This window comes from Myxococcus hansupus (genome assembly GCF_000280925.3).
GTDB lineage: Bacteria > Myxococcota > Myxococcia > Myxococcales > Myxococcaceae > Myxococcus > Myxococcus hansupus.
Genome location: NZ_CP012109.1, coordinates 3,268,605 through 3,383,947 on the forward strand (window position 1 = coordinate 3,268,605; position 115,343 = coordinate 3,383,947).

General features: G+C 69.2%; 76 protein-coding genes and 2 pseudogenes (2 of these 78 cut by a window edge). 45 read left to right on the forward strand and 33 right to left on the reverse strand.

Features of this window, described 5'->3' with window-relative positions:
* Both thiC and A176_RS12840 read left to right on the forward strand, forming a co-directional pair.
* Nucleotides 1-597, forward strand: the 3' end of a protein-coding gene (gene thiC, locus A176_RS12835; RefSeq protein WP_002638531.1) for a phosphomethylpyrimidine synthase ThiC. The gene continues 1,287 nt to the left of window position 1, outside the view; only the last 597 of its 1,884 coding nucleotides appear in the window; its start codon lies beyond the left edge, outside the window; the stop codon is at nucleotides 595-597.
* A 107-nt stretch (nucleotides 598-704) separates the two neighbouring features.
* Nucleotides 705-1,094, forward strand: a complete 390-nt coding sequence (locus A176_RS12840; RefSeq protein WP_044889109.1) for a DUF4870 domain-containing protein — start codon at nucleotides 705-707, stop codon at nucleotides 1,092-1,094.
* A gap of 80 nt (nucleotides 1,095-1,174) precedes the next feature.
* Here A176_RS12840 and moaA read toward each other — a convergent pair whose 3' ends face one another.
* The 3 genes from moaA to thiO form a co-directional block, all read right to left on the reverse strand.
* On the reverse strand, nucleotides 1,175-2,185 hold the full coding sequence (gene moaA, locus A176_RS12845) for a GTP 3',8-cyclase MoaA (RefSeq protein WP_002638529.1): 1,011 nt from the start codon (nucleotides 2,183-2,185) through the stop codon (nucleotides 1,175-1,177).
* A 67-nt stretch (nucleotides 2,186-2,252) separates the two neighbouring features.
* Entirely contained in the window at nucleotides 2,253-3,485 is a 1,233-nt protein-coding gene (locus A176_RS12850) for an HD-GYP domain-containing protein (RefSeq protein WP_002638528.1), read from the reverse strand.
* Nucleotides 3,486-3,762: 277 nt separating this feature from the next.
* Nucleotides 3,763-4,881 (reverse strand): glycine oxidase ThiO, encoded by a 1,119-nt coding sequence (thiO, locus tag A176_RS12855; protein WP_002638527.1) that lies wholly within the window; start codon nucleotides 4,879-4,881, stop codon nucleotides 3,763-3,765.
* 298 nt (nucleotides 4,882-5,179) lie between these two features.
* Between thiO and hisG the strand changes: the two genes are divergently transcribed.
* From hisG to A176_RS12905, 10 genes and pseudogenes are all read left to right on the forward strand, one after another.
* Nucleotides 5,180-6,040: an ATP phosphoribosyltransferase gene (gene hisG / locus A176_RS12860; RefSeq protein WP_002638526.1), complete on the forward strand. Its 861-nt coding sequence runs from the start codon at nucleotides 5,180-5,182 to the stop codon at nucleotides 6,038-6,040.
* Nucleotides 6,040-7,350, forward strand: a complete 1,311-nt coding sequence (gene hisD, locus A176_RS12865; RefSeq protein ID WP_044889110.1) for a histidinol dehydrogenase — start codon at nucleotides 6,040-6,042, stop codon at nucleotides 7,348-7,350. Before hisG ends, hisD begins: the two co-directional genes overlap by 1 nt.
* Nucleotides 7,347-8,384, forward strand: a complete 1,038-nt coding sequence (locus A176_RS12870) for a pyridoxal phosphate-dependent aminotransferase (RefSeq protein WP_002638524.1) — start codon at nucleotides 7,347-7,349, stop codon at nucleotides 8,382-8,384. The genes hisD and A176_RS12870 overlap by 4 nt, the downstream gene beginning before the upstream one ends.
* Nucleotides 8,381-8,974: an imidazole glycerol phosphate synthase subunit HisH gene (gene hisH / locus A176_RS12875; RefSeq protein ID WP_002638523.1), complete on the forward strand. Its 594-nt coding sequence runs from the start codon at nucleotides 8,381-8,383 to the stop codon at nucleotides 8,972-8,974. Before A176_RS12870 ends, hisH begins: the two co-directional genes overlap by 4 nt.
* A pseudogene (locus A176_RS12880) lies at nucleotides 8,971-9,686 on the forward strand (1-(5-phosphoribosyl)-5-[(5-phosphoribosylamino)methylideneamino]imidazole-4-carboxamide isomerase). Before hisH ends, A176_RS12880 begins: the two are co-directional and overlap by 4 nt.
* The gene (locus tag A176_RS12885) at nucleotides 9,683-10,219 is read left to right on the forward strand and encodes an imidazoleglycerol-phosphate dehydratase (protein WP_002638521.1); all 537 of its coding nucleotides are present in this window, start codon (nucleotides 9,683-9,685) and stop codon (nucleotides 10,217-10,219) included. Before A176_RS12880 ends, A176_RS12885 begins: the two are co-directional and overlap by 4 nt.
* The gene (gene hisF / locus A176_RS12890; RefSeq protein WP_002638520.1) at nucleotides 10,219-10,980 is read left to right on the forward strand and encodes an imidazole glycerol phosphate synthase subunit HisF; all 762 of its coding nucleotides are present in this window, start codon (nucleotides 10,219-10,221) and stop codon (nucleotides 10,978-10,980) included. Before A176_RS12885 ends, hisF begins: the two co-directional genes overlap by 1 nt.
* Entirely contained in the window at nucleotides 10,977-11,759 is a 783-nt protein-coding gene (hisN, locus tag A176_RS12895; protein WP_002638519.1) for a histidinol-phosphatase, read from the forward strand. Before hisF ends, hisN begins: the two co-directional genes overlap by 4 nt.
* A complete protein-coding gene (gene hisIE / locus A176_RS12900) occupies nucleotides 11,756-12,361 on the forward strand; it encodes a bifunctional phosphoribosyl-AMP cyclohydrolase/phosphoribosyl-ATP diphosphatase HisIE (protein ID WP_002638518.1) in 606 nt (201 codons plus the stop codon). The genes hisN and hisIE overlap by 4 nt, the downstream gene beginning before the upstream one ends.
* A 319-nt stretch (nucleotides 12,362-12,680) precedes the next feature.
* Nucleotides 12,681-13,052: a DofB protein gene (locus A176_RS12905; RefSeq protein WP_201960807.1), complete on the forward strand. Its 372-nt coding sequence runs from the start codon at nucleotides 12,681-12,683 to the stop codon at nucleotides 13,050-13,052.
* A gap of 19 nt (nucleotides 13,053-13,071) precedes the next feature.
* Here A176_RS12905 and A176_RS12910 read toward each other — a convergent pair whose 3' ends face one another.
* Complete coding sequence (locus tag A176_RS12910) at nucleotides 13,072-14,208, reverse strand: hypothetical protein (RefSeq protein WP_226994296.1); 1,137 nt, start codon at nucleotides 14,206-14,208, stop codon at nucleotides 13,072-13,074.
* 80 nt (nucleotides 14,209-14,288) lie between these two features.
* On the opposite strand from A176_RS12910, the gene lpdA reads away from it, so the two are divergent.
* From lpdA to lipB, 5 genes are all read left to right on the forward strand, one after another.
* Nucleotides 14,289-15,686: a dihydrolipoyl dehydrogenase gene (gene lpdA / locus A176_RS12915; RefSeq protein ID WP_002638515.1), complete on the forward strand. Its 1,398-nt coding sequence runs from the start codon at nucleotides 14,289-14,291 to the stop codon at nucleotides 15,684-15,686.
* A 258-nt stretch (nucleotides 15,687-15,944) separates the two neighbouring features.
* Nucleotides 15,945-16,874, forward strand: a complete 930-nt coding sequence (gene lipA, locus A176_RS12920) for a lipoyl synthase (RefSeq protein WP_044889111.1) — start codon at nucleotides 15,945-15,947, stop codon at nucleotides 16,872-16,874.
* A 60-nt stretch (nucleotides 16,875-16,934) separates the two neighbouring features.
* Nucleotides 16,935-18,200 carry a dihydrolipoamide acetyltransferase family protein gene (locus A176_RS12925; RefSeq protein ID WP_002638512.1) on the forward strand — a complete coding sequence of 422 codons (1,266 nt, stop codon included), beginning with the start codon at nucleotides 16,935-16,937 and terminating at the stop codon, nucleotides 18,198-18,200.
* A 129-nt stretch (nucleotides 18,201-18,329) separates the two neighbouring features.
* Nucleotides 18,330-19,985 carry a ClpX C4-type zinc finger protein gene (locus tag A176_RS12930; RefSeq protein ID WP_002638511.1) on the forward strand — a complete coding sequence of 552 codons (1,656 nt, stop codon included), beginning with the start codon at nucleotides 18,330-18,332 and terminating at the stop codon, nucleotides 19,983-19,985.
* Nucleotides 19,982-21,073, forward strand: coding sequence for a lipoyl(octanoyl) transferase LipB (gene lipB, locus A176_RS12935; RefSeq protein ID WP_002638510.1), 1,092 nt, complete (start codon nucleotides 19,982-19,984; stop codon nucleotides 21,071-21,073). The genes A176_RS12930 and lipB overlap by 4 nt, the downstream gene beginning before the upstream one ends.
* Here the strand turns inward: lipB and A176_RS12940 are convergent.
* From A176_RS12940 to A176_RS12950, 3 genes are all read right to left on the reverse strand, one after another.
* Nucleotides 21,063-21,896: an MBL fold metallo-hydrolase gene (locus tag A176_RS12940; protein WP_044889224.1), complete on the reverse strand. Its 834-nt coding sequence runs from the start codon at nucleotides 21,894-21,896 to the stop codon at nucleotides 21,063-21,065. The two genes, lipB and A176_RS12940, sit on opposite strands and share 11 nt — an antisense overlap.
* Before the next feature lie 49 nt (nucleotides 21,897-21,945).
* Entirely contained in the window at nucleotides 21,946-22,620 is a 675-nt protein-coding gene (ribA, locus tag A176_RS12945) for a GTP cyclohydrolase II (RefSeq protein ID WP_044889112.1), read from the reverse strand.
* A 118-nt stretch (nucleotides 22,621-22,738) separates the two neighbouring features.
* On the reverse strand, nucleotides 22,739-23,971 hold the full coding sequence (locus A176_RS12950) for a molybdopterin molybdotransferase MoeA (protein ID WP_021780922.1): 1,233 nt from the start codon (nucleotides 23,969-23,971) through the stop codon (nucleotides 22,739-22,741).
* A 196-nt stretch (nucleotides 23,972-24,167) separates the two neighbouring features.
* Between A176_RS12950 and A176_RS12955 the strand changes: the two genes are divergently transcribed.
* The 3 genes from A176_RS12955 (at nucleotide 24,168) to A176_RS12965 (ending at nucleotide 30,135) form a co-directional block, all read left to right on the forward strand.
* On the forward strand, nucleotides 24,168-25,556 hold the full coding sequence (locus tag A176_RS12955) for a protease inhibitor I42 family protein (RefSeq protein WP_002638506.1): 1,389 nt from the start codon (nucleotides 24,168-24,170) through the stop codon (nucleotides 25,554-25,556).
* Between the two features lie 107 nt (nucleotides 25,557-25,663).
* Nucleotides 25,664-29,866, forward strand: a complete 4,203-nt coding sequence (gene rnr, locus A176_RS12960; protein WP_002638505.1) for a ribonuclease R — start codon at nucleotides 25,664-25,666, stop codon at nucleotides 29,864-29,866.
* A gap of 47 nt (nucleotides 29,867-29,913) precedes the next feature.
* Nucleotides 29,914-30,135: a DUF3185 family protein gene (locus A176_RS12965; protein WP_002638504.1), complete on the forward strand. Its 222-nt coding sequence runs from the start codon at nucleotides 29,914-29,916 to the stop codon at nucleotides 30,133-30,135.
* Nucleotides 30,136-30,147: 12 nt separating this feature from the next.
* Here A176_RS12965 and A176_RS12970 read toward each other — a convergent pair whose 3' ends face one another.
* From A176_RS12970 to A176_RS12980, 3 genes are all read right to left on the reverse strand, one after another.
* Nucleotides 30,148-30,891 carry a head GIN domain-containing protein gene (locus A176_RS12970; RefSeq protein WP_002638503.1) on the reverse strand — a complete coding sequence of 248 codons (744 nt, stop codon included), beginning with the start codon at nucleotides 30,889-30,891 and terminating at the stop codon, nucleotides 30,148-30,150.
* 173 nt (nucleotides 30,892-31,064) lie between these two features.
* On the reverse strand, nucleotides 31,065-31,850 hold the full coding sequence (locus A176_RS12975) for a tetratricopeptide repeat protein (RefSeq protein ID WP_002638502.1): 786 nt from the start codon (nucleotides 31,848-31,850) through the stop codon (nucleotides 31,065-31,067).
* A gap of 146 nt (nucleotides 31,851-31,996) precedes the next feature.
* Nucleotides 31,997-33,181, reverse strand: coding sequence for a metallophosphoesterase (locus tag A176_RS12980; RefSeq protein WP_002638501.1), 1,185 nt, complete (start codon nucleotides 33,179-33,181; stop codon nucleotides 31,997-31,999).
* A gap of 199 nt (nucleotides 33,182-33,380) precedes the next feature.
* Between A176_RS12980 and A176_RS12985 the strand changes: the two genes are divergently transcribed.
* Complete coding sequence (locus A176_RS12985) at nucleotides 33,381-34,136, forward strand: SDR family oxidoreductase (protein WP_002638500.1); 756 nt, start codon at nucleotides 33,381-33,383, stop codon at nucleotides 34,134-34,136.
* Between the two features lie 9 nt (nucleotides 34,137-34,145).
* Here A176_RS12985 and A176_RS12990 read toward each other — a convergent pair whose 3' ends face one another.
* From A176_RS12990 to A176_RS13015, 6 genes are all read right to left on the reverse strand, one after another.
* Complete coding sequence (locus A176_RS12990) at nucleotides 34,146-34,832, reverse strand: hypothetical protein (protein WP_002638499.1); 687 nt, start codon at nucleotides 34,830-34,832, stop codon at nucleotides 34,146-34,148.
* Nucleotides 34,833-35,093: 261 nt separating this feature from the next.
* Entirely contained in the window at nucleotides 35,094-35,651 is a 558-nt protein-coding gene (locus A176_RS12995) for a type 1 glutamine amidotransferase domain-containing protein (RefSeq protein WP_002638498.1), read from the reverse strand.
* A gap of 165 nt (nucleotides 35,652-35,816) precedes the next feature.
* Nucleotides 35,817-37,028: an ABC transporter permease gene (locus A176_RS13000; RefSeq protein ID WP_002638497.1), complete on the reverse strand. Its 1,212-nt coding sequence runs from the start codon at nucleotides 37,026-37,028 to the stop codon at nucleotides 35,817-35,819.
* Nucleotides 37,029-37,058: 30 nt separating this feature from the next.
* Nucleotides 37,059-38,504, reverse strand: a complete 1,446-nt coding sequence (locus tag A176_RS13005; RefSeq protein WP_002638496.1) for an efflux RND transporter periplasmic adaptor subunit — start codon at nucleotides 38,502-38,504, stop codon at nucleotides 37,059-37,061.
* A gap of 45 nt (nucleotides 38,505-38,549) precedes the next feature.
* Complete coding sequence (locus A176_RS13010; RefSeq protein ID WP_002638495.1) at nucleotides 38,550-39,296, reverse strand: ABC transporter ATP-binding protein; 747 nt, start codon at nucleotides 39,294-39,296, stop codon at nucleotides 38,550-38,552.
* Nucleotides 39,293-40,588: a TolC family protein gene (locus tag A176_RS13015; protein ID WP_002638494.1), complete on the reverse strand. Its 1,296-nt coding sequence runs from the start codon at nucleotides 40,586-40,588 to the stop codon at nucleotides 39,293-39,295. Before A176_RS13015 ends, A176_RS13010 begins: the two co-directional genes overlap by 4 nt.
* 492 nt (nucleotides 40,589-41,080) lie before the next feature.
* Between A176_RS13015 and A176_RS13020 the strand changes: the two genes are divergently transcribed.
* Nucleotides 41,081-42,370 carry a sensor histidine kinase gene (locus A176_RS13020; protein WP_193409843.1) on the forward strand — a complete coding sequence of 430 codons (1,290 nt, stop codon included), beginning with the start codon at nucleotides 41,081-41,083 and terminating at the stop codon, nucleotides 42,368-42,370.
* 3 nt (nucleotides 42,371-42,373) lie between these two features.
* Nucleotides 42,374-43,726 carry a sigma-54-dependent transcriptional regulator gene (locus A176_RS13025; protein WP_002638491.1) on the forward strand — a complete coding sequence of 451 codons (1,353 nt, stop codon included), beginning with the start codon at nucleotides 42,374-42,376 and terminating at the stop codon, nucleotides 43,724-43,726.
* Between the two features lie 59 nt (nucleotides 43,727-43,785).
* Here the strand turns inward: A176_RS13025 and A176_RS13030 are convergent, their stop codons facing one another.
* Nucleotides 43,786-44,379: a hypothetical protein gene (locus A176_RS13030; protein ID WP_021780923.1), complete on the reverse strand. Its 594-nt coding sequence runs from the start codon at nucleotides 44,377-44,379 to the stop codon at nucleotides 43,786-43,788.
* Between the two features lie 100 nt (nucleotides 44,380-44,479).
* On the opposite strand from A176_RS13030, the gene A176_RS13035 reads away from it, so the two are divergent.
* The 3 genes from A176_RS13035 (at nucleotide 44,480) to A176_RS13045 (ending at nucleotide 46,619) form a co-directional block, all read left to right on the forward strand.
* Nucleotides 44,480-44,947 carry a tetratricopeptide repeat protein gene (locus tag A176_RS13035; RefSeq protein ID WP_002638489.1) on the forward strand — a complete coding sequence of 156 codons (468 nt, stop codon included), beginning with the start codon at nucleotides 44,480-44,482 and terminating at the stop codon, nucleotides 44,945-44,947.
* A gap of 177 nt (nucleotides 44,948-45,124) precedes the next feature.
* A complete protein-coding gene (locus A176_RS13040; protein ID WP_044889114.1) occupies nucleotides 45,125-45,928 on the forward strand; it encodes a 4'-phosphopantetheinyl transferase family protein in 804 nt (267 codons plus the stop codon).
* 136 nt (nucleotides 45,929-46,064) lie between these two features.
* On the forward strand, nucleotides 46,065-46,619 hold the full coding sequence (locus A176_RS13045; RefSeq protein ID WP_044889115.1) for a hypothetical protein: 555 nt from the start codon (nucleotides 46,065-46,067) through the stop codon (nucleotides 46,617-46,619).
* Nucleotides 46,620-46,870: 251 nt separating this feature from the next.
* On the opposite strand, the gene A176_RS13050 is transcribed toward A176_RS13045, so the two are convergent.
* The 5 genes and pseudogenes from A176_RS13050 to A176_RS13070 all read right to left on the reverse strand — a co-directional run bounded on the left by A176_RS13050 (nucleotide 46,871) and on the right by A176_RS13070 (nucleotide 76,879).
* Nucleotides 46,871-49,279, reverse strand: a complete 2,409-nt coding sequence (locus A176_RS13050; RefSeq protein ID WP_002638487.1) for a PfaD family polyunsaturated fatty acid/polyketide biosynthesis protein — start codon at nucleotides 49,277-49,279, stop codon at nucleotides 46,871-46,873.
* A 29-nt stretch (nucleotides 49,280-49,308) separates the two neighbouring features.
* Nucleotides 49,309-54,219, reverse strand: coding sequence for a beta-ketoacyl synthase N-terminal-like domain-containing protein (locus tag A176_RS13055; protein ID WP_420811435.1), 4,911 nt, complete (start codon nucleotides 54,217-54,219; stop codon nucleotides 49,309-49,311).
* Nucleotides 54,123-61,148 (reverse strand): annotated as a pseudogene (locus A176_RS13060) (SDR family NAD(P)-dependent oxidoreductase); the annotation flags it as partial. The gene A176_RS13055 and the pseudogene A176_RS13060, both read right to left, overlap by 97 nt.
* Nucleotides 61,149-61,159: 11 nt before the next feature.
* Nucleotides 61,160-66,847, reverse strand: a complete 5,688-nt coding sequence (locus tag A176_RS13065; protein WP_002638485.1) for a beta-ketoacyl synthase N-terminal-like domain-containing protein — start codon at nucleotides 66,845-66,847, stop codon at nucleotides 61,160-61,162.
* A gap of 12 nt (nucleotides 66,848-66,859) precedes the next feature.
* A complete protein-coding gene (locus A176_RS13070) occupies nucleotides 66,860-76,879 on the reverse strand; it encodes an SDR family NAD(P)-dependent oxidoreductase (RefSeq protein ID WP_002638484.1) in 10,020 nt (3,339 codons plus the stop codon).
* Between the two features lie 388 nt (nucleotides 76,880-77,267).
* Between A176_RS13070 and A176_RS13075 the strand changes: the two genes are divergently transcribed.
* Nucleotides 77,268-78,032, forward strand: a complete 765-nt coding sequence (locus tag A176_RS13075) for a thioesterase II family protein (protein WP_044889117.1) — start codon at nucleotides 77,268-77,270, stop codon at nucleotides 78,030-78,032.
* Between the two features lie 14 nt (nucleotides 78,033-78,046).
* Here the strand turns inward: A176_RS13075 and A176_RS13080 are convergent, their stop codons facing one another.
* Complete coding sequence (locus tag A176_RS13080) at nucleotides 78,047-79,342, reverse strand: flavin-containing monooxygenase (RefSeq protein WP_021780924.1); 1,296 nt, start codon at nucleotides 79,340-79,342, stop codon at nucleotides 78,047-78,049.
* 230 nt (nucleotides 79,343-79,572) lie between these two features.
* Between A176_RS13080 and A176_RS13085 the strand changes: the two genes are divergently transcribed.
* Entirely contained in the window at nucleotides 79,573-81,003 is a 1,431-nt protein-coding gene (locus A176_RS13085; RefSeq protein WP_226994394.1) for a methyltransferase domain-containing protein, read from the forward strand.
* Between the two features lie 18 nt (nucleotides 81,004-81,021).
* Nucleotides 81,022-82,575: a glycosyltransferase family 87 protein gene (locus tag A176_RS13090; RefSeq protein WP_002638480.1), complete on the forward strand. Its 1,554-nt coding sequence runs from the start codon at nucleotides 81,022-81,024 to the stop codon at nucleotides 82,573-82,575.
* A 96-nt stretch (nucleotides 82,576-82,671) separates the two neighbouring features.
* On the opposite strand, the gene A176_RS13095 is transcribed toward A176_RS13090, so the two are convergent.
* The gene (locus tag A176_RS13095; RefSeq protein ID WP_044889118.1) at nucleotides 82,672-85,077 is read right to left on the reverse strand and encodes an endonuclease MutS2; all 2,406 of its coding nucleotides are present in this window, start codon (nucleotides 85,075-85,077) and stop codon (nucleotides 82,672-82,674) included.
* Between the two features lie 75 nt (nucleotides 85,078-85,152).
* Here A176_RS13095 and A176_RS13100 point away from each other — a divergent pair, with 75 nt between their 5' ends.
* The 5 genes from A176_RS13100 (at nucleotide 85,153) to nadD (ending at nucleotide 89,705) form a co-directional block, all read left to right on the forward strand.
* Nucleotides 85,153-85,881, forward strand: coding sequence for a tetratricopeptide repeat protein (locus A176_RS13100; protein ID WP_002638478.1), 729 nt, complete (start codon nucleotides 85,153-85,155; stop codon nucleotides 85,879-85,881).
* Between the two features lie 68 nt (nucleotides 85,882-85,949).
* Entirely contained in the window at nucleotides 85,950-87,236 is a 1,287-nt protein-coding gene (locus tag A176_RS13105) for an adenylate/guanylate cyclase domain-containing protein (RefSeq protein WP_002638477.1), read from the forward strand.
* A 38-nt stretch (nucleotides 87,237-87,274) separates the two neighbouring features.
* On the forward strand, nucleotides 87,275-88,456 hold the full coding sequence (locus tag A176_RS13110) for an exo-beta-N-acetylmuramidase NamZ family protein (protein ID WP_002638476.1): 1,182 nt from the start codon (nucleotides 87,275-87,277) through the stop codon (nucleotides 88,454-88,456).
* A gap of 3 nt (nucleotides 88,457-88,459) precedes the next feature.
* Nucleotides 88,460-89,131, forward strand: coding sequence for a hypothetical protein (locus A176_RS13115; RefSeq protein WP_002638475.1), 672 nt, complete (start codon nucleotides 88,460-88,462; stop codon nucleotides 89,129-89,131).
* Between the two features lies 1 nt (nucleotide 89,132).
* On the forward strand, nucleotides 89,133-89,705 hold the full coding sequence (gene nadD, locus A176_RS13120; RefSeq protein WP_044889119.1) for a nicotinate (nicotinamide) nucleotide adenylyltransferase: 573 nt from the start codon (nucleotides 89,133-89,135) through the stop codon (nucleotides 89,703-89,705).
* Nucleotides 89,706-89,717: 12 nt separating this feature from the next.
* Here nadD and A176_RS13125 read toward each other — a convergent pair whose 3' ends face one another.
* A complete protein-coding gene (locus A176_RS13125; RefSeq protein ID WP_021780926.1) occupies nucleotides 89,718-93,122 on the reverse strand; it encodes a hypothetical protein in 3,405 nt (1,134 codons plus the stop codon).
* Between the two features lie 99 nt (nucleotides 93,123-93,221).
* On the opposite strand from A176_RS13125, the gene A176_RS13130 reads away from it, so the two are divergent.
* Complete coding sequence (locus A176_RS13130; RefSeq protein WP_002638472.1) at nucleotides 93,222-94,547, forward strand: hypothetical protein; 1,326 nt, start codon at nucleotides 93,222-93,224, stop codon at nucleotides 94,545-94,547.
* On the opposite strand, the gene A176_RS13135 is transcribed toward A176_RS13130, so the two are convergent.
* A complete protein-coding gene (locus tag A176_RS13135) occupies nucleotides 94,531-95,400 on the reverse strand; it encodes a Rossmann-like and DUF2520 domain-containing protein (protein WP_226994298.1) in 870 nt (289 codons plus the stop codon). The two genes, A176_RS13130 and A176_RS13135, sit on opposite strands and share 17 nt — an antisense overlap.
* Nucleotides 95,397-97,928, reverse strand: a complete 2,532-nt coding sequence (locus A176_RS13140; protein ID WP_002638470.1) for an AAA family ATPase — start codon at nucleotides 97,926-97,928, stop codon at nucleotides 95,397-95,399. The genes A176_RS13135 and A176_RS13140 overlap by 4 nt, the downstream gene beginning before the upstream one ends.
* A 217-nt stretch (nucleotides 97,929-98,145) precedes the next feature.
* Between A176_RS13140 and A176_RS13145 the strand changes: the two genes are divergently transcribed.
* From A176_RS13145 to A176_RS13180, 8 genes are all read left to right on the forward strand, one after another.
* Entirely contained in the window at nucleotides 98,146-98,850 is a 705-nt protein-coding gene (locus A176_RS13145) for a YIP1 family protein (RefSeq protein ID WP_226994299.1), read from the forward strand.
* The gene (locus tag A176_RS13150; protein ID WP_002638468.1) at nucleotides 98,847-100,259 is read left to right on the forward strand and encodes a TolC family protein; all 1,413 of its coding nucleotides are present in this window, start codon (nucleotides 98,847-98,849) and stop codon (nucleotides 100,257-100,259) included. Before A176_RS13145 ends, A176_RS13150 begins: the two co-directional genes overlap by 4 nt.
* Nucleotides 100,256-101,515: an efflux RND transporter periplasmic adaptor subunit gene (locus tag A176_RS13155; protein WP_002638467.1), complete on the forward strand. Its 1,260-nt coding sequence runs from the start codon at nucleotides 100,256-100,258 to the stop codon at nucleotides 101,513-101,515. The genes A176_RS13150 and A176_RS13155 overlap by 4 nt, the downstream gene beginning before the upstream one ends.
* Nucleotides 101,512-102,267 (forward strand): ABC transporter ATP-binding protein, encoded by a 756-nt coding sequence (locus A176_RS13160; protein WP_044889122.1) that lies wholly within the window; start codon nucleotides 101,512-101,514, stop codon nucleotides 102,265-102,267. The genes A176_RS13155 and A176_RS13160 overlap by 4 nt, the downstream gene beginning before the upstream one ends.
* Nucleotides 102,264-103,502: an ABC transporter permease gene (locus A176_RS13165; RefSeq protein ID WP_002638465.1), complete on the forward strand. Its 1,239-nt coding sequence runs from the start codon at nucleotides 102,264-102,266 to the stop codon at nucleotides 103,500-103,502. Before A176_RS13160 ends, A176_RS13165 begins: the two co-directional genes overlap by 4 nt.
* A 4-nt stretch (nucleotides 103,503-103,506) precedes the next feature.
* Nucleotides 103,507-104,739, forward strand: coding sequence for an ABC transporter permease (locus A176_RS13170; RefSeq protein ID WP_002638464.1), 1,233 nt, complete (start codon nucleotides 103,507-103,509; stop codon nucleotides 104,737-104,739).
* A gap of 47 nt (nucleotides 104,740-104,786) precedes the next feature.
* Entirely contained in the window at nucleotides 104,787-105,779 is a 993-nt protein-coding gene (locus tag A176_RS13175; protein ID WP_002638463.1) for a cysteine synthase A, read from the forward strand.
* Nucleotides 105,780-105,970: 191 nt separating this feature from the next.
* Complete coding sequence (locus A176_RS13180) at nucleotides 105,971-107,755, forward strand: hypothetical protein (RefSeq protein WP_002638462.1); 1,785 nt, start codon at nucleotides 105,971-105,973, stop codon at nucleotides 107,753-107,755.
* 61 nt (nucleotides 107,756-107,816) lie between these two features.
* On the opposite strand, the gene A176_RS13185 is transcribed toward A176_RS13180, so the two are convergent.
* Complete coding sequence (locus A176_RS13185) at nucleotides 107,817-108,386, reverse strand: DUF4123 domain-containing protein (RefSeq protein WP_044889123.1); 570 nt, start codon at nucleotides 108,384-108,386, stop codon at nucleotides 107,817-107,819.
* Nucleotides 108,383-108,901: a hypothetical protein gene (locus tag A176_RS13190; protein ID WP_002638460.1), complete on the reverse strand. Its 519-nt coding sequence runs from the start codon at nucleotides 108,899-108,901 to the stop codon at nucleotides 108,383-108,385. Before A176_RS13190 ends, A176_RS13185 begins: the two co-directional genes overlap by 4 nt.
* A 149-nt stretch (nucleotides 108,902-109,050) precedes the next feature.
* Here A176_RS13190 and A176_RS13195 point away from each other — a divergent pair, with 149 nt between their 5' ends.
* Both A176_RS13195 and A176_RS13200 read left to right on the forward strand, forming a co-directional pair.
* Nucleotides 109,051-110,376 carry a hypothetical protein gene (locus A176_RS13195; RefSeq protein WP_002638459.1) on the forward strand — a complete coding sequence of 442 codons (1,326 nt, stop codon included), beginning with the start codon at nucleotides 109,051-109,053 and terminating at the stop codon, nucleotides 110,374-110,376.
* Nucleotides 110,377-110,383: 7 nt separating this feature from the next.
* Nucleotides 110,384-111,562: a hypothetical protein gene (locus tag A176_RS13200; RefSeq protein ID WP_002638458.1), complete on the forward strand. Its 1,179-nt coding sequence runs from the start codon at nucleotides 110,384-110,386 to the stop codon at nucleotides 111,560-111,562.
* Here the strand turns inward: A176_RS13200 and A176_RS13205 are convergent.
* The 4 genes from A176_RS13205 to A176_RS13220 all read right to left on the reverse strand — a co-directional run.
* On the reverse strand, nucleotides 111,550-113,193 hold the full coding sequence (locus tag A176_RS13205) for a sensor histidine kinase (protein ID WP_002638457.1): 1,644 nt from the start codon (nucleotides 113,191-113,193) through the stop codon (nucleotides 111,550-111,552). The genes A176_RS13200 and A176_RS13205 overlap by 13 nt on opposite strands.
* Nucleotides 113,162-113,860, reverse strand: a complete 699-nt coding sequence (locus A176_RS13210; protein ID WP_002638456.1) for a response regulator transcription factor — start codon at nucleotides 113,858-113,860, stop codon at nucleotides 113,162-113,164. Before A176_RS13210 ends, A176_RS13205 begins: the two co-directional genes overlap by 32 nt.
* A gap of 304 nt (nucleotides 113,861-114,164) precedes the next feature.
* Nucleotides 114,165-114,998 (reverse strand): hypothetical protein, encoded by an 834-nt coding sequence (locus A176_RS13215; RefSeq protein ID WP_002638455.1) that lies wholly within the window; start codon nucleotides 114,996-114,998, stop codon nucleotides 114,165-114,167.
* A gap of 140 nt (nucleotides 114,999-115,138) precedes the next feature.
* Nucleotides 115,139-115,343, reverse strand: partial view of a GNAT family N-acetyltransferase gene (locus A176_RS13220; protein ID WP_002638454.1) — the end only. 614 nt of this gene lie beyond the right edge of the window; the window shows 205 of its 819 coding nt (coding positions 615-819); the start codon falls outside the window, past its right edge; it ends in the stop codon at nucleotides 115,139-115,141.

Sequence of the window (115,343 nt, forward strand, 5' to 3'; positions counted from 1 at the left end):
GTGCCCATGCACCTCATCCAGGAGAACATGACCAAGCAGTTGGCCGTGTGCGGCGAGGCGCCTTTCTACACGCTGGGGCCCCTCACCACGGACATCGCGCCGGGGTATGACCACTTCACCAGTGGCATTGGCGCGGCGATGATCGGCTGGTTCGGGACGGCGATGCTCTGCTACGTGACGCCCAAGGAGCACCTGGGGCTGCCGGACCGGGACGACGTGAAGGAAGGCGTCATCACGTACAAGATCGCCGCCCACGCCGCGGACCTGGCGAAGGGGCACCCGGGCGCTCAGGCCCGGGACAACGCGCTGTCCAAGGCCCGGTTCGAGTTCCGCTGGGAGGACCAGTTCAACCTCTCCCTGGACCCCGAGCGCGCCCGTGCCTTCCACGACGAGACGCTGCCCGCCGAGGGCGCCAAGGTGGCCCACTTCTGCTCGATGTGCGGTCCTCAGTTCTGCTCGATGAAGATCACGCAGGAGGTGCGTGACTTCGCGGAGAAGCAGGGCGTGAGCGAGGGCGCCGCGCTCCAGGCCGGCTTCGAGGAGAAGAGCGAGGAATTCAAGAAGGCGGGGAGTCAGTTGTACCGCTCGGGCGGGTGACCCAGCGGATCACCTGTCCGGGACGTGACAATCCATGACGGTGCGTGTCATGGTGGACCCGCTGGGCGCGCTCTTCGCGCCCGAGACATCTTTGGAGGGGATTTTCAATGGAGACTCCGCCGCAGGATCAGATGGGTTCGTTCATCAGTGGCTCGCCGATGCCGACCCAGGATGAGAAGACGATGGGGCTGCTCGCTCACATGGGCACCATCCTGGCCAACTTCGTGGGCCTGGGCTTCGCCGTGCCGCTGGTGCTCATGCTGACGAAGGGCAAGGAGTCCTCCTTCGTCCGCGCTCACGCCGTGGAGTCGCTGAACTTCCAGATCACGGTGTTCATCGCGGCCTTCGTCAGCGCGCTCACCCTGTGCATCGGCATTGGCGCCGTGCTGGTGCCCATCGTCGGCATCGTGGCCATCGTCTTCGCCATCATCGCGGGCCTGAAGGCGAACGAGGGTCAGCTCTACAAGTACCCGGTCAACATCCGACTGGTGAAGTAGCACGCCGTTCCGGACCCACGACTCGGGCCGGAACACTCGGGCGGGCCATGCGCGAAGGCGCGGGCCCGCCCGTCGTGTTTTCAGCCGCCAATGCCCATCATGGACAGCAGCGTGGCGCCGTTGCCGGGCTCGGTGAAGCGGTGGCCCTCGGGCTTGTCACCCAAGGCGCGGCGGATGGCCACGGCCAGCTCCACGTCGGTGGCGCCGCCCCGGATGAGCTGGTGCAGCGGCGCCTGTGCGCGTCCGCCCAGGCAACTGCGCAAATCGCCGTTGGAGGCCACGCGCACGCGGTTGCAGCCGCCGCAGAAGTTCTGCGTCAGCGGGGAGATGAAGCCCACGCGGCCCGAGGGGGCGCGCCAGTAGCGAGCGGGGCCCGCGGTGGCCGCGTCCTGCGCGTCGTCGGGCTCGAGTTCCAGCGGCAGGCCCGAGGCCTTCAGGTGTTCCACCAGCTCCGCGGTGGGCACCGGCGTTCCCTGGCCAAAGGGCATCAGCTCGATGAAACGGAGGACGAAGCCGCGCGCGTGCGCGAAGTCCACCAGCGCGGGCGCCTCTGAGTCGTTCACCCCGCGCATGACGACGACGTTGAGCTTCAAGGACGCGTAGCCCGCCGCGGCCGCCGCGTCGATGCCGCGCAGGACGGCGGCGAAGTCTCCCTGCTTGGAGATGCGCCGGAACGTCTCCGCGCAGAGGGTGTCCAGGCTCAGGTTGAGCTGGGTGACGCCGGCCTCGCGCAGGGGCACGGCGAGCCGCTCCAGGTGGCTGGCGTTGCTGGTGATGGCCAGGTGCTGGATGCCGGGCACCGAGGCGATGCGCCGCGCGATGTCGAGGATGTCCGGGCGGATCATCGGCTCGCCGCCCGTGAGTCGCACGCGGCGGATGCCCATGCGCGCGAAGACGCTGGTGATGCGCTCCAGCTCCTCGGGGCCCAGCAGGTCGCGCTTGCCACCCCACGAAGCGGGCGAGCAGTAGCCGCACCGGAAATTGCACCGGTCGGTGATGCTCAGCCGCAGGTACGTCATCCGCCGCCCCTGCGCGTCCTGCAAGGGCGGGGCGAGCGCGGAGGTCGCGGGCTGGGGAGCGAGGGTCGTCACGGCGGGCCTGACCTCATAACAGCGGGCCCTGGGACGGTCATCTCTTCCAGCCCGGGCCTCGCTTCGCTCACCCCTTGTTGCCCGCCGCCGAACGAACGACGGCCGGCTTGGGCTCGTCATCGTCGCTGGCGGAACGTCCGGACACCGCGTCCACGTCGTCGTCCAGGTCGGTGAGCCGGGCCAGCTCGGCCTCGGCGTCGTTCGCGTCCTGTTCGGCCTGCGGAAGCTGGAGCTTCTTCGTCGCCATCTCCTGCTTGATGCGGATCAACCCTTCCTCGCCAATGTCGAGGAACGCCCGGACGACCTCCGGATCGAACTGCGTGTTGGCGCAGCGCTTGATCTCCTGGATGGCGTTGGTGAACGTCGTGCCCTTGCGGTAGGGCCGGTCGCTCGTCATCGCGTCCAGCGTATCCGCCACCGCGAAGATGCGGGCGCCGATGTGGATCTCCTGCCGCTGCAGGTTGCGCGGGTAGCCAGCGCCGTCCCAGCGCTCCTGGTGCGAGAGGACGATGGAGGCGGGCGTGTCCAGGAAGGGAATGGCCTGGATCATCTGGAAGCCGATGTCCGGGTGCTTGCGCATCTCCAGCCACTCGTCGGGCGTGAGCTTGCCCGGCTTGAGCAGCACCGCGTCCGGCACGCCAATCTTGCCGATGTCGTGCAGCAGCGCGCCGCGGCCAATCTCCTCCAGGTCCTTGCCCTGGATGCCCATGCGGGTGGCGATGGCGGACGTGTAGCTCACCACGCGCTGGGAGTGGTCGCTCGTCTCGTGCTCGCGGGCGTCCAGCGCGGCGACCAGGGCCAGCAGCGTGTTCTGGTACGTGTTGGCGATGTCGCGCAGGGCGCTGCGCAGCTCGGCCGTCCTGTCCCGGACCTTGCGCTCCAGCTTCTTCTGGTAGCGCTTGCGGGCCATCTCGATGCGGCGCTTGGCCAGCGCGCGTTCGATGGCGCGGATGAGATCCGTGAGCTTGGGCGGCTTGAGCAGGTAGTCCACCGCGCCGCGCCGCAGACAGTCCACGGCGGACTCGGTGTCACCGTAGCCGGTGAGCATGATGACGGAGGTGTCGGGGAGCCGCTCGCGCAGGTTCTCCAGCAGCCAGAGACCGTCCTTGCCCGGCATCTTCATGTCGCTGATGACGAGCGGTGTCTCTTCCTCGCCCGCCAGGTCCAGGGCCATCTCGGCCCCGTTGGCGACGACGCAGTTGTAGCCTTCCTCACGCAGCAGGACGGAGATGACGTCGCGTACGGAGTCGTCATCGTCGACGATGAGGATTCGGGGTGGGGCAGGGGGGATGGCTTCCACGGCGAGAGATTCTAGAGGTTTCCGGGTTTCATTGGCCAACGCGTACGGGAATTTAGCACCGGATCAGGGTTCACGGCTGATCGTTCGGTGCACGGGGCGAGCAGCCGACCCCTGGCGGCGGGTGGGACAGGCGGGCGTGAAGTCCGCTCCCGCCCCAGAAATCCGCCCCCGGAACCGCTTGGCTGTCCGCTCGTATTCCCGAGGACCGCGGAAATGCGGGAGACCTTGCGGGCCAGGGGGCTCCTGCCTGGCTCCCGACCCTTGACGTCGGGCGGCTTCACGCGCGGGCGGGGGCGGCGGCGCGGTCATACCGGAAGGGCGCCAGGTCCACCGCCGCCTTTTCACCGAGCACGGCCTGCGCGACGAGCTTCGCGGTGATGGGCGCCAGGAGGATGCCGTTGCGGAAGTGTCCCGTGGCCAGGAAGAGTCCCGGAACGGGCCCTTCGCCCAAATAGGGACGCTTGTCCTCGGTCCACGGGCGGAAGCCGGCCCAGGTCTCCGTCACTGGAGCGGATCCCAGTTCCGGACACAGCTCCAGGGCCATGTCCAGGATGCGCGCCAGTCCCGCGGCCGTCACCTGCTTGTCGAAGCCCACCAGCTCCATGGTGCTGCCCGCGATGACCCGGCCATCCGTGCGGGGCACCAGGTAGCCCTTCTCGGAGACGAGGACGCGCTCCATCAGGGGCAGCCGTGTCTGGAATTGAACCATTTGCCCCCGTGCGGGGCGCACCGCCCGCGCCTCCACACCCGCGCCGTGGACCAGCGCGGACCACGAGCCCGCGGCCAGCACCACCGCGCCGGCGCGCAGCACTTCACCATCCAGGTCCACGCCCACCGCGCGTCCGCCTTCCTGCACCACGCCGCGCACGTAGCCGCTGCGGAACTCCGCACCCACGCGCGCGGCGGCCATCGTCAACGCGCGCACGAGGAGCCGGTTGTCCACCTGGTGATCATCCGGGAAGTGCGCCGCCCCCACGGCCTTCTCGGAGAGTCGCGGCTCCAACGCGCGCGCGCTGGCGCCGTCCAGCAGCTCCGCGCGAAGGCCCATGCCCCGTTGCCATGCCACCGTGGCATCCAGGTGATGCAGTCCGGCTTCATCGAAGGCGACCTTGAGGATGCCGCTGGGGCGGTAGGCCACGTCGACGCCGGACAGCTCGCGCAGCTCCGCGGCGAAGGCGGGGTAGAGTCCCCGGCTGCGGAGGCACAGCTCCAGGAACGCCCCCGGCCCTTCCGACTCCATCTGCGGCGCGAGCATTCCCGCGGCGGCGCTGGACGCCTCCGCCCCCGGGATGGAGCGCTCCAGCACGACGACGCGAACCCCGGCCTGCCGAAGCCGCAGCGCGATGCCGCAGCCCATGATGCCCCCGCCCACGATGATGACGTCCGAGACTTGCATGGGCGCTTCCTGCTCGCCCCGGCGGGTGTTTGCAAGCGTCACGCGGCCTCTGTCCGGGGCCCGGTTGACGACGGCCGGCTTTGTCGTTACTCATGCCGTAATGCTCTCCGCGTCCCTTCATCACCATCATGCGCATCACCGGCTCGGCCCCGACGGGACCGTTCGCCATGCGCATGCCTGGGTGAGACGCTAGACGCACCCACCCGGCACCTGCCGCAGCGACCGAAGGCCCGTCCCCCCAGGACGGGCCTTTTTTCGTTTCCGCGTCGTCCGTTCCCTCGCCGTTTCGAAGGTTCCCATGCAGCTCAAGATTGCGTTGCCCAACAAAGGCCGCCTCGCCGACGAGGTGCGGGAGTTGTTCAACGACGCGGGCCTGGAGGTCCGCGCCCGCGGCGAGCGCGCACTCACCGCGTCGTTGGGAGGTGAGTTCGAGGCCATCTTCGTCCGCGCCCAGGACATCCCGGAGTTCGTCGCGGACGGCGCGGCCCACGCGGGCGTCACGGGCTGGGATTTGGTGAACGAGGCCGGGCGCGAGCTGGACCTGCTGATGGACCTGGAGTTCGGCCGCTGCCGGCTGGTGGTGGCCGCGAGGGAGGAGAGTGGCCTCGCGACGCCGGACGACGTGAAGGAGGGGATGCGCGTGGCCTCCTGCTTCCCCCGGCTGACGCAGGAGTTCTTCGCGAAGCGGGGCCAGCGCGTCACCGTGGTGCCGGTGTCGGGCGCCGCGGAGATCGCGCCCCACCTGGGCATCGCGGACATCGTCGTGGACCTGACGTCCACGGGCTCCACGCTGAAGATGAACGGCCTGCGAGAGGTGGCCACGGTGCTGGAGTCCAGCGCCCGGCTGGTGGCGTGCAAGGGCAACACGGTGGACGCGCAGCGCAAGCTGGGCGAACTCACACAGGCGTTGGGCTCGGTGCTGGCCGCGCGCGACAAGCGCTACCTGATGGCCAACGTGCCGAAGGACGCGCTCATCCAGGTGCGTGAAGTGCTCCCCGGCCTCAACGGCCCCACGGTGGTGGACGTGCTGGACGGAGGGGACTTCGTGGCCGTGCACGCGGTGGTCCCCGCGAAGACCATCTACCGCACCATCAACGCGCTGAAGTCCCTGGGCTGTGAGGGAATCCTCGTCACCCGCATCGAAAGGTTGATGGCGTAATGGCCACCCTCGCTTCCTCGAACTTGAGGTACCGCGGTCCCTTGTCCTCGCTCGCGCGGGAGGACCTCCGCCGGCTGATGGATCGCTCCGCGGGTTCGGATGCGCGCGTGGCGACACGCGTGCGTGAACTCATCGCCCGGGTGCGCGCCGACGGTGACCGGGCGCTCTTCGAACTCGCGCGGCAGTTGGACCGCGTGGAGTTGAAGGCGTTGGAGGTGCCCCGCTCGGTCTGCGAAGCGGCGCTCGCCGCGCTGGAGCCTTCCGTGCGGGAGGCGCTGGCCCGGGCGGCGCGCAACATCGCGCTGGCCCATGTGCCCCAGAAGCCTCACCTGGTGGAGGTGGAGACGGAGCCTGGCATCTTGGTGGGCCGACGTCCGGACCCCCTGGGCCGCGTGGGCGTGTACGCCCCGGGTGGGCGCGCCGTGTATCCCAGCAGTTTGTTGATGGGGGTGGTTCCCGCCAAGGTGGCGGGGGTGGGCGAGGTCATCGTCTGTTCGCCACCGGGGCCGGACGGCTTGCCGCACCCCAGCGTCCTGGCGGCGGCGGCGCTCGCTGGCGCGGACCGCGTCTTCGCCCTGGGCGGCGCGGGGGCGGTGGCGGCCATGGCCTACGGCACGGAGAGCGTGCCTCGCGTGGACCGCATCGTGGGGCCGGGCAATGCCTACGTGGCCGAGGCCAAGCTCCAGGTCGTGGGCGCGGTGGCCATCGAAGCGCCCGCGGGGCCCAGTGAAATCCTGGTGGTGGCCGACGCGTCCGCGAATCCCTCCGCGGTGGCGCGCGAGATGTTGGCGCAAGCGGAGCACGACCCGGAGGCCGCGTGTGTGACGCTGGCGCTGGGGGAGTCGCTGGCGGAGATCATCGCCCAGGAGGTGGACCGGCTGGCCGAGCGCGCGAAGCGCTGGGAGATCGTCACCTCCGCGCTCGGCTCGCGTGGCGCGGTGCTGAGTGTTTCTTCGCTGGAGGAGGCGTGGCCCTTCGTGGCGGACTTCGCGCCGGAGCACCTGCTCATCGCCACCGAGTCCTCGCAGGAGGACCTGCGGCACGTGCGCAACGCGGGCACCGTCTTCCTGGGGGAGCGTTCGTCGGTGGCCTACGGCGACTACATGACGGGCTCCAACCACGTCCTGCCCACCGCGGGGCTCGCGAGGGCCTACTCGGGCCTCAACCTGCTCGACTTCTACCGGTGGACCACCTACCAGCGCGTGGCGCCCCGCGCGGCGGAGTCGCTGGCGGAGGACGTGGGCCGTCTGGCGGACAGTGAAGGGCTCTTCGCTCACGCCGACGCGGCGCGCGCGTGGGGGCGGCCATGATTCCCCAGCGGGCCTCGTATCGGGACATCCCGTTGTACGCGCCGCCGAAGCGGCCGTGCCGGGTGGACCTGAGCGACAACACCAACCTCTTCGGGGTGCCGCCCTCCGTGGAACGGGCATTCCACGCCGCGGTGTCCCGCGTGCCGCGTTATCCCCAGGGGTACGCTCCGGACCTGCGTCGGGCACTCGCCGCGTCCATTGGCGCGCGGCCCGAGGAATTCACGACGGGCTGCGGCTCGGATGACGTCATCGACTCCGCGCTTCGGGCCTTTCTGGAGCCCGGTGACACGCTGGCGTTTCAGGACCCGACCTTCGTCATGGTGCCGTTGTTCGCGAAGGTGAACGGACTGCGCCCCGTCCCCGTTCCCCTGACGGCCACCTTCGACGCGGACGCGGACGCGTTGCTCGCGACAGGGGCCAAGGTCATCTACCTGTGCTCACCGAACAATCCCACGGGCACCGCGTTGTCGCGAGATGCCGTGGAGCGCGTGGCCCGAGAAGCACCTGGCCTCGTCATCATTGACGAGGCGTATGTGGACTTCGCGCCGGGAACGGACGCCCTCGACCTCGCCCGCGCGCTGCCCAATGTGCTGGTGACGCGCACCTTCTCCAAGGCCTTCGGGCTGGCGGGGCTCCGGGTGGGATGGGGCGTCGGGTCGCCCGCGCTCGTGGCGGAGGTCGAGAAGGCGCGCGGGCCCTACAAGGTCACCAGCGTGGCGGAGGCCGTCGCCTGCGAAGTGCTCACGAAGGATGCCGACTGGGTGCGGGCTCGCGCGGAGGAGGCGGTCTCCTGCCGGGAGCGTCTGCGTGGCGAGCTCACAGCGCTGGGCCTCTCCGCGCTGCCGTCGGCCGCCAACTTCCTGATGGTCCCCCTGCCGGGCGCGTTGGCGGTCGCGGAGCGGATGCGTGCGCGGGACGTGAATGTGCGGGCCTTTCAGGCGCTGACCGGCGTGGGGGATGCGCTGCGAATCGGCGTGGGGCCCTGGCCCTTGATGGAGACGGCGCTGGCGGCGCTGCGGGAGTCACTGCGATGAGAGTCACCTTGTTCGACTACGGTGCGGGCAATCTCCACTCGTTGGCCAAGGCCCTGGCCACGGCGCCGGGCGCGGAGGTGCGCGTGCAGGAGGATCCGCTGCGCGCGCTGGACACCGACGTGCTGGTGTTGCCGGGTGTCGGGGCCTTCGGCGCCGCGATGGCCCGGCTCGAGCCAGGACGGGAGGCCATGCGAGCGGCACTGGAGGACGGCTTGCCGTGCCTGGGCATCTGCCTGGGCATGCAGTTGCTGTTCGAGGGCAGCGATGAAGGTGCCGGCGTGGGGCTCGGGTACTTCCAGGGGCAGGTGACGCGGCTCATGGCGCGGCGCGTACCGGAGATGGGCTGGAACCAAGTGGAGGATGACCGCACGCTGTCCAGCGCGCGCCTGGACACGGTGTACTACGCGCACAGCTACGTCTGCCGCGCCGCGGACGCGTCGTGGGTGACGGGATGGACGACCCACGAGGGAGACCGATTCCCGGCGGCCGTTCGAAAGGGGAACGTGGTGGGCGTGCAGTTCCACCCGGAGAAGTCCTCCTCGGCGGGTGTGCGCTTCGTGCAGGCCTTCCTCCAGGAGGTGTCGCGGTGATCGCGATTCCAGCCATCGACCTGCGCGAGGGCGCCTGCGTCCAACTGGTGGGGGGCTCCTACGCGGAGGAGAAGGTCCGCGTGGACGATCCGCTGGAGGCGCTGAAGCAGTGGCGGAGTCACGGCTTCGGCACGTTCCACGTCGTGGACCTCGACGCCGCGTTGGGCAAGGGCTCCAACGCGGATGCCATCTTCCGGCTGACCGCGTACGAGCGGGGCCTCACGTTCTCGGTGGGCGGCGGAGTGAGGGACACGGACCGGGTGGAGGCCGTGTTGTCGGGTGGCGCCGCCTCGGTGGTCGTGGGCACCCGGGCCATCGAGGACGTGGCCTGGCTCGCGGACATCGCCCAGGCGTATCCAGGCCGTGTGGTGGTGGCCGCGGACGTGAAGGGCCGCGAGGTCGTCACGCGCGGCTGGACGGAGGGCAGCGCGCGCGACGTTCGCGATGTCCTTTCGGTGTTGGACCCTCTGCCTCTGGGCGGCCTGCTGGTCACCGCGGTCCACAAGGAAGGCCAGTTGTCGGGCGTGGACCTGCCCCTGATGCGGGAGGTGGCGAGCTCCAGTCCGCACCGCCTCTACGCCTCGGGCGGCGTGACGACGTTGGAGGACCTGCGCGCCCTGGCGGACGCGGGGCCTATGGGGCGGTCATTGGCATGGCGCTGTACACCGGACGGCTGGATGCGAGCGCCGTCGCTCGGGAGTTCGCGGGATGACCACTGTCATTCGAGAGACGAAGGAGACGCAGGTCCACGTGGAGCTGGCGCCAGGCAAGGGCGCCACGCAGGTGGACACGGGCCTGAAGTTCTTTGACCACATGCTGGCCACGTTCGCGCGGTACGCGGGGCTGGACCTCACGTTGCGCGCGCGCGGTGACCTCACCCACCACATCATGGAGGACGTGGCGATCACGCTGGGCACCGCGGTGCAGCAGGTGATTCCCGCCACGGCGGCGCGGTTCGCCGAGCGCACCATCCCCATGGACGACGCGCTGGTGCAGGCCTGCCTGGATGCCGGAGGCCGCTTCTACTACCAGGGCCCGTTGAAGAACCGGCTCTACGAGCACTGGATGCGCTCCTTCAGCGAGCACGCCCGGGTGACGCTGCACCTGCGGGTGCTGCGCGGCAAGGACAGCCACCATGCGACGGAGGCCGCGTTCAAGGCGCTGGGGCTCGCGTTGCGCGACGCCATGGTGGACTCGGGGTCGGTGTTCAGCATGAAGGGCTCCGTGTCCCTGGAGGTGAAGTGATGCTGACGCGGCGGCTCGTCGTCTGTCTGGACGTGAAGGGCGGTCGGGTGGTGAAGGGCGTACGGTTCGAGGGCCTCCGCGACGTGGGGGATCCGGTCGAGCTGGCCCGGCGCTACGAAGCGGAAGGGGCCGATGAGGTGACGTTCCTCGACATCTCCGCGAGCGCGGAGGAGCGGGAGACGTTGTGGGAGTTGGTCCAGCGCACCGCGGAGCAGCTCTTCATCCCACTGGCGGTCGGTGGCGGCGTGCGCACGGTGGAGGACGTGGGCCGGGCGCTTCGAGCGGGCGCGGACAAGGTGAGCATCAACTCGGCGGCGGTGGCCCAGCCCTCGCTGCTCACCGCGTGCGCGGAGCGCTTCGGCTCACAATGCGTCGTCGCCAGCATCGACGCGAAACGGGAAGGCGAGCGTTGGCGCGTCTACACGCATGGGGGCAAGAAGCCCACGGACCTGGACGCGGTGGCGTGGGCTCGCGAGTGCGTGGCGCGTGGGGCAGGGGAGGTGTTGTTGACGAGCATCGACCGGGATGGCGCGCGCCAGGGCTACGACCTGGCACTCACCCGGGCGGTGTCGGACGTGGTGGACGTGCCGGTCATCGCCTCGGGCGGGGCGGGGAGCGCGGGACATGTTCGGGATGCCTTCCAAGTGGGCGGCGCGGACGCGGCCCTGGTCGCGGGCATCCTGCACGATGGCCTCACCACCGTGGGCGCCATCAAGACGCTGCTCCGTGAGAGCGGCCTTCACATTCGGAGCGTGACATGACGGACGCAGCAACGCTGATGCAGGCGGCGGCGGAAGTGGCGCGGACGGCCGGAGACGTGGCGCTGGGCTTCTTCCGCGCGGGTGTCTCGGTGGACACGAAGTCGGATGGCTCGCCGGTGACGGTGGCGGACCGCACGGCGGAGTCACGGGCACGCGAGTGGCTGGAGGCGCGCTTCCCCCAGGACGGCATCCTGGGCGAGGAGTTCGGCGAGACGCGGCCGGGCGCGAAGCGGCGGTGGATTCTGGACCCCATCGACGGGACCAAGACCTTCATCCGGGGCGTACCGCTGTGGGGCACGCTGGTGGCGCTGGCGGAGGGAGATTCCATCCTCGTCGGCGCCGCCTATTTCCCCGCGGTGGGGGAGCTGCTGGTGGCCGCGCCGGGGCAGGGCTGCTTCTGGAACGACAAGCCCGCGCGTGTGTCGTCGCAGGCGGACCTGGCCCGGGCCGTGGTGCTGTCCACGGATGAGCGCTTCCCCGTGTATCCGGAGCGAGGGGCCGCGTGGCGCGCGCTCGCGAAGGACGCGGCGGTGGACCGCACCTGGGGGGATTGTTACGGCTACTTGCTGGTGGCCACCGGGCGCGCGGAGGTGATGGTGGACGAGCTGCTGTCGCCCTGGGACGCCGCGGCCTTGCAACCCATCATCGACGAAGCCGGTGGCGTGTTCACCGACTGGACGGGAAAGCGCACCGCCTTCGGAGGCAACGGCATCGCGACGAACGCGGCGCTGGCGGGGCTGGTTCGACAGCGGCTGGGCGCCGTGGAGCCACGCGGATGATCAACCTGGACGCGCTCGACTTCTCGAAGGGCAACGGCACGGTGACGGTCGTGACACAGGACGCACGCACCGGCGATGTGTTGATGGTGGCCCACGCCGACCGTGAGGCGTTGGAGCGCACGCTCGCCTCCGGCGAAATGCACTACCGCTCCCGCACCCGCGGCCCCTGGCACAAGGGCGCCACCAGCGGGAACGTGCAGCGCGTGGTGTCGCTCCACGCGGACTGTGACGGGGACGCGGTGCTGGCACGCGTGGCGCCAGCGGGCCCCGCGTGTCACACCGGCGAGGAGACCTGCTTCGGACCCGGCAGGTGGGATGCACTGGCCGCGTTGGACGCCACGCTGGCGCAACGCGCCGCCCCCACGCCCGCTGACACCTCACCGCCGAGCTACACACGACGGCTGCTCGAAGACAGAAACCTGCGCTTGAAGAAGCTGGGAGAGGAGGCCGCGGAGCTGGTGACCGCGTGCGCGGATGCGGATCCAACGCGCGCGGTAGAGGAGGCCGCCGACCTGCTCTACCACGTGCTCGTCGCCATCCGTCCCCTGGGGCTCACGCTGGACGACGTCAAATCCATCCTCGCGCGTCGGGCCTCGCGCTGAGGCGTGACGAGGGCCGCAGGTATCCTGTTATTTCCTGAACTGAACGTCACTTTTACGGGGTTTCCACGAGAATCAGTGCCGACCCGGTTGGATTTGTCCGCCATTGCTACAGCCTCATGTGTCGCGGAAATGGGCCGAACCCTTCAACGAATGAAGTGTTCCTGCTACAGATCCGAGCGCACGGCGGAGTGGAAAGCCGGGCGAGCGCTGGAGAGGTGCTCGCCTCACCGGAGGCATTGTGAACGGCCCTACGTACAAGGCGGAGATCTTCGACCGAATCGTGTTTTCGCGATGGGACAATCCGCCGACGAAGGAAGACATGACGCTGTTGTTCGCCCAGGTGCAGGAAGCGTCGGCGCGTCTCAACTCGAAGCTCATCTACATCGCGTCGGTGAGTGCGAAGTCGAAGGTTCCCGACGCGAATGATCGCAACATCCTCAACCAGTTCCTCCTGGATGGCCGTCGCACCTGGATGGAGCAGGCGTGGCTCATCTATGAGGGCTCCGACCTGCAGCACAACCTGCAGCGGGTCATCATCTCTGGCGTGCTCATCCTGACGCGCACCTTCGACAACTTCCTGTCGGTGGCGAAGTCGGGAGACTCCATCATCAAGGACGTCAGCGCGGTGTTGAAGAAGGACGCCACGCCGCTCTTCGCCATGGCGAAGGAGCGCGGCCTCCTCGTGAGCTGAGGGACGGCATCGGCGCCCGTCAGCGGGCGCCGATGATCTCCACCTCGTTCAGCACGACGTCTTCACGCTCGGGGAGGACACTCACCGAGTCCACATCGCGCAGCGGCGTCTGGAGCTGGCACTCCTCCCACGCGCCAGTGCCCTGGAACCGGCAGACGGTGGGGTTGACGAAGGAGAAGTCCTTCTCCGGATCCCTCAACCCCACGCCCTTCGGCGTCCGGACAATGGCCCTCACCGACCCCGGTCCGGTGGCGTGGATCCGCACGGCCACGAGCTGCTTCAGCGTGGGCGCATAGCCCGCGCGCAGCGCGCCGTCCGCCTCCCACCGCTCGCTCTTGGGCGCCTTGCCCACCGGAACTCCCGTCTTCACGTCCCGGTCAAACGCCTGGTGTCTGGGCTCGGTGCCCTCCAGGTGGTCCGGCTTGATGGCGCCCGATGTCCCCTCCAGCGGAGCGGCGGCCAGCGCGACCAGGGCGGGAGAGGGCGCTCCGAGGTTCGCGGCGGCGGCACGCAGCACCGCGTCATCCAGGTGTCCTTCCTGGGCGCAGCGTGGCGCCAGCGTTCCAACGAGCGCCAGCACCGGCGGCCGCACCGTGATGTCCGACTGCGCGGCGGGCGCGAGCCCCAACTGGACGAGCGAGGCACAGGCCGCCGCGGTGCCCGGCCCCGCATGGTCCAGGTTCCATTTCGCCAGGGCGGTGTCCGCCTGGGCATTCACGGCGGCTGACAACAGGGCCTGCCCAACGGCCTGGGCACAACTGTTCATGGCGGGCGGACACCGCTCACACAGCGTGCCCAACAGCCCTCGAAGCGGCGTGGCTTCTCCATTGGATAAGGGCGAGCGAACGTCGAGCGCGGCGCTGAGCTCGCATGCCCGGGGAGGGGGCAGCACACACGCCTCCAACCGCCGCTGGGCCTCCGCGACGACCTGGGCGTCCTGCGGCGTCCGGAGGGCGCCCTCGAGCGCCCGTTCCAGGGCGCGGCACTCGGGGCCCGAGGAGGCGGTGGCCCCAGGGGCCGACGGAGCGGGGGCCCCGGCCAGGCGCTCCGGCCGTGGGGCAGACGCTTCATCCTGGTGCGTCACACACCACAGGCGCCCGAAGGCGAGGAGTGCTACCAACATCAAGAGGAGGGTTCGGAGCGGGAAACGGCGCACGAGCAAACTCCTTGATTCCAACCGGGACCGGGGGTTATCAGCCCCACCGGGTTCCATCCTCAAAAATTACGGAGGCGTGCGTGGCTGAGACGTTCGACGTGGTGATCATCGGCTCGGGTCCTGGCGGCTACGTGGGAGCCATTCGCGCGGGTCAGCTCGGCCTGAAGACGGCCATCATCGAGAAGGACAAGCGGCTGGGCGGCACCTGCCTCCACCGCGGCTGCATCCCGACCAAGTCCCTGCTGTGGACCGCGGAGCTCTTCCACCACGTCCGCGAGGCGGCCGACTTCGGCATTGATGTGAGCAGCCCGACCATCAACTGGCCGAACGCGATGAAGCACAAGGACAAGATCGTCACCAAGGGTGCCAACGGCATCGACTTCTTGATGAAGAAGAACAAGGTGACGGTCATCAAGGGCCACGGCCGCATCGCGGGCAAGAACAAGGTCGAGGTCACCGCCGAGGACGGCTCCAAGCAGGTCCTGGACGCGAAGAACATCATCCTCGCCACGGGCTCGGTGCCCAAGTCCCTGCCCAACGTTCCGGTGGACCACAAGCGGGTCCTGAACAGCGACTCCATCCTGCAGATCGACCGCGTTCCCAAGAGCATCATCGTCCTGGGCGCCGGCGCGGTCGGCTGCGAGTTCGCCTCCGTGTTCAACCACGTGGGCAGCAAGACGGCCATCGTGGAGTACCTGCCCGCGCTGCTCCCCATCGAGGACGCGGACATCTCCAAGGAGCTGGAGAAGATCTTCAAGCGCCGCGGCATCGACGTGCACACCGGCTCCGCGGTGGAGAAGGTGGAGCACACGGCGGACGGCGTGCGCGTCACGATGAAGGTCGGCAACGAGACCAAGACGCTGGAGGCGGAGATCCTCCTGTCGGCGGTGGGCCGCTCGCCCGTCACCGAGGACGTCGGTCTGGACAAGACGAGCATCAAGGCCGAGCGCGGCTACATCAAGGTCGACTCGATGCTCCGCACCTCGGAGCCCAACGTGTACGCCGTGGGCGACATCATCCCCACGCCGATGCTGGCCCACATGGCGAGCGCGGAGTGCGTGGTGGCGGTGGAGCACATCGCGGGGAAGAACCCGCAGCCCATCAACTACGACCTGACCCCGTCGGCCACGTACTGCTACCCCGAGGTCGCCTCGGTGGGCCTGACGGAGAAGAAGGCCAAGGAGCGCGGTTACGACGTGAAGGTGGGCATCGCGCCCTTCGCGGCGGTGACCAAGTCGGCCATCTCCAACGAGTCCACGGGCATGGTGAAGATCGTCTCGGACAAGAAGTACGACGAGGTCCTGGGCGTGCACCTCATCGGCCCGCATGCCACGGAGCTCCTGGCCGAGGCGTGTGTCGCGCTGAAGCTGGAGATCACCACCGAGGAGCTGGCGAACACCGTCCACGCGCACCCGACGCTGTCGGAGATCATGCACGAGGGCGCCGAGGCCACGCTGGGCCACCCGCGTCACTTCTGAGCGACCGGCATCGCCCCTGAAGTCCCAGGGCCGTCCCGGTGCGCCGCGGACGGCCCTTTCATTTCCGGCCCCTCGCCGCCACGGCGAGGTGCCAGTCTCCTGGCTGGCAGGTGGCACGGGGCTTCCCGGGCTGCCCTGGGACGGTCGGGGCATTAGTACAGAGGCGACAACTGGCGGACGACTGGTGGATGCTGACGCCTCGCGTCAGTGGCTTCCGCTTGAACGTCCTCCGTCCAACCCATAGAAGGCCCGCGATCCATGGCGACTCCCGACCGGTTCCCTCTCCCCCAGGTGACTGAGACCACCCGCAAGCCGGAGTGGCTGAAGGTGCGGCTCCCGCACGGAGAAGGCTACGAGCGGGTCAAAGCCATCGTGAAGCGCACCAAGCTGGCCACGGTGTGCGAAGAGGCCCGCTGCCCGAACATCGCCGAGTGCTGGGGCGGTGGCACCGCCACGGTGATGCTCATGGGCGAGGTCTGCACGCGCGCGTGCCGCTTCTGCCACGTGAAGGTCGGCGCGCCGCCGCCGCTGGACCCGATGGAGCCCATCCATCTGGCCCAGGCGGTGAAGGAGATGGACCTGGAGTACATCGTCGTCACGTCCGTGAACCGGGATGACCGGCCGGACGGTGGCGCCAGCCACTTCGCGTCCGCCATCCGCGAGCTGCGCCGGGAGAGCCCGCGCACCATCGTCGAGGTCCTCATCCCGGACTTCAAGGGCGTGGAGAAGGATCTGACCACCGTCGCGGAGGCGAAGCCTCACGTGGTGGCGCACAACGTGGAGACGGTGGAGCGGCTGACGCCGACGGTGCGCGATCGCCGCGCCAAGTACCACCAGTCGCTGCGCGTGCTGGAGTACCTCAAGAACCGCCCCGAGGGCCTCTACACCAAGACGTCCGTCATGGTGGGCCTGGGGGAGACGGACGCGGAGCTGGAGCAGACGTTCAAGGACCTGCGCGACGTGGGCGTGGACGTCCTGACGCTGGGCCAGTACCTGCAGCCGTCGCAGTACCACCTGCGCGTGGAGCGCTTCGTCACGCCCGCGCAGTTCGAGGCGTACAAGAAGCTGGCCGAGTCCTACGGCTTCCTCTACGTGGCGTCCGGTCCGCTGGTGCGGTCCAGCTACCGGGCCGCGGAATTCTTCATGAAGGGCCTGATGGAGCGCGAGCGGCTGGAGCGGCTCGGCTGAGTCGCGGTGCTCCGATTCATGGCTTGACCTCACACCCCTGCTTTCTGGAAAGACGACTCCATGGCGATCTTCGAATTCAAGCTCCCCGACCTCGGTGAAGGCGTGATGGAGGGTGAGCTGGTGAAGTGGCACGTGAAGGCGGGCGACTCCATCAAGGAAGACCAGGTGCTCGCCGAGGTGATGACGGACAAGGCCACCGTCACCGTGCCCTCGCCCAAGGCGGGCCGGGTCGTGAAGACGCACGGCAACGAAGGCGACATGGCCAAGGTGCACCAGATCCTGGTCACCCTGGAGGTCGAGGGCGACGTGCCCGTGCAGGCGGGTGGCCATGGTGAGTCCGCGGCGGCGCCCGCGGCCCCGGTGGCGGCGGCCGCCGCGAGTGGCAATGGCTCGGGCGCTCCGGCCTCGGCGTCGAAGGTGCTGGCCACGCCGGTGACGCGGCGGATGGCGCGTGAGCACGGCCTGGACCTGGCGGCGATTCCGGGCACGGGCCCGCAGGGCCGCGTGACGAAGGCGGACGTGGTCGCGGCGCTGGAAGGCGGCGAGAAGAACGTGGTGGCGGCGGCTCCGGCCGCGCAGCAGACCCGGCCCGCGGCGCCTCCGGTCAGCTCGGGTGCCTCCGACGAGCGCATCGCGCTGCGCGGCCTGCGCAAGAAGATCGCGGAGAAGATGGTGCGCTCGAAGTTCACCGCGCCGCACTTCGCGTTCGTGGAGGAAGTGGACGCCACGGACCTGGTGGCGCTGCGTGCCCGGCTGAACGCGCAGCTCGCGGCGGCGGGGGACAGCACCAAGCTCAACTACCTGCCGTTCATCATCAAGGCGACGGTGGCGGCGCTGAAGAAGTTCCCGCACCTCAACGCGAACTTCGACGAGGCGTCGCAGGAGCTGGTGGTCCGCGGCGAGTACAACATCGGCATGGCCGCCGCGACGCCGGACGGCCTCACGGTCGCGGTGGTGAAGAACGCGGACCGCCTGACGCTGGGCGAGCTGGCCCGCGAGACGGCGCGTCTGGGCGCCGCCGCGCGTGACCGCAAGCTGAAGATGGAGGAGCTGACGGGGGGCACGTTCACCATCAGCTCGCTGGGGCAGAGCGGTGGCCTCTTCGCCACGCCCATCATCAACCACCCCGAGGTGGGCATCCTCGGCGTGCACCGCCTGAAGAAGCGCCCGGCGGTGGTGGGCGACCAGGTCGTGGTGCGCGACATGATGAACCTGTCGCTGTCGTGCGACCACCGCGTCATCGACGGCTCGGTCGCCGCGGACTTCACGTACGAGATCATCAAGTACCTGGAGAAGCCGGACCTGCTGTTCCTGGCCATGGCGTGAAGTGAGCGCCGTGTCCGTGCCATGCCCCAGAGGTGATGGGGCGTGGTGCCGGCCCTGGGAGCGCCTGGTTGTGGGGGCCCTGTACGAGGGCCGCGCGCCAGGGGCTCGGGCCGGTTAGTCTCCCTGGGTATGGCCGAGAACCCTCGCGAGCTGATCCGCGCCGCGCAGTCCGCCGAGACACAGGGGGACATGGCCCGTGCGGTGGAGTGCCTCCAGAAAGCGGCGGAGCTTTATCGCGATGCCGGCAACGTGCAGCGGGCGCTCCAGTTGCTGCGCCATGCGAGCCGGCTGGACGAGCGCCGGACGGACATCGCGGAAGAGGTGAACCGGCTGGAGTGGCTGCCGGGGGCGCTCCTCGCGAGGCCCCAGCCGGACGATGACGAGGACGCGGTGCTGGCATCCTCGCTGGAGCAGACCGTGGAAGGCGGGCTGATTCCGGAGGTCGTTCACCGGCAGCGGCTCCTCGAGGATGCCCTGCGCGAGGCGGTGCTGCACGCCAGCGAAGAGGCACCTCGTGACGCTGCCCAGTCGTGGGTCATCGACTCCGAAGTCACGGAGGACTTGCCGCGGCTCGATGCGCAGCTCGCGCATGTGGGGGGCGAGGACAGCGCTGCGTCGACCGAGGCTGCTCCGCGCGAGCAGGTCGCCACGGCACGTGACGGCGAGCGTTCTGAACCGCTCGATGTTCCGAACACCAGTGCCGTGGCTGGCGCCGAAGCCGCTTCGCACACGCAGGAGGAGGATCCTCGCGCTGCCCGTGTCTCAGGGGGCGCTGAAACGCAGGAAGGCTTCGCGGAACAGGGCGCTGCTCCAGAGTCGGCCCTTGAAGGGGCGTCCGACGCGGACCTGACTTCGGCGCCTCCTGTCCGGCGCCGCCGAGAGGCCCGGCTCATCGAACGCGGCCCCACGCGCGCGGACGCGGCACTCGACGCCTGGTGCTCCTTCTGCTGCCGCCCCCGCACCGACACAGGCGATCTGATCGCGGGGCCCGCGGGCGCCTTCATCTGCAAGAGCTGCCTGCTCGAATCCCAGTCCTTGCTCGGAGATGTCACACCCGTGCCTCCGCCGCCCGTCGCGCGGTCTGACAGGGCGGTGGAGCCCGTCGTGGGCCTCGTGGGGCAGCAGGCGGCTCAAGCGCTGCTCGCGCAATCGCTCCAGGGCCACGCGGGGTGCCTCCTCGTCGTCGGCCCGGAAGGCTGTGGCAAGAGCATCTGGTTCCAGCAGCTCCAACGCGAGGGCCAGGGCCTCATCACGTTGGTCGCGGACCTGGACGTGGCCAGCACGTCACGTCCCGTGCTCGTGGAGGACGTGGACCGGCTGAACGAGGCGTCGCTCGCGCTGCTGTGCGCTTTCCTCAAGCGGCCGCGGCACCACCGGCCCACTGTCATCCTCAGCGCGAGAGGGCGTGTCACGGAGCCTCGGGATTGGATGTTGCGCGGCGACGCGCGCAGCCTCCCCCTGTGGACCACGGTGTCCCTCCGTCAGGCCGTGCGGGACGCCGTCCCCACGTCCGTCCTGGAGCACGTCCAGGCTCTGCTGCCCGTGCACGCGCCCACCCAGGCTGACTACATCGAGATCGCCCGCCAGCGTCTGTCCCTGCGCGAGCCCACGGTCTCTCTCTCCGAGGACGTGCTCCGCGCCCTGGCGGCGGCGGCGGCGCGCTCGCCCCGAGCGGGCCATGAGCTGCACGCGCTCCTCAACCGGGTGCCCGCGGGAACGTGGGGATTGGAGCCGGCGGCTCCTCCCTCCGCCTCCCGGAAGGCACGAAGGAAACCCACGCGATGAACACCCTCACTGTCTACCGGCTGGGCCGAGTGGAGTACGAGGACGGCCTCCAACTGATGCACCTCTTCAGCGAGTCGCGCCGGCAGGGCCTGTCGGGCGACGTGCTCCTCCTGTTGGAGCATCCCGCCGTGCTCACCCTGGGCCGCGCCGCGAAGCGAGAGAACATCGTCGCCACGGACGCGCAGCTCGCGGACAAAGGCGTGGAGGTCTTCGAGACCAACCGCGGAGGCGACGTCACGTACCACGGTCCAGGTCAGCTCGTGGGCTACCCCATCTTCCTGCTGCCGGAGGACAGGCGGGACGTGCGCCGCTACGTGCGCGATGTGGAGCGCTCCATCATGCAGGTGCTGGAGCGGTGGGGCATCACGGCGGGGCCCATCCCCAAGTGGCCCGGCGTCTGGATTGGCGAGGAAGGGGCCCCGGACACGCGCAAGGTCGCCGCCATTGGCGTGCACCTGTCCCGCTGGCTCACCACGCACGGCTTCGCGCTCAACGTGAACACGAACATGGACCACTTCCAGTTCATCGTTCCCTGCGGCATCCGCGAGGCGGGCGTCACCTCCATGCAGCGTGAGCTGGGCCGCGCCCTGCCCATGGCGGAGGTGGAGGAGGCCGCGGCCAACAGCTTCTGCGCCGTGTTCGACAGCGAGCGCGTGGACGCGCCGCCGCCCCTGCGGACCGTGAGCATCGCGGTGGTGAAGGGGCATGGCCCCGAGGCGCGCGTGCTGCTCGTGCGCCGCCGGCCGGAGCGAGGCGGCTTCTGGCAGGTCCTCACGGGGCGGCTCGAAGCAGGAGAATCTCCCGCCCAGGCCGCGGCCCGCGAGCTGGAAGAGGAGACGGGCCTGCGCCTGCCGCTGGTGGACCTGGCCTACCGCCACGCCTTCGCGTTGGGCGAGGCCCTGCCGCCACAGCTCGTGGAGGAGAACGGATTCGCCGTGCACGTGCCGCCGGACGCGAACGTGCGCTTGAGCGCGGAGCACGACGCCTTCGAGTGGGTGGACGTGCCCACGGCCCTGGAGCGGCTGCCCTTCCGGGGCCTGCGCGAGACGGTGACTCGCGCGGTGGCGGGGAAGGGCCCTACAGCTTGATGACCAGCGACTCGCGGGCGGCGATGGCGTCGGGGCGGTGCTTGCGCACCTGACGCAGCAGCCGGTCCATGCCCGCGTCGTCGCGTGACGGGTCGTGGTGGAAGAGCACCAGCTTCTTCACCCCCGCCTCGTTCGCGGCCTGCACCGCGGCCTCCCAGGTGGAGTGGCCCCAGCCGGTGCGAGCCGGCCCCGTGCGGCCGTGGTACTCGTCCTCGGTGTACATGGCGTCGTAGATGAGGACGTCCGCGTCCTGGGCGAACGCGTAGAACGCGGCATCCATCTCCGTGCCGTGCTCCAGGTCCGTGGCGTACACCAGCGAACGGCCCTGGCACTCCACGCGGTAGCCCATGTTGCCGCCCGGGTGGTTCAGCTCGATGGTGCGCACCTGCGCGGGGCCCAGCGTGAGCGTCTGCGTGGCGGCCAGGTCCGTGTACGTGAGCTTCGCCCGGAACACGCCCTCGGCCGTCACCGGGAAGTAGGGCGGCATCATCTGCCCGCTGAGGAGCTGCTTCACCGACTGCCCGTTGCGCGCCGGCCCGTACACGTCCAGGGCGCTGGTGGGCAGGAACATGGGCCCGAAGAAGGGCAGCCCCTGCAGGTGGTCGTAGTGGTAGTGCGAGATGAAGATGGAGCCGCGAACCGGCTTCTTCTTCGCCACCAGCGCGTGGCCCAGCGAACGGGCCCCCGTTCCCAGGTCGAAGATGAGCAGCTCGTCCCCACAGCGCACTTCCACGCAGGGCGTGTTGCCGCCATAGCGCCGGGTGTTCGCCCCGGGCGCGGGGATGGAGCCTCGTACACCCCAGAACCGCACCTCGAAGGGGATGCGGGCCTGATTGCGCGCAACGGTATTGCGCCGCCGCTCAGGGGGCTTCTCAGCCTGCTTTGGCTTCCGTGTCGTCGTCCTCGGCGAAGAGCTCAATCAGGTGCCCCGTGCGCTCGCGCTTCGTCCTCAGGTAGTCGACGTTATGCGGATTGTGCTCGGTCCGGGAAGGGATTCGACGTCGAACCGGAATGCCTTCTTCGACCATGCCCGCGATCTTCAGCGGGTTGTTCGTCATCAGGTCCACCGAACGCACGTCCAGGCTGCGCAGCATCTCCGCCGCGATGTCGTAGGTGCGCAGGTCATCGGCGAACCCGAGCTGCCGGTTGGCCTCGTAGGTGTCCAGGCCCTTGGCCTGGAGCGCGTAGGCTTTGATCTTGTTCCCCAGCCCGATGCCGCGCCCCTCCTGCCGCAGGTACAGGACGACGCCTTCTCCCGCCTGGGTGATGAAGTCGAGCGAACGGTCCAACTGCTCCCGGCAGTCGCACTTCAGGCTGCCGAAGACCTCGCTGGTGAGGCACTCGGAGTGGATGCGGACCGGCACGCCCTCGCTCCCCGAAACGTCCCCCACGACGAGCGCCACGTGCTCCCGCCCGTTGCGCTTGTCCCGGAACACGATGGTCCGCAGGGTGCCACGCTCGGTCGGGATGTCCGCTTCCGAGAACCGCTCCAGGTGCTGCGTGGGCTTACGGTTGGGAAGGACCTGAGGTGAGCGAGTATCCGACATGTTGAATCATCTCCAGATGCGGGCCCCTGTTTGAGGTCCTCACGTTCTCAAGTCAAGGCGGGCCCGAACTTTCCGACACGGGCCCACCTGGCAGATGCCTCACGGCGTCCTTCGTTGCTCAGGCCACCCATGAGAGCGGAAGCAGTTCTACTGCGTCCCCCTCATCCAAGCTGCTCGCTTCCCGGGGGAAGTGCAGCAGATGGGTCGCCGCGGCGGCAGAGCGCAGAACACCGGACGTTTGCGTCGCCAGTGGACGGGCCCAGAGGCTGCCTTCTCTCCAAGCGGCCGTGACCCGCACGAAGTGTGACAGGCCGACGGGCTTCGACAGGCGGCCTTCCAGGCGTCCGGGGACCCGGCCGGGCGCCCTGGGGGCGTGGCCCAGGAGGCGGCGGAGGGCAGGGCGGACGAAGAGTTCGAAGGTCACCAGGGACGACGTCGGGTTGCCCGGGAGTCCGAAGAACAGGGTGGCACCGCGCCGGCCCACCACCAGTGGCTTGCCCGGCTTGATGGCGACGCGCCACAGGTGCTGCTCCACGCCCATCGCGGCCAGGACCTCCTTCACGTAGTCCCGCTCACCCACGGACACGCCGGCGCTGGTGATCACCACGTCGAACCCGTCCGCGCGGGACAGCGCCGCCCCCACGGAGTCCCGGGTGTCCCGGGCGATGCCCAGCAGCGTGGGGATGCCGCCCGCCCTCCGGACCGCCAGCGCCAGCGACGGGGCGTTGGTGTCCACGATGCGGCCTTGGGGCGGTTCATCCACGTGGCACAGCTCGTCCCCCGTGGAGAGGATGGCCACCCGGGGCGCGCGATGGACGGGGGCGCTCTGCCGCCCTTGGCCCCAGAGCAGCCCCAGCTCCGGGATGCCCAGCGGGGTGCCACCCTCCAGGAGCACCTGGCCCTCACGGGCATCCTCGCCCCGGGGCCGCACGAAGTGGCCAGGCGTCACCGCTTCCAGGATCTCCACCTGATCCGCGCCGTTGTTCCCGGCCGGCCGGGTCCGCTCCCGCATCACCACCGCGTCGGCGCCCTCGGGCAGGGGGGCCCCCGTCATGATGCGGGCGCACACGCCGGGCTCCAGGGCCCGGGCCGGGGTCGCCCCGGCGTACACGGTCTCCCCCACGGTGAGCCGGGTGGGCAGGGGACCGGTGAGATCGGCGCTGCGTACGGCGTAGCCGTCCATGGCCGAGTTGTCCCAGGGGGGAAGGGTCCGCTGCGCCGCCACGTCCTCGGCGAGCACCCGGCCCAGGGCATCGTCCAGCGCCAGCCACTCTGTGGGCAGGGGGGCGCACAGCGCGAGGATCCGCGAGCGGGCTTCTTCCTCCGGGAGCAAAGTGGCGGAGTCGTTCATGCCCGGCTTATAGCCATGCGCGGGCTCTGTGGCTTGGACCCTGTTCGCGAACAAAGTCCGTGGGATAATCAAGTGTTAGTTTGACAGCCTACCTGATCATCGTTACAAGCAACGTTGATCGCGAGGCTTGCCTGCCCTCCGGGGCAGGTTGCCAACCCGTTGAAAGGACACGGGAACTCTCAAGGAGACTGCGTCGATGGCCAAGCCCAAGTCTGGGGCCAAGAAGACGACTCCCGCTGGCAAGGCTGGCGCAAAGCCCGCTGCGAAGAAGGACTCCGCTGCCCGGCTGGACCTGATCAAGAACGCCTCAAAACGGGTGGCAAAGGCGGCGACGAAATTGGCGAAAGCGGCATCGGATGTTTCGAAGGGGGCCAAGGGCGCGGTGAAGAAGGCCGTGCAGGAGAAGGCCACCGCGAAGAAGGCCGCACCGGCGGGCAAGACGGCGTCCGCGGCCAAGGCGGCTCCGGCCGCGAAGGCCGCCGCGAAAGCCCCTCCGGCGAAGGCGCCTGCCGCCGCGAAGTCCGCAGCGGGTGGCAAGTCGGGCAAGGCGAGCGCTGCTCCCTCGATTCCCGTCGCGCCTCCCGTGGAGAAGCCGAGGCCTCGCGCCACCAAGCTTCCTCCGCCGGGCGAGCCCCTCACCAAGCGTGAGTTGGAGCAGCTCCTGACGGCGGGCGAAGGCTGCGGCGTCACGGGCGAGGGCAGCCTCAAGGGCCGCCTGGTGGTGACCAACGACATGCCGCACCTGGTGGTCGTGGGCCGTGACAAGCGCGAGCTGACCTTCCTCCTCCAGGGGCCGGATCAGGAAGTGCTCCCGGCCTATGTGGACCACAAGGTCTCGGTCGTCGGTCTCATCCGCAAGACGACCAACCACAGCGGCGTCATCGACGTGCGCAAGTACTCGGCCAAGAAGCCGGATGCCGAGGTCGTGGAGGCCACCCCCGTCGAGACGGAGGCGCGGCTGCGCTACCTGTCTCCCGGCGAGGTCTCCATGGTGACGGCGGCCGGCATGGGCGCGGGCATCAAGGGCTTCGCGGGCGTGCGCGGCAACCTGGAGATGATGGGCGAGGAGTACATCCTCGTCGTCTCCAACGGCGGCACGCGCCAGCAGGTGTCCTTCATCATCGAGGGCAAGGCCGCGGGCAAGTCGCTCCGCAAGCACGTGGGCTACACGCTCCAGGTGCAGGGCGTCGTCGACAAGACGTCGGGCTGGGGTGGCCGTATCTCGGCGGAGAACGTCGAGCCGCGCCCCTCCGAGACGCGCGCCGTGTCCCGCGACGAGATGGAGCTGGTGCACATCGAGGGAGAGGTCCCCACGTCCGTGGACGTGCGCCTCAACCACGGCCTCACCGTTCGCCTGCCCGAACAGCCTGGGTTCACCTGGGCCATCGAGCCGACCATGGCCAAGCGCGTGGGCCTGCGCGAAGCCAACTTCGAACCCGCCCCCGAGGACGGTCCCGGGACCCGCGAGTTCTTCTTCACGCCCCGCAACCCGGGCAGCTTCGAAATGGAGTTCTTCCTGGCCAAGGCGCTCTCGCCCGGGCTGGTGGATCGCTCCTTCAAAATCAACGTTACGGTCAAGCCCTGACGGTCGCCGCCCGGAGAAGGATCCGGGAGGCGGCCGGTCGCCGGGGGGTTCCCGTCCGGCTGCTTCGGGCTTACCCGTTCCCGTAGCGGCCGAGCCGCGACCCCACCGTGATTCTTTCTCCAGAAATCCTCAAGCAGCTCCTCGCTGAAGCAGACCACCCGCTGGGCATCAAAGAGCTTCTCCGGCTCGCGGGCCTGCACCCTGGGCAACAGACGGTGCTCAAGCGCATGTTGCGCGAGCTCGTCCGTCAGGGCGACATCCTCAAGGAAGGCAAGCGCTTCGTTCCCCGCATGCCCTCACGGCGTGAGCCTGATGCTCGCGCCCGGGAGCAGGGGGGCGCCCTCGCGTGGCGTCAGGCTGGCCCGGAGTCCCCGGGCCGGCGCCGGGAGGGTCCGCCTCAGGGCGGGGACTTCCGGAAGAAGGGACCGCATGCGGGCCCCGGTGGCTTCGCGGCGCGCCGCCAGGACGCGGGGGGGCGTGGCAAGGGCGCCGGGTGGCAGGGCCGGGACGCGGGGCGTGACCGCCACGCGGGCTCGAAGCACGGTGGCTTCCGCGGCGGCCAGGGCGAGGGCCCGTTCCGGCGCGGCCGGTTCGACGCGTCCGACGGGCAGGATCTGCTCGAGGGCATCCTTCACGTCCACCGGGATGGCTTTGGCTTCGTCCATCCGCTGGGCGGCGAGGGCGACAACGTCTTCCTGCCGCCGCACGAAGCGCAGCGGGCGCTCGACAATGACCGGGTGGTGGTGTCCGTTTCGGGCCGTCCGCCTCGCCTGGAAGGGCGACTGGTGCGGGTGGTGCAGCGTCGGCGTGAGCTGGCGGTGGGCACCTATGCGGTGAAGGGCCGCTACGCCATCGTGTACCCCACGGACACGAGCCTGCCGGGCCCCATTCGCGTTCCGCTGACGCAGATGGCGCGGGACGGAGACCTGGTGAAGGTCCAGTTGGGCATCGGTGCCCAGTTGTTGGATCCGGACCGGGGGCTGCACGGCGAGGTTGCGGGCTCTTTGGGCAAGCCCGGGTCGCCCGGCGCCGAGGTCCTGGGCGTCGCGTACTCGCAGGGGTTCTCCGACGAGTTCCCTCCCGAGGTCATGGTCGAGGCGGACCACTACGCCGTCACGGTGTCGGAGGCCGAGGCCCAGGGCGAGCACCGGAAGGACCTGCGCTCCCTGCCGCTCATCACCATCGACGGTGAGGATGCGCGCGACTTCGACGACGCCGTCTACGTGGAGGACCAGGCGGACGGTTGGCGGCTGGTGGTGGCCATCGCGGACGTGTCGCACTACGTCCGGGAAGACAGCGCGCTGAACACGGAGGCCCTGCGGCGCGCCACGTCCGTGTATCTGCCGGACCGGGTGCTGCCCATGTTGCCGGAGCGGCTGAGCAACGGCATCTGCTCCCTGCGCCCGGATGAAGACCGGCTGTGCATGGTGGCGGACATGACGTTCGACCGCCGGGGCCACCGGCGCACCTATGAACTGTACCCGGCGGTGATGCGCAGCGCGGCGCGGTGCACGTACAACGAGGTGCAGGACGTCCTCGACGGTCAGGACGTGCCGCACCGCAACGCGTTCAAGCCGCACTTCGAGCGGTTGATGTCGCTGGCCCGCGCGCTGATGAAGATGCGCAAGGAGCGCGGCGCCATCGACTTCGACCTGCCCGAGCACAAGGTGGTGCTGGGGGAGGACGGCCTCCCGCTGCGCATGGACAAGCGCGAGCGCAAGGACAGCCATCGGCTCATCGAGGAGTGCATGCTCGCCGCCAACGAGGCGGTCGCGCGGTTCTTCCAGGACGAAGGGCTGCCCACGGTGTACCGGTTCCATGGCGAGCCGGACCCGGAGAAGCTGGCCACCTTCGCCGGTCTCGCGGAGGCCTACGGCTTCAAGCTCCGCGTCGATGACGGCGTGTCGTCGAAGGAGCTGGACGCGTTCATCAGCCAGCTCCAGGGCCACCCGGAGCAGCGCGCGCTGAACCAACTGCTGCTGCGCTCCATGATGCAGGCCGTGTACACCGCGACGGACGTGGGCCACTACGGTCTGGCGGCGGAGTACTACCTGCACTTCACCTCGCCCATCCGGCGCTATCCGGACCTGCTGGTGCACCGGCTGCTCAAGGCGCACTGGGCGCGGCGGGGACGCAATCCGTCGCCGTCCATGCTGGAGCGTGAGGAGGAGCAGCTCGAGGACATGTCGGCGCAGTGCTCGGAGCGTGAGCGCGCGGCGATGCAGGTCGAGCGCGAGGTGGTGTCCTTCTACGCGTGCTTGATGATGAAGGACCGCGTGGGGGAGGAGTTCGCCGCCACGGTGGCCGCCATCACCGACTTTGGTTTCTTCGTCGAGCTGGACGAAGTGCATGTCGAGGGCCTGGTGAAGGCGGAGACGCTGGGGCCGGGCGCGAAGCTGGACAAGCTGACGCATTCGCTGGTGTACGCGAATGGCCGCCGCGTGCGTGTGGGGCAGAAGCTCCGCGTGCGCCTGACGTCCGTCAACGTGACGGCGAAGAAGATCGACTTCGAGGCGCTCCAGTTCGACGGCGAGGCGATGCTAAGCCGCGCGGAAGGAGCTGGGGCGCAGCCGCCGCGCCGTCGTCAGGCGTGGATGGCCGAAGCCCCCGCGCGTGGGGAGCGGGGAGGGCATCGCGAGCACGCTGGACGGCCGGGTCGCCGGGAGCGCGAGGCCGCCGCGAGCCGGAGCACGCAGGAGACTCACGCTGAGGTCTCGTCCAAGGGCCCGCGTGGGCGTTTCTCCCGCGAGGGGCGTCGGGAGGAGGCCGCGCCGCACCGGAAGGAGCCGCGTTTCCCGCCCCAGGCCGACGAGGCGCAGACGCCTCGGCCTTCCGAGGAGTCGCCGTGGGCCAAGCGCCGGACGTTCATCCGGCCGGAGCTGCCCGCGGAACAGGCACCTCCGGCTCCGGTCGATGTGCCCGCGGCGGCTCCTGCTCCGTGGGAGGCGCCGTCGACGGATGGTTCCTCGTCACCGCACCCCGGGTTCGACAGGCTTCGGGCGCTGGCCTCACAGCGGCACCGTGGGAGCGAAGGCCGAGGCGCGCCGCCGCATTCGAAGCCCGTCCAGAAGCCGCAGGGTGGGCAGGGGGCTCGGTTCCCCGCGCCGCGTCCCCGGGTGGAGACGGAGTCCGACAGGGTCTTCTCCATGGAGCCTCCAGCGGGCCTCTCGCCGGAGGTGCCCGTCGCTGAAGAGCGCCGTGGATTCGAAGGTCCGGCCGCAGTGCCTCCGTCGCGAGAGGTCGCGGAGGTGGGCTCGGAATCGAGGGCCCGCGTGGAACCGCGTGAGGCGGCAGCGGTGCCTGTGCCTGCCGAAACCGCGTCCACGGCCCCTGCGAACGCGTCCGAGGCCAAGGCGAAGACGGTTCCTGCTGAGGCGAAGCCGTCCACGGACAAGGTGCAGACGCCTCGGGCTGAGGTGACGCCGTTCGCGGCCAAACCCAAGAAGGCGACCCCCGCGGCGACGCAGCCCACGTCCGCTGCGAACCTGGGCAGGGCGGCGAAGGCTGCCGCTGCTGTGAAGCCGCCCATGGCCAAGGAACAGCCGCCTCGGGCTGAGGTGACGTCCTCCACGGCCAAGGGGAAGAAGGCGACCCCTGCGGCGACGCAGCCCACGTCCGTTGAGAACCTGAACAGGGCGATGAAGGCGGCCGCTGCGGCGACGCGGCCCACGGCCAAGGTGCAGACGCCTCGGGCTGAGGTGATGCCGTCCACGGCCAAGGCGAAGAAGGCGACCGCTGCGGCGAAGCAGTCCAATGCCGCAGAGAACAAGGCCAAGGCGAAGAAGGCGACCGCTGCGGCGAAGCCTCCCAAGGCCGCGGAGAACAGGGGCACCGCGAAGGCAAGGACGACTGCGGCCGCAGGAAAGCCGCCCTTGGCGACGCCATCCATGCCTTCGGGCAAGGCCAAGGCGACTTCCGCTGCGGCGAAGCTGCCCAAGTCCGTGGAGAAGACGTCCTCGGCCGCGGCGAAGCTGCCCAAGTCCGCGGCGAAGACGTCCTTGGCTACGACAAAGCCCTCCACGCGTCCTGCGAAGACTTCCTCGGCTGCGGCGAAGCTACCTAAGTCCGCAGCGAAGACGTCCTCGGCTGCGGCAAAGCCTGTCACGCGTCCTGCGAACACGTCCGTGGCCAAGGCGAAGAAGCCCGCCGCTGCGGCGAAGTCGACCTCGGCCAAGGCAAAGAAGGCCACTGCCGCGTCGAAGCCATCCAAGGCGCCTGCAGCGAAGAAGGCTGAGTCCGCGCGCGCGGCCACGAAGACACCGAAGACCGCAGCCGCGAAGAAGCGGTCTGCTCCGAGCAAGAAACGCTGAGTCCGACGGACGCCCCCACACGGGGGCTCTCGTCACCAGGAGGCAACGTGAGTGTCGTCCGGCTGCTGGGAGTCATGCTCGCCATCGCGGGTGCGGTGTTGCTCTGGTCTGGACTCAAGGCCCGGGACTCGCTCGCGGAGCGAGCCACGGAGCTCATCACGGGGCGGAACACGGACCAGACCACGCTGTACCTCGCGGGCGGCGGCGCGGCGCTCGTGGGAGGCCTCGTGATGGTGCTCGCGGGCGGGGGCAGGCGCCGTCGGCGCTGAGTAACGCACGGGTTACTCGAACCGCAGCGTCGAGCCGCCCGAGAGGTCCCGTTGAATCACCACCGGCGTACCGAAGATGGTGATGTTCGCGCCCCCGGATGCCTCGACACGCAAGGTGTCGACGACCTGCAGCTCCGTGCTGCCGCCCCCGCTGGACTCCAGGCGCGCGTCGTTGACCCGCAGGCCCGAGCCGTACAGCTTGCCGCCTCCCGACATCTCGCTGTCCAACGCCGCGACGTGTCCGGAGAGGGTGGTCTCCGCACCGCCGCTGGTCTCCAGCGTCATGCGCTCCACCGAGAGCCCCTCGGCCCGAACCCTGCCACCGCCGCTCGTGATGAGCTGGAAGGAGGGGGCCGCAATCGTCCCGCGCAGGTCCACGTTGCCGCCACCTGAGCGTTCAATGCCTCGCAGCATCGGCACCGTGACGCGGACGCGCAGCGGGTTCTTCGACTCCCATTGGCCCACGTCCTCCGAGAGGAATTGGACCCGCAACCGGCCACGGGAATGGACGTCGGTGCGCATGAGGGCCACCAGGTTGCTGTCGCCCTCCACGATGACTCGGTGGGGCTGCGCCGGGTCCACCTCGACGATGGCGGCGATGCCGTCACTCACATAGACCTCCTCGAACGAGGACGTCCGCCGCTCCTCTTCCACCAGGTCGCCATTGCCGTCGACGTACGGCCCGGCCGAACAGGCGCTGAGCGCCACCGTGAGCAATACGGTGCCGACCCAGGCCTCTGCCTTCGTGATGCGCATGCTGTCGCTCCCAGGGTTCCGGACGTCATCGACGTCGCGCAGCAGGTAACACCCTGGGAGGAAGCAACTGTCACCCGGCACCTGTAGAACGGGCGCCACCGCCGGAACGCAAAGGGCCCGGAACCGGCTCGCGGTCCCAGGCCCTCGCGGACTGGCTTGCAGGTGGAAGGGGACTACGGCGCGGGCGCCGCCGCCTTCGCGGCCTTCTGGGCCTCACTGAACTTCTTCGTCATCTCGCCGAACTGCACCTGGTACTCGTCCATGCGCTTCTGGTGCTCCTCGGCGCGCGCGTTGGCCTCGGCGACGATGGCCTTGTCCTTCGCGTTCTCCGTCGCCTCGGACAGCGCCATCTCCTTCTGCTGCCGCTCGAACTCCATCAGGCGGCCCATTACCACGCGCTTGTTGAGGTACGTGTTGGCCGAGTTCGGGTTGAGGGCGATGACCTGGTCGTAATAGCCGAGCGACTTGTCCAGGGCCTCCTTGATGATGGGCGCACCCATGGAGCGGGCGCCGCCGCGCTGCGCGTAGATCTCCGCGATCCACCCCAGGGACGCCTCGTCCTTCGGCTCGAGCTTCAGGGCCTCGTTGAAGTATTTCTCGGCCTCTTCGGTCGTGCCGCCCGTCATGTACATGCTGGCCAGCGTCCGGTAGATCTCGGCCTTCTCGGCGGGCGCCGTCTTGAACTCACCCATCTTGAGCACGGACTCGGCGGCCTCGTTCATCTGCCCGATCTGCATGTGGGCGAAGGCCTTCTTCTCCCAGACCTTCTCCTGCTTCGGGTCGGCCTGGAGCGACAGGGCGTAGGCCGCGATGGCCTCCTTGTACTCCTTCTTGCTGAGGTGGTCGCTGCCGGTGACCCGGTGCTTCTTCGCGGTGTCATCCTCGGCCTTACAGCCGACGACGGTGCCACCCAGCGCGAGCGCTCCGACCAGCAGTCCGACTTTTCCCAGGCGCTTCATATGTGTGCCTCTCAAGATTTTTGGAGGGCCCGCCCTCACGGGTCCTGATTTTGCCGGGAGCATACCCGAAGTCGCGTCACGGGGCCGTTGCCGGATGGCCTGTCCCCCGGAGGGCAGGCGGGCCTGACACGGGATGTCCCGGTGCGTCATGCCGTCAGCACGAGCTTGACGATCTCCGGCGGGCTGCCGACCCGCATGGGCGGGCCCCAGAAGCCGCAGCCCCGGCTGACGTAGATGTTCGAGTCCCCATGTGCGTACAGCCCGGCGGAGTGCTCCCAGGCGAGTCCGATGAGGAACGTCATGGGCACCAACTGTCCACCGTGGGTGTGCCCGGAAATCTGGAGGTCCATGCCGCGCTCGGCGGCGACCTTGAAGTTCGCGGGCTGGTGCGCGAGCAGCACCGCGGCGCGGTCGGGATCCCGGCCCGCGAGCGCCTGGTCCAAGTCGTAGCCCTTCTTGTTGCGCCGCCGGCCCCCGCTCCAGTCGTCCACGCCCACCAGGTCGAGCGAGGCCCCCGCGTCACCGATGCGCACGTGTCGGTTGCGCAGCACCTCGATGCCGAGCGACTCCAGGAACGCCGACCACTCCTCGTCCCCCGAGTAGTAGTCGTGATTGCCGGTGACGAAGTAGCTGCCATAGCGGGACTTCAGCGCCGCGAGCGCGGCGACGTGGCCGCCCAGCGAGGGCACGTCGCCATCCACCAGGTCTCCGGTGATGGCGAACAGGTCGGGGCGGAGCGCGTTGGCCTGTTGGACGAGCGCGTCCATGTAGCGGCGCTGGATGAAGTGGCCCACGTGGATGTCGGTGAGCTGCACGATGCTCAATCCGTCCAGCGCCTTGGGGAGCTTGGGAATCTTCACCGCCAGCTCGGTGACGATGGGCGGCGAGAAGGCACGCCAGCTTCCGTAGGCGGCCAGACCTCCACCGGCCACGAAGGCACCGCCTGCCACGGCCTGACCCAGGAAGCGCCGCCGTTCCTCGTCGACGTGCGGCGCGAGCGGGGCCTCGGCTTCACGGGGCGTGGGTTCGGGCAGGGGCCGGCGCCGCAGCCGCTGGACGAGGGCCATGAGCGCGCGTCCCGCGTCCGTCAGCACCAGCGCGATGACGAGGCACAGCGCCACGCCCATCCAGGTGTACATCGCCATGGAGAGCGGGCCCTCGGCGCCCTCGGGGAGCAGGTCCACCACGGTGCGCCGGTTCCCCAGCACGCCCGTCATCACCACCAGTACGCCCATGGCCAGCAGGCGAGCCAGGCGGCCATGCACGAGCTGCCGGACGAGCCGCCGGTACAGGTACAGGTGGCCCAGCACCGCGCCGAGCCCGATGAGCATTGAAAAGGAGAAGAGTCGCAACGGAGTGGAGGTCGGTGGGAGTGGCGAGAGAGGCGCCAGGGTACCACGCCACGGACGAGGCTCGGCACGTCACACGGGCGCGACGGACGGCCGCTCTCACCTCCGGCCGTGGTATCCGGACGCGTTGGCCCCTCCCTGGGGCCATGGATGGGAACAGCCGGCGGCAAGGAGCGCGGACATGGACAAGGTCATCGTCATCACGGGCGCGAGCGGTGGAATCGGCGCGGAGCTGGCGCGGCAGGCAGGTCGGCAGGGCGCCCGGCTGGTGCTGGCCGCGCGCCGGAAGGCGGAGCTGGAGGCCGTGGCGGCGCAATGCGGAAGCGAAGCGCTGGCGGTGGTCACCGATGCGACCCGTCGAGACGAAATGGAGCGGCTGCGTGACGCGGCGCTCGCGCGCTTTGGCCGTATCGACGTGTGGGTGAACAACGCGGGCCGAGGCATCACCCGTTCCGTGGCGGAGCTCACGGACGCGGACCTCGAGGCCATGTGGCGTGACAACGTGAACACCGCGCTCTACGGCATGCAGGCGGTGCTGCCGCACTTCCAGGCACGCGACGCCGGGCAGATCGTCAACGTCTCCAGCACGCTAGGGCGGCTGCCCATGGTTCCGCACCGGTCCGCGTACAGCGCGGCGAAGCACGCGCTCAACGCGCTCAGCGCGTGTCTGCGTCAGGACCTGCGTGAGACGCACCCAGGCATCACCGTCACGGTGGTGATGCCGGGCGTGGTCGCCACGGCCTTTGGCGACAATGCGCTGGGTGGGGGCCCCGACTCCCGCACGTTGCCGGGGGCGCAGCGCGTCGAGGACGCCGCGAAGGTCATCCTCGACGTCATCGAACACCCGCGCGCGGAGGTCTACACGCAGGCTTCGACGCAGGCCCAGGTCGAGCGGTACTACCGCGACGTGGGCGATTTCGAGCAGGGTGCTCGTTAGCCGCGGACCTCAGCGGATGCAGAGGTAGTCGAAGTTCTGGGGCGTGACGTTCGTGAGGAGGCCCGAGTTGCAGTAGGCCAGGGCGTAGTCGTAGCGCACGGTCTTGGCGGCGCGCCGCTCGACGCAGAAGCCCGTGCCCACGCCACAACGCCAGGCATCGCGGTACTCGATGTCGTAGCTGTTGCCGTCGAATGTGTTGTTGCAGATGCCCCAGGCAGGGGCCTGGACCCGGCGGGTACAGGAGGCGTTCTGCCAGATGCGGGTCAAGGGGTCCGCGAAGATGGTCGTGGGACAGGGGATCCAGGGGAGGACGGCTTCACCCGTGGGGCAAAGCTTGAACATGAGGGGCCACTCCTTCCAGGGATGGCGGGTGACCGTGAAGTACGTCGTATCCCCCGTCAGTTCATCCTTGGTCACATACTGCGCGGTGCCGGTGCGCTGGGCCTTGAGCTGCGAAAGGACGATCTGCTCCGCGGTGTCCATCACGTGAAGGACGCCCGCCTCGCGGTCGAGCGCGCCGATGAGGTCCTCCAACTTGCGAGGGGGCTCGTTCTCCACCGCGTCCGCATCGAGGGCCGCCGTTTCCTCCATGACTTCAGGCTGCAGCTCCTCCACCGGACCACCGCAGGCGGTTCCCAATCCCAGGGCCGCCACGACGGCCAGGACACTTCGTGCGATTCGGGTCTGCGCAATCATCAGACGTCTCCAATTGCTGGCAAAAGAATGGACGAGCGATGAAGTCGGTCGAGGTGCGCGTCCGGCGTCTGCAATTGAGGGGCCTGGATTGATAGGGATTTCTGCCCGAGGGGAAGCTGCATGGGCAGACAGCATGGGTGTTGCGTTTTACGTTACTGCGAGGGCATGGCGTGACGGGGAAGGTCACAACCCGGGCGGCCCCGCTGCGGGGAACATGCCTGTCACGAGCGCGTCAGGCATGCGTCCCCGGGGGACCTGCGCTCAGGTGCGGGCTTCGCGTCCCGTTGACGCACCCGCGCTCTTCAAGTCCTCCAGGATGGCCTTGCTGAAGTCTTCCAGGTCATCCGGCTTGCGGCTGGTGATCCAATTGGCGTCGCGGACCACGGACGCGTCCCTCACCCGGACGTTGGGAATCATCTTCAGGTCCTGCTGAATCGTGGTCCACGCGGTGAGCGTCCGCCCGTCCACGATGCCCGCGGAGATGAAGAGCTGCGGCCCGTGACACACGGCGGCGATGAGCTTGCCGCGGTCATCGAACTCCTTCACGAACCGGATGAAGCGCTCGTCGGCCCGGAGGTTGTCGGGAGAGTGGCCTCCGGGGATGAGCAGCATGTCGAAGTCCTTCACGTCGACCTCGTCGATGCCGCGCTCCAGCCGGAACTTCTCCTTGCCTCGTTTGCCCTCGACCGAGTCGCCCGCCTTCTTGCCGATGAGCACCACCTCATGGCCGGCACCGCGCAGTTGGTCATAGGGCACGCGGAGCTCCGAGTCCTCGAAGCCGTCACCCACGATGCAAGCAACCCGCTTTCCATCCGCCATGTCGTCCCTCCTCGAGTGGGGTCTTCAAACATCTGCACGCTGTGCAGTCCCCACTCGGAAGGGGAGGCCTGGGAGTGGATCCGGCCAGGTTGCTCGCCGCCACCTTGCAGGGCGGGCAGGCACACGAGGCGACGGCCCCCGTCGCGGCGGGGGCCGTCCGTACCGTCACTCGTAGCGGAGCGACTCGATGGGGGCCAGGCTCGCCGCGCGCCGGGCCGGCCAGATGCCGAAGAACACACCCACCGTCGCGGAGAAGGCGATGGCGACCACGATGGCCTCGGGGGCCACCACCACCGTCCAGCCCGCCATGCGCTCGAGCATCGCCGCGCCGCCCACGCCCAGCAGCAACCCCAGGGTTCCACCCGCGAGGCACAGCACCAGTGACTCGACGAGGAACTGGAGCATGATGTCCATGCCCGTGGCGCCCAGCGCCTTGCGCAGACCAATCTCGCGCGTCCGCTCCGTCACCGACACGAGCATGATGTTCATGATGCCGATGCCGCCCACCAGCAGGGAGATGGCGGCGATGCCCGCGAGCAGCAGGGAGAACGTCTGCGTCGTCTCCTGCATGGTGGTGAGCAGCGAGGCCTGATCCCGGATGTTGAAGTCCGCGGCCTGCTCCGGGCGCAGCCGGTGTTCACGGCGCAGCTTCTGGTCAATCTCCGCCATGGCGTCGTTCATGGACTTCTCGCTCACGGCCTGCACCGCGATGGAGCGGATGCGGTCGCTGCCCATCACCCGGAACTGCGCGGTGGACAGCGGGATGTAGAGGCTCTCATCCGGGTTGTTGAAGCCCTGTGCGCCTTTCTCCGCGAGCACGCCAATCACTTCGAAGGGGATGCCTCGGATTCGGATGGACTCGCCCACCAGCGACGCGCTGTTCGCCAGCCCCAACTGCGCCCCCGCGAGCGCGCCCAGCACCACCACCCGGCGGCGACCCCGGTCCTCGGTCTCCGTGAAGAGCCGACCGTCGGTGATTTGCCCCTGGTTGACGCGGAAGTAGTCCGGCCAGGTGCCAACGACGGACAGGCTCGCGTTCTTCGCGCCGTACTCCACCTGGAAGCGCGACTCGATCTCCGGCGAGACGGCCTGGATGTAGCGCGCGTTCTCCTTCAGCGCCGTCGCGTCCTTGATGGTGAGGGACGCCTGGGCGCGAATCATGCCGCCGCCCGGCGCGAAGGACTGGCCCGGGCGCACCGTGAGGACGTTGGTGCCCAGCGTCTGGAGCCGCTGCGCCACCGAGCGCTGCGCACCTTCGCCCAGGGCCACCATGGTGATGACCGCGGCGATGCCGATGACGATGCCCAGCATGGTCAGCAGCGACCGCAGCTTGTTGGCGAGGACCGCATCGAATGCGACCCGGATGATTTCACCCATGACGTGTCCTCCTCCTTTCGGGAACGGGAACTAGCGCGGCATCCGCGGACCACCGGCGCCGGGAATCACCCCTCCCGACATCTGGCGCATCCGCTCGTTGCGCTGCTGCTGCTGCTGCTGGAGCTTCGCGACGGAGATGAGCATCACCTGCTCGCCTTCCTCCAGCCCGCTCACCACCTCGGTGCTCTCCCAGTCGCTCAGGCCCAGCGTGACGCGGCGGGGCTCGAGGCCCTTGGCGCCCTGCACGAAGACGACGCCCATCCGTGTGTCCGTCTGGCCCTGACGCTCCTCGCGCTGCCGGCGTCCCGCCCCGCCCTCGCCCGAGCCGCCCCGGCCTTCGCCCGCGGTGGCCTTCGCCGGCACCACGTTGGCGCCCGGCCCGTTGCCCTGCGCCGCCGCCTGCGTGGCGCCCGTGCCCGCCTCGCCCACGGCGGACACCGTGGTCGCGCCCGCCGGAGCCCCGCGCTGGTTCGGCGCGCCGGGCGGCCGCATCACCGCGCGCACCGCGTCCTCGGAGAGCCCCACCGCGGCCGCCGCGCTCCGGGCATCCCGCACGCCCACCACGGCGGTGTTGGGAATGGTGATGGCGTTGCGCCGGCGGGAGATTTCAATGGCCACCTCCGCGTTCATGCCCGGCCGCAGCAGGCCGTCCGGGTTGTCCATGCGCACGAGCACCGGGAAGAGGGTGACGTTCTGCTCCACCAAGGCCTGCGGCTCAATCTTGACCACCTCGCCAATGAAGGTGCGGCCCGGGTAGGCCTCCATGGTGACGCGGGCCTTCTGGCCGGCCTTGATCTGCCCGACGTCCGTCTCGTCCACCTTGGCGCGCACCTGCATCACCGACAGGTCGGCCATCTTGAACAGCGCGGTGCCACCCGAGACGTTGTTCGTGGCCGAGGCGATGATGACGCCCGGCTGGATGGTCCGCTCCAGGATGGTGCCCGGGCTGGGCGCGATGATGGTGACGTCCCGGCTGCGCTCGCGGGCCAACTGGAGGTTGGTCTCCGCGCGGACCTTCGTCGCCCGCGCCGTGGCCGAGGCGTCCACCGCCGTCTCGTACTCCTGCAGCGTCACGTAGCCGTCCTTGCGCAGCGTCTCCATGCGCTGACGCTGGGCCTCGGTGGTGTTCAGCCGCACCCGCGCGGACTCCAGGTCGGCCTGGGCCTGCGCCAGCGCGTTCTGCACGTCGCGCGGCTCAATCTCCGCCAGCAGCGTGCCCTTGGCCACGGTGTCGCCCGTGTCGAAGTGGACCTTCAGCACCTCACCGGAGGCCTGGGACTTCACCTCCACCACGCGCAAGGGCTCGACCAGTCCCGCGGACTCCGCCACCACTTCCATGTCCCGGCGCTCCGCCGCCGCCAGCGCGGACGAGCGCTCCTGCTGCGGGGGCGCCACGTCGCGCTGGGTGATGTACACACCCGCTCCCAGCAGGAGCGCCGCGCTGCCCGAGATGATCCATGTCTTCGTCTTGCTCACGACGACCTCCCGTTCCCTGTCCCACGCAGCGAGCGTGGCGAAAATTCAGTGCTGATTCCGCTCGTCCCGCTCGATGACGCCGTCCTTCAAGAACAGCACCCGATGCGCATGCGCCGCGATGTCCGCTTCGTGGGTGACGACCATCAGGGTCTGCCCTTGCGTGTGCAGCTCGCCGAAGAGCGCCATGATCTCCTCGCCGGTGCGGCTGTCGAGCGCGCCCGTGGGCTCGTCCGCCAGCAGCAGCGCGGGTTGCGTCACCAGCGCACGGGCAATGGCCACGCGCTGGCGCTGACCGCCGGACAGCTCGTTGGGCCGGTGGTCCTTGCGTGCGCCCAGGCCCACCTTGTCCAGCATCGCCGCCGCGCGCTCGCGGCGTTCCTTCTTGGGCACGCGGGCGTAGATGAGCGGCAGCGCCACGTTGTCCAGCGCCGACGCGCGGGGCAGCAGGTTGAAGCTCTGGAACACGAAGCCCAGCTCCCGGTTCCGGATGCGGGCCAGCGCGTTCTCCGACATGCCCGCCACCGGCTGGCCGTTGAGCCAGTACTGCCCGTCACTGGGGACGTCCAGGCAGCCGATGAGGTTCATGAAGGTGGACTTGCCCGAGCCGGACGGCCCCATGACGGCCACGTACTCGTTGCGCTGGATGGTGAGGTCGACACCGCGCAGCGCGCGCACCACCTCGGAGCCCATCGTGTATTCCTTGCGCAGGCCTTCGACGCGGATGATGACGTTGGCGATGTCCCGAGCGGCGCCCGGGCCCTGCGTCGGCTGCGGCTGGGTGGTCGTGCTCATAGCGGCCTCCCCGCGAGTGCGACCAACGCCGCGCGCGAGATGCGGTACTCGAAGCGGAAGGCCACCAGGTTGATCTCCGCCTGCACCAGGTTCTCCTGGGACGTCAGCAGCTCGAGGATGGTGGTGGCCCCCAGCTTGTAGCGCTCCTGCTGCACCTTCAGGTCTTCCTTCGCCACCTCGACGGACTCGGTCGCCAGGGTGATGCGGTTCGACGCCAGCTTGAGCTGGCTCAGGGAGGTTCCCACGCTGGAGCGCACCGCGCGCCGGGTATCGGCCAGCGTGGCCTGCGCCACCGACGCCTGCGTCCGGGCGTTCACCACGCGCTCCTCTCGGACGAAGCCGTCGAAGATGGGGTAGGAGAGGCCCAAGCGCACCGACCAGCTCGTGCGGCCACCGTTGAAGGCCGGCTCGTCGTTGAACCAGTCATACCCGCCCGACAGGCGCACCGTGGGGAGGTAGGTCGACTTGGCCGCGCCCACGCTGGCCTCCGCCGCGCGCAGGTCCGCCTCCGCCGCCAGCACCGAGGGGGCCCGGGCGGTGATTTCGTCGGCCAGCGCCTGCTCCGTGAGCGCGAACGGCGCCTCGTCCTGGTTCTCCAGGGGCTGGGCATCCACCGGGACGTCCTCGCCAATGAGTCGCCCCAGGGACAGCGCGGCGGCCATGTGCTGCGTCTGCGCGGAGAGCAGCGCCTCCATCGCGGACGTCAGGTCGTATCTGGCGCGCAGCACGTCGGAGCGCGTCGCGGAGCCCACCGTCATCCGGCGCTCGGCGGCCTCCGCGTTCTGCTTCGCGCGCTCGATGCGGGAGTTCGCGACGTCCTCCAGGCCCCCGGCGCGCAGCACCTCGTAGTAGGCGCGCTCGACGTCGAGCACCGCGGACGCGCGCTGCGCCGTCAGTCCGGCCTGGGCCGCGTTGGAGCGCGCCTGGGCCTGCCGGTTGTTGGCGCCCCGCAGGCCACCCGTGAAGACGTTCCACGACGCCGAGACACCCGCGCTGTACGTGTCGCTGGGCGCGGTGAACACCACGCCCGTGCCAGGGTCCAGGCGCTGGCTGCTCGCCAGCGAGCTGTTGGCGTTCGCCGTCAGGTTCGGCAGGTAGGCGCCGAACGCGCTGCGCTTGGCCGCGTCCGTCGTCGCGACGCTGCCGGCGGCCTGCGCCACCTGGGGGCTCGTCTTGAGCGCCCGGGCGATGGCCTCCTCCAGCGACACGCTCATGTGCTGCTGCGCTTCCTGCGCCAGACCGACACCCGGCGCCGTCACCAGCCCGAGGAAGCCCAGGGCCAGGGCCGTCATCCGGTACTGTTTCCGCTTCCACCACGGTGTTTGTCCGTTTGTCATCGCAACCGGGTGCCATTGCACTTGCCTTGCCAGGGGCCAACCTCTGGAAATGAGGCGGGAAATGGGCACCGGGGCTGCGGGAACCGCAGCGTGAGTGCGGATTCCGCATCGCCCCTTGGCGGTTTCGGCATCCGCGCGGCGGGCCCCCGGCGCATTCGAGGGCCGCGCCCCTCAACAGCGGGCGTGGGCCCCGTGATTGCACTGGCCGTCCGTGACGGGTCGCCTCGCGGGAGTGCCGAGGCCGCTCCGTCGCCCTGCCAGCGGCCTCGTGGCCGCCCTCCACCCCCCGGGAGAGAAGCCCATGCCCCCTGAGATGCCCGGACGACGTACGGCCCGCAAGGCGCACCTGGCCGACGGAAGAGGGTGCGGATTCCGCACTCCCCATGCAGAGTTCACAGCCTGTGGAGGTGTGCGATGGAGTTGGAGTCCCCCCAGCGGAGGTCGACGATGAGAGACGCTCCCTGGTGGCGTCCGCTCGGCCCCCGAGCGCCCTGGGTGGCGGCGCTGCTCATGTGCGCGGTGTTGATGTCGGCGGCGCTGTTCATCCGGAGCACCGCGCTGGAGTCGTCCGCCCTGGTCGCCCGGGGCATGGCCAACGTCATCATGGTGGCGGGCTTCGAGGCCTTCCGCGACGCGGACGGGCTGCCGGACCAGGCCGCGTTGGATGCCTTCCTGGCGTCGCACCGGGAAGGAGGGCTCCGCTATGTCGCGGTGCTGGAAGAGGCGCAGCCGCTCGTGTCCGCGGGAGCGGGGAAGGTGGGCACGCGCGACATCCAGGACGGCTCACCCCTGCGAGTCGAGGGCGCGCGCGCGCGGCTCATCCACCGCATCCGCCGTCCCCGTCCCGTTCTGGGGCCGCTGACGCTGGAGGAGACGCGGGCGATGACCTCGGTGGGGGACGTCCAGGAGCCTCGCAAGCCGCTGCGCATGGTCTACGAGTTCGAGCCGCTCACCGCGCTGGAGCTGGAGTCCCGCTCCCAGCGCTTGCTGGGCGTGGCGGTGGCCTCGTGTGTGGGCATCCTCGCGCTGGCATTTGCATTCTCCCGCTCGCTGGCGCAGCGGGAGGCGCTGGCGGAGGAGCTGGAGCGCGGGCGGCGGCTGGCGGCGCTGGGCACCATGTCCGCGGTGCTGGCGCACGAGCTGCGCAATCCGCTGGCCTCGCTCAAGGGCCACGCGCAGTTGCTGGCCGAGCGCGTGGAGTCCGACACGCTCCTGGCGCCGAAGGCGGGCCGCGTGGTGTCCGAGGCCGTTCGCCTGGAGCAGTTGATGAACGACCTGTTGGGCTTCGTGGCCAGCGGGGAGCTGCGGCGCGTGGACGCGGACCCCAATGACGTGCTCCGCGCGGCGGTGGAGACCACGGGCTCCTCGCGCGTCGAGGTCCGTTATCTGCCGTCGCGCACCCCGTGGCCGCTCGACGCGGGGCGCTTGCAGCAGGCGCTGGAGAACGTGCTGCGCAACGCCGTCCAGGCCAGCCCCGAGGGCCGGCCGGTGGAGGCGAGCGTGGAGCATCAGGACCGGTCGCTCGTGTTCACCGTCAAGGACCATGGCCCCGGCATCGCCTCGGGCGAGGAGGAGCGCATCTTCGAGCCCTTCGTCACCGGTCGCCTGCGGGGCGTGGGACTGGGCCTGGCCATCACCCGGCGCATCGTCGAACTGCACGGCGGCTCCGTGATCGCGCGCAGTCATGCCGGTGGCGGCGCGGAGTTCCGCCTCATCGTTCCGGCGAGAGGAGTCTGAGCCATGGCGCGAATCCTGGTGGCGGATGACGAAGAGGGCGTGCGCTCGTTCCTCGCGGAGGCGTTGGAGTTCGAAGGCCACTCGGTGACGACGGCCGCCGACGGCGAGGAGGCCGCGCGGCTGCTGGCGAAGCAGGGCGTGGACCTGTTGCTCACGGACCTGCGGATGCCGGGCCTGGATGGGCTGTCCCTGCTGCGCAAGGTGAAGGAGGAGCAGCCGGACGTGGAGGTGGTGGTGCTGACCGCCGTGGGCACCGTGGAGAGCGCGGTGGCGGCGATGAAGGCGGGCGCCTTCGACTACCTCCTGAAGCCGGTGGGCAGTCCCGCGGAGCTGCGCCTCACGGTGGCGCGGGCGCTGGAGCGGCGCGCGCTGCTCAATTGGAAGACGGAGGCGAGGCAGTCCACGAGCGAGGTGGAGCTGAGCTGGGGCGCCGCCGCCATGTCGCCAGTGGTGGAGGCGCTGCGCAAGGTGGCGCCCACGCAGGCCACGGTGCTGCTGGTGGGGGAGAGCGGCACCGGCAAGGAGGTGACGGCGCGGGCCCTCCACCAGTGGAGCGAGCGCGCCGAAGGGCCCTTCGTGGCCGTCAACTGCGCGGCCCTGACGGAGACGCTCCTGGAGAGCGAGCTGTTCGGCCATGAGAAGGGCGCCTTCACGGGAGCGGTGGCGCAGCGGCGGGGCCGCATCGAGCTGGCCCAGGGCGGCACGTTCTTCCTCGACGAGGTGGGCGAGCTGAAGGCGGAGCTCCAGGCCAAGCTGCTGCGCGTCCTGCAAGAGCGGCGCTTCGAGCGCGTGGGCGGCACGCGGACGCTGGAGGCCGACGTGCGTTGGGTGGCCGCCACCAACCGCGACCTCAAGGGGATGATGGCGCGCGGTGAGTTTCGCGAGGACCTGTATCACCGGCTCGCGGTGTTCCCCATCCGGCTGCCCTCGCTGCGAGAGCGGCGCGAGGACTTGCGCCCGCTGGCGGAGCTGTTGCTGCGCCGCATCGGCGAGGAGCTGGGCCGGCCGGGGCTGCGCCTGTCTCCGGAGGCCGTGGCGCGGTTGGAGGGCTTCTCGTGGCCGGGGAATGTCCGCGAGCTGCGAAACGCGCTCGAGCGGGCGGCCATCCTCGCGGACGGACCGGTGGTGGAGCCTCGGCACCTGTGGCTGGACCCGACGGGGGCCTCGGCGCCCGTGGATGCGCCGGCGCCGGAGGGGACCCGGCTTCCCAGCCTGACGCTGGAAGAGCTGGAGCGGCGGGCCATCGAACAGGCCATCGCGGACGAGGCGGGGAACCGCAAGCGGGCGGCCCAGCGGCTGGGCATTGGCCTGCGGACGCTGTACGACAAGCTGCGGCGCTACGAGACGCCTGAATGACGCGGGCGGCGGGGAGGAACACTCCCTCGCCGCCCCGGTGCTTCGGACCTGCTCGCGGCCTACGGAGGGCCGTTGCCCTGGGCCTTCGAGTACAGCTCCACCGCGGTGGCGTAGATCTGCGCCCACGAGCGGTACTTCACGCGGTCCAGGAAACCCTTCTGGTCGTTCGCGTAGTCGAACATGTCCTTGCGGAACAGGGCGTCAGCGGCCTTGCGCGCGTCGGGCCCCAGCGGCGTGCCCTTCTTCTCGAAGTAGCGCAGCAGGTCGTAGCCGTAGTCGTGCGTCTTGGCGGCGGGGTCGAACTCCTTGACCGGGCCAATCTGGAACGGCACGGAGGCGTAGCCCAGCGGGTCCTGCATCCGCTGCCCGTGCGGCGTCTGGATGGCGTAGGGCTTGTAGCCGATGACCTGCTCGAAGTCCGCCGGGGGCGGACGCGCGCCGGTCAGGTACTCCGTCATCAGCTTGCCGTGGTCTCCAGCGGGCGCCGCGCCGACCTTCGCCGTGCGAGCCAGCGCCGAGGCCGGGGCGCTGAAAGAGTCCTTCTGGTGGATGGCCGCGGTACCGGCTGCGGCATTGGGCTTTTCCGCGGCGGGCGACTCCGAGGGGGAAGTCGCAGGGCGGCGAGCCGAGACGGGAGAGTTTCGAACTTGCATGATGATGTCCGGGGGAAAGCTTCCTCTCAGTTTGTCGCAGTTTGTAGACTGGAAGTTGCGTGGAAATGACCGACGCACCGCGTGGTGCCAGGAGAACTCAGTGGGAACGGACCTTTATCGCGACGGAATGGCCCGGTTGGACGCAGGGGATGTGGCGGAAGGCCGCCGCCTGCTGGAGGAGGCCCTTCGGAAATCCCCCGGCGATGTGTCGGTGATGCACGGATTGTCTCGGGCCTTGGATCTGGCGGGGGAACGCGAGCGTTCCGTGGAACTCCTGGAACACGCTCACGCGAAGGCTCCTTCGGACCCGGGCCCGGCGCGGGACCTCGCCATGGCACTGCTGGAGCGGGAGGAGGACGCACGTGCGGTGCAGGTCCTCACGCCCGTGCTCGAGGCGAACCCGGATGACTCGCGGGCGAACCTCTACATGGCCATGGCCCTGGCCAAGTCGGACGCGGCGCGGGCCCGGATTCACACGGCGAAGGCCCTGACGGACCCGGACCCCGAGCTGAAGATGCAGGCGCAGGCCCTGGATGGCGTGCTCGCCGCGCACTTGAGCGCGTCCTGAGCGTGTTTCACGGCGCCCGGCTGTATCAACCGGCTCGGGCGCCGTGAGTTACCAGGGCATGGCCTCGATGGCGGCCATCCTCCGGTGTGCTGCTCTGGCCGCCACCTGTTGGCTGGGGCTCAGGGAGCACCGCGGTGTGATTGAGATTTCCTGGGGGGATGAAACAGAGTTCGTCGCATGACTGGCATGGACAATCATGACCCGCTGGGAACGGAGTCCTCCGCGACGGTTTCGCTGGGCATGGTGCGCCATGGCGTGCCGGTGCCGGCGGTGCTGGCCTGCGTCCACCAGGAGTCCGCGGCTACGCTCTCCGATGCGCAACTGGCGGTGCTTCATCCGAATGAACGGGCGCGGCTGGATGGCTTCCGCGCGGATTCGCGCCGGTTGGGGTTCTTCCTGGGACGCTACGCGGCGAAGCGCGCGCTCTCCGTGTTGGGCGTCCAGGCCGCGATGCAGGCAGTGGAGATCGCGCCGGGGGTGTTCGAGCAGCCCGTGGTGAAGGGCGCGGGCTCGGACGCCCCCGTGGTGTCCTTGAGTCATGCCCGGTCGGTGGCGGCGGCGGTGGCTTGTGGGCCGGAGCACATCATCGGCGTGGACGTCGAGCAGCTCTCTCCGGAGCGGACAGATGTCTTCGAATCGGTGATGCCGCCGCGCGAGCTGGCCATGGCCCGGCACGTCTCCGGTGGTGGCGAGCTGGCATCGAATGTCATCTGGACCATGAAGGAAGCGCTGTCCAAGGCCCTTCGGTGCGGCCTCACCGCGCCCTTCGAGGTCCTGGAGGTCGACGCCTTCGAGGCGAACGTCGCCGGAGGCTACGGCTGCCTCTTCCGCAACTTCGCCCAGTACCGGGCCCGGGCGTGGGTGCTCGGGGGCTACGTATTGGCGGTCGTGTCGCCCAAGCACTCACTGCTTCACGTGGCGCCGTCGGACCTGGAGCGCATCGAGCAGGTCTTCGGGCGCGACGTGCCTCGGAGCCCGTGAGGCGACAGAGAAAGGTTCAGTGTCACCGTCCTGCGAATGACGTGGCGTGAGATGGCGAGAAGGCATGCGCCGGCGTGAGCCGCTGGGGCGCGCGGGCTATGCTCGGCGGAAGGACACTCCCTTCGTTGGAGCACCCATGCAATCGCCGCGACAGTACGATGCGCCCGTTGGTTTCACCCTGAAGACCCTTCTGTCTGTGGTGATTGGCGTCCCCGCCTGCACTGCCTGCGGCCTCTTCTTCTCCGGTGCCTTCGTCACGATCCTCATGAATGGGGGCTCGTTCAATCTGTCCGGGATGGCGTTCTGGAGTGGGGTTGCCTTCTTCGTGGGCTCGCTAGGAGTGGTGACGCTGGCCTTGCGCGCCTGGGTACGGGTGCGGAGGGGGGCGCCGAGCTTCCTCCCGTTGGGCGTGACGCGCCTCGTGCCTGCTTTTATCGGACTGGGCGTCCTCGCCGCTCTTGGGCTCGGTGGATACGGGTGGAGCCACTACCTCTCTCAGGTCGAGCAGGGCGCAAGCCGTTTCTGCTGGACCTGGCCGCACAAGAGCGAGGTCTCCGCCCCAGACTGCGACGCTGCCGCACGCGTGTGCTTCAAGAGTCGCCCCATTGACGAGGACTTCAGCTCGAGCAAGTACCGGAACGCGATGGAGACCTGCATGATGGAGTGGTTACAAACCCGTCATCAGTCTTGATGCGGTGGCGTCGAAACCAATCAACGGAGAATCTACGTTACGGTCTGCCCAGGAATCGTTGTGCCTGGACCGTCCGGTGGACGTCGCGCAGCGAGCCTTCGATGACGCCGATCGTCCATACCTTGGCGTGGTTCGCGCCTCTCCACCGAACGGTCGGACTTGGTTCCGTATCTCGAATTCAATGGCAGTCCGAAGTCGAGGCAGATTTGCGATTGCGGTAGAGCACCTTGGCGATACCTGCTTTGCCTGCGCTACGCGCCGGGCATGAGTCCACGCCATCGCGCTTCGAGGATGCGGGCCGCGTTCTCCATCACATGGTTCGCGAGCACGTCGACGTGCCGGTTGCGCCAGTCCTCCAGCGGCGTGCCCTTCACCGAGCGATTGAACGAGCCGAGCGCCGGGCCGCTGTGAATCTGGAAGTTGACCCTGTCCGCGGCATCGCCTCTTCGCGCGCGGCGCATGGTGTCCACGAAGTACCAGCGGAAGACGAGCGCCATCCGGTGTCGCGGATTCTTCTGGGCGCGGTCGAGCTGCGACGGGTCGGTCCGTGCGTAGTACGCCTGCGTCTCCGCCCACGCCGCATCGATGGGCTTCTTGAAATACTGCTTCTCGATTTGCTCACGCGTCGCCGTATCGATGGCTTCGAGTGACTCGTGACGTTGATACAACTCGTACAGCTTGTTCCCTCGGGCCGGGAAGAAGACGCCCTTGCGAAACACCTGGATGCGCGCGCCCAGCTCGAACATGTCGCCCGCTGGTGCCATCGCGAAGTCCTGGATGTCCGCGTCCGCGAGCATGTCCTTCACCAGGTCGCTGGTGCCCGCTTGGGGCGTGCACTGGTTGATGGACCCCGTGAGGATGAAATCCGCGCCGAGGATGAACGAGGCCGCGGCGGCCTCTGGCGTGCCAATCCCTCCCGCTGCACCTACGCGGATACGCACCGGATACCCAAACTCGGTCATGGCCTCGTCGCGCAGGTGCATCATCGCGGGAAGCAGGCTGAAGGCGACGGCCTTGTCGGTATGGCCTCCCGAGTCAGCCTCGGCGCAGAGGTCATCCGCCATGGGCAGCCGCGCCGCGGCCCGTGCCTCTTCGTCGGTGATGAGTCCCTTCTCCTGGATCGCCTGGACGATGCGCGCGGGCGGCGGCGCGAGAAACTGCCGCGCGACCTCGGGCCGGGACAGCTTCGCCATCAGTCGATTCGCCGCGACGGCCCGGCCACCTTCCAACCGCGCCCCCTTGAGCCTGTATCGGACCAGGGCGGGTGTGAGCACCGTGTACGCGGAGGCTTCGACGCTGCGAACGCCGAGCCGAAGGAAGAGGTCGACCGTGCGTTCCTCAGTCGCGGGGTGGTTGACGTTGTGGAGGAGGTTCACGCCCCAGGGGGCGCCTGGGGGAAGGGCGGCCTGGATTCTCCGGAGGCCTGATTCAATGTCCTCGAGGCTCAGCCCCCCGGACCCGAAGTAGCTCAACAGGCCCGCGCGTCCCATCTGGATGACCAGCTCCGGAGACGCAATGCCCTTCACCATGGCCCCTGCGACATAAGCAAGGCGCACCCCGTGTTCCACGCGGAACGTCGCGTCACCGAGTTGCTCGGCGTGGATTCCGTGTCGTGGGGGCGTTTGTCCCCGCGCCGGCTGTTTTACCTGCGCGTGGACCTCATAAGGGGCTGGGCGCGGAGGTTCGGCTGGACGCGATGTCCCCGTCGTCTCTCGCGGAACGCGACCTTCTGGGGGGACGTAGTCCCGGAGCACGGCCTCCAGTTCCGTGGCCTTGGTGATGGCCGTCACGGGCGTGCCGAGCGTCTGGAAGAACTTGGCGAGCGGTGCTCCAGGGCCCATTTCGAAGACGCGGCGTGCCCCGCTGCGCAGCGCGTTCATGTTGTCGAGCCAGCGCACCGAGCCCGCAATCTGCCGGACCAGGTTCTCTGTCAGCGCATCGGACGTATGGAATGCACCCGTGAAGTTCGACGTCACGGCTGTCGCGAGCTCCGGCCGGAGCTTCCCAGCGAGTGCCGCGAGACTGGCACGAAACGCGGGCTCGATGGACTGCATCAGGCTCGAATGAAAAGGCGCGCTGACCTGGAGCCGGATGAAGGTCAGCGTGGGCATCGCCTCCGCGAGCGCCGCCTTGGCCCGGTCGATGGACTCCGCCGTGCCACTGATGACGACCTGGTTTCGCGAGTTGGCGTTGGCGACCTCCGCTCCCGCACGGAGGGCAAGCTGAAGCGCCGGGGTGCCCTGGATGTCATCGGCAACCAAAGCGGCCATGGCGCCCTTGCCGGACGGCACCGCCTGCTGCATCAGCGCCCCACGCCTGCGCACGAGCCGCACCGCGTCCGCGAAGGGCATGACACCCGCCGCCACGAGCGCCGAGTACTCGCCCAGACTGTGGCCACCAAACGCACGGGCTTGAAGTCCGAAGACCTCGACCGCCGTCCTGTACGCGGCGACCTCCATTGTGAGGATGCACGGTTGCGTGAACTCGGTCAGGTTCAGCCGCGCGTCTTTTTCGAAACACAGGCGCGCGAGGTCCTCGCCCGTGGCGTCGCTGGCTTCCTCGAACGTCCGCCGAGCCGCAGGCCACTGTTTGTGGAAGTCCGCCCCCATGCCCGGACGCTGTGAGCCCTGGCCGGGAAACACGACGGCATCGTGCGCCATGTCGTGGCGCTCCTTTCCCGAAAGTGAACTCATCCCGCCCGAGCCTTCGCATCCGTCACGAGCACTGATGCCGCTGTCCGAGGCGCCCCAGGTGGCGGCGGTACGTAGCCGTTCTCGATGCAGTGATCGAGGTAGACGGGGAGGAGCTGCGCGATCGTCGGACAGTGGATGCCCACGGGAGCCAGGACGCTCCGCGTATAGGTGCAGTCCGCGTACGAGCTCTCCTCGTAGTGAATCTTCCCGAAGATCTCGACGCCGTACTTGAACACCTCCAACGTTTGGCTCTCATAGGGCGCGTCGGTGCCCGGCCGCCGCAATGAACGGTCGGTCGCCATGCGGAAGTAGTCGTCGATGGGAACGAGGCGGATGTCGTAGCCGAAGTCCCGGATGCCATTGACGACGTCGTAGTAGCGCCGGATGTCCGGGTTGGTGAGGTGGTAGGTCTCCCGGTACGACGGCCGCTGAAGCGCCAGGTGAATCATCGCGGCCGTCACGTAGTCGACCGGCGTGATGTCCCAGTGCACGGGGGAGAGCATCGACACGCCCGTGTCGATGACGGTCTTCACGATGTCGTAGTAGACGCCTTTGACGCTGACTTCCGCGAAGGGATACCGGCCGTTGGTGCCGTCGCCCATGATGTTGCCCGGGCGGAAGATGTTCCACACGAGCCCTCGCGAGCTGGCTTCGCGGATGAGCTTCTCCGCCTGGTACTTCGTCTCTTGATAGGGCAGGTGGTCGTAGCCCTGGCCCAGGTCTAGGTCCTTCTCCGTGAAGGGCGGATGGTTGAAGTTGAGCCGGTCCCCCATGGCGCTGAAGCTCGACACGTAGACCATGTATCGGTGCTTCGTCAGGAGCGCGAAGTCCACGACGCGGCGGGTGCCCTCGACGTTGATGGGCGCCAGCGCCTCGTAGAAGGTCACCAGGGTGGTCTTGCCCGCCGCGTGGAACGTGACATCCGTCTCGGCGGCGAGCCGGGCATACGTCTCCGCGTCGAGCCCGAAGCGGTCCAGGGTGACGTCACCTAGCAGCGGCGTGACGCGGCGCTGGAAGGCCTTCGTGAGGCGGCCCTGGGGGTCGTACGTCTGAAGGAAGTAGAGAATGCGCTTCCGTGCCGCATCGACGCTCTCGCCACGCACCAGACAGGCGATGCGTGCCTCCGTGGTGTCGAGGAGGTCATGAAGCAGCTTCCCCCCGAGCACCCCCGTCACCCCCGTGATGAAGATGTGCTGGACGGGGAAGGGCGCGTCCCGCGTGAGTTTCTCCGGCGTGCCGAGGGGGACGGAGGGTTCCGTCGGTGCGCGAGGCTCGACAAGAGGTGTCGGTGTGACGGCGCGTTCCTGGATGTAGCCCGCCTGGACGATGTGCTCCACGAACGTGCGGATGGTCGTGTACTCCTGCATCGCCGTGGCCGGGACGCGAGCACCGTAGAGCTTCATCAACCGGTTGAGCATCCGGACCGACGCGACGGAGTCGAAGCCGAAGTCGAGGAAGTCCGCGTCGAGGTCCAACTCGGACTCAGGCAGCTTCGTCAGCTCCGCGAAGATGCGCGTGACCTGGCTTTCCAACCGCGTGCGCAGGTCATCGGAGGACTCGGCAACGGGGGCGGGTCGCGCTGGTTCGACAGGGGGAGCCGAAGTGTGTCGTGGAGCCGTCATCGTCGCGGGGAGTGGCCGCTGCGCGCGCTGGAACTCCTCGGGCACGATCCAGTACCGCTCCCGCGCGAAGGGGTAGGCGGGCAGACTGACAATCTGGCCCCGCCGTGCGCCGCGCAGCGCTTCCCAGTCGATGATCCAACCCTGCGTCCAGAACTCGCCCAGCCGTGTCAGGTGTCCACGGTCGAAAAGACTCCGCAGATAATCCCTGTCCGTCTCCGTCTCTCCTGGGAGGTCATCGGTCTCCTGGTAGGAGCGCGCGACCGCTGAGAATCCACCAGGGACCTTCTGCCCGGCGAGGAACGTCTCGAGCTGACCCGCCAGTTCTTCGCGAGACCCTGTCACCAGGGCCAGCCGGTGCTCGAAGGCCTCGCGGCCCACCATCAACGTCCAAGCGACATCGGCCAGGGACGTGCGCTGTCCCCGTTCGGTGCGCAGGAAGCGGAGCAGGTTGCCGGCCGCCGCCTCCAGCCGATCCGCACGGCGGGCCGAGAGCAAGATGAGCCGCGGTCCCTCCGGGTCCGCCCGCGCCGTGGTGTCGAGGTGCTCTTCGAGAATCACGTGGGCATTCGACCCGCCCGCGCCAAAGGAGCTGACCGTCGCGAGCCGCGGACGCGTCGCATCCCCCATGGCCCCGCGAAGCCATGGGCGGACGCCGCGCACGAGATAGAAAGGGCTCTGGCCAAAGTCGATGTTCGGATTGACCGTCTCCGCGTGCAGCGAAGGCACGAGCGTCTCGTGTTGGAGCTGGAGCAGTGCCTTGACGATGCCCGTCGCCCCAGCCGCGGCCTCCAGGTGACCGACGTTCGATTTCGCGGACCCGATGGCACAGAACTGCCGGTCCTGCGTGAAGCGCCGGTAGGCCTTCGTCAGCGCGGTGATTTCAATCGGGTCGCCCAGTGAGGTCCCCGTGCCATGCGCCTCCACGTAGCTCACCGCGCGCGGATGGACACCGGCCTGGTCGAGCGCCTCGGAGATGAGGTCCGCCTGCGCATGGGGATTGGGGACGGTGAAGCCGTGGGTGTGTCCGCCGTGGTTGATGGTGCTCGCGCGGATGACGCCGTAGATGCGGTCTCCGTCCGCGCGTGCGTCCTCGAGCGGCTTGAGAATCAGCGCGACCACGCCCTCTCCAGGGACGTAGCCGTCACCCCCCGCGCCGAAGGAGCGGCACCGGCCGTCGCTCGACGCGAACCGGCCATAGGCCATGAGCTGATACTTCCCGGGATGGATGGAGACGTTGACGCCGCCCGCGATGGCGTAGGCGCATTCTCCGCGTCGGAGGCTCTCGCAGGCGAGGTGAACCGCCGTCAGCGACGCGGAGCATGCGGTGTCCACCGCGAAGCTCGGACCGTTGAATCCGAGGTGATACGAGACGCGGTTGGGGACCGCCCAGTATCCCGCGATGGGGATGTCGACGAAGAAGCTGTACTCGCCATAGATGACGCCCGCGAAGACGCCCGCGTCCTTCAAACCGCGCCGCGCCGCGCTGGCCCGGATGCGCTGGGGCGTGTATCCGGCGTCCTCGATGGCGGCCCAGGCCGTCTCCAGGAAGAGCCGCTGTTGCGGGTCCATCGTCTCCGCTTCCTTCGGGGTGATGCTGAAGAAGCGCGGGTCGAACTTGTCGACGTCGGACAGGAAGCCGCCCCATTTCGCGTACGTGGTGCCAGGGGCGTCACGGTCCTCGCTGAGATAGGCCTCGTGGTTCCACCGGTCCTTGGGGACCTCCACGATGCCGTCGCGGCCCGCGAGCAGGTTCTCCCAGAACGCCTCGTTGTCCGAGGCCATGGGGTATCGCCCCGACATGCCAATCACGGCGATGTCCTGATGCTCGGCGTTTCGGGACACCGGGCGAGGCGACGCACGTCGTTCCTTCGTGGGCACGGCATCCTCGTCGTGTGTGGGCGGTGTGGGGGGCACAGCGGCGCTAGGAAGTGGCGCGCGCTCAGGAGGGGCCCCGACCAGCGCGGACAACCTCGCTGGATGGTGCTGGGCGAGGTATCGCGCGAGTTCGTTCACGGTCTGGTACTCGAACAGCAGCGTCTTCGGAAGCGCACCGAAGGCCTCTTCGAGCTGCTGGTTGAAGCGCTGGATGAGGACCGAGTCGATGCCGTACTCCTGCAGCGGCGTCCGGGTTCGGATGCGCTCGGCCGGCAATCGGAACGCGGCCGCGAGCTCTCGCTTCATGAGGTCTTCCGCGAGGCGGACCAGACCTTCGTCGATGGCAGTCATGGTGGATGGGGTGGGACGTGCGTCCGCGGCCGTCACGGGCGCCGAACGAGGGAGTGGGGACTCCGTGATGCGCTGTGACAGGTCCGCCAGGTTCATTCCGACCGTGAAGGCCGAGACATCGAGCGCAGAGCCGAGGTCCTGGTTCAACTGCTCGACCAGGGTCGCGCGAGTCACCTCATCGAACCCCAGTTCCTCCGAGGGCGCGCGGAGGTCGAGCTCTTCCTCCGTGACGCTGAGCAGCCGCGCGGCGGCCCGGAGGACACCTGTTGGAGGCGACCCCACGGGCCTGGCACGGGCCGGCGCCTCTTCATGCGAAGGGAGCGGGGCCTCTGGCAACCAGCAGCGTTCGCGAGCGAAGGCGTAGCCGGGCAGGGGAATCCGGCGCGGCGAGGCGCCTGCATACAGTCCACGGAAATCAAAGGTCGCGCCCGAGACCCATGCGGCACCCGTTGCGTGCAGCTCCGCGTCTGGCGAAAGCGCAAGCGGGGATGACATCGCGTCCGGGTTTGCTTCGCCGTGGTGAACACCGAGCGCGGGCGTGCCCGCTGCCACGGAGGCGAGTCCGTCGCGCAGGGCGTCCACCGAGCCGGCGATGATGGCAACGCGGTGCTCGAAGAGTACGCGTCCGGTTTGTAGCGTCGCCGCGAGGTCATGGAGTGACGTCTGGGGATGCTCCGTGAGGAACCGCGCCAACGCCTTCGCGGACCGGCGGAGCGAGTCCTGGGTCTTCGCGGAGAGGGGGACCAGGACTTTGGAAGGCCTGGTCTCGGGCTGGGCCCTGGCCGAGACGTGCTCTTCGACCACGAGGTGGCAGTTCGTGCCGCTGAAGCCGAACGAGCTGATGGCGGCCCGTCGAGGGCCATGGCTCGTCCAGTCACGCAGCTCCGTGTTGACGAAGAAGGGCGTCTTGTCGAAGTCGATGTGCCGGTTGGGCGTCTGGAAGTGGAGCGACGGGGGAGCTGGCCTTGCCGAAGCGACAGCAGGACCTTGATGAGGCTCGCGACGCCCGCGGCGTGGGATGCGTGCCCGATGTTCGACTTGATGGACCCGATCGCGCAGAACCGCAGGCGGCCGGTCGAACGGCGGAACGCGGCGGTCAGCGCCTCGAGTTCGATGGGGTCTCCCAACCGCGTGCCCGTGCCATGTGTCTCCACATAACCAAGGGTCTCCGGAGGGATGCCGTAGCGCTCGTAGACCTCCGCTTCGAGTTCCTGCTGTGACAGCGAGCTGGGCGCGGTGATGCCGTTGGTTCGCCCGTCCTGGTTGACGGCGGACCCCTTGATGACGCCGTGAATCGGATCGCCATCCTCGAGCGCGCGTGCAAGCGGCTTGAGCACCACGACGCCCACGCCTTCGCCAATCACGAAGCCGTCACCCGCGTCATCAAACGACCTGCACCGCCCCGTGGGGGACAGCATCCCGAGCGACGACGCCAGCAGGTGGTACTCCGGCGTCGTGAAGACCGACACGCCCCCGGCGAGCGCCACTTCACATTCGCCGCTCAGCAAGCTCTGACAGGCTTGATGGAGCGCGACCAGGGAGGACGAGCACGCCGTGTCGACCGCGACGCACGGCCCCTTCAGGTTGAGGAAGTAGGCGACTCGGGCAGGAAGGATGGCGAGGCTGTTGCCCGTGAACACGTGATGCGAGCCCGCGAGACCCCGCTGCCGGACGAGGCTCGCGTAGTCAGGTGAGGTCGCGCCAATGAAGACGCCGCACCGGCGGTTCGACAAGCTCCGAGCATCCAACCCCGCATCCTCCAGTGCCTTCCAGCTCTCTTCGAGGAGCAGGCGCTGCTGCGGATCCATGAAGTCCGCTTCCGCGGGCACGATGTTGAAGAACAGCGGGTCGAACCGGTCCACGTCCGAGAGGTAGCCGCCCCATTTCGAGTACGTTTTGCCCGGCGACGGCGGCCCCGCTTGGAAGTGGTCCTCGATGCGCCAGCGATCAACGGGAATCTCCGTGACGGCATCGTGGCCAGCGCACAGGTTCTTCCACAGCGCGCGATAGTCTCCGGCGCCTGGGAATCGTCCCGCCATTCCGATGACGGCGATGTCCATGGATGCGCCTGGGGCGGAGCGCGGCGCGGCGGGGGCGGGGGCGGGCCGTACGGCCTCTTCCGAGAGGTGTGATGGCGCGGCCGCCTGGGCTCCAAGCGACATGGCATGTCGTGCCAGGGCTCGGACGGACGAATGGTCGAAGAGCACCGTCGGCTTGAGCTCCAGGGCGAATCGCGCGTTGAGCTGGTCGACAATCTTCACCGCCAGCAGGGAGTCGACGCCGTACTCCGAGAACGCCAGGTCGGGCCGAATGTCGTCGACGGTCGTCCCAAGCCCGGCGGCGACGATCGCGGCGACCTCACGCTCCAGCGTTGCCGGTGTCCCTGGCTGAGGGCCGCCGCTCGACGGAGCGGCCGTCGAGTGGGTGGGTTTCGTGAGCGGGATGCTCGCGGGTTGCTTCGATGGACGCCCGTCGTTCGCCGCCAGGATGACGCGTTGGCTGGGGTCCGGGTCGGCGGAGAGCCCGGGGCCGTAGGCCATGACGTGGCTGTAGCCACTGCGCAGCAGCGCCGTACGCCAGCCCTCCGAGGAGAGCAGCGGGGAGTTCGGGATGCGCCGTTCGGGGTCGCGGTAGCGATGCCAGCCCTCAAGCAGCCCGAACGTGAGTGCCAGCACCTCTGTGTTCGTGGTCGCCTCACCGAGGACCAGGAGCCCGTCGCTGACGAGGAGGTTCTTGACCCTGCCCAACGCCTCATCGACGTCCGAGGCGACATGCAATGCATTCGCGGCGAAGACCACGTCGAAGCTGTTCGGCGTGAACCCCTGCGCGGCCGGGTCCTTCTCGATGTCGAGGCTGCGAAACCGTGCGAACGGATACGCATTGCCAAAGGTCTCCCGGCCATGGGCGACGAAGCCATCGGCGACATCGGTGTAATGCGCCTCGACGTCGACACCCAGGCTGGCGAGTGCCTCGAACACCGGGCCGGAGGTTCCACCCGTCCCAGCGCCAACCTCCAGGACACGAACGGGTCGCCGGCCCGCCGAGGCGCGGAGTTTCACGGCGGTCGAGATGAGCCGGGCCATGAGCGCGTTGGTGAACGCGTAGGAGCGGCTGCCTCGGTAGATGGCGCTGGTCAGCTCCAGGCTCGCGGCGGGAAAGAGCACGCTCGTCGCCGAGCGCTCGCCCCGCAGTGTTTCAGGGTACGCCGCGAGGCAGGTGTCGAGCAGCCGCACATACGGTGCTGTTTCAGGGTGCCGCTCCAAGAGTGTCGAGCGCAGCTCGGACGGTGACCGAGATGCTCCCGTCGAACGGAGGCCCGTGTCCGTGCGTTCGAGGTAGCCATGGCGTTCGAGAACCTCCAGGCATGCGGCGAGGAAGCGGTCGAACCGAGGCTGCAGGCGCAAGCGCTCCTTCAGGGCCCGCGCCGTGGTGAAGTGTCCCGTGGGAGGCAGCCCGAGGTCACTGAGTCGCGCATGGAGCGCCGCCGCCGAGTACTCCGCCAGCAGCGGTCCACCGGCTTCAAGGGCCTCCGAGGTGGGCGTGAGCGAAGCTTCGAAGGCGCGTTGGACGTCGGTGGTGAAGCGAGGAGGTTCGACCCAGAATCGCTTGCGCTCGAAAGGGATTCCCGGGACGGGGACCCGGCGAACGGGGCCACGAGAGAGGGCGCGCCAATCCATCCGGGTTCCTCGGACCCACAGCTCGGCGGCGCCATCGAGGTCACCGGCGACGTACCGATCCTGGAGCAGACGCTCATCCCCGGGAGAGGTCGCGGCGCCGTGGTGGATGCCACCCTGGCCCTTCAGGTATCGCTCCAGTTGTGCGGCGGCATCCCCCGCGCTCGAAGCGACGAGCGCGAGCCGCATCTCTCGCTCTGGGCGTCCCACCCGCAGCGTTCGAGCGACGTCTGCGAAGTCCTCCGCGCCGAGGGTCTGAAGGAAGCGCACCAGGAGGTCCGTGTAGCGGCGTAGCTGCGCTTCGGACCTCGCGGACAGGACGAACAGCTCCCGGTCCGAGGGGCGCGCCGTCGGCTGACCCCGTTCGATGTGTTCCTCGAGGACGACGTGCGCGTTGGAGCCTCCGGCGCCAAAGGAGCTGACGCCAGCGCGGCGAGGAAGCACTCCGTTCGCACCCTCCATCCGGGGCCATGGTTCGGAGGCCTGGGGCACACGGAAGGGTGTCGATGCGAAGTCGATGGTCGGGTTGAGCGCCGCGGAATGAAGGGAGGGCGCAATCCGGCCGTGCCGAAGCTGGAGCAGGGCTCGCGTCACGGCTGCGACGCCCGCCGCTGCTTCGAGGTGCCCGATGTTCGACTTCACCGAACCGATGGGCAGCGGATGGGTGCGCCCCGCGAAGGCGCGGCTGAGCCCGACCACCTCGACCGGGTCCCCGAGCGCGGTCCCTGTTCCGTGGGCCTCGATGTAGCCGATGCTGTCGGGCGTGGCGTCCGCAGCTTCGAGCGCTCGGCGGATGGCATCTGCCTGCGCGGTGGGGTGGGGCACGGTGTATCCGGCCGCGCGCCCCCCGTGATTGATCGCCGTGCCGCGAATGACACCGTGAACGGTGTCACCGTCCGCGAGCGCCTGATCGAGCCGCTTGAGGAACAGGGCTCCAACACCCTCGCCCGGGACGTAACCATCACCGCCCTCTCCGAAGGAGCGGCACCGCCCATCGGAGGAGGTCATGTTCATTTGCCGGAGCAGCAGATACTTGTCCGGGTGGAGCAGCAGGTTGACGCCACCCGCGATGGCCGCGTCACATTCACCTCGGGCGAGGCTGGCGCAGGCGAGGTGGATGGCCGTCAGCGATGAAGAGCACGCGGTGTCCACCGCCATGCTCGGGCCCACGAAGTCGAAGAAGTACGAGACCCGGTTCGCGACGGAAGAGAAGAGTGACGACGTGGCGACGGGGGTGGCGTGGCGCGCCGCCTCCGCGCCGACGAGCCGGTAGTCCCCCCACATGACGCCGACGAAGACGCCGACCCGGTTCCTCGGGGCCGTGAAGTCATCCGGTTGGTAGCCCGCGTGCTCGACCGCGCGATAGGCCGTCTCCAGAAACAGTCGTTCTTGAGGGTCGATGAGCGGCGCGGTCCCCGGAGGAATCCGGAAGAAGAGCGGGTCGAACTGGTCCACTTCGGACAGGAAGCCGCCGAACCCGCACAGCGGGTTGCCATCCCCTGGATACGCGTTGGAGGGCCAACGCTCGGGCGGCACTTCCGTCACGCTGTCTCGGCCTGCCTCGAGGTTCGCCCAGAATGCGTCCACGTCCTCGGCGCCGGGGTATCTGCCGCTGAGCCCCACCACGGCGATGTCGACGCGGTGGTTCGCCACGGGAGCCGCGGGCTTTGGGCGTTGAACGCCGAGGTGTGCCTGAAGCCGTTCCGTGTCGCCCCAGGCGACGGCGAGTTGGGGCCGGGCGCCGCCAAGGCACGCATCGAGCAGGTCCAGCCCGGCTTCATCGGGAAGCAGGCTCAGGCCCGTGCTCCGCCGAAGCGCGTCCGCGTGCGCGGCGGAAACACTCATGCCTCCATCGCGCCAGAGAGGCCAGTTGATGCTGACGGTCCGCCAGGCGTGTTCGCCTCGGTGACGCTGGGCCTCGCATTCCTCCGCGAAGGCATCGAGGAATCGGTTCGCCGCCGCGTAGTCACTCTGCCCGGGATTCCCGATGACCGCGGACAGCGATGAGAACAGGACGAGCCATTCGAGGTCATTGTCCACCGCACGCACCAGATTCAGCGCACCGGCGACCTTGGGGCGCATGACGGCCGCCGCCGATTCATTGGGCGTTCCTCGCAGGAAGCCATCCTTGAGGACGCCTGCCGCGTGGATGATGGCGTGAAGGCCGCCGAAGCGTTCGCGAGCGCGCCGCACCACGTCCCGAGCTTCTGTTTCAACGGACACGTCGGCGCGGAAGTAGACCGCTTCACCACCGAGTGACCGGAGCTCCTCGCAGAAGGACGCTGCCTCCGTGTTTCGCTCATGGCGTCCCGTCAGGACGATTCGCGCCCGGTGCCGCGTGGCCAGACGACGCGCGATACGGCGCCCCAGCCCACCAATGCCCCCGGTGATGAGGACCACGGCCTCATCACGCAGCACCGCGTCAGCGCGCGGCGCGGCCACGGGAGCGAGCCTGCGGACCTCGCGGCGGCCCTGTGTGTAGCGAACCTCTGTGTCCGGTGCATCGAGCGAGACCTCGCGCGCCGTGAGGCCGAGCAGCTCACGCGCACTGGGGGCGTCGAGGAGCACGCTCCGCATGCTGGGATGCTTGAGCTCTAGCCGCGTCGAACGCGCAAGTCCCCCCAGTGCCGCTGCGCACGTCCGGCCCGACGCGGTCTCAGCGGGAAGGACCGCCAGCAGCCGGTCACTCACGGACGGCAGATGGGCGAGCGTCCTCGCCAGTTCTCGAAAGGGCAGGAGGACGGACTCGAGGCTCGCGGCCCCGGCGAATTCGCTCGCGCGGAGATCGCCATACCCCCAGCAGTAGAGGGTCACGTCGAAGGGGGGCTGGCTTGCTTGAAGCTGCCGGATGACGCGGTGCAGGTCCTCCGGTTCAGCGGCGTTGACGGTGAACGTGTCCCCATTCGCGCTGAAGTGCGTGCCCCGGCGGACGCGCACCACGGAGGCCCCGGGCGGGACGTCCAGGGTCAGCCCTTCGTCCTCGAACAGGAGGATGCGCTCCAGGGGACGGGCTTCCGCCGCTGGCAACGCAGCGGACTCCCAGTCGAAGCCCAGGAACAGTGCTCCATCGTTCGCCGCCGAGGACGTCTCCTCGCTCCGAGGCTTCGCGTCGGGCGACTGGGGCGCCTTTGGCAACTGGTACTGGTCACCCAGCTCGGTGTCGAGGTACCCGGCGAGCGCGTCGAGCGTCTGGTACTCGAAGAGCAGGGTCGGGTAGAGCGCTTTGCCTGCGCGGCCCTCCAGGGCCCTGGCGACTTCGAGGAGATGGGAAGACTCGAGCCCCAGGTCGTAGAACCCGATGTTGCCCGTGACCTCCGCGCGCGGGCGTTGGCAGAGCGCGGCGATGATGTCTCGCAAGTCCTCCGCGATGGCCGCGCGCCGGGTGCTCCGGGTCGGAGTCTCCGTTGTCGCGGACGCGGTGGGCCGTTCCTCGCGCACCGGGTGCGGTGCGGGACGGGTTCCATTGGAAGTGCCTGTGAGTCGCCGAATCAGGTCCGTGCTGCGGACTCGCTTGACGGTGAGCCGTTCGAACTCGGCGATGAGCGCGCCGTGTGCATCGAAGAGCCACAGGTCTGCTTCGAGGACGTCCTTCTCCCGAACGGCGGGACCCACACGTGCTTCGACGTACACCGTGTCTCCCGAGGGTCCCCACGCGCGGAAGGCCTGGATGAACATCGGAATGTAGGCGCAGTCCGCTTCGCCCTCGGTGGGGAATCCGGCGAAGGGAATGAGGGTCGAAGTGTCGAGGAACGCCGGGTGGAGATAGAAGTCCTCTCGCTGGAGCGAAGCCTCCTCACCCAGGGTCAGCTTCGCGACCACTCGGTCTCCGGCCGTGTACACGGTACCCGAGGTCCGCATGAAGCCACGGTGCTCGATGCCCAGCCGTTCGGTCCTGGCATAGAGCGTCTCCATCGGAGCGCCTTCCCCCAGTGACTCGATGTCGAACCGCCGCGTGGGCCGCGCGCGCTCCAGCTCTTGGAGCGAGCACGAGGCGATGGCCTCCTCGTTGCCGACCTCCTGTTCGTTCGCGACCCGCTGTGCGCTGATGCGGACGCGGGTGGCGCGGGCCTCCGGCTCAGCGCGAAAGTAGATGCGTTGGTCGAAATCCCCGGTCAGCGCGACGGGCGTTTCGAACAGGATGTCGCGCAGCTCCAGGTGACTGGGCGCGACCCCACTGGCATGCGCGATGCGGCAGAGCCCGTCCAGGTAGACCACGCCAGGCAGGATGCGGACTCCGTGGACGCGGTGGTCCCGGACCACGGCATCGTCGTGGCGAAGCAGGGTCTGGGCGCTCGCGATGTCGATACTCGTCATGGGGCTTGGGCTCACGGCGCGGAGACTCGGTTCACTCGGCTGGGCGCGATGGGCTCGAACCGGAGCATGGCCGGGGCGCGGGCCTCGTTCCGTGGCCTCGCGGGGAGCAGGTATCGCTGTTTCGAGAATGCAGGCGCGGGCAGGGGGGCCCGGCCGGGTTCGGTTCCGTCAGGACGCTCTTCGAGGACCATGTGGCAGTTCGTTCCACCGAAGCCGAACGCGCTGATTCCGGCGCGCCTGGGGTGGCCCTCCACCGCGTGCCAGTCGCGCAGATCGCGGTTGACGTAGAAGGGCGACTCGCTGAACGCGAAGCGAGGGTTGGGGCGCTCACAGTGAAGCGTGGGGGGCAGTTGCTTCCTGTCCAGGGCGAGCGCTGTCTTCACCAGCCCCGCGATGCCCGCGGCGGACAACAGATGGCCGATGTTGGTCTTCACGCTGCCCACGGCGCAGAAGCCCCGTGCTTCCGTGGCCCGTTTGAACACCGTGGCCAGCGCCTTGAGCTCAATGGGGTCACCGATCATCGTCCCGGTGCCGTGCGCTTCCACGTAGGACAGCGTGTTGGCGGTGACGCCCGCCTTCGCGAGCGCCGCTTCGATGACCTCGACCTGGGCCTCCATGTTCGGAGTCGTGATGCCCATCGTGCGGCCGTCGTTGTTCACAGCCGAGCCTCGGATGACGGCGTGGATGCGGTCGCCATCGCGCAGGGCGTCGTCCAAGCGCTTCAACAGCAAGGCGCCCGCGCCTTCGCCTGGCACGAAGCCGTTCGCCCGTTCATCGAACGTGTGGCAGCGCCCATCCGGCGAGAGCGCCCCTGCCGCGCTCAGGGTCAGGTAGGGAAGTTCATCGAGGATGAGGTCCACACCTCCGGCCAGCGCTGCTTCGATTTCACCCTCGCGGAGCGCCTGGCAGGCGAGGTGGACGCTCACGAGCGACGACGAACACGCCGTGTCGATGACCAGGTTGTTTCCACGCCAGTTGAAGTAGTCAGAGATGCGCGCGCCGATGAAGTTCTGTCCGATGCCGACAATCGTGCTCTTCTCTGGCTGCTCGATACGGTTCGGGTACGCCCCGGTGCGTGCCCCGATGTAGACGCCGACCTTTCGGTTCGACAGCTCCTCACGGGAGTACCCCGCATCGAGTGTCGCCAGGAGCGACGTCTCCAGCATCAGCCGCTGGAGCGGGTCCATCTGGATCGCGAATGACTCGCTGATGCGGAAGTAGGCGGGGTCGAACAGGTCGATGCCGTCGACGAAGCCTCCCCATTTGCTGTTCGTGCGCCCGGGGCCCGGCTGGGGTGAATAGAACCGGCCTGCGTCCCAGCGCTCCGTCGGGACTTCTCGAATGGCGCTCGTGCCGTGCGCCAGCGTCTCCCAAAACCGCGCTGTGTCGGCTCCACCGGGAAAACGGCAGGCCATGCCCACGATGGCGATGGGCACGGTGGCACGGGAGGGACTTGGGGGCCGAGGCGGCTCGGCGTGGTGCTTGACCGGCGGCTGGACGAACGCGCCCGTGGAATGCACGGGTGCGGACGGTGCGGCCACCTCGGTGACGAATCTCGATGGGTGGCGCTCCGCGAGGAACGCCGAGAGTGTGCCGAGGGTGGGGTACTCCAGAAGGAAACCCGGCTCAATGGGCGCGCCCACGAGGGTTTCAATCTGCTTCACCGCGGAGGCGATGAGCACCGAGTCCACGCCGTACTCTTCGAAACGGACATCCCCCTTGAGCCGCGCCGGATCAAGCTTCAGCTCGGCCGCGAACAGGTGCAGGAGCGCGTCGAAGGCGTGGGATTTGGCGGAGGCGTCGCTCGCCACCCTGGGCGCGCTTGCAGGCGTCGCGGGACGAGGCGCCTGCGACGAAGCCGCGCTGGCGAGCAGCGTGGACGCGTCGAAGTCGCTCGCGGCGAGACAGGGGAGGACGACGGGCGCGTTGTCGATGCCCAGGACGCGCTCGAAGAGCGAGAAACCTTGTTCGACTGAAAGCGCCGCGAGTTGGGCACCTCGATAGGCCGCCGTCGTCGTCTCTCCAAAACCAGCGTCCCGGAATGAAGGCCAGTTCAGCGCGCGAAACCCGGTGCGTCCGTGACGGTGCTGGTACTCCGCGAAGCGGTCGAGGAACGCGTTCGCGAGCGCATAGTCCGAAAGTCCCACCGCGAGGTTGGGGACGATGGATGCCACGGAGGAGAAGAGGACAAAGAAGTCGGGCTGGTCGTCCTCGAGCAAGTCCGCAAGGACCTGCGTGCCACCCAGCTTGGGTTCGAGCACCCGGCCGATGCCCTCGGGGCTCTTGTGCAGGAACGCGGGGCTTTCATCCGAAACCGTCCCCGCGCAGTGCAGCACGCCGGCGACAGGCCCCAGGGTCGACCGCACGTCGTCGAAGAATCGGCGGAGGGCCCCGCGGTCTAGCAGGGGCCCCGTGTAGACGCGGACCTCTGCCCCCCGTGCTTCCAGCTCCAGCAGCGCGCGCACCTTGCGACCGTCCACGGATTCGTCAGCCGCGACCCGCTGCCACGCCGCTCGGGGTGGGAGGGTCTGGGCTCCCAGCAGCGCCAGTTTCCGTGCCCCACGTTCGACGAGCATCCGTGCGAAGCCCGCGCCCAGTCCGCGTGTCCCTCCGCTGATGACGTAGGTCTTGTCCGGTGACACTTGAAGGCGTTGCGCCAGCGGCAGCTCGCGGAGCGTCAGCGCCTCACGCCGACCCTTCCGGTATCGCGCCTGCCGGGCGTCGGTTCCAGGCGTCCGGACATCGGTGGCCTCCTGGGCCAGCAAGGCGAACAGGTGCTCCGGGGGCAGGTCCGCGTGTTCCACATCGACGCTGCGGACGGTGACGCCTCGGTACTCGCCGGAGAGCGCCGTCACCAGTCCATGGATGGGGGCGCCGGTCAGCGTCTCGCCTGAGAGCAAACCCGCCGTGACGTGGAGGAGCAGGAGCGACCGGGTGTCTCGGCCAGCCAGGAGCCCCTGGTAGAACCCCATCCGGCCCGGATGGACCTGACCGCCGTCATCGGAGCGCGTGAGGTCGCAGAGGTCGAGCAGTCCATCGACGCCGTGCGCTTCCGCGACCAGTTCACGTGCCAACGCGGCCGCGGCCTGGAAGTCGTCTCGCGCCAGGGCGGGCCTGCCAGAGGCGGTGCTCCGGCTGACACGGCCCACTTCGACGACATGCCGTTCGCTGGCGGCCAAGGAGAGCAGGTGCTCGCGGAAGGACGCGGACGCGGAGGCATCGTGCAGGATGATGAGGCGCCGCCTGTTCAGCGGTCCCTGCGCGGCCTCGGTGAGGGGCGCTTCTTGCCAGACGCGTCCAAAGCAGCGCTCGACGAGGCCAGATGGCCCTGCGTCCTGCTTCGCCCGTGGCGGTGGGAACTTCGCTTCGGCGGGCGTGGTTTCGAACCAGAAGCGCTCTCGTGCGAAGGGATACCCGGGCAGGGGGATTCTTCTGCCGCCATTGGGACGGAGCTGTGCCCAGTCGATGTCCGAACCGGACGTCCAGAACGCGGCGAGCCGTTCCAGCTTCCCACGCTCGAAGAGGCTGGCGACGTAGGCCCGGTCTTCCGCATCGGCGCCGCTGAGCCGGGGGCCCTTCGTGGCTTCCTCGCTGATGTACACCTGCTCCGCGCGTTCATCTCCGGCGACGAACGCCGCGAGCTTCGAGCGCAGGTCCTCGTGGTCGCGGACGATCAGCGCCAAGCGGTCTGGCATGGCCTCGCGACCCACCTGCAAGGTGTGCGCAATCTCGCTGAGCGGTGGCCGGTAGGTCTCCAGTGCATCGCGGAGCTTCGCGGCGTACTCCCGAAGCCGTTCACGGTTCTTCGCGGAGAGCAGGATGAGTTCACGCCCCGAGGGAGCGGGAGCTGCACCTCGCCGCGTATCAACGTACTCCTCGATGACGACGTGTCCGTTGGAGCCCCCCGCACCGAAGGAGCTCACCGTTGCGCGTCGAGGCGCCTCCTGGCCATTGGCTAGCACGGGGCGCCGCCAGGGCGTCAGCGCGGTGACGACGTGGAAGGGCGAGTTGTCGAAGTCGATCGCGGGGTTGAGCGGGGTGCTGTGAAGCGACGGTGCCAACGTCTGGTGTTCGAGCTGCAAGAGCACCTTCGTCAGCGCGGCGATTCCGGCGGCGGCTTCCAGGTGCCCGATGTTCGACTTCACCGAGCCCATGGGGCACACCCCGATGCCCGTCAGGTGTCCCTGGAACGCCTGATGGAGCCCGGCCATCTCGATGGGGTCTCCCAGCGAGGTCCCCGTCCCGTGGGCCTCGACGTAGCTGATGGTCGCCGGGTCCACGTCCGCTCGCTTCAGCGCCCTGCGAATCAGCGCCGCCTGTGCGTTCGGGTTCGGGACGGTGAAGCCATTCGCCCGCCCGCCGTGATTGAGGGCGGTGCCTTTGATGACGGCGTAGATGGGGTCGCCATCGCGCTCCGCGTCCTCGAGCCGGCGGAGGACCACCGCTCCCACGCCTTCGCCGGGCACGTAACCATCCCCGCCTTCGCCAAAGCTCCGGCACCGGCCCTCACCCGAGAGAAACCGCCAGTTCCCCAACGTGAGGTACTTGTACGGGTGGGTGGAGAGATTGACCCCGCCCGCCAGGGCCAGGCGGCACTCGCCGCTGCGCAGGCTCTCACACGCTAGGTGCAGCGCCGTCAGCGACGACGAGCACGCCGTGTCCACCGCCATGCTCGGGCCCTGGAAGTCGAAGAAGTAGGAGACGCGATTCGCGATGACCCAATGGGCCGCCACGGGGAGCGCCTCGTGGCCCAGGCGCACCTGTTCAGGGCCGTGGAGCTGGTAGGTGTCCCACATCACGCCAACGAAGACGCCGGCTTCCTCCGGCGCGATGCCGCTGCGGCGCAGGCCCGCCCGGGCGTACCCCGCGTCTTCGAGCGCGCTCCACGCTGTTTGGAGGAACAGGCGCTCCTGCGGGTCCAGGATCTCCGCCTCGCGCGGCGAGATGTTGAAGAAGAGCGGGTCGAACATGTCCGCGTCCTCGACGAACCCGCCCCACTTGCTGATGGCGGTTCCCTTCGTGCCCGCCACCGGATGGAAGTAACGCTCCCAATCCCAGCGCTCGCGGGGAATCTCGGTGATGCAGTCACGGCCTTCCGAGAGGACGCGCCAGTACTCTTCGAGGTTCCGCGCGCCCGGGTAGCGGCCGCTCACTCCGACAATGGCGATGTCCCCCGAAAATGACGGCGCGTACGAGGCTCGGGGCTGCTCCCGGGGGCTGGGCGGAGCGACTGGCGCGGGAACGGGCGCCCGAGGCTTCACCGGCTCGGGAGCCACTGGCCGCGCTTCCAGCAGCGCGCGCATCCGGTCCCCGTGGCTCTCCGCGAAGTAGGTGGCCAGCGCGTCGAGGGTGGGGTGCTCGAAGAAGAGCGTGGGAAACAGCTCCATCCCCAGCGCCCGTTCGAGGTGCTGGGTCGCCGAGAGCAGCGATGCCGAGCTCGCGCCCAGGCTCATGAACGCGCTGTCGGCGGGAATCTCCCCGTGAAGTTGAAGCACCTGCCGGAGCCGGGTTTCGAGATACCGGAAGACCTGCTCGTGCAGCGATGACGACGTCAGCTCGGCGTCGCGGGCCTCGGTGGGCCGGGGCGCGTCTGGCGCGGAGGACTGCAGCTCCAGTCGGGCCAGGAGTTCCATCGCCGCCTCGACCGAGAGCTCCTTGCGTGCGACGCGCTCGTAGATGTCCCGTTCACTCAGACTCATGTCGGTGTCTCGTCAGTCGGTGGTGCGCATCTGGCGCCGCAGGTCGAGCGCGGCATCGGGTGTCAGCTCTCCGCGGCTCAGCCGGAGAAGGAGGTCGTGTCGCGACAGCCGTTCCTCGCCGGCGCGTCCGAGCCAGTAGGCGCGACGCTGGAAACGCGTCTCGGGCAGGGGCTGCCGTGTCTGGGGCGCCCCCTCCCGGGTGAACTGCTCCAGGATCACGTGGCAGTTCGTGCCCCCGAATCCAAAGGAGCTGATTCCCGCGCGCCGGACGCCGCTCGCGGGGGTCCACGAGGAGGTCTCCGTGTTGGGGCGGAACGGTGAGTCCTCGAAGCGGAAGCGCGGGTGGGGACGGTCGCAGTTCAAGGTGGCGGGGATGAGGCCACGCTCCACCGCGAGCGCCGTCTTGAGGAACGCGGCGACACCCGCGGCGTGCAGGGCGTGACCGACGTTGGACTTCACGCTGCCCAGGGCGCACCAGCGCTCCGTGCCACGGCCGAAGGCGCGCGTCGCCGCACGGACCTCGATGGGGTCACCCAGCAAGGTGCCAGTCCCGTGGGCTTCCAGGTACGTCACGTCGGTGGGCTTCAGGCCGCTGACGCGCAGGGCCTCGGTGATGAGCTCCGTTTGCCGCTCCTGGTTCGGCGTGGTCAGCCCCATGGTGCGGCCATCGTTGTTGACGGCCGACCCGGCGATGAGCGCGATGATGCGGTCTCCGTCCCGAAGCGCGGCTTCATAGGGCTTGAGCAGCACGAGTCCAGCTCCCTCGCCCAGGACGAATCCGTTCGCGCGTTCGTCGAAGACATAGGAGTTCGCGCTGTCGGAGAGGACGCCCGCGCGCGAAAACCCGGTGAAGTAGAACGGGTCGATGATGAGCTCGACGCCCCCAGCGACGGCCATCTCCGCTTCACCCTCGATGAGGCTCCGGCAGGCCTGGTGAATGGCCACCAGGGATGACGAGCAGGCCGTGTCCACCGTCTGGGACCAGCCCGTGAAGCCGTAGTGGTCCGAGATGCGCGCGGCGAGCATGTTCTGGATGGTGCTGAGGACCATCCGGCCCGCGGACGCATCGGGGACGCTCGCGCGGTGGCGGCGCAAGTACGCGCTTTCCGCGCCACCGACGAAGACCGCGACGCGCCTTCCGGTCAACTCCGCATCGCGGTAACCGGCGGCATCGAAGAGTTCCCGGCTGAGCTCCAGGAGGATGCGCTGCTGTGGGTCCATGAGGAGCGCATCGGCGTCGGGGATGCCGAAGGCACCCGCATCGAAGAGGTCGATGCCTTCGACGAATCCGCCGAAGCGGATGTGCTCCAGATCGCCCGGCAGACTGCCCGTTCGCTGAAGGTCCTCCAGTCGCTGCCGGGGGACTTCTTGCGTGAGTCGGCGCCCCGCGACGAGGTTGCGCCAGAACGCCTCCAGGTTGGAGGACATCGGCTGCCGGGTCGACATGGCGACCACCGCGATCCGCCGTTCCTTCCCAGTCGGAGCCGTGATGGCAACACGTTGGGGCGGAAGGGCGGCCGCCGCTGTCGCCGGGCTGATGGGCCACAGCGGCGAAGCACTCGTCTCCTGCCGAGACGGGGGCGCCTTCACGGGCGCGGGTTCCGGGTTCAATCGGGCCGCCGTGACCACACCTTCCTCGATGAGGTGGGTCGCGAAGTCGCGGACCGCGGGGTGCTCGACGATGGCGTTGGGTTCCACCGCCTTGCCGAAGAGCGCCTCCACGCGGTTGAGGACCGTCATCATCATGACGGACTCGACGCCGTAGTTGCTCACGGGAACTTCCGGGTCGAGCTCCTCCACGGAGACCTTCAGCAGCTCCGCATACACGGCCAGGAGCTGCTCCTCGACGTGCGTGCGCAGCGCAGCATCCGACGTCGGCTTCAGAGGCGCGGCTTGCGCCGTGGGAACGGTGCCGCCAGCTTCCGCCTGCGCACGCATCAGCACGAGGTCCCGCATGGACACGAGCACCTGCCCGGATTCGTCCAGGAGCGACACCTCGAGCCGCTGGGCCGCGTTTCGCCGCACCCACGCCCAGCATTGCCCGGTCGGAGTCTTGTGGACCTCCACCGCGCCGAGCGCGAACGGAAGGGGTGGGCTCCGTCCATCGCCCCCGTCATCGAGCAGCACCAGCGCTGTCTGAAGCGCGCCGTCGAGCAGGGCGGGATTCAATGGGAGCGCTGCGGAGACGGCGCCCGGCGGAAGCTCCAGTCGAGCGAGGGCATCCTGGCCGGTGCGAGAGACCTCGACGATGGACTGGAACGTGGGGCCGTAGTCGAAGCCGAGGCTTCGGAACTTCCCGTACACCGCGTCACGGCTCAGCGTCTTCGTGGCATTCGCACGCAGGGCCCGCAAGTCGACGGCGGGCGGCGGCGGGTTCGGCGCTGCCTGGGTGAGAATCCGGCCGCGCGCGAACACGGTGTCACCGTCCTCCGCTGCGCCTACGAGGGCGAACTCCAGGTCCGTGTCGCCCTCGGTCAGTCGCACATCGAATCGGCAGCCCGACGTGTCTCCGACGAGGGGGCGCATCCAGACGAAGTCGCGAAGCGTGTGGGCGCTCTCGCCAGAGAGGACCGCGGCTGCACGCGCGATTTCGATGGAGGCAACGGCGGGAAGGAGCTTGCGTCCACCGACGAGATGGTCGGCGAGGAAGAACTCCTCGCCCGTCAACGCCGTGGCGAAGCGCTGTTCCCGCAGCGTCGAAACGTTCGAGTGAACGAGGGGATGGAGCGTGGCGGCAGGCGCCCGCGATGGCGTGTCGCTGGCCGGAGGAATCCAGCACCGCCGCCGCTCGAAGGGATAGGAGGGCAGGGCGACCCTGCGCCAGCGCCGGTCTTCGAACAGCGCGCTCAGGTCGACGGGCGCGCCGCGCACCCACTGTTCCGCCAAGGGGACCAGCTCCCGGTGCTGGATCCACTGCGCGAGCCGGGTCCTCTCTCCACCGCCGGGCTTCGCATGGCCTCGCGCGACCCCCGAGGCTTCCAGTCCCTCGCTGGCGAGCGCCGCATCCAGCTTGCGCAGCAGCTCCTGGCGCGTGCTCGCGACCAGCGCGAGGCGCTCGGCCAGTTCCAGCCGGCCGGTCGCGAGTGTGGCGGCGATGTCCCGCAGGGCGTAGTGCGTCGTGCCATCAGTGGACAGCGCATCCCGCAGGCGTCGGCACAAGAGGCCGAGCTGGGATGGATTCATCGCGGAGAGGACGAACAGCTCGGGCGCGTTTTCCTCGGTGCTGGGGGTGTTCCACGCCGAGGACCATTGCAGGATGGCATGCGCGTTCGAGCCCCCGGCGCCAAAGGAGCTGAGTCCCGCGAAGCGCGAGCCTTCCTTCATGGGGAAGTCGAGCACCTGCTCGGCGACGTAGAAGGGACCCGACGCGAAGTCGATGTTCGGGTTCTTCACCCGGCTGTGGAGGTTCGGAGGAATCTTTCCGTGCTGAAGGGTGAGGACGGCCTTGATGAGCCCCGCGATACCGGCGGCGCTCTCCAGGTGCCCGATGGACGACTTCGCCGAGCCAATGGCGCAGACCGGCGCACCGCCCGGTGCTCCGCGCTTGAGGAACGCCTGGGTCAGCCCCCGAAGCTCGATGGGGTCTCCCAGCGAAGTCCCCGTGCCGTGGCACTCCACGTAACCGATATCGGTGGGCGAGACGCCAGCGCGCTCGAAAGCCGCCTCCACCAACGCCGCCTGCTGGTTGGGGTTCGGCACGGTGAACCCGGACGCGCGGCCTCCGTGGTTGACCGACGTCCCACGAATCACCGCGTGGATGGTGTCGCCATCTTTCAGGGCCTGGTCCAGGGGCTTCAGCAGGACGGCGCCCACCCCTTCACCGGGCACGTAGCCCGTGCCGCCGTCGCCGAAGCTCCGGCACTTCCCGTCCGTCGACAGGAAGCGCAACTGCCCCAGGTAGACGTACTTGAACGGATGCAGGGAGACGTTCACGCCACCGGCAATCGCCATTCCGCATTCCCCGTCCCACAGGCTCTGGCAGGCGAGGTGCAACGCGGTGAGCGACGACGAACACGCCGTGTCGATGGCGACGCTCGGCCCGGTGAGGTCCATGAAGTAGGAGACGCGGTTGGCGATTTGCCAGTAGAGCGAGCCCGGCCCCGCATAGCGGTCGCGGAAGGCACCTTGCTCGGCGGTGACGAGGGAGTACTCGTTCCACATCACACCGACGAAGAGGCCCACGTTGGCGTCCCGCAGTCGCCTGCGGTTGCCATAGCCGGCGTGCTCCACGGTCTCCCATGCACTCTCCAGGAAGAGCCGCTGCTGCGGGTCGAGCTGCTCCGCTTCCCGGACAGCGATGTTGAAGAAGAAGGGGTCGAACTTGTCGACGTCGTCGATGAAGCCACCCCACCGGCCATAGGTCGTGTCCGGATTCGCCGGGTCGGGGTGGAAGTGGCGCTGGGCATCCCAGCGGTCGGCGGGTACCTCCGTGATGCAGTCTCGGCCCGCGAGCAGGTTGCTCCAGTACGCATCGAGGTTCGGCGCCTTCGGAAACCGGCCGCTCATGCCGATGATGGCGATGGCGCGGTCCGGTGTCTTCGCGTGGGCAAGCGGCGCGTCGACGTGACGAACTTCCGGTGTGGCGGGACGGGGGGCCTCGGGCGTCGTCGTCTTCACGGGCCTGGTCGACAGGTATGCCGCCAGCTCCTGGAGGTTGGAGCGCTCGAACAGCAATGTCGGGGACAGACCGTCATAGGTACGGTCCAGCTCCCGCATGAGGTCCTTCACCATGACGGAGTCGACACCCAGGGCGAAGAAGGACTCCGTGCGGTCGAGCGTGGTGGCATCGGCCTCGAGCCGCTCCGCGAAGAGCTGGCGCAGCGAGGCTTCAATCGATTCGCCATCGCCAGTGATGGGCGCGGCACGCGTGGGAACGGTGTGGTCATCCAGGAGCCGCTCGCCGAAGGGATGCGCGGTTCCCGGACCGAGCACGATGAGGCGCGCCTCCGGGCTGGTCAGCGCCGCGTCGAGTGCCGCGAACGCGGGCCCGTCTTCCAACGCCGTGATGCCCCGGGCGGCGAGTTGCTCGATGGCATGGGCATCCCGACCCATGCCCCCATCCGCCCAGAGGGTCCAGTTCACGGAGAGGCTGCGCCCCGGCCGGCCCTGGGCTCGCCGGAAGTCCATGAACGCGTCGAGGAAGGCGTTCGCCGCCGCATAGTCGACCTGTCCGACGTTTCCGAGCTCGGACACGACGGACGAGTAGGCGATGAAGAAGTCCAGCGGGTCGGTGGCCGTGAGCCGGTCGAGCAGCCACGCCCCCAGGACCTTGGGGCGGAGCACGCGGTCGAACGAGGCCGCGTCCTTGGAGAACATGAGCCGGTCTTCGAGGACGCCGCCCGAGTGGATGACGCCTCGAATCGGGCCGAGCGCCTGTCGAATCTCCGCGAGGCTCGCCGCCAGCGCCTCCGGCTGCGTGACATCCGTGGCGAAGTAGCGGACCTGTGTGCCCGTACCGAGTCCCTGCAGTTCCTGAACGGCGCTTGAGATGGCCGCAGAGGCAGGGGAGCGACCGACGAGCGCGATTCGAGCGCCGCGCGTCCGCCGCGCGATGTGCGCCGCCGTCTTTCGCCCCAAGCCTCCAGCACCGCCGACGATGAGGAACACGCCACCCTCGCGGTAGGCCACGTCGCGCGAGGTCGTCTCCGCGCGTGCGACCCTGGCGACAAAGCGGCGAGTGTCCCGGTACGCCACGACGTGTTCTGCATCCGAGGCAGCGAGGCTCTCCTGGCGAAGAAGCCGCAGCACGGAGACGTCATCCGAACCGTCCTGCCCGGCGTCGATGACGACTGGGCGCAGCTTCCGATACTCGAGCGCCAGGGTTCGCGCCGCACCCAACAGGCTCGCGGATGCGTGTCCACGGACGGAGTCACCTGCCTGCACGGAGAACCCGTTCGGGGCCGAGATGGCGATGCGGACCGACTTGAAGCGCGATGCGCCGGCGGCCTTCGCGAGCAGGAAGAGCGCTCGGGCGCCATGCGCTTGGGCGCCCCACAGTTCATCCACCGTGGCGGGCGTCGCGTCACCCGCCGCGAGAAGGCTGTAGATGCGAAGGGACACCTCCGATGGGGTGGCGGCGTTCGACGCGTGGCTCACCAGCCGTGACCAGGCCGTGGGGTCTTCTGGATCGAAGGCCTGTTCCCCCGGGTGCGCGTCCGAGGACGCACGCGCGACGATGACCTCGCCCAGCTCCGCCAGGACGCCCTTCAGCGCGTGGGCATCTGCTCCAGGTGGAAGGAGCAGCAGTGAGACGCCTTGGGAGATGGGGCCGGGAGCAGGGGGCTCGGTGGCCAACCACCTGGGGGCGTAGAGGCTCGCACCTTCCAAAGGCCCACTTCGTGGGACGGTTCGCAGCGGCTCCGTGGCGGAGAGGAAGTCCTTCGAGACTCGCCGGAAGACGGCGCCTTCCAGTTCGAGGACCTCGCCGCCACCCGGTGTGCGGACCCTGATGTCGGCTCGAAGGTCGGCACCTTGTTCGCGGACGGCGGTGTCGCGGAGTTCAACCGTGACGTCACCGCGGAGCGCACCGGACAGTTGGAGCCGCTGAATGAAGTACGGAATCAGCAGGGTGCCCTGGCCGCCGCGCCCCGAAAGCGCTGCGTGCGCGACGACGCACTGGAGGACACCATCGAGCAAGGCCGCATCAACCGCGCCCGTGTCAGGTGCTCCGCGCAGTTGCGCGACGAAGCGGCCGCCCGACCACTGGACTCGCCGGATGACGCGAAGGCTGTCGCCATAGTCGTACCCAGCCTCCGCGAGCCGGGCATAGAGCTCTTGGGCCGTGACTGCCTCGACTCCTGGCTCGGGCAGGGGCTCTTGGCTGCGAGTCAACGACTCGGCGGTCGCCAGTGCCACCATCCCCGTGCAGATCTGCGTGTCCGCGGTCCGCACCACGAAGCGCCCGGGAACTTCGGTGTCGACGGTGTAGGGGCGCTCGGCGTCGATGAGTTTGGGGGTGTGGAACGACACGCCACTCAGCACGGCGGCCGCGGGCGCTGTCCGACGGGCCGCCACGATCGCGGCGCGCAGGAGTTCGGCACCAGGAACGAGCAGATGCCCGGTGATGCGGTGGTCCCGGATGATGGGGTGCTCCGGCCGCCAGGTGCCTTCCATCGGCTGTGTGGCGTGCTGCGCGGCATCGGTGAAGGGGGGCGTCATGGAGGCTGGCTCCAAAGGGACCGGGACGAGGGTGTCGGAAGCCCGCGCGGCGGTGTGCGGGTCGGGCCACGTGGTGCGAGCCGGAGGAAACCGAGGACCTTCGAACACGTAGCCGGGAAGACGGAACGGCCGGTACGGACAGCCGTCTGCGAGCCGCTCCCAATCGATGTCCGCGCCGGCCCGCCACAGAGCGGTCAACACCTTGAGCTTCGTGCCCGCCACATCCCCGTCGAGCGCGAGCACGTGCGTCGCCGGAGAGACGGGGGCCCGAGGCGTTCCCAACGCGAGTGTCGGACCCGCCACGTCGGGCCAGGAGACGGGCGTCGCGTCCATCAGCGACGACACGAGCACCGAACCGGTGGCATCCCGGAGCGGCTCTCCGGGGCCGCGTGCCGCGAGGCAGGGGCCCTGTGCCTTCGTTTCGTTCAGACGCCGGGCGAGCGCCTGGGCCATCGTGGCGAGGTCCTCGGCGCTCCGTGGCGACAGCAGCAGGCGGAGGCTCTCGTCATGAAGCAGATGTCCATCCGCCACGAGCGCCGCCAGTGCCACGAGCGCGGCGTTGTCGACAGGGCCCGTGCCAGCAAGGCTCCACTTCCGATCGACCCGCAGGCGTGCCGTGGCGAGCACCAGCCCTGCCACGCGTTCATCCGAAGGTGAGGGCCCCGCCAGCAACGCATCGAGGTCGCGCCTCACCGTGACGAGGGGTGCTCGCCACTCCTCCAGATGCCGCGAGAACGTGTGCTGCGAACCGAACAAGAGCCGTGCATCCGAGACCGAACGCCGGACGTCCTCCGAGCCGACGTGCACGCTGTCGATCAGCGCTTGAAGCCGCTCCTTGTCCGCTTCCCACGGCAGCAGGGCTTCGCCCGTGAGCGGATGGAGGCACGCAACCAGGGGCCGCCGGAGTTCGACCCGAGCCCCGCCGCCACCCGGAAGCACGGCCCGAAGCGTTTCATCGAAGGGGAGAGCGCCTGCGGCGACGAGGGCTGTGAGGGACTCTCCGGCGAACCTCCGGAACGGCGCACCGCACTGCTCGAGGCTTTCCGCGAAGGCACCCTGGACGCACAAGGCCAAGGCCGGCCGCAACTCCTCGGGGACCGCCGGCAGGTCGAGGAGCGCCGCCATGGAGGCGAGGTTCCCCGCTTCCAGCAGCGCCCCTGTTCGCGCGTCGAGGGCTTTCTCGAAGAGCGGATCCCGACCGTACAGGCTCCTCGCGGCGGAGAGTCCCCCGTCGGGCAGGGCCCCGAACACGAGCGTCAATGGTCCACTCGCCACCGGAACGCGCGCCCCCAAGGTGTCGCTCTCCAGCTTCTCCACCAAGTCCGCGGGCGTCCGCACCACCGCGCTGAAACGGTGCTTGAAGCCGCGCTGGGTCGACTGAAGCGTCAGGCATGCATCGCGCAGCGCCACGGCATCGAAGTCCTCCGCCCGGCAGCGCTCGGCCCAGCTCCGGCGCAGGGCTTGAAGCCCTGACTCCGTTCGCGCGGACAGGACGAACGCGAACGGAGCGTCGTCTGGACCAGGGACGGCGGGTGGGGCGGCCGGACGGTACTCCTCGACCACGGCGTGGCTGTTCACCCCGCCGAAGCCAAAGGAACTCACTCCCGCCCGCAGGGGGGCGCCGTTGGCACGGACCCACGGCTGTCCCTGCGTCACGGGGACGAAGGGCGAACCGTCGAAGTCGATGAGTGGGTTGCGCGTCTGGAGGTTCAGCGTGGCGGGGATCCACGCGTGCCGCATCATCAACAGGACCTTGATGAGCCCCGCGACGCCCGCCGCCGCCTCCAGGTGCCCGATGTTGGTCTTCACCGAACCGATGCCACAGAAGCCTCGCTGGTCGGTGCTGGTGCGGAAGGCCTCGGTGAGCGCGGAGACCTCCACGGGATCGCCCAGGGACGTGCCGGTGCCGTGCGCCTCCACGTACGTGAGCGTGGAGGGCTCCACGTTCGCATCGCGGCAGGCCGCGAGAATGACGTCGCGCTGCGCGTCCGCACGCGGCGCGGTGAGCGAGGCCGCGCGTCCCACATGATTCACGGCCGTGCCGCGGATGACCCCGTGAATGGCGTTCCCGTCCCGTTCCGCATCCGTCAGCCGCCGCAGCAGCAGGACGCCCACGCCTTCTCCTGGAACGTAACCGTCCGCGTCCTTGTCGAACGTCCGGCACTGCCCCGTCGGGCTCAGCATCCGCGACTTGCCGAAGGAGACGTACTTCCAGGGGCTGAAGTCCAGGCTCACGCCCGCGACGAGGCAGTAGTCGGCTTCACCCAGCAGCAGCGCCCGCCGCGCCTGGTGCAGCGCCACGAGCGAGGACGAGCACGCGGTGTCCAGCGTCAGGCTCTCGCCCCTCAGCCCCAGGTGATAGGAGACCCGGTTGGCCAGCATGCACGCGTACGCACCCGCGCAGGCGTGGCCCTCTGTCTCGACGCCCGGGGCATAGACGGACTGGTAGTGGTCCATCGCCATCGCGCCCACGTACACGGCGGTACGCGCCCGCGTCAGCGCAGGGACGGAGACGCCCGCATCCTCGATGCAGTGCCAGGTCTCCTCGAGCAGCAGCCGCTGCTGCGGGTCCATGTTGCGCGCTTCCCGGGGCGAGACGTTGAAGAACCCGTGGTCGAAGCGGTCGAAGTCGCCAAGGAACGCGCCCCAGCGGCTGGGTGAGCGGTCCGGCGCGGTGATGTCCGGCGAGTACCACCGGCCCACGTCCCACCGTTCCGGGGGGACCTCGGTCACGGAGTTGTGGCCCGCGTGGAGGTTGCTCCAGAACGCGGCGGCGTCACGGGCGTCGGGAAAGCGGCACGCCATGCCGATGACCGCCGTGGCGGCATCCAGGCGGAGGTCAGCCAACCCAGTGGGGTCGGTGGTGTGACTCAAGGCTGCTCGATCTCGCGAAGTCATCAACGATGCGGGGACAGTCGGGCAGTCTGGCGTTGCCCTCGGTGCGGTGGAGTGATTGCGAGCGTGGGGGCCTCGAGGCCTCGGACTCACCAGGTAGGGGCGGCGTGAAACATGGAACGTGAATCGCGTGGGGGGATCCACAGCATGACATGCCCCAGTGGGAATAACGTAAGCGATAGGTCTGACATTGCTCTGATACGTGCCGTCGGGTCCGTTTGGGTGTCGTCGTGAACGAACGCACGCTTTTCTTGAATTGACGTGTTGCGTCAATCATTGATCATGATTGGCGTTGACCCACCGGAATGGCGCCGGAATACTGAATCAACTGCGTGCGAATGGGCCACAATCCATTTGCCTCCCCCCTATGCGTGAAAAATGGATCTACCGTCGGTCGATCCCGACGGCGCGACTACGGCTGTTTTGCTTTCCGTACGCGGGGGGCGGTGCGTCCATCTACAGCCGGTGGCAGGACGCGTTCGCGGACGACATCGAGGTGTGCGCGGTGGAACTTCCGGGCCGGCGCGCCCGGCTTCGTGAAACGCCCATTCGTCAGGCGGAGGCCCTGGTCCAGGCCACGGCGGGGGCGCTGTCCGCGCTTCAGGATCTGCCCTTTGCCTTCTTCGGTCACAGCATGGGCGCGCTGCTGGCCTTCGAGCTGGCCTTGCACCTGCGTCGGGCCGGTCAGCCGGGGCCGCGCGCGCTCTTCCTCAGCGCCGCGGCGGCGCCCCAGCTCCCTCGGCGGCATCGGCCGATGTGGAACCTTCCCGACGCCGAGTTCCTCAAGGAGCTCCGCCACTACGGAGGCACGCCCGAGGAGGTCTTCGCCGATCCCGCGATGGTGTCCCTGTTCCTGCCGGCCCTGCGCGCCGACTTCGAGCTCTTCGATACCTACGCATACGGCGGCGCCACCCTGGAGGACGTCCCCCTTTACGTCTACGGCGGGCGAGACGACGTCCGGGTGACGCCCGGAAGCCTCCGAGCCTGGGGCGAGGTCGCGCCGGGGCTCCAGGCCGTGGAGCTGTTCCCAGGCGGGCACTTCTATCTGCACGAGCAGCGAGCCGCGCTCATCGCGGGCCTCCGCCGAGAGCTCCAGGCCCATGTGCCTGGGCATCTCGAGGTCGCCGGGTGAGGGCTCGGGGCGCGTCAGCCCAGCTTCCGCAGGTGGTTGCCGACGTGGTGCAGGTACTCCTGCTTCTCGACGACCAGGGGATACTCCTGGGCGTTGTAGAAGTGGATGCCCGCGAGCAGGTCCGGTTGAGGGCCACGGCGGACGCGCTCCAGGTGCCGTGCCTTGTCGGGTGCTCGGGTCCGAGCCTGCAGGTAGGCCGCGATGAGCTGCCCCTGGGATTCGTAGATGTCCCAGTGGGCGCCCACGGGGCGCACGAGCCCCGCGACGAACAGCATGTCGGTCTCGGGCGGGAAGATGTGCAGGTAGAGCGAAGGGTGGTGCGCGCTCTCCGGCCAGTTGAGGTGCTTCCGGTCGATGAAGGGATACGAGGGCTGATAGCCCGTGGCGAGGAAGATGACGTCGATCTGCTCATCCGTCCCGTCATCGAAGAACACCCGGTCGCCTTCGACGCGCAGCACGTCTCCTTTATGGTGGATGTCGCCGTGCGTGTAGTGGTGATGGAGCTGGTCGCCGAGGATGGGGATGACCAGACCTCGCTCCGCCGCGGGAATGGGGATGCCCAGCGCGCGCGAGCGGCGCTTGAGGAAGCCGAAGAACAGGGCATAGGCCACGCGCCGCAGGAAGGTGGGGGCCCGGAGCTGGAGCAGCGTGTCGGTGGGCCGGCCCATCAGGTACTTGGGCATGCAGTAGAAGCCCCGGCGCGTGCTGTGGAAGGTGCGCGCGGCGTTCATGGCGGACTCGCAGAGGACGTCCGCCGCGGACTGGCCCGCGCCCACGACGAGCACGCGCTTGTTCCACAGTTGCTGCGGGTGCTTGAAGTCCTGCGAGTGCAGCACCTGGAGCGTGGGCTCGCCAGGGAAGCGGGGGACGCGCGCCAGGCGGTCATGCCCGGTGGCCACCACCACGCCGGCGTATTCGCGCGGTGCTTCGCCTTCCACCTCCACGCGCCAGGCCGTGCCGGACGGCTCCATGCGCGCCACGCGGGTGTTGAAGCGAAGGTGCGGCTCGAGCCCGAAGTGCCGCGCGTAGGCCCGCAGGTAGTCCAACACCAACGCATGGCTGGGGTAGTCCGGGTACGTGGCGGGCATGGGGAAGCCCGGGAACGCCTGGATGGTCTTGGACGCGATGATGTGCGTGTTGCGGCTCATGGGCGAGTCCGCGCGCGCGGCATCCCAGATGCCACCCAACCCGGAGGCGGACTCCAGCACCTCGAAGGGCAGTCCGGCCGCCTTGAATGCCTTTGCAACAGCCAGTCCCGCGGCGCCAGCGCCAATAATACAAAACGTCTGACCGGTTTGATTCCCGCTCATGTCAGTGATAGTCGCAGTATGGATTGGGAATGGTCTAAAAGGCGGGCGAGTGTGTCATGAAGCGTATCTGGGTGCAAACCTTGGTGGCGGTCCTGATACTGCTTGGTGTCGGGCTTGCCATTGTCAATTCGCTGGACACCTTTCATGAGTATCAGATCCCCGGATGCGTGCTGGGGATTTTCGAGATCGCATCGCCGCTTTCCCTTTCCGCATGTGTGGGTTTGAGCGCGGTGTTGACCGCGTGCAACCTGACGGGGCGGTATCTCAAATGGATGGTGTTGCTTCGGGCCGGGCACGTGCTTGCCCCGAGCCGCAAGCTGTTCTTCGCGTTCCTGTCCGCCTTCATCGGTAACCTGACGCCGTTCTATCTGCTGTATGTCTTGCGTATCGCGCCGTTGCGCGCGCGCTTCCTGCGCGCAGGGCTCCTGCTGGCGGCGGATCTCGCCACGGACGCGGTGGCCATCGTGCTGCTGGCCCGGGTGTCCACCGTCCCGTTGCTTGGCGCGGCGGCGCTCGTGTTCGGCGTGGGGGCGTTCGCGCTGGCGCTGTTCCCCAGCAAGAGCCAGGAGCGCGCGGTGGGATTGCTGCCCCTGGTCACCAGCCTGTTCTTCGCCCAGGGCTTCGCGGTGCTCATCTGGGCGGTGACGGGCCTGTCGCTGTGGGTGGCTCTCCAGTCATTCGGCGTGGACACCGCGATGGTGGAGGCCCTGCGCATCTACGCGGCCAGTCACGCGGAGGGCGCCGCCTCCGTGACGCTGCCGGGCTTCCTGCGCGTGGGCCGGAGCATGATTGCCCTGCTCATGGACGGGGGCGTGCCGGTGGAGAAGGCCGTCTTCGCGGTGGCGCTGGTGCGCGCCTTCACCTACTGGCTCGTCATCCTGGCCGCGCTCTGGGGGCTGCTGCGCCTGCGCCGCCTCTTCGCGAGCCGGCAGGAGGACGCCAATCACTTCGACCTGATCGCGGATGCGTACCGTGCCAACGTCCCCGAGCACATCCGCGTGCGCCTGCTGAACCGGAAGATCGAACTGAACCTGCACCACCTTCCTCGCGAGCAGTACGTCCGAGGCGTGGACGCGGGCTGCGGGCAGGGGTGGTACCTGAAGGAGATGCGCAGTCAGGGCTACGTGGTGGAGGGCATCGACTTTTCCGACAACCAGGTGCGGCAGGCCCGGATGTACCTGGGGGAGGATGCCGGCGGGGTGCGGCAGGGCTCCATCTCCGCGCTGCCCTTCGCGGACGCCTCACAGGACTTCGTCTATGCCGTCAACGTCATCCACCACCTGCCCGGGGTGGAGCACCAGCAGCAGGCGTTCGAGGAGGTCCGCCGGGTGCTGCGGCCCGGGGGGCGCTTCGTGGTGCACGAGATGAACGTGAACAACCCCCTGTTCCGCTTCTACATGAGCTACGTCTTCCCGCTGCTCAAGGACATCGACGACGGCACCGAGGTCTGGCTGAAGGCGCCGCAAGGCCGGTTCCGCGAAGGGTGGACGCTCGTGAAGACGGAGTACCGCACGTTCCTGCCCGACTTCATTCCGGAGTTCGCCTATCGATGGCTCTGGGGCGTGGAGCGGTTCCTGGAGCGGAACCGCCACGCCGCGCCGTTCTCCGCGCACGTCACCTTCGTGCTGGAGAAGACTGTTCCTCCGTCCGCCACGCCGTAAGCCCGAGAGCGCCTCGCCATGTCCGCTGCGTCCACCTCTCCGTTTCGTGCCTCGCTCAACGCCCGTTCGGGCTTCATGGCGGGCTTCATCGCCGGAGTCCTGGCGCCCTTGCTGGCCGTGCTCCTGTCCTTGACGGGCGCGCCGCTCGCCGTGTTGCTGCTCGCGGCCCTGGGAGCCTGGGCGGGCCTCTTCTATGTGCTGGTTCCGAAGGTGCCCGCCTCCTGGGTGGCCATCCTCCAGGGCTGGTCCCGGACCGCGTTCACCTTCTGGGCCGTCGCCTGCGTCCTGGTGGTGGTGCTCATGGGGCGCTTGGGTGTCTTCATGGCCGACCCGAACCTGAAGCAGTACTCGCTGGCCCCCATGGTGGAGTTCATGGTCAAGCACACGTGCTTGTCCGGCTACCTGAGCGCGGCGGTGCTGGCGGACCTGGGGACGGAGAACCTCTACATCCTGAGCCACTACAAGTCGCCAGAGATGGAGGCGGTGTTGCCAGCGGTGGCGCCGCTCGAACGCGACTTCTATGCGTACCCGCCCCAGTTCCTGTTGCTGCCCAAGTTGATGCTCGCGATGAGCGGCGACTTCTTCGCGCTGCGAACGGGCTGGTACGTCTTCTACGCGTCGGCGGCGTTGATGGCGATGCTGGCGGTGGCCTTCTGGGTCGGGGGCAGGGAAGGGGCGTGGCTTGGGGTGCTCACACCGGTCATCTGGTTGTCGCTGCCCACCCTGGTGAACATCCAACTGGGGAACATCCACCTGCTCATCTACGCGCTGTGCCTGGGGGCGATGATCTGCTTCGAGCGAAAGCGCGAGGCCCTGGGCGGCGCGCTGCTGGCGTTCGCCATCCTGTCGAAGCTCTTCCCCGGCCTGCTGGGCATCTACCTGCTCCTCCAGCGGCGGTGGAAGGCGGCGGCGTGGTCCGCGTTCTTCGGGCTCGTGTATTCCGGCGTGGCGTACGCGGTGCTCGGACCGAAGCCCTTCGTGGACTACATCACCTACGACGTCCCGCGCATCTCCAGCGGTGAGCTGTTCGACTTCGTGTGGAACTTCGTGCCCGCCATCCTGGTGAACTACTCGCCGTTCGGGCTGCCCTTCAAGCTGCAGCTCGTGGGCGTGGACATCGCGGACCCGCTCGTGGTCGCCCGCACCGTCATGACGCTCTACACGCTGCTGCTGCTGGCGCTCGTGGTGCGGGTGTCATTGCGGCTCGCCCGGCGTCAGGCCAGCGGTGCACAGGGGTCGCGCTTCCGGCTGAGTCAGGTGGTGGTGTGGATTGCCCTGCTGAGCCTCGCGTCCTTCCGGAGCCCCTTCGCCCCATGGACGTACTGCGCGGTGGGTGGCGTGTGGTTGATGGCGGCGTACGCACCGCTGCGGAGCTTGGGCACCCGGAGCCGCGTGGCGTTCATCGCCGGCTGGGTGCTCATCTCCATCTACGGCCCGCCTGTCGTCGGCCCCATGGTCGCCTTCACGCTGGTGGCGCAGACGATTCTGTACGTGTCGGGCTTCTGGATCGCGCTGAAGGCGAGCGCGCCCGACGTGGAAGAAGAGAAGGCCCCCGTGCCGCTGGCGGCGTGACGGCGCTCCCGTCCATCAAAGCGAAGGGCCGGAGGCCGCTGTTTCCAGCAACCTCCGGCCCCGAATGCTTCGGTGTCGGGACGGCGTGGCCTCTGGCTACGCCCGCAGGGCCACCACCGTGACGCCGTCGCCGCCTTCGTGGCCTTCGCCCGGGCGGTACATGCGGATGTAGGGCGAGGCGGACAGGTAGTCACGGATGGCCTGCTTCAGCGCCCCCGTGCCGTGGCCGTGGATGACGAGCGCGGCTTCCTCGCCGCTGCGCATGCCCCGGTCCAGGAAGGACTCCAGCTCCGCCAGCGCGTCGTCCGTGCGCATGCCGCGCACGTCGCAGCGGAAGTTCGTGGCCTCCACCTCCGCGGGCGCCGCCGAGGCCGCGCGCTTGAGGGAGGCTTCCTGCTTCTGCCGTTCCGGGAACTTCGCTTGCTGCGGCTTGCGCGTGCGCGCGCCCGACAGCTCCGAGATGGGCACGCGCATCTTCAGCGCGCCACCCGCGGACACCACCGCGTGGCTGTCCACCAGCTCCAGGATTTCGACGTCGCGGCTCAACCCCGAGTGGTGCACCCACGCGCCCACCTTCAGGTTCGCGGGCCCCGGTGCCTCCACCTGGAACAGCTCCGCCCTGGCGGCCAGGGCGCGCTTGTTCGCCTCGTCCGCGCGCTGCTGGAGCTGCTGCCGGGCCTCGGCCAGCGCCTTCTCGTTCTGCTCGGCGCGCAGCTTCGTCAGCAGCTTCTGCACCTCCGCCGCGGCGTGCTCGCTGGCCGAGTGCACGTCCTCGTTGAACTGCATCATCTTCGCGCGGCGCTCCCGCTCGAAGGTCTGCTTCTGCTTCTCCAGGTCGGCCCGGAGCGCCTCGGCCTCGTTCGTCGCCACGCGGGCGCGCTCCAGCTCCTCGGAGAGCTTGCGCCGCTCCTCCTCGGCCGCCGCCAGCGCCTTGCTCAGCGGGCCACCGGCGTTGACGGAGAGTTCACGGGCACGCTCGCACACGTTCGTGGGCAGGCCCACGCGCGCCGCCATTTCGATGGCCGACGACTGGCCCGAAGCACCCATCTGCAGCCGGTAGGTGGGGGCCATGCGCTTGGAGTCGAAGCCCACGCGCGCGTTGAGGAAGCGCGGGTCCATGTGGGCCAGGGCTTTGAGCTCCTCGAGGTGCGTGGTGACGAGCACCACCACGCCCTTGGACATCAGCTCCTCCAGCACGGCGATGGCGATGGCCGCGCCCTCGCGCGGGTCGGTGTCCGCGGCGATTTCGTCGATGAGGACCAGCGAGCCTTCGCCTACGGCCCCGATGATGTCGCGCAGCATCACCACGTGCGCGCTGAACGTGGACAGGCCCTGTTCCAGGTCCTGCGCGTCGCCCACGGTGGAGTGGACGGAGCGGTACAGCGGCATCCGGGAGCCCTCCGCCACCGGAATGGGCAGCGCGGCGCGCAGCATCAGCGCGCAGAGGCCCACGCCCGTCAGCGTCACCGTCTTTCCGCCCGCGTTGGGGCCGGAGACGACCAGCGCCTTGGCGTCTCCCGAGAGCGTCACGTCGTTGGCGACGACCTCCGCGCCCTTGAGCACCAGCCGTGGGTGGCGCAACTGGCGGAGCTGCAGGTCCGCCACGTCAACGAACTCCGGCGTGTTCGCGCCCAGGTCGGAGGCGAGGATGGCCACCGACTCGACTTCGTCCAGCTCCGCGACGGCGTCGATGCCTTCGAGGATGCGGTCCGACTCGCCGCCCAACAGCTCACTGAGGGCCTGGAGCACCTTGCGCTCCTCCTCCGTGACTTCCGACTGGGCGATGGCCAGGTCGTTGCCCAGGCCCACCATGGCCTGCGGCTCCATGAAGAGCGTCTGGCCCGTCTGGCTGGCGTTGTGGACGATGCCGTCCACCTCCGAGCGGTAGTTGGACACCACCGGCACCACGTAGCGTCCGTTGCGGATCGAGTAGTAGTTCTCGCGGAGCTTGTTCGTGAAGGTCTCGTCGTGGAGCAGCTCGTCCAGACGGCTCTTGATGCGGCGGTGCAGGCCGCGCGCCCGGTCACGCGCCTCGCGGAGCTCGGGGCTGGCGCGGTCGGAAATCTCACCGTCCGGTTCGAAACACTGGTCGATGCGGCGCGCCATCGATTCCAGGGCGGGCATCCGGCGGGAGATTTCCACGAGCCGGGGGACGCGGGCCTTGCGCTCGTCCAGGGCCTCCCGGGTGCGCGCGAAGGCGAAGAGGAGCTGGGCCGCGTTGATGAGCTGGCGGGGTTCCAGCATGCCGCCCTTGGCGGCGTGGCCCAGGGGCGTGCGCAGGTCCGTCACGCCGCCGAGGGGGAGGGAGAACTGCTCCTGGGAGAGGGCGCGGGCCTCGGTGACGAGGGCCAGGGCCTCCGTGACCTCCTCCGGCGTGTCGAGAAACGGCCGGGCGAGCACTCGCTCTCTGCCGGGCTCCGTCCTGCACCGTTGCGCCAGCGCGCGGAGCACGTCGGAGAAGCCAAGGTCTTCCAGCGTTCTTTGCGATATCTGCACAGTCATGGGTTTCATGCGCGGCCGTTCGGCCGTCAAGAGGATCTATTGAGACGCCCCGCCTGGCTCTGCTATCAGCCGCACATGAGGTGGGTCATCCTGGTGGCCTTGGTGGCGGGCGCGGCGGACGCGGCGGAGTCTTCCGCCCTGACGCGGGCCCCCGCGCGCCCCGTGATTTCACTGCCGGATGCCTTGTCCCTGGAGACGGAAGGGGACGATGCGGGCGCCATCGCCGCGCTGGACGCCCTGATTGGCGCCCAGCCCGCCTGGGAGCTGCCCCGGTTGGAGATGGCCCGGCTCTTGTTGAAGACAGGGGGCGCGCTGGCGCGAGCCGAGGCCCACCTGGACGTCGCCCTCCAGCAAGCCCCTCATAATCCCCGCGCCTGGTACCTGCGGGGTTTGTTGTGGGAGGAGCGGGATGACCGCAGGCAGGCCGTGCAGGCGTACGAGCAGGCCGTGAAGCTGCGCGGCTCCTACGAGGACGCCCGCCTCCGGCTGGGGATGCTCTGGTTCGACCTGGGTGACACGCTCAAGTCGGAGATGCACTACCGCTACCTGTCACGCCTCAAGCCCGAGTGGGTGCAGGTGCGCCTCCTGCTCGCGGAGGTGCTGGAGAAGCAGGAGCGCCCCTTGGACGCGGAGAAGGAGCTGCTGGCCGCGCGCGACTACCAGCCGTCCAGCCCCCTGGTGCTCCGGCGGCTGGCGGATTTCTACGCGCGGACCGGGCGGCCCCAGCTCGCGGAGCGGGTGCGCAAGTCGATGGAAGCGCCACCGAAGAAGCGGATGCGCGAACTCAAACCATCACGTCGCTGACAGCGGGCGGGCTCTGGGAACGCGGTTGCGATTGCACCTCGGGCAGTGGCGCATACACTGCGCGGGCTTTGAAGACCGCCAACCTCGCCATCGTCTTCACCGACATCAAGGGCTTCACGGAGCGGACCAGCCGGCAGACGCTGGAGGAGAACCAGCGCCTGCTCCAGGTCCACGGTGCCCTGCTGTCGCCGCTGTTCAAGGCGTTTGGTGGGCGCATCGTCAAGTCCATCGGTGACGCGTTCCTCGTCACCTTCGAGTCGCCCACCCAGGCGGTGCTCAGTGGCATCGCCATCCAGGACCGGCTGTGGCACCACAACCGGACGATGGAGGAGGCGGAGCAGATTCACGTCCGCGTGGCCATCAACGTGGGTGAGGTCCGGCTGGACGGCAACGACATCTTCGGTGAGCCCGTCAACATCGCCGCCCGGGTGGAGGGCATCGCCGAGGCGGGCGAGGTGTACTTCACCGAGGCCGTCTACCTGGCGATGAACAAGGCCGAGGTTCCGTCGAAGGAAGTGGGCGCCTACGAGTTGAAGGGCATCCCCGGGAAGATTCGCGTCTTCCACGTGCCCCGCGCGCCGTACCGCGTGGAGGCCCCCGCCGCCAGCGCCATCGCCGAGGCGCCGGGCGCGGAGTCGGTGCCGCCCTTCGGCAACCTGGCCCTGGCGCGCGTGGCGGCGGAGGCGTCATCTCAGTCGCAGCCGGTGGACCTGTCCGGGCTGGGCCAGCGCGCGGCGGCGGGCGCCACGGTGCTGGGGCAGCAGGCCGCGGTGCTCGGGCGTCAGGCTCGCACCGTGGGGGGCTCGCTCTTTTCGCGCGCCATGGTGGCCCTGCCGGAGCCCGTGGCGAAGAACCGGGTGGCGTTGGGCGCGGGGGCGGTGCTCCTGTTGGTGGGCATCCTGGCGCTGTCTTTCAGCGGTGATTCGACCCTGCGCGCCATCAGCGCGGTGGAGCGGGCACCGGAGGACGAGCGGGCGGCGCTGGCGAAGGACGTTCGGGCCGTCATCCTGCGGGAGGAGGACTCCGGACGGCGTCACTTCCTCCTGGGCCGCCTGACGGAGGCGACGGGCAAGCCGGACGAAGCCTTGAAGAGTTACGCCCTGGCCGTGAAGGCGGGCAGTGCCGACGCGGAGAAGCGCGTCGTCGACCTGTTCGAGCATGCGCGGTGCGACGTGCGCTCGGACGCCGCGTCCACCGCGGGCAAGCTCCAGTTGAAGCGGGCGGTGCGCGCGCTGGAGCGGTTGAAGTCGGACGGCGGCCCTGACGACGGTTCTCGGACAGGGCTCTTCGGGCTGTCGAAGTGCGACTCCAAGGTGGCCGCGGAGAGCGCGCTCAAGAGCTTCAAGGACCGTTGACGTTCAGGCCCTCGGGGCCGGTTGAGGAAGGGAAGGCCGTGACGAAGGTGAAGACGGGACTGGACGTGTGGGTCGAGCAGGGCTTCTCCTCGCTGAAGGGCAAGCGCGTGGGCGCCATCGTGAATCCCACCAGCGTGGACTCGCGCTTCCGCCACCTGGCGGACCTGCTGGCCGGCGCGGAGGGCGTCACGCTGGCGGCGCTCTTCGGTCCGGAGCACGGCATCCGCGGTGAGGCGCAGTACATGGTCGCCGTGGACGAGGCGAAGGACCGCCGCACGGGCGTGCCGGTGTTCAGCCTCTACGGCTCCACCTTCGAGTCGCTGTCGCCGCGCCAGGAGTCGCTCCAGGGGCTGGAGGCGCTCGTCTTCGACATCCAGGACGTGGGCAGCCGCTACTACACCTACGTCTACACCATGGCGCTGGCCATGAAGGCCGCGGCCCAGGCGCGCGTGCCCTTCTACGTGCTGGACCGGCCCAACCCGCTCAACGGCGCGGCCCTGGAAGGCAACCTGGTGGGGGAGGGGTTCCGCTCCTTCGTGGGGTTGTACGCGCTGCCCAACCGCCACGGCATGACGGCGGGCGAGCTGGCCCGTCTGTTCAACGCGCAGGAGGGCTTCGGCTGCGAGCTGACGGTGGTGCCGTGCGAGGGCTGGCGCCGGGGCCAGTTCTGGGACGAGACGGGGCTGCCGTTCATCTCCCCGTCACCGAACATGCCCACGCCGGACACCGCGCTGGTGTACCCGGGCATGTGCCTGGGCGAGGGCACCAATGTCTCCGAGGGCCGTGGCACCTGCCGGCCCTTCGAGCAGTTCGGCGCGCCATGGGTGGACACGGACGCGCTGCTCGCGCGGCTGGCGAAGGAGGACCTCCCAGGGGTGGCGTTCCGGGCCGTGGGCTTCACGCCCACGTTCGACAAGTACACGGGCCAGTCCTGCAACGGCGCCTTCATCCACGTGACGGACCGGCGGGTGTTCCAGCCGCTGCGCACCGGCGTCGCCATCTTCCAGGCGCTGCATGACATCGGGCCCGGGCAGTTCGGCTGGCGCGCGGACGCGTACGAGTTCGTCGAGGACGTTCCCGCCTTCGACCTGCTCTGTGGGACGGACCAGGTCCGCCGGGGCATCGAGGCGGGGTGGCCGTTGGACAGGCTGCTGGAGGGTTTCTCCGCGCAGACGGAAATGTTCGCGCGGCAGAGGACGCCCTACCTGCTATACGCTTGAGCGGTGATTGGCGTCTTCTCCGACAGTCATGGGGATCTCGAAGCCTTCGACGCGGCCTATGAGCTGCTGCGCTCCAAGGGGGCGCGGCGCTTTTTGTTCACGGGCGCGCGCTACACGGACCTGGATGAATGGGTCCTGTGGCGGCGCCAGAAGAGCCGGGGCGGGCGGGAGTACTCGGACGCGGATTTTCTCGCGGACGTGACGAGCTGGCTCGGGAGCCAGGATGCGCTCCCGCGGACGCCGTCACGCGCGGAGGCCCCGACGGATGTGTCGTCCGAGGACGACCGGCGGCTCGTCATGGAGCGCTTCGTCCGGGTGCCCGAGCGCGAGTCGCTCCAGTTCCGGGACCCCTCCATCAACAACAAGGCCATGGACCTGGTCGGGGACACGCTGTGCTGCGTGGTCCACGACAAGAACGACCTCACGCGCGATGACCTGCTCAACGCGCTGGTCTTCGTCCACGGCAAGGAGCCGGAGCCCAAGGTGGTTCAGATCGGGCCGCGCTTCTTCCTCACGCCGGGACGGCTGACAGGCGCTGCCGAGCAGACCTGCGCGCTGCTGGAGAAGGTGGACCGGAACCTGCGCTTCTCCGCCTTCCGGCTGGACGGGCACGTGGTGCTGGAGCCCCAGACGGTGGTGCTGGAGAAGAAGTCCCCGAAGTTGTCCCTCAAGTGACGTGAGGCCCGCCGTGCAGGTCGCGATCCTCGGAGGCTCGTTCAACCCGCCGCACGTGGGCCACCTCATGGCCGCGACCTACGTCCACGCGACGCAGGGCGTGGACGAGGTCTGGTTGATGCCGTCCTGGCAGCACCCGTTCGGCAAGCAGATGGAGCCCTTCGAGCACCGCGTCGCCATGTGTGACGCGCTCTGCGCCGAGACGTCGGGCTGGCTGAAGACGAGCCTCGTCGAGCAGGAGCCAGGGCTTTCGGGGCGCACGGTGGACACGTTGACGCTGCTGGTGGACCGGCATCCCGACATCCGGTGGTCCATCATCATCGGGAGCGACATCCTGCGGGATTTGCCGCACTGGAAGGACTTCCACCGCATCGAGGAGCTGTCGCGGGTCATCGTGCTCAACCGCGCGGGCTACCCGGCGCCCAGCACCGTGGGCCCGCCGTTGGCCGAGGTGTCCTCGACGTTGATTCGCGACCTGCTGGCGCGAGGTGAGGCGCCCGCGGAGCTGGTGCCCGCGCGGGCCATCGCCTATGCGCGCGAGCACGGCCTGTATGGCCTGAAGCCCGCGCCCTGACGCCTGGGCCTGTTACAGGCCCAGCCCGACGAGGTGCAGGTGGTCCAGGCCGCGTTCGAATCGGTACGCGTATTGGTAGTAGAGCGACACCGGCACGGACTGCCCGAAGGTGAGCCGGAGCGACGCCGAGCCTCCGACGGCCGCGTAGTTGGCCCGGTTGTCCGTGCGGGCCAGGGCCCCGAAGGCGTCGAAGCCGATGTCCCGGACGAAGAGCGACGGGAAGAGCCAGAGGGTGGAGGCCCAGCCGTAGTCGATGGGCACTCGGTATTGGTACGAGGCGGAGCCGATGAGCGCGTTGCGTGCGCGAATCTCCAGGTCCTCGTAGCCGCGCAGGTACTCGCTGAAGGCGATGCCGGGCTGGAGCAGCAAGGGCAGGGGCTCGGTCTGCTGGCTGGGGCGGCTGCTGTACCAAGTCTGGCCCGCGGTCAGCCCGCCCACCTGGAGCAGCCCGGAGGTCGCGCCCGGTAGGAAACGGCCCACGGCGGAGAGCCGGAAGTTGTCGCGCCCCGTGAAGGGCAGGCCCCCGAAGAAGCCGTCCATGCCCAGGCGCAGGTCGGCGATGGTCGAGTCGCGGAGGAACGCGCCGGGGTACACGCCCACGGCACCGGTGATGCCCAGGCCGCGCTGCGTGCTGCCGTACGAGGTGGAGTCTCCGGCGAAGTACGAGGCGGAGATTTCCGGGCCGATGATGCGCGTTTCGAGCGCGGGGAAGCGGTCCGTGGCGTCGTACTTCCGGTTCAGCGCGAGCACGCCGAACGTTACCGGCGTGGTCCAGAATGTCCGCGACGCGAATGCCGTGGCTTGGAGGTCGGTGCGCTCGTTCTGGCGGATGCGTGCGCCGGAGACCTGGATGTACCAGGGCGCGAGGCTCGCGTTGCCGTAGGCCAGCGTGAGGCTTGGGGCGTCGTCTCTCGAATCGAAGGTGAGCAGCAGGGAATAGGCGTGGCGACCGAGCCGGTCCTGTCCCGCGAGGGCCAGGCCGCCCATGGCGTACGTCTCATCCGTGTTGTCGGGATTGGCCGCCGCGTACAGGTACGGCAGGCGGAACTCGGGGATGAAGAAGCGCTCCAGCGGCGAGTACGGCTCGTCCGACAGGATGACGAGCTCGGCGCCCGGGTCAGGGGGCGCGATGACGGGCGTATCCAGGCCGGACAGCGCGGTGGGTGCGTCGTTGCTGGTGGGGGTGGGCGCTTCGGTGCCGACGGAGGTGGGCTGCGCTTCGTCTGTGGCGTTTGGAGGCTGCGGGGGCTCCGTGGCGGCCGAATCGGTTTGGCCAGGCAGGGGCGACGCCACCTCCGGCGCGGGCGTCGGGGTCAGAGGGCTCTGTGCCACAGCCGTCGGAGCCGTCTCGGGCGACCCGTTGGGGGCCGTGGGGAAGGCGACGAACGGCTGGTCCGGTTCCACGGGAGTCGCGGCGGTCGGAGGCGCATCCGCGTTGTGCTCCCCACCAGGCGCCAGCGACGTGGCTCCGGAGGTCAGGCCAGGGGGCGTGCCGGGTGGGGCCGCTTCATCGGGAATGGCCTCTCCATCGACCGGCGTCGTGGCCGCAGCGATGGACTCAGGCGCACCGGGCTCGCTCTGCGCGATGGGCGCGGTGTCCCGTGTTGGCACCGGACCTTCCAACGACGCGGCAGCCCCTGCGACCTCCTCGGCGGCAATCGGCACGATGGGCGCCCGGTCGATGCTGAAGTCGAGCCCATCGCGGTTGAGGAACACGATCTGGTCCGTACCCACCGGATGCGCGTCCATCACCAGGTGCGGCGCGTCGGTGATGCGGACCACCTCGCGCGTAGGCACCGTCAGCAGGTGGGCCTGCAGTCGGCCCTCGTGCTTGCGGAGGAACACGAGGCGTTCCTCGTCCAACCAATGCGGCGAGTAGTTGAACTGCCCATCCCGCGTCAGCCAGCGCAGGCTGCCGTCCGCTTCGCGAAGCACCAGGTCCCAGCCCGAACCCGCCGAGATGGGGAACACCACCCGGACACCATCCGGCGCGACCGCCGGTGGACCCACGGAGGTGCTCGCTGCGAACGCGGTCAGCGCCTCACGTGCCCCCGTCTCAAGATTGAGCCGCACCACGTTCGCCGAGTCGCCTTCAACCTGGACATAGACGTACCCCGTCTCATCCGGAGTGACGCTGCCGCCCATCCCCTCCACGTCATCCCAGAGGCGGACCACGTCACCGTTGCGCGCGTCCACCTTCCACAGCCGGGCCGTGTAGCCACCCTCCGAGTTCAGGTCCGCCATCACCAGGTACAGCCAAGCGCCATCTCGGCTGAACGACATGCCGCTGACGAGCGTCGGAGCGCCCAGCACCCAGCGGCGCAAGGGCACCAGCTCCACCAGGGGACGCTCGAAGCGCACACGGCCATCCGCCTCCAGCACGGTGAGCCGGGAGTAGCGCTCCCGTCCCACGCCCACCGTCGCGCTGACGCCGCTGCCCGCATGCGTCGCCAACCGAGAGAAGTAGCCCGCGTCCGGGACCCAGGTGTGTTGCGACGCCGGCCGCTGGCGCACGCTCAGCTCGCGGCGGAGGGCCTGCGTGTACTCCTGGAACAGGTCCCCGATGTCCCGCCCGTACACGCGCTTGAAGCGCAGCGTCACGGCGATGGGCGGCACGAACGAGCCGCCCTGTTCATCCACCAGCTTCCACAGCTTGGGCTCGCCGTACGTCTTCGCGAGGTACTCCACGAAGTGCATGCCCGTCATGTAGTTGCCGCCGAAGGGGTCCAGTGCCCGCTGCTCGGGCGACAGGTAGCCGGGGTTCAGCCGGCCTTCCTTGACCTGCACCACGGAGTCGAACCAGCCGCGCCAAATGGGGCTGTGGGGCCGCCCGGCGTCCTTCTCGAACTGGCCCTCGTAGTAGGTGGCCAGGCCCTCCAGGAACCACGACTCCGTGTAGGAGTTGGGCTGGAACAGGCCGCCGGTGAGCAGGTTGAGGAAGCCCCAGACGCCGTCCGTCTGCTGGAGCTGCACGTAGTGGACGGCCTCGTGGCAGGCCACGTCCCCGACGTCCACCTCGCCCAGGTTGAAGAGGTGGAACAGCTCCAGCGTCAGGTGCGACGGCATCACCATCTGCTGGGGCACGCTGGCGTAGTCCGGGACCACGTACGCGTTGTTGAAGTTGGAGCTCGTCAGGTAGACGAGCACCCGGTCCCGCGGCTTCTTTCGCCACGTCTGCTCCCGGAGGTTCGCCACGCACCCCTCCAGCCGCGACGCCATGCGGAGCGCGGCCCCCCGGAGGTGCGCCGGGTAGTAGAGTTCCAGGCTCTCCGTGGTGAGCTTGCGCATCTCGTCTCGAGCGAACGAGGCCTGGATGTTCTGGGGGAAACGGGGTGTGACGAAAGCACACCCGCCGTTTGTCATCAGGAGACAGGTGGCGAGGACTGCCCAGCGCAGCCACCAGCGGGAAGCGGGCATGCAGGCCATCCTACAGGCCACAATTCATAGCCACGACCGCGATTTTCACGGTAAGGGGTGGGCCCGTCGCCTCCCTTATTACCGAGTCTGGATTCCGCCATGTCCGAACCCGCCACCCAGGCGCATCCCGTTCCGCAGCACGTCCACAACGCACAGATGCAGGTCGCCGCCGCCATCGAGCAGGCCGAAGGCAAGCCGGTCGACTTGCTCAAGGCGCCGTGGACGGAGGTCGAGACCGCCATCGCCAAGCTGACGGGTGGCGCGTTCCAGGTGAACAAGCCGGAGCACCAGACGCTGGCGCTCGGTCTGGCCGGCGCGTTCGCCCTGCGCCTCATCCAGGAGCACCAGGCGTTCTGGTTCCCCAACCGGGACTCGCCGGAGGGGGCCACGCTGGGCTTCCCCGAGGCCATCATCATGCTGTCGCCGTTCGGCGCGGTGATGGACTCCCTGGGGCAGGGCAAGCTCGCCCGGCTCGAGGACCTGGCCGCGGACATCCGCAAGTCGCTGGGGCAGGCCCGCTTTGGCGCCAACCCCGCCCAGGCCCTGGGGGGCCAGGCCCCGAAGCTGACGCCGGTGGACTACCAGCGCCTGTTCGACCCCGGGTTCCTCCAGTTCGTCGTGCTGGACCCGAAGAAGGCGACCACCGCCCTGGAGACGAAGCCGGACGGGCTCGCTCGGGACGTGCGCAACGCGCTGGGCCGCACCCAGCCGCCGCTGCCGCCCGAGGCGCGCCAGCAGTTCGAGGGGCAGATTGTCCAGTCCCTCCAGCGACTGGACACGACCAAGTCGCTCATCGACCAGGCCGAGCGCGCGCCCCGTCTGGCGGAGCTGATGGCGCACCTGTTCGGCACCGTGGGTGGCACGGGCTCGGCGCCCGAGGACTTCTGGCACGACCTGGTGCTGCCGCTGCTGTTCATCGGCAACCCGGCGAGCTTCCCGCCGCTGGACGATGAGGAGCTGGAGATGTTCCGCCAGGGCGCGGATCCGCTGCCGCTCTTCGTGGACGTGGTGCCGCACGCGCACAAGGCTCCGGACGAGGGGCTGCTGGGCGCCTTCGAGATGAGCGACATCGGTCTGGTGCACCCGGGCTTTGGCCGCGTGGGCGCGCTGCGCCTCATCCGCATCAACGCCGCCCGCATCCAGTCGCTGCTGGAGCAGTTCGACCCGGCGAAGACGGCGGACACGCTCCAGCGCTTCACGGAGTACGTGGCGAAGTCCGCGGGCAAGCCCGCCACCGAGTCGCCGCAGGGCAAGGAGATGCTGCAGGCCGCGCTGACGCTGCTCTCCGACCTGAAGCGCTCCGTGACGCAGGTTCAGGGTGGCGCGCTGGCGCTGCGCCGGCTCACCGAGGCCGAGGCCGCGTCCGAGCAGGCCCTGGCCGTGGTCCGCAAGGCCCTGCAGGGTTCCATCATCCTGACGGCGTAAGCAGTCGTTCCAACGCGGTGCGCGCCGCGGGCTCCAGCCGGTCTCCGGCCAGCCCCAGCGCGCGCCGCGACAGCAGCCGGTAGAGCGGCGCGACGTCCTCCGGGAGCGCCTCCAGGTGCGCGCCCACGACGCCCGCGTCTCCGCGGACGATGGGCCCGGTGAGGCCCCCCGCGAGGCCCCGGCTCTCCAGTCCCCGAATCGCCGACTGCATCAGCGGAAGCAGCGCCGCCAGGGCGTCCTCGCGGCCAATGCCCGCCGCGCCCAGCGCCGCCACGGCCGCGTCCGCCAGGGACACCAGGCCCCCCGCGCTCAGCACCGCGCCCGCGTGGTACGCCGCGCGGTGTGCTTCCGGCACCTCGATGATGCGAAGCCCCGCATCCACGGCCATGCGCCGGAGGATGTCCCGCAGCGCGGGGGAGCGGGTGCTCACCGCCACGGTGCTGCCCACGAGCGAGTCGCGAGGCGAGGACACGGCGCAGAGTGGATGGAACGAACCCCGGCTCCGGCCTCGCGCGGGCCCCAGCGCGTCGAGCGAGAGCGCTCCAGCCGTGTGCACCAGCGCGGCGGAGCGGGGAAGGGTGGCTGACATCGCCTGCGCGACGGAGGGCACCGAGGCGTCGGGGACGCAGAGCAGCGCGACGCGGGCCCGCTTCAGGTCCGCGGAAGTGGCGGGCTTCAGGCCCAGTGCCTCCGCGCGCTGACGTCCTTCGTCCGTGCGCGAATGGATGCGCACGGGCCACTTCTTCGCCTGCAGCGCGAGCCCGAGCGCGCCGCCGAGCCGGCCCATCCCGACAATCACCACGGGAGGGCGACGGCCGGACGTTCCGGTGCGACGGCGGGGCGCGGGGCTCATCGCTCCCGCTGGAACTGGAGCTGCCCGGAGCGCACGGCGATGCGCACGCGGTCTCCCGAGCCGAACTCACCCGACAGGATGCGCTCCGCGAGAGGACCTTCCACCAGCCGCTGCACCATCTGCCGCATGGGGCGAGCGCCCAGCATGGGGTCGAAGCCGCCGGACTTGAGCAGGTGGCCCACGACGTCGTCGCCGGCCACGTACTCGATGCCGCGCTCGGTGGCGAGCCGCTTGCTGCTCTCCTCCAGCAGCAGCGTGGCGATGCGCGCGACCTCCACCTCCGCCAGGGGGCGGAAGGGGAGCCGCTCATCGATGCGGTTCCACAGCTCCGGCGGCAGCGCCTTGCGCGCCACCGCGGAGGCCGCGTCCATGGCGTCGCCGGGGCCCGCCGCGTCGGCGCCGAAGCCCACCGGCCGACCCGTGCGGGAGAAGGCCTCCGCGCCCAGGTTCGTCGTCATCACGATGACGGTGTTGGAGAAGTCGATGTGCCGACCCTTGCCGTCCGTCAGGCGGCCTTCCTCCAGAACCTGGAGGAGGAGCATCTGCACCTCGCGGTGCGCCTTCTCGATTTCGTCCAGCACCACCACAGAGGACGGGCGGCGGCGCACCGGCTCCGTGAGCTGGCCACCCTCGCCGAAGCCCACGTAGCCGGCGGGCGAGCCGATGAGGCGCGAGACGCCGTGCTGCTCGGACATCTCGCTCATGTCCAGGCGCACCATCGCGTCCCGGTTGCCGAAGAGCACGTCCGCCAGCGCGCGCGCCATCTCCGTCTTGCCCACGCCCGTGGGGCCCAGGAAGAGGAAGCTGCCCATGGGGCGGCGCGACGCGAAGCCGGCGTAGTTGCGGCGGATGACCTTGGCGATGCGGGTGACGGCCTCCGAGTGGCCGATGACGCGCTCCGCCAGGTCTTGCTCCAGTCGGAGGAGGCGCGACGAGTCGTTCATCAACAGCCGCTCCTCGGGCACGCCCGCGAGCTTGGCCACCACCCGCGCCACGTCGGACGGCTCCACCACCTCGCGGCCCTCGCGATGGCAGCGGCTGCCCGCCAGGTCCACCACGGAGATGGCCTTGTCCGGCATGAAGCGGTCCGTCACGTAGCGGCTCGCCAGGGACGCCGCGGCCTCCAGGGCCTCGGGCGTGTAGCGCAGGCCGTGGTGCTCCTCGTAGCGGCCAATGATGCCGCGGAGGATTTCCACCGTCTCCGGGACGGAGGGCTCGTTGACCACCACCGCGGTGAAGCGGCGCTCCAGCGCCGGGTCGGTGCTGATGAACTTGCGGTACTCGTCGTGCGTGGTGGCTCCGATGCAGGGGAACTCGCCCCGCGCCATGGCCGTCTTCAGCTCGTTGGCCGCGTCCTGGGGGCCTTCACCCGTGGAGCCCGCGCCCACCAGCGTGTGGATTTCGTCGATGAACACCACCACGCGGCCCTCGGCGCGGCGGACCTCGTCCTTCAACGCGTTGAGCTTCTCGGAGAACGAGCCGCGAAGCTGGGTGCCCGCCACGAGCGAGGCCATGTCCAGCTCCACCAGCACCTTCTCCGACAGCGAGCCGCGCAGCTCGAGCAGCCGCTGAGCCACGCCTTCCACCACCGCCGTCTTGCCCACGCCGGGCTCGCCCAGCAGGCAGGGGTTGTTGGTGCGGCGCTTGCCCAGGATGTCGATGACCTCCTCGACTTCGCGGGCGCGGCCCACCACGGGGTCCAGGCGCCCCTCGTGCGCGGCCTGGCTCAGGTTGCGGCCCAGCGAGGTGAGCAGCGGGTAGTTCTTGGCGTCCAGCACCGGGGATGCGGAGGCGGGCGCAGCGGGACGCGCCACGGGAGACGGGGCGGCGGCCGGGGGCGGCGTCGCGGGAGCGGGGGCGGCGCGAGCCACCGGTGGGGCGACGGGGGGCGGCGGGAGCGCCTCCGGCTCCTCGTCCACGTCGATGAGGTCTCGCGGCGACAGCGCCGGGGTGCTGTAGCGCGGCGGCAGGGACGGAAGGGTGAAGGGCGAGGGCGGCGGCGCGCTGGGCCGCGAGCGCGGCAGGCTGATGGCGACGGCCGAGGCGGGCAGGGGGGACGGCGGGGCGCCCAGGGGGCGGTTCGAGGGGCGCGGCCCCGTGGCCGACGCGCGGCCCAGTTGGAGCCGGCGCGGCATGTGCCCGCTGGTGAAGTAGGACATCGCCACGCGCATCAGGCCGCCTAGGTCGAGCCCGGCCTGCTGCAGCAGCTCCTGCGCCGCGCAGCGCACCCGCGCCACGGCGATGAGGAGATGGAGGCAGTCCGCCTCTTGCGAACCCACATTGGAGGCAATCTCGCGGGTCTTCTCGCGCAACTCACGAAGCAGCCCGTCCGGCTCGGCCGGGGCGGACGTCAGGAGTTGGAGGATGGCGTCCTCGTCCACGCCCCGCTCCTTGAGGAGCACCTGCGCACGGTTCTCCACCGTGAACAGCGCCAGGAGCACGTGGGCAGAGGTGACCCTCTGGACCACGCTTTGTGCGATGTCATTCGCCTCGTGGAGGACCTGCGCGAGGTCCGTGCTATCGACCATTCGAACTCCGGCAAGCGGCCAGACGAGCGCAATACACCCTCTCCGGGTCGGCAGCAAAATTTCCGCTACAGGGCGCTACATGTGCCTTAAAGCACTGGAGTAGAAAGCGTCCGGCAGCGGAATTTGGCTGCCTGCCCGCCTGTTTGGCGCCTTTCTTCGGCTGGCCAGGCAATTGCCTGAGGGCGAGCGACGTACTTCGCTCCGAGACCTCCACCATATGACTTCTCTCGTTCAACCGGCTCGCGTCTTCATCGACCCCCTCGATGGGACACGTGCCGCCGTCGAGGCGCGCCGCTGGGTGTGGCCTCTCCTGATCCTGGCCCTGTGCGTGTCCGCTTCCGGGACACTCTTTTCCCTCCGGTGGGACGCCACCCCGGATGTGATCCGCCAGCTCCAGAGCTCTGGTCAGCTCACGGGGCTGTCGGAGGCGGACCTGCTCGACAAGATTCAGACCGAGTCGCGCAAGGCGCTGGTGGGCGGCATCGCCAAGGGGATGTTGCTGATGCCCCTGATGGCGCTGCTGCTGGCCTGCATCCTCTGGGTGGTGAGCTGGCTCTTCGACCGGCCGGCGCCGTTCGAGCAGCTCCTGTCGGCGGCGGTGCTGGCGCTGCTGCCCATCGCGCTCTATCACCTCATCTTCACCCTCTGTGTCGCGGCGCAGCACACCGTGACACTGTCTCGCGTGGCCAACCTCGTGCCGTCAAACCTGGGAGCGGTGTTGCAAGGGCTGAGTCCGAAGATGCAGCGCGTGGCGTCCTCCGTGGACTTCTTCAACCTCTGGAGCACGGCCTTGTTGGGCCTGGGCTTCTCGGCGGCCACGGGCATGCGCCGGGGCCGGGCGGTGCTGCTCGCGGTGGCGCTGTACGCCATGTACGCGGGCGTGTTCCTCATCGGGCTTCCGGGACAGGCGGGTGGGCAATGAACGCGTTCGTCATCGCGGCCGCGCTGGCGGCCACTCCGGCTCCGACGCCCGCCACCACGCCGGCGCCTCCCATCGACGCGGCGCCCGTCACGCCTCCGCCTCCCGTCAGCTCGGGCGCGCCCATCTCCCTGGCGCAGGTGCGCAGCGAGGGGCGCCAGAACGTCAGCGCCATCCAGGCGCTGCTGGACGTGGCCATCGCGAACGAGGACGTGAAGCTGTCCCGCTCCGCGTTGCTGCCCCAGATCTCGCTCGATTCCTCGGCGGGTAAAATCTGGTTCGGCCGCCGGCAGGAGTTCATCACCGTTCCGGACCCGGCCAACCCCGGCCAGTTCATCCGCAACGCCGTCGAGACGCCGACCACCAGCACCCAGAACTACGACCTGGGCATGTCGCTCACGCAGGTCATCTATGACCGGGCGCGCTGGAAGCAGTTGGAGCAGAGCGGCGTGGTGCGCGACGCCCAGAAGGACCAGGCGCGCGAGGAGGCGGACACCTCCGAGCTGGAGGCCATCCGCCGCTTCTTCACCTTGTTCCGCACCCAGGCGACGCTCGGCGTGCTCAAGGCCACCGTCGAGCGCAGCGAGCAGCAGGTCGAGCGCGCCCAGGCCCTCTTCCAGGCGGGCCGGACCGGACGCAACGAGGAGATCACCGCGCAGGTGAACCTGGGGACCGACCGCATCAACTACACGTCGACGCTGGGGCAGTTGGTCGCGGACCAGACCCAGCTCGCGGTGTGGCTGGCGCGTCCTGGCACCGAGGCGCTGTCGGCCGAGGACCCGGGGGTGCTCACGACCGAGCCGCCTCCCGCGCCGTCCATCAACGAGGCGCTGGCGTCGGCCCGGGTGAACCGGCCGCTGCTCAAGGCGCTCGGGCTGCGCATCCGCGCCGCGGAGCTGCAGCAGTCCATTGCCCGCTCGGAGTACCTGCCGCGGCTGATCGCGCAGGGCCTCTACAACCGTGGTGGTCCGGACGCGACGCTGGTGTTCACCGAGCCGCGCCTGCAGAACCGCTTCTCGGCGGCCGTGGGCCTGAGCTGGGACGTGTTCACCGGGCTGTCCACGCCGGCGAGCACCCGCCGCGCCGAGGCGGACACGCGCAAGGCGCAGCTCAACCTGGAGCAGGCCGCTCGGGAGATCGAGGGCGAGGTCCGCGCCGCGCACCGCAGGCTGGAGGCCCAGCTCGAGGCCGCCCGTCTGGCCGCGCAGAACGTCGAGGCCGCCGCCTTGGGCCTCAACGTCCAGGACACGCGCTTCAAAGCTGGCGCGGGCTCCACCCTGGATGTTCGTGACGCGCAGCTCAGCCTCACGCGGGCCGAGCTGGCGCTGCTGGAAAACAGAATCGATGTCGAAATCGCCCGCTATACGCTGTTGCGGGCCATGGGCGCCCTGAGCCCGGGAGAATCGAAATGAAGTGGTGGAAGGGTGCCATTGCAGGCGCGTTGTTCCTGGGAGCCGCTGCCATCACCGCGGGCGGGTTGAAGGACCGGCCGCCGCCGTCGCTCGAAGTCCAGCTTTCGAAGGCCCGCAAGGGCACCATCACCCGCACCATCACGGGCGCGGGCAAGGTGCAGGCGGCCACGACGGTGAAGATTTCGTCCAGCCTCTCCGGCGACCTGGTGGAGCTGTCCGTGAAGGACGGCGAGGCCGTGTCGAAGGGGCAGGTGCTGGGCCGCATCGACCCGCGCCTCTATCAGGCCGCGCACAAGCAGGCGCTGGCGTCGCTCAACGCCTCGCGCGCCGACGTGCAGGTCGCGGAGGTGGAGGTGGGCCGCGCGCAGTTGGAGTTCAAGCGCGTGGAGGAGCTCGCGACCAAGGGCCTGGCCTCCGCCGCCGAGGTGGACACGGTGCGGGCGCAGAAGAGCACGGCGGATGCGCGGCTGACGGCCGCCAAGCAGATGCTGGCGCGGAACATGGCCATCGTGGACCAGGCGCAGACGGACCTGCAGCGCACCACGCTGCTGTCGCCCATCGACGGCAACGTCATCGAGCTGTCGCGCGAGGTGGGTGAGCGCGTGCGTGGCTCGGACCTCTCCGAGGACGTGGTGATGACCATCGCCGCGCTCAGCGCCATGGAGGTGAAGTTCGAGGTGGGTGAGCACGAGGTGGTCCACCTCAAGCCGGGCCAGCCCGCGGAAATCACGTTGGACGCGCTGGAGGGCCAGACGTACTCGGGCTCGGTGGTGGAGATTGCGCAGAAGGCGCTCATCAAGAACGAGGGCACCGAGGCGGAGGTGACGAGCTTCCCCATCACGGTGGCGCTGGACACCCGGCCGCCCAACGTGCTGCCCGGCATGAGCGCCGAGGCCCGCATCTCCGCGGAGACGCACAACGACGTGGTGCTGGTGCCCATCCAGGCGGTGACGGTGCGCTCGGAGCGCACGCTGCCGGACTACAAGGCCCCCATCGAGGGTGGCGGCCTGACGGCGAAGCGCACGGAGTCGCTGGCCAAGGTGGTGTTCGTGGTGGACGCCAACAACAAGGCGCAGGTCCGCCGGGTGCAGACGGGCATCGCGTCCGACACGGAGCTGGAGATCCTCACCGGAATCAACGACGGGGACCGGGTGATTGAAGGTCCGTACCGGACGCTGTCGAAGGAGCTGAGCGACGGCGACATCGTGCGCGAGCCCGAGCAGGGCGCCGGAATGAAGGGCGGTCGCAAGTCGTGAGTGCAGCCAGCGGCAGCGCGGGAAAGCTCATCCAGGTGGAGGACATCACCCGCGTCTTCCACGTGGGTGGCGAGGAGGTCCGCGCCCTGCGCGGGGTCTCCTTCGGCATCGGCCGGGGTGAATGGGTGGCCATCATTGGCCAGTCGGGTTCCGGCAAGAGCACGATGATGAACGTGCTCGGCTGCCTGGATACGCCCTCCAGCGGTCGGTACATGCTGAACGGCAAGGACGTGTCGCGGATGAGCGATGACGAACTCGCCGTCATCCGCAACGTGGAGATTGGCTTCATCTTCCAGACGTTCCAGCTCCTGCCCAAGGAGACGGCGCTGGCCAACGTGGAGCTGCCGCTGGTGTACCGTGGGATGGGGGCTCGGGAGCGGCGCGAGCGGGCGAGGGCGGCGCTGGACAAGGTGCAGCTCACCCACCGCATGCACCACCGGCCCAACGAGCTGTCCGGTGGTCAGCGCCAGCGCGTGGCCATTGCCCGCGCGCTGGTGTCCGAGCCCTCCATGCTGCTGGCCGACGAGCCCACGGGCAACCTGGACTCGGCCACCGGTGAGGAGATTGTCCGCCTGTTCGAGCAGCTCCATCAGGCGGGCCACACGCTGGTGCTCGTCACCCACGAGCCCAAGCTCGCGGCCCGGTGTCCCCGGGCCATCCGGCTGAGCGACGGTCAGATTGTCGCCGACGGCAATGGACGCGAGGTGGCCATGGGGACGGCGTCCGACGTGCTCAATGTGGGTGGCGCATGAGCGGTCCGTCCGCCTTCCGAGTGGATGTCTTGGAGGGCGCACGCATCGCCGTCTTTTCGCTGAAGGCGAACCGCCTTCGCACCGTGCTGACCACGCTGGGCATTGGCATTGGCGTGGCCACGCTGCTGGCCATCGTGGGCATCATCCAGGGACTCAACACGTCCTTCCACCAGCAGCTCGCCACCTTCGGCGCCAACACGATGTACGTCTCCAAGTTCCCCTGGATGATCAAGGGCGACTGGTGGCGCTACCGGAACCGGAAGAACTTCACCCTGGACCAGGTGCAGCGCCTGCGCACGCTGGCGCCGTTCGTGACGTCCATGTCGCCGTCGGTGCAGCGCCTGGCCGACGTGGCGCACGGCGGCGAGCAGATGTCCACCGTGCGCATCCAGGGCGTGACGCACGAGTACCTCAACATCTCCGGCTACGAAGTCACCGGCGGGCGCTTCCTCACCGAGGCGGACGACACGACGACGCGGCCGGTGGCGGTGCTGGGCGCGGACGTGGTGGACGGGCTGTTCCCCGGCGTCAATCCGGTGGGGCAGACCATCCGCATCGAGAACCGCACCTTCCAGGTGGTGGGGACGCTCAGCCGCAAGGGGAAGATGGTGGGCGAAAGCCTGGACCTCATCGTCTTCATCCCGTTCAAGACGTTCTATTCGAGCTTCGGCAACCGGCGAGGCTTCGAGATCGCCATGGCGGTGGAGGACGCCTCCCAGGTGCGGGCCGCGGAGGACCAGCTCGTGGGCATCCTGCGCCGCGTGCGCTCCACGCCGCCGGGCGTGGACGACGACTTCTCCATCAACCGGCCGGAGGCCATGGCGCAGACGTATGAGCAGCTCACGGGCGCGCTGTATGGCGTGGCCGTGGGCGTGGGGCTCATCACGCTGTTGGTGGGCGGCATCGGCATCATGAACATCATGCTGGTGTCGGTGCGCGAGCGGACGCGGGAGATTGGCGTGCGGCGGGCCCTGGGGGCCCGGAAGCGGACCATCGTCTTCCAGTTCCTGATGGAAGCCTCCAGCGTGTCCGCGGTGGGAGGCCTGCTGGGAACCACGGTGGGGTTGGGCACGGCGAAGGTGGTGTCGCTCGTCACGCCGCTGGCGGCGGACGTGCAGCCGATGACGGTGGTGGCGGGGGTGGGCTTCGCCGCGCTGGTGGGCCTGCTGTTCGGCATCTGGCCGGCGGCGCGCGCGGCGAACCTGGACCCCGTGGAAGCCCTTCGTTACGAGTAACCCGATGCGCGCGTTCCTGGACAACCTGCGGCTGGCCCTGGGCACCTTCCTGGGCAACCCGCTGCGCTCGCTGTTGACGCTGCTGGGCATCGTCATCGGCGTGGCGACGGTCATCACCATGATGGGGCTCATCGAGGGCCTTCGCATCAAGGTGAACAACGACATGGGGCGCATGGGCGCCCACACCTTCCAGGTGACGAAGTGGCCCGCGGGCGGCTTCGGCCGCATCAACTGGGCCAAGTACGCCAAGCGGCAGGACTTCGAGATGCCGGACTCCCGCGCCATCGAGGAGTCGTGCCCGTCCGTGGGCACGGTGGTGCCCACCGACGACGAGGGCGGCCAGAAGCTGTCGACGCCGAGCTCCGAGACGCGCCCGTCCGTTCGCGTCTTCGGCACGCCCGCCAACTACCCGGTGGTCAGCGGCGTGTCGGTGCAGGCGGGGCGCTACTTCAACGAAGTGGAGGCGCTGGACGGCCGGCACGTGGTGCTGCTGGGCACGGATGTGTCGGACGCGCTGTTCCCCGGCATGAATCCGGTGGGCCACGAGGTGCGCATCAAGGGGCGGCCCTTCCGCGTCATCGGGTTGCTCCAGAAGCGGGGCAGCATGCTGGGCATGTTCAGCATGGACAACCAGGTGATGATTCCGCTGCGCGCCTTCCACCAGCTCTATGGCAAGGCGCGCTCCCTGGACATCAGCGTCCAGGCGAAGGACCCGGACCTGTTCAAGAAGGCGCAGGACGAGGTGTCCGCACTGATGCGTCGCCGCCGCGACGTGCCGGCGAACATGCCCAACGACTTCGAGATTCACACCAACGAGTCCGTGACGGCGTCGTTCAACCAGCTCTCCAACGTCATCACCATCGCGGGCGTGGGCGTGTGCCTGCTGTCCCTGGTGGTGGGCGGCATTGGCATCCTCAACATCATGCTCGTCTCGGTGATGGAGCGGACGCGGGAGATTGGCGTGCGCAAGGCGCTGGGCGCGCGCAAGCGCCGCATCCTGGGCCAGTTCGCCACCGAGGCCATCCTGCTGGCGCTGATGGGCGGCGCCATCGGCGTGGGCATGGGGTTTGGCCTGGTGTTCCTGGGGAACTGGATGCTGGGATTCCCCATGCACGTGCCGCCCTGGGTGGTGGGCCTGGCCTTGTTCATGAGCTGCGGCGTGGGGCTGCTGTTCGGCATCTACCCGGCGGCCCAGGCGGCGAAGCTCGACCCGGTGGAGGCCATGCGGGCGGATTGAGCGCCGTTCCCGGTGACGGGGAGGGCGCGTCGCGTTAAGGACGTCCCATGGCGCCTCGCATCGGTACGCTTTGGGACTCCGTTGGTAATACGCCCTTGCTTCGCATCGGCTCGCTGAGCCGGCAGACGGGGTGTGAAATCCTCGCGAAGGCCGAGTTCATGAACCCCGGCGGCAGCATCAAGGACCGCGCCGCCAAGGGGATGATTCAGCGCGCGGAGGCGCAGGGCCTGCTCGAGCCCGGCGGCGCCATCTTCGAGGGGACGGCGGGCAACACCGGCATTGGCCTGGGGCTGCTGGGCCGCGAGCGCGGCTACCGCGTCGTGGTGACGATGCCGGACAACCAGGCGCGCGAGAAGTACGAGCTGCTCGAGGCCATGGGCGTGGAGGTCCGCAAGGTGCCCGCGGTGCCCTTCTCCAACCCGGCGCACTTCTTCCACCAGGCCCGCGTGCTGGCGGAAGAGCAGGGCGGCTTCTGGGCGAACCAGTTCGAGAACCCGGCCAACGGCGACTACCACTACGAGACCACGGGGCCCGAAATCTGGGAGCAGTGCGAGGGGCGCGTGGACATCGTCGTCGCGTCGGTGGGCAGCGGCGGGACGATGTCCGGCATCAGCCGCTACCTGAAGGAGCAGAACCCCGCGGTGCGCGTGGTGCTGGTGGATCCTCCGGGCTCGGGGCTCTTCCACTTCGTGCGCGACGGGAAGATGGAAGGGCCCGGTTCCTCCATCACCGAGGGCATCGGCATCATGCGCCTCACGGAGAACTTCCGCCGCGCGCGCGTGGACGAGGCCATGCGCCTGGGCGACCAGGAGATGGTGGAGATGCTCTACCACCTGGCCCGCGAGGACGCGCTGGTGGTGGGGACCTCCGCGGCCCTCAACGTGCGGGCCGCGTGGGAGCTGGCGCGCCGTCACCGGGGAGAGGGCCTGCGCATCGTCACCCTCCTGTGCGACCACGGGAGCCGCTACGCGTCGAAGGTGTTCAACCCGGAGTTCCTCGCGTCCAAGCAGCTCCAGGTGAAGCCGCTGCCCGTGGACTGACTCCGAAGCCCGCAGCGCTGGCCATGGCCCGCCCGCTGTGACGGCTGACGTTACACGGCGGGAGGTCATGTATCGTGTCGCGTCACTTCTCGCGGCTCGGAATGACAGACCTGCCCAGGCATTCGTGAAGGCGGGCTCTGGCCTGTGGGGTGCACAGCACGGCGGTGCTGTCTACCCGCGAGGAGTCCCCCATGAAGCAGTCTGGCAAGAAGGTTCCAGGCATGTTGCGTGCCTGGTCTGGCGTGTTCGCCGCATCCCTGCTGGCAGGGTGTGGTGGCGCCGAGAGTGTCTCATCCGAGGAGCCGCCCGCCGCCGCGCAGGAGCAGGCGCAGGAAGTTCCCGGCGCGCCCATCGTCGACTCGATGGAAGCCATCGCGCTCGACAGCGTGCTGTCGGCGAAGACGCGCAGCCTCATCCGCGCGCGGCTCGCGGAAGGACAAGCGCAGATTCATCAGCAAATTCCCGTCGTATCGGACTCGGGTCAGCAGCTCGTCCTCAACGACCGCGGTGTCGACGGTGACGAGAAGGCCGGCGACGGCGTGTTCTCCGCCATTGGCGACGTCGACTTCGTGGCGCTGCAGGCCACGCAGTCGCGCATCCGTGAGTTCCAGGAGCGCAACCCCCAGACGCCGCTGACGTTCGCGACGTTCGACAACCGCGCGTTGGTGTCCGAGCGCGCGTTGACGCCGCTGTCCGCCGACATCTTCAAGCCCGGCGTTCCGATTCCCATCACCCCCGTGGGCATCTCGTTCGCGGTGAAGCCGGCGAACTCGCTCATCATCAACCATCCGTCCGTCATCAACGACCCGACGCGGACGTATGACCCGTGCTCGAACGTCGGCAACCCGAACGGCGTGTGGACGTTCAACCACCTGATGCGGGAGATGGCGAACACGCACGTGTCGCCGCCCGTGCTGACGGAGCACTGGCTGCGGCAGTGGACCGTCAACCAGAACATCAATGGCTGGACGGTGCCGGCGCGTCCGTCCATGAACTCGTTCATCCTGTCGCCGTGGCCCCGCGTGAGCGGCGCGCTGGACCTGACGCGGTCGCCGTTCAAGCTGGTGGCCATCGTCAACCGGTTGGACCTGGGCGGCAACCGAGGCCCGTCTGCGTATGCGTCCGGCAACGCGGGCGAGCTGCGCTTCGTCTTCGCCGCGGTGGACCGCACGGCGACGACGTGTGCCGTCCGGCCCTTCCTGGTCATCTTCGAGTACGGCGTGCCGCACGCGAGCTGTTCCGCCGTCCAGACGTGGGCCCGCCAGTGGCTGGACCTGTCCTCGCCCCTCATGGCGCTGGGCAGCCCGACCTACAACGCGGCCCTGGCCAACCTCACGCAGCAGGTGGTGACGCGCAACGCGGCGCCCCGCAAGCCGAACGGCAGCGCCATCAACCAGATTCGCACCAACGAGGAGTGGCTGCGCTACCCGTGGGAGCTGCGCGAGTTCCACCTGATGGGCTCGGGCATCTCCGCCAACCGCCTGCAGGGCCAGCCGACGGTGATGACGCCGGGCGACTCGCACAACAACACGCCGGTGCTGCGTGACTTCGTCAACGCGAACACCTCCGCCATCCTCGCTGGCACCTACACCGTTCCGGCGACGTACCCCACCGCGGGCACGCCGTTCCTGGGCGCGTTCCCCTGGATTTCGACGGTGCCGAGCGCCTTCTGGCGCGCGACGGGCATCGCGAACAACGACGCCCGGCACCAGTTCTCGCTCAACACGTGCAACGGCTGCCACGCTCGCGAGACGAACACCGGCTTCATGCACATCAACCAGCACGGCGGGCTGTCGCCGTTCCTCGCCACGGGGATGGCGTCCCCGACCACGCCCTACTGGGTGCAGGACCCCGTCGTCAGCTCGGTGAACCGTCCGTTCTTCGAGATTCGGATGCGGGCCCAGAACCTGGACAGCGTGGCGAACCAGGCTTGCCTGTCGCGCGCGTTCGACCGGGCCATCACCGCCGCGCACTGACGCGGTGGACGTGCCTGGGGCGCACCGGTGAATGGGTGCGCCCCGGGTGGGGCCACGCGCTTCAGACGAGCGGCGTCGGGAGGATGGAGAGCGGCGGCGCGTCCAGCGGCGCGTCCTCGGGACGGCGCGCATAGGCGAGCATGCTGTTGCCATCCTCGGATTCGGCGAAGTACTGCTCGATGGGGCCGAAGAGGAAGTCCAGCTCGCCGTCCGTGCAGGTGGGCAGGTAGACGCGCAGCACGCGCGGGTCGTAGTAGCGGAACACGAGCGCCTTGCCGTTGGCGTCCTTGACCTTGAGGAAGCGCCGCAGGTGCCGGCGCAGCGCGTCCGGGTGCGCGGGGCTCTGCACGAAGATGCCCCAGCTCTTGCCCCAGCCGGCGGCGATCAACTGCTCCGTCGCGGGCGCGCCGGGCCTCAACTGCACCAGGTAGGGCGCCACCTCCACCAGCTCCGGAGGCAGCTTCCCCGCGTAGAGGCAGGAGTGCGTCAGCCCGCAGTTGAGCACCAACCGGTGGATGTTGGGGGCGCGGGCGCCATCCAGGATGGCGTAGAGCGCCGACGTGGGCGCCTCCTCGGTGGCCTGACGCACCCACTTCAACAACCCAGGGAGTTGGGGGACCGGTTCGCTCACGCCGCCGCCCGCTGCTTCTTCTCGCACTCCTCGCAGAACGGGACGCCCGCCGCGGCGGCCTGACGCAGCGTTTCGGCCTGGCGCGCCGGATCAGGGAAGAGGGTGAAGGGCTCCACGGGCGGGCGGGCCATCGGGATGACGTCCGGCTCGGGGCGGGGCGGGGGAACGATGGCCTCGGGCCAGGCCCAGGCGGCGGCGCGGCGCTCGACGCGCAGGGCCACCAGCTCGCCACGCTCCAGCGCCTGGACGAGCCGCTCCCGCACGCGGGTCTCCTGCCGCGAGCGCTCCAGCGAACTCAGGTTCCACGGGAGGATTCCGCCCAGGGCTTCGTACATCTCGAAGAGGGCCCGGCTGGCGGAGCGCATCCAGTGGTCGAGCTGCCAGGTGATGAGCTCGGCCGGAGCGCACTGCTCGGGTTCGAGCGGCGTCACGGCGCGCACGATGACCAGCTCGTACTCTTCAGCTCCCGAGCGGAGCCGCCAGGGACCAGGGAAGCCAATTCCAGGGACGGTCATGAGGGCCTTCTCAAGCGCGGAACGGCCTCAAAGTGTACCCGGGACAGGCTGCCGGTGCACCTCGACCTGCACGAAATCTGCACGAACATTCCTCGGAAGGCGCACAGGGGGGACATCGCCGTTGCACGGGGGGCGCCCATCCTGCGCCCATGAACGCACCTCCACCGCTTCCGCCCCGCCCGGCGCGCACGTCCGAAAGCACGGCGCGCCGGCTCTTCCGCTGGCTCGTGGCCCACCACGTCTTCGGCAGTCTGGTCATCGTCGTGTTCGCCACGGCCGTCATCGCCGGGCAGGTGGCGGACCGGACGGACTTCGCCAACTCGGAGCTGGCCGCCGGGGTGGAGGACCGCTGGGGCGCCCCCGTCACGCAGCCCGCCCCATCCCTGCGCTACGTGCACAGCGGCACCATCTTCACCGAGCTGAAGCCGCTGCCCTTCGACCGCCAGCACGTCGAGGTGCAGGCGCACATGAACTACCGCAAGCGGGGCCTGCGCTACTTCTCCGGCTTCGACTTCACCCTCAGCGCCGACTACGCGGTGGTCAACCGCGAGAGCACCGACATCGACGTGGCCTTCATCTTCCCCATGGAGATGGACAAGTCGCAGGTGCTGCTGTCGGAGCTCCAGTTCCTCGTCGACGGCAAGGAGTCCAGCCTGGACCTGGGCGAGTCCGGCAACCGCCTGGTGTGGACGGGCCGCATCGCCAAGGGCGCCACGTCGCGCTTCAACATCCGCTACCGCGCTCGGGGCTTGAACTCGTTCGTGTACCGGTTGGACCCGGCGCTGCCTGCGCGAGACGTGCGCGTCCATGTCGCCGTGGAGGGCGGGGAGAACTACGACTACCCGTCGGGGGTGCTGGCGGCCTCGTCGGTGACGGCCACGGGGGACGCGGTGACGTTGGACTGGGCGTTCCAGTCGCTGGAGTCCGGCGTCAACCTGGGCGTCATCCTGCCCTCGGAGAAGACGTTCGACGCGCTGGTGGGCACCATGGCCACGCGCGCCTGGGTGCCCTTCGTGGGACTGCTGGCGCTGCTGGCCGCGCTGGGGCTGCGCCACCGCCGCCAGCTCGCGCTTCATGAGACGTACTTGCTGGCGGCCGTGTACGGCTTCTTCTTCGTCCTGCTCGCGTACCTCGCGGCCTTCATGAACTTCTATGCGGCCTATGTGCTGTGCGCGCTGGGACTGGGCGCGGCCGTGGTGGTGTACGTGCGCTGGCTCTTTCCGAAGGAGCGCACGCTGGTGGTGGCGGGGCTCTGGGCCGCCACGCTGGTGGTGCCCACGGGCGCCGTCATCCTCCAGGGCTACACCGGGCTCATCTACACGCTGGAGATTCTCGCCGCGCTGCTGGGCCTGATGGTGCTGTCCACCCGCGCCGGTGTGCGGGCCTTCCTCTCCGATTTGTCACTGCCCGGTGAGCCTCCGCGCGCCGCCGAGGCTCCCGCCGTCTCCACCCCTGTCACCCCGGAAGCGAGCTGATTCCGCCATGTGGACCGTACCGCTCATCGTTGGATTGCTCCTGACCACGGCCGAGGCCGCCGCCGCCGCGTCGCCTTCGGGCACCGCCACCGTCCCGCTGGAGGAGTTGATTCCGCTCTATGCCCAGCGCGAGGCGCCCCCCACCACGCCGCCGCCCACCGAGGCGTTGGTGAAGAGCCAGCTCAAGGGCCGGCTCACGGCGGATGCGCTCTTCGTGGAAGGACACTTCGACGTGGAGGTGCTCGCGGACGGACGTTGGACGCAGGTGCGCCTGCTCCAGCTCGACGCGGACACCTTCCCGGGCACGCTGCCCGCGGTCGAAGGCGCCACCGTGGGCGTCATCGACGGGCACCTGTGCCTGCTCACGCGCAAGGCGGGCCGCTACGTCTTCGATGTGGGGCTCCATGTCCGTTCACCCGGCGCGGGCCCGGAGCGCCGCGCGCAGCTTCGCTTCGGCGCCCACGTGTCACCGGTGCCGCTGTCGCTGGAGGCGGACACCTCCGTGTTCACGCTGGCGGAGCCCCTGCCCACGCTGGGTGGCGAGGCGTTCGCCGTCTATCCCCAGCAGGGCGCGCTGCGCGTCGGCTGGCGGGCCGCGCTGGCGCAGACGTCGCCCCAGCAGAAGCAGCAGGTGCGGCCGCCGCTGGAGCCGCGCATCACCGAGGCCAACGCGTCCTGGGTCTCCACGCTGGAGGGCCGCGCCACGCTGCGGGTCAGCTACGCGCTGAGCCTGGACCGCGAGCAGCCGCTGGACCTGGTGCTCCCCGAGGGGCACCGGCTGGAGCGCGTCACCCTCAACGCCATCCCCATCCCCGTGATGTCCGAGGAGGGGAGCTTGACGCTGAAGGCCGCTCCCGCGCGGCTGGGTGAAACGACGGGGACGCTGGAGGTGGTGTTGTCGCGCGAGCTGGGCGTCTTCCACCTCTCCGGGCGGCTGCACCTCGCGCTGCCTCGCGTGTCGTGGCCGGTGGCGGAGCTGCGCGCCCGGGCGCACTTCCCCGCGGTGTTCAACTACCGCCGGGAAGGAGGCAGCCTGGAGCAGTATGAGTCCGCGTCCGTCTCCGAGGCCGGGGCGTCGGGGCTGCCCGGAAAGGCGCTCCACTTCCGTCAGTATCTGGTGGCGGCGTCCGCGCCCACGCTGGAGCTGGGCTACTCCGTGGACATCTCCGGCAGCTACTTCCGCTGAAGCCGGGGCAGGGGGGCCACCACCGCGAAGGTGGTCCCCACGTCCGTCGCGGGCAGGAGCTCCAACCGCGCACCGAAGGCCCGGAGCATGGACTGCGAAATCGTCAGGCCCAGTCCCGTGCCGCCGCGCTCACGGGCGGTGGTGAAGAAAGCGTCGAAGATGCGCGCCCGGTTCGCTTCGGAGATGCCTCGGCCGGTGTCCCGCACGAGGACTCGCACGGTGGAGGTTTCGTCCTCCTGCTCCACCGCGAGATGGAGCTGGACGTCTTCTCCGCCATGCTGGCGCGCGTTGGTGACGAGCTGCCACAGCACGTCGTCGAGGACCTCTTGCGGCAGCGCCACTTTCAGTCCCGAAGGAGGCGCCGATACCTGGAGGTTGGACACCCCCTCTGCGCGGACTCGGGTGGCGAGCGCGTCCAGCACCGGCGCCACTTCGGTCCGGGCGGACGTGGCCGTCATGGAGTCCGCGCGGGCCAGCTCGAGGAGGCGCTGGACCAGCCGGGTGAGTCTTCGGGCATCCGCGTCCACGTTGGCGAGGAACCGCGCGCGCTGCTCCGGCGTCATGGCGTCCGCGCTGTCTCGCAGCAGCTCCACCGCGCCCTGGATGGAGGCCAGCGGCGTCTTGAACTCGTGGGACACGTTGGCCGCGAAGGAGCGGATGTACTGGTTCCGGTCTCTCAGCGCGGTGGCCATGCCGGCCAGCGATTCGGACAGCTCGGCCAACTCGGCGACGACGGGGCGGGCCACAGGCTCGAAGCCGGCGGGGTCGCTCGCGGCGATGGCGCGCGTCTGCCGCATCAACGCGCGCAGGGGCCGGCCCACCAGCGCGCCGGCGGCCAGGGACATCAGCGCCACCACGCCGAGCAGCACGAAGCCCGTGGCGGTGAGGTTCCACCGGTCCGCGTACGTCGCCTTGGCGAACGTCATGGGCGTGCGTGTCAGCACCACCGCGCCCCAGACGCGGTCTCCTTCCAGGACGGGCAGGGCCACGGAGACGCGGATGCCCGTGTCGCGGCTGAGGGAGGCCAGCGGGGTGTCCTCGGGCTCGGCGTACCGGCGGCGCAGCACGCTGACGGGCTCGCCGCGCAGGGCGCGTTGGACCTCGAGGCGGTCCGCCAGCGTGGCACCCAGGAGCGCGGCGCTGCTGCTGGCCACCACCACGCCCTCCGTGTCCACCACGCGGATGCCGGCCAGGGTGGCGGCGCGGACCTGTTCGAGCAGCGGCGTCAGGCGCTGCCCCGCGGCCTGGGACAGCGGTTCGGCGGGGACGCGCGAGGCCTTGGGCGTGTCCCCGGCGGGCAGCGGCGCGTCCGCGGCACGGAGCGATGGGAGGATGGGCCGCAGCCGCGTGTCGTCGGGGATGGGGAAGGGCCACGGGGCGGTGCGCTCGCGGCCGAAGGTGTCGGGCGGCTCGGCGTCCCGCAGTCGATCTCGGAAGACCTCCGCGATGACCGCGCCCTGGGCGATCAGCTCCGACTCCGTCTGCCGGATGAGCTGGTTGTCGTAGACGCGCACGAAGGCGAGCCCCGCCAAGGTGAGCATGAAGCCCGCGACGCCCACGGCGGCGAACACGAGCCACAGGCGCGGGCGCGCGCGGCGCTCAGGGGAGGGCGAGCCGATAGCCGAGGCCATGCACCGTCTCGATGACTTCTCCGCCCGCGGACGCGAACTTCTGCCGGACCCGGCGCACGTGGCTGTCAATGGTCCGGTCGCTGACCACCACGTCGTCGTAGACGCGCGTCATCAGCTCGTCGCGGGTGAAGACCTTGCCGGGCACGCGGAGCAGCGTGGCCAGCAGTTGGAACTCCGTCACGGTGAGCACCACCTCGGTGCCGCTCCACCAGGCGCGCCAGCGCTCGGCGTCCATGCGCAGCGGCCCGCGCTCCTGCATGCGCGAGGTGGGCGCCTCGGGCTCCGGCGCCGGCGTAGGCCGGGCACGCCGCAGCACCGCCTTCACGCGGGCCACCAGCTCCCGGGGGCTGAAGGGTTTGGTCAGGTAGTCGTCGCCCCCCAGCTCCAGGCCGAGGATGCGGTCGACCTCGTCGTCTCGCGAGGAGAGGAAGACGATGGGCAGCTCGTGCTTGCGCCGGACCTCGCGGCAGACGGCGAGCCCGTCGAGCTCCGGCATCATGATGTCCAGGACGATGAGCGCTGGAAGTGCCCGGTCCACCTGCGCCAGGGCGGCGCGGCCGTCAGCGGCCTCCTCCACCCGGAAGCCACCTTGCTCCAGGGCGAAGCGGACGATTTCCCTCAGGTGGGGATCATCGTCGACGACCAGGACATTGAGACGCTCGGCCACGGTTGCTCGGAAGGGAGGAGGTGCGACGGCTCCCTCAGTCTACACGTGTCCGACGCGAGAAGCCGGCCGGGGTGTCTGTCGTACCCCCGGCCGGGTTGCCTGACTACCGGCGTGAGCGCCGGCGGGGCCGCGGGATGGCGACCGCCGCGGCGAAAAGGAGAATCACTGGAATGAAGATGAGCATCGTCTGAACCAACACCGCCGCCCCCGTTGAGGAAGTGCCGCTACTATGGCGGGCCGGTCTGACGTTCCGCTCGCGGCATTCCTGAAAACACGTTTTGACGGGACGGTGACAGGTCCGGATTCAGATGCGCTCGCGGGTGAGGACCTCGGAGCGCTCCTGGTCGTTCCAGGTGACCTTCCGGGTCTCCCGGCCGTTGAAGTAGATGGCCTCCCGGTCGCTGATGAGTTTGCGGATGGTGATGCGCGCCACGGACTGGCGGTCATCCACGCCGTGGGTCAGCTCGTAGCGGGCGACATCGCTGGGGACTTCGCCCAGGCGGAGCCGAATCTCCCCGAGCGCGTCCACGTAGTCCCCCAGGGACTCCAACTGCGCCAGCGCGCGTCCCATCACCTTGCCGGTGTGGCGGCTCAGGACGCGGTCCCAGAAGAGGTAGCCCGCGCCCAGCGTCGCCGCGCTGGTGAAGAACATGAAGAAGTTGAGCGCCGGGTCCAGCACCCGGTTGCGAGTGAGGCCCGGCGGGGTCGACGCGTCGACCAGGATCTCCTTCATGGCCTCCACGGCCGAGCGGTGGGCCAGGTGCGTCCACTCCCGCGCGTCCCGCTCCGCGCCGAACGCCCACCAGCAGAGTCCCAGGTGCAGCGCGAGGAGCGACTGGCGTGCCTTGTCGTGCTCCAGCGCCAGGGCCTCCTTGATGGACTCCCGCGCGGCCCTCAGACGTTCCAGCCGCACGTCGCGTGGGACGCCGTCCGCGCGCACCGCTTCCAGGTGCTGCCGGGCGGTATGGAAGGGGCCTCGATGAAAGGGGCGCACGTCCCGGCGAAGGCCGTGCAGCAGGTCGAGCTGCGTCTCCTGGACGCCGAGCATCGCCTCCACCAGCGACACTGGAACGGGCGCTTCCAGCCTGCCTCCCGCCCGCGGAAGAACCGCCAGGACGAGCTCATCCCACTTGGCCATGGATCGACTCCGTGAGGCTGGGCAATGCAAGACACGACGCAAGCCCCCTGGCGGGTCAGTCTGCCATAAGCCTCGCGCCATTGAAGTGTTTGGCATTCATTTCGTGCGAGAGCGGCATTCTTCAATGACCTCGAAGCGTGTCAGTGTTGGCCCGGAGGCGGGGCCATGTACATGCGGAAGCGCGTCACCGGCCGGTAGCCCAGGCGGGTATAGACAGGCTGGCCGGCGTCCGTGGCGTGGAGGACGGTGCGCTGGATGCCCCAGTCCTGCTGGGCCTTCTCCAAGGCGTGCCGCATCGCGGCCTCGGCGGCGCCCTGACGGCGGAGCTGGGGCAGGGTCGCGACC

Coding starts and splice junctions, on each gene's coding strand:
- A176_RS13150 (WP_002638468.1), top strand. CDS start 98,847: ATGAACGCGTTCGTCATCGCGGCCGCGCTGGCGGCCACTCCGGCTCCG.
- A176_RS12990 (WP_002638499.1), bottom strand. CDS start 34,832: ATGATTGCGCAGACCCGAATCGCACGAAGTGTCCTGGCCGTCGTGGCG.
- hisD (WP_044889110.1), top strand. CDS start 6,040: ATGGCCACCCTCGCTTCCTCGAACTTGAGGTACCGCGGTCCCTTGTCC.
- A176_RS13130 (WP_002638472.1), top strand. CDS start 93,222: ATGTCCGAACCCGCCACCCAGGCGCATCCCGTTCCGCAGCACGTCCAC.
- A176_RS13080 (WP_021780924.1), bottom strand. CDS start 79,342: ATGAGCGGGAATCAAACCGGTCAGACGTTTTGTATTATTGGCGCTGGC.
- thiO (WP_002638527.1), bottom strand. CDS start 4,881: ATGCAAGTCTCGGACGTCATCATCGTGGGCGGGGGCATCATGGGCTGC.
- A176_RS13090 (WP_002638480.1), top strand. CDS start 81,022: ATGTCCGCTGCGTCCACCTCTCCGTTTCGTGCCTCGCTCAACGCCCGT.
- A176_RS13205 (WP_002638457.1), bottom strand. CDS start 113,193: ATGGCCTCGGCTATCGGCTCGCCCTCCCCTGAGCGCCGCGCGCGCCCG.
- hisF (WP_002638520.1), top strand. CDS start 10,219: ATGCTGACGCGGCGGCTCGTCGTCTGTCTGGACGTGAAGGGCGGTCGG.
- A176_RS13145 (WP_226994299.1), top strand. CDS start 98,146: ATGACTTCTCTCGTTCAACCGGCTCGCGTCTTCATCGACCCCCTCGAT.
- A176_RS13095 (WP_044889118.1), bottom strand. CDS start 85,077: ATGACTGTGCAGATATCGCAAAGAACGCTGGAAGACCTTGGCTTCTCC.
- hisN (WP_002638519.1), top strand. CDS start 10,977: ATGACGGACGCAGCAACGCTGATGCAGGCGGCGGCGGAAGTGGCGCGG.
- A176_RS12970 (WP_002638503.1), bottom strand. CDS start 30,891: ATGCGCATCACGAAGGCAGAGGCCTGGGTCGGCACCGTATTGCTCACG.
- A176_RS13200 (WP_002638458.1), top strand. CDS start 110,384: ATGTGGACCGTACCGCTCATCGTTGGATTGCTCCTGACCACGGCCGAG.
- A176_RS12925 (WP_002638512.1), top strand. CDS start 16,935: ATGGCGATCTTCGAATTCAAGCTCCCCGACCTCGGTGAAGGCGTGATG.
- A176_RS12955 (WP_002638506.1), top strand. CDS start 24,168: ATGGCCAAGCCCAAGTCTGGGGCCAAGAAGACGACTCCCGCTGGCAAG.
- lipB (WP_002638510.1), top strand. CDS start 19,982: ATGAACACCCTCACTGTCTACCGGCTGGGCCGAGTGGAGTACGAGGAC.
- A176_RS13175 (WP_002638463.1), top strand. CDS start 104,787: ATGGCGCCTCGCATCGGTACGCTTTGGGACTCCGTTGGTAATACGCCC.
- A176_RS13215 (WP_002638455.1), bottom strand. CDS start 114,998: ATGGCCAAGTGGGATGAGCTCGTCCTGGCGGTTCTTCCGCGGGCGGGA.
- lipA (WP_044889111.1), top strand. CDS start 15,945: ATGGCGACTCCCGACCGGTTCCCTCTCCCCCAGGTGACTGAGACCACC.
- A176_RS13045 (WP_044889115.1), top strand. CDS start 46,065: ATGCAATCGCCGCGACAGTACGATGCGCCCGTTGGTTTCACCCTGAAG.
- A176_RS12950 (WP_021780922.1), bottom strand. CDS start 23,971: ATGAACGACTCCGCCACTTTGCTCCCGGAGGAAGAAGCCCGCTCGCGG.
- A176_RS13180 (WP_002638462.1), top strand. CDS start 105,971: ATGAAGCAGTCTGGCAAGAAGGTTCCAGGCATGTTGCGTGCCTGGTCT.
- A176_RS13125 (WP_021780926.1), bottom strand. CDS start 93,122: ATGCCCGCTTCCCGCTGGTGGCTGCGCTGGGCAGTCCTCGCCACCTGT.
- A176_RS13140 (WP_002638470.1), bottom strand. CDS start 97,928: ATGGTCGATAGCACGGACCTCGCGCAGGTCCTCCACGAGGCGAATGAC.
- A176_RS12905 (WP_201960807.1), top strand. CDS start 12,681: ATGACGCTGTTGTTCGCCCAGGTGCAGGAAGCGTCGGCGCGTCTCAAC.
- A176_RS12885 (WP_002638521.1), top strand. CDS start 9,683: ATGACCACTGTCATTCGAGAGACGAAGGAGACGCAGGTCCACGTGGAG.
- A176_RS12975 (WP_002638502.1), bottom strand. CDS start 31,850: ATGAAGCGCCTGGGAAAAGTCGGACTGCTGGTCGGAGCGCTCGCGCTG.
- A176_RS13170 (WP_002638464.1), top strand. CDS start 103,507: ATGCGCGCGTTCCTGGACAACCTGCGGCTGGCCCTGGGCACCTTCCTG.
- ribA (WP_044889112.1), bottom strand. CDS start 22,620: ATGTCGGATACTCGCTCACCTCAGGTCCTTCCCAACCGTAAGCCCACG.
- A176_RS12995 (WP_002638498.1), bottom strand. CDS start 35,651: ATGGCGGATGGAAAGCGGGTTGCTTGCATCGTGGGTGACGGCTTCGAG.
- A176_RS12840 (WP_044889109.1), top strand. CDS start 705: ATGGAGACTCCGCCGCAGGATCAGATGGGTTCGTTCATCAGTGGCTCG.
- A176_RS13165 (WP_002638465.1), top strand. CDS start 102,264: ATGAGCGGTCCGTCCGCCTTCCGAGTGGATGTCTTGGAGGGCGCACGC.
- A176_RS13190 (WP_002638460.1), bottom strand. CDS start 108,901: ATGACCGTCCCTGGAATTGGCTTCCCTGGTCCCTGGCGGCTCCGCTCG.
- A176_RS13010 (WP_002638495.1), bottom strand. CDS start 39,296: ATGAGCACGACCACCCAGCCGCAGCCGACGCAGGGCCCGGGCGCCGCT.
- A176_RS13000 (WP_002638497.1), bottom strand. CDS start 37,028: ATGGGTGAAATCATCCGGGTCGCATTCGATGCGGTCCTCGCCAACAAG.
- A176_RS13075 (WP_044889117.1), top strand. CDS start 77,268: ATGCGTGAAAAATGGATCTACCGTCGGTCGATCCCGACGGCGCGACTA.
- hisH (WP_002638523.1), top strand. CDS start 8,381: ATGAGAGTCACCTTGTTCGACTACGGTGCGGGCAATCTCCACTCGTTG.
- A176_RS13015 (WP_002638494.1), bottom strand. CDS start 40,588: ATGACGGCCCTGGCCCTGGGCTTCCTCGGGCTGGTGACGGCGCCGGGT.
- A176_RS13065 (WP_002638485.1), bottom strand. CDS start 66,847: ATGAGTCTGAGTGAACGGGACATCTACGAGCGCGTCGCACGCAAGGAG.
- A176_RS13050 (WP_002638487.1), bottom strand. CDS start 49,279: ATGGCGCACGATGCCGTCGTGTTTCCCGGCCAGGGCTCACAGCGTCCG.
- A176_RS13020 (WP_193409843.1), top strand. CDS start 41,081: ATGAGAGACGCTCCCTGGTGGCGTCCGCTCGGCCCCCGAGCGCCCTGG.
- A176_RS13040 (WP_044889114.1), top strand. CDS start 45,125: ATGACTGGCATGGACAATCATGACCCGCTGGGAACGGAGTCCTCCGCG.
- A176_RS13195 (WP_002638459.1), top strand. CDS start 109,051: ATGAACGCACCTCCACCGCTTCCGCCCCGCCCGGCGCGCACGTCCGAA.
- A176_RS12985 (WP_002638500.1), top strand. CDS start 33,381: ATGGACAAGGTCATCGTCATCACGGGCGCGAGCGGTGGAATCGGCGCG.
- A176_RS12870 (WP_002638524.1), top strand. CDS start 7,347: ATGATTCCCCAGCGGGCCTCGTATCGGGACATCCCGTTGTACGCGCCG.
- A176_RS12930 (WP_002638511.1), top strand. CDS start 18,330: ATGGCCGAGAACCCTCGCGAGCTGATCCGCGCCGCGCAGTCCGCCGAG.
- A176_RS13030 (WP_021780923.1), bottom strand. CDS start 44,379: ATGCAAGTTCGAAACTCTCCCGTCTCGGCTCGCCGCCCTGCGACTTCC.
- A176_RS13155 (WP_002638467.1), top strand. CDS start 100,256: ATGAAGTGGTGGAAGGGTGCCATTGCAGGCGCGTTGTTCCTGGGAGCC.
- hisG (WP_002638526.1), top strand. CDS start 5,180: ATGCAGCTCAAGATTGCGTTGCCCAACAAAGGCCGCCTCGCCGACGAG.
- hisIE (WP_002638518.1), top strand. CDS start 11,756: ATGATCAACCTGGACGCGCTCGACTTCTCGAAGGGCAACGGCACGGTG.
- A176_RS13025 (WP_002638491.1), top strand. CDS start 42,374: ATGGCGCGAATCCTGGTGGCGGATGACGAAGAGGGCGTGCGCTCGTTC.
- A176_RS13135 (WP_226994298.1), bottom strand. CDS start 95,400: ATGAGCCCCGCGCCCCGCCGTCGCACCGGAACGTCCGGCCGTCGCCCT.
- A176_RS12980 (WP_002638501.1), bottom strand. CDS start 33,181: ATGCTCATCGGGCTCGGCGCGGTGCTGGGCCACCTGTACCTGTACCGG.
- A176_RS13100 (WP_002638478.1), top strand. CDS start 85,153: ATGAGGTGGGTCATCCTGGTGGCCTTGGTGGCGGGCGCGGCGGACGCG.